The organism is Pseudomonas sp. FP2335 (assembly GCF_030687535.1).
Lineage (GTDB): Bacteria > Pseudomonadota > Gammaproteobacteria > Pseudomonadales > Pseudomonadaceae > Aquipseudomonas.
This window is the reverse complement of sequence record NZ_CP117437.1, coordinates 57,672-173,014: the sequence shown is the minus strand read 5'-3', so window position 1 is coordinate 173,014 and position 115,343 is coordinate 57,672. Positions and strand designations below refer to the sequence as shown.

Genomic DNA, 115,343 nt, shown 5'->3' with positions numbered 1-115,343 from the left:
ACCGTCGCCCAGGCGGCCGATCATCAACAGCGGCACCGCGCAGGCTTCGGAAATACCGTAGCTCACCAGCGTGGTCTGGCAGATTTTGCGCCAGTTACGGGCGCCCACCACCATGCTGCTGCTGAGGTTCATGTGAAGTTGTTCGAGGGATTGAGGCACTGGATAGTTCGCATACAGTTAGTTTGCTAACTATCAATATGGTGGATGAACGGAAGGCCGTCAAGTTTTGAAACACTTTTGCGGATGAGCGGAAAAATGAGGACAGGATTTCCCCAATGCCGTCAGTCAAGAACCAGAAAGAACAAAAAAGTAACTTCAGCAATCTCGTGCAAAGCCCGCCCCACCTCCTCCTCGATAAATCCAAACACCTCCTCCCCCACGCTGTACTGAAACTGTTTCCTGCGATGCCTGGATACCTTGCCGTCATTGTCCAGGCACATCATCACCAGCTTCGACAGATCGCTGCCACGCACGTCAAAGCGCAGATTCACGGCCTTGATCACACGGTCACAACGATCGAGAAACTCGATTTCTTCACGCAGCTCTACCTCTAGCGCGCGGTGGACCATATTCGACGCAGCGGGTCGCGTCCCAGTAACGGTAGACCGTAGGGTGGCCGCTGAAGTCGAAGACCATTTGCTCGCCGTCCAGCCAGGTGACGTTCCACAAGTCCCGGGGCGGTTGGAAGAACGTCTTGAGCGCCTCCAGGCAGGCCTGTTCTTCGTGTTTCATCGCAACGGAAACCGGCAGCAGCAGGCCGTTTTCCAGGGCGCCGTAGTGGCAGAGGATTTGGTGGATCAGCAAGCGCGGCAGGCGGCGAAGGCGAACAGGCTAGGGTCGAGTACAGCGTCTGCGGCAGGTGCAACGCTTTGGGGGACAGCGAGGCAATGACTAACCCGAGACATCGCGCAACCTCAGAAAAAGTTCACTTGCGCGATTAAAGCCCCGTTTTTTTCAAGCCTCATCAGTTTTTTTCAACTTTTGTGGTTTTCGCGCAGTTTTTTACACCCCCCGCCCCTTCCTCAACAACACGTCCAACTCATCCACCAACTCCGCCCAGTCCGCATCCTTGCGTTTCTCCTCACGCAAAAACGCGCTCTGGCTGGGCGTCCAGAAAAACGCATCGGCCAGTTCCAGCTCGGGTTTGAGCGGCGAATGAACCACCAAGAATTTATCGATACTCTGCGCGTCATCCGGCAGTCCCAACTGCTTGAACAACGACGACAAGCTATGCACAGGCGATTCCATGACAGATTCCTAAGAAGATGAGTCACCCGAGTCTAGCCCAGATGAACGCCCTGCCACGACCGCTCGACGCACCGATACGCTGACGGCGAGTGCGACTCGCCGTCAGCACCCGCCGATTACTTGACCACGGCAGACGCCACCGGCGCGGCGATGTTGCCCGCCGCCCACGCCGACTCGCGACCGGCCAGGGCGGTGGCGATGCTCTGCACGCGGTCGGAGTCCAGTTGCTCGGGCAGCGGGTCGAGACCGGCGCTGGCGAAGATCTGGCCGTAGGCGTTGCGCAGGTCGGCGTAGGCCAGGTCGCGGCGCAGGTCGGCTTGCAGGGTGTTGAGTTCGCCCTGGATCAGGTCGAGCTCGCCGAGGCCAGCAGCTTGGTGACGGTTGCGCAGCTGGGTGAGGATCTGCCCGTCGATATTCGCCAGTTGCTCGTTGGTCTTGAACTGACGCACGGCGTCCTGGTAGTTGGCGTTGGCCACGTAGATCTGCGCCAGCACCGCGATGGACATCGCCTGGCGGCGGGCGGTGGCGACTTCTTCGCCGGCCTTGGCCACGTCGATGGCGGCCGGGGCCGAGATCACGTTGAACAGGTTCCAGGTGACCTTGGCACCGTAGTCGGCCCAGCGGTTGTCCACCAGGAACGAGTTGCTGTCGTAATGCCCGCCGGCGCTGAATTCCAGGCCCGGCAGCAGGCGCAGCATGGCTTTGCGGGTTTCGGCGGCGCTGATGCGGGTCTGGTAGTCCTGCTCGCGCAGCTCAGGACGGTTGGCCAGGGCTTCCTGTTCCAGGCTGGCGAGGTTGACCTTCAGTTGCGGCACGCTGTAGTCGTCCGGCGTGGCCAGCTTGAGCTCGGTGCCCATGGGTAGGTTGATCAAGGTCGCCAGCTCGGTCTTGGCCAGGGACAACGCGCGGCGCTGCTCCTGCAATTGGCGCGTGGCCTCGATCAGTGAACGCTGGTAGCCGAGGGCTTGCACCGGGTCGCCGATGCGTTGCTCGCTCATGCTTTGGCTGTTGCTCTGGGCCTGGTCGACGCGGGCCATCAGGCTGTCGATCTGGCCGAGCAAACGTTCGGCCGCCACGGCGCGCCAGTAGGCCGAGCGCACGTCTTGGACGATGGTGTTGATCACCTTGCGGCGGCGTTCCTGGATGATCAGGCGTTGGTCGCCTTGCTGCTTGGCGCTGATGTAGCTGACGCCAAAGTCGAGCACGTTCCACACCATGGTCAGGTCCGCCACGCGACGGTCGCGGTCCTGGGAGGTGGACGGTTCCAGGGACTGGGTGCCGGTACGCACACTCTGGCTGCTGGAGGCGTTGGTGTTGTTGCGCCCGGCATAACCGGCCGACAGCGCCATGCGCGGCAGCATGTCAAAGCTGGAGAGGTCGGATTGACGCTTGGCCAACGCCTCTTCCATCACCTTCAAACGGCCTTCGAGGTTGTACTTCACCGCGCGGGCCATGGCCTGGTGCAGGGTCAACGGGCCGCTCAGCGGTTCCTGATCCTTGTACATGCCCTGCAGGTCGCTGCGAGCGCGCTGCTCGCTGACGCTGCGTTCAATCGGCTTGCTGGTGACCGCACAACCGCTGATCGCCAGCGCCAGCAAGCTGGCGCCGAACAACTTATGACTTTTATTCATCCTTGGACTGCCCCTGTTCCCGCGCCTTGAATTAAGTGTGTTCAAGCCTGCATTCCGTTGATGCCGACCTGTTGCAGTGCGTGCGCCAGATCAATCACCTGGCGTTGTTGTACGTCGTTGATCTGCTGCAATTGTTGACCCAGGGTCGGCGCCCCCAACGTGCCGCCCGAGCCTTGGATCGATTTGCTGTCGAAGGCCTTGAAGCCACCGTCGTCACCCTGGGTTTCGCGGTTGAACAGGCCCGATAACGTGCTTGAGCCAAACACCCCGCCATCGCCACCGCCAAACCCGAGGAACCCGGAGGCACCCGCCGCATTGCCGCCGTCCGTGCTGAACACCTGGGCGATATAGCTTGGCGCCAGAGCGTTGTTGCGGATAAAGATGTTGCCGATCGGCGGCAAGCCGCCGCCCGAATCACGCTGCTCGAACAGCGCCGGGAAACCAATCGGCGAGCCCAGGTTGCCGCTGGGCAGGCCAAAGATGATCGGTTGCAGCGGCGCGTCCGGCGCCCCCGGTGGCGCCGTCGGGCCGGTGACACGGAACAGCGGGTCGCCGGTCAGCGCGACGGTGTTGATCGCGTAGTTGCCGGAGTTGCTGAAGCCGCTGCCGGCATTGCCCGCCGCATCCGTCACCAGGCTGGTGTCGAGGGTGATGAAGTTGCTCGGATCAAAGAGGTTGGCCGTCGGCGTCAGGGTGGCGGTCCAGGTCTTGCCGCCATCGCTGGTGGCGAGGTTGGACAAGGTGCCGTTGGCCACGCTCAAGTCATCCAGGTCAAAACCACTGACTTTTTCACTGAAGGTGAACGTCACGGTGGTGGTCTGGCCGACGGTCAGGTTCGGGTTGGCCACGGAGATCGTCGCGGTTGGCCGGTCGGCGTCGAGCGCATAGTTGTTGGAAATGGCGATGCCCGCACCGGCGTTGCCCGCTGCGTCGTTCACCAGGCTGGCATCCAGCACCACCAGGTTGGTCGGGTCGGTAATCGCGACGGTCGGCGTCAAGGTGGCAGTCCAGGTCTTGCCGCCATCGTTGGAAACGAGGTTGGACAACGTGCCATTGGCCACGCTCAGATCCGACAAATCAAAACCGCTGACCGCTTCGCTGAAGGTTACGGTGACCGTGGTGGTTTGCCCGATGCCGAGGACGGCGTCGGCCACGGTGATGGTCGCGGTCGGCCGCTGGGTATCGATGCTGTAGTTGTTGGAGGCGGTGGTGCCGACGCCGCTGTTGCCCGAGGCATTCGCCACGCCGCTGTTGTCCAGCACGATGAGGTTGCTGGTGTCGGTGATATTGCTGGTCGGCGTGAACGTCGCGGTCCAGGTGACGCCGCCATCGCTGCTGCTCACCGCACTCAGGCTGCCGTTGGCAAGGGTCAGGTCGGCATTGGTAAAGCCACTGACGGCCTGGCTGAAGGTGATGGTCACCTGGGAGGTTTCACCCGCCTTCAGTTGCGTGTCGGCCACCACGATGGTTGCCGTCGGCACCTCGGTGTTCACCGCATAGTTGGCGGAGTTGGTGGTGCCGGTGCCGCTGTTGCCCGCCAGGTCGGCGATGCCGGTATTGTTCAGCACGATCAGGTTGGTGGCGTCGGTCACACTCAGGGTCGGCGTGAACGTTGCCGTCCAGGTGATGCCGCCGTCGCTGCTGCTGACGTTGCTCAGGCTGCCATTGGCCACGCTCAGGTCGCTGTTGTCGAAGCCGGTGACGGCCTCGCTGAAGGTGATGGTCACCAACGAGGTTTCGCCCGGACGCAGGTCGCTGTCGCTCATGACAATCGTGGCTGTCGGCCGCTGGCTGTCGACGCTGTAGTTGTTGGAATCGGTGGTGCCGGAGCCGGCGTTGCCCGCCAGGTCGGCGACGCCGGTGTTGTCCAGGATGATCAGGTTGGTGGTGTCGGTGATGCCGGCCGCCGGGGTAAAGGTGGCTGTCCAGGTGATACCGCCGTCGCTGCTGCTCACCGCGCTCAAGGTGCCATTGGCGATGGTCAGGTCGGCATTGGTGAAACCGCTCACCGCCTCGCTGAAGGTGATGGTCACCTGCGAGGTCTGACCGACGCTGAGGGCCGTATCCGCCACCACGATGGTCGCGGTAGGACGCACGGTATCAATCGCGTAATTGTTCGAGTCGGTGCTGCCGCTGCCGGCGTTGCCGGAGGCGTTGGCCACGCTGCTGTTGTCCAGGGTGATCAGGTTGGTGGCGTCGGTGATGCTGCTGGTCGGGGTGAAGGTCGCAGTCCAGGTGATGCCGCCGTCACCGCTGGTCACGGCGCTCAGGGTGCCGTTGGCGATGGTCAGGTCGGCGTTGGTGAAACCGCTGACGGCTTCGCTGAACGTGATGGTCACCAGCGAGGTTTCACCGATGCTCAACGCAGGGTTCGCCACCACGATGGTGGCTGTCGGCAACACGGTGTCGATGCTGAAGTTGGCCGAGTTGGTGGTGCCCGCGCCAGCGTTGCCGGCCAGGTCGCTCACCCCCGTATTGTTCAGGGTGATCAGGTTGGTGGTGTCGCGGATACCCACGTCCGGCGTGAAGGTGGCCGTCCAGGTGATACCGCCGTCGCTGCTGCTCACGCTGCTCAGGATGCCATTGGGGACGCTCAGGTCGGCATTGGTGAAACCGCTGACCGCCTCGCTGAACGTAATGGTCACCGCCGAGGTTTCGCCGGCGCTCAAGCTCGCGTCGGAGACCACGATGGTTGCCGTCGGGCGCTGGGTGTCGATGGCGTAGTTGCTCGAATCCGTGGTGCCGCTGCCAGCGTTGCCCGCCAGGTCGTTGACGCCGGTGTTGTCCAGGCTGATCACGTTGCTGGTGTCGGTGATGCTGGCGAGCGGGGTCAAGGTCGCGGTCCAGGTGATACCGCCGTCGCTGCTGCTCACCGAGCTCAAGGTGCCATTGGCAATGGTCAGGTCGGCGTTGGTAAACCCGGTGACCGCTTCGCTGAAGGTGATGGTCACCAGCGAAGTTTGACCGATGTTCAGTGTCGTCTCCGAGACCACGATGGTGGCCGTCGGACGCGCGGTATCCATCGCGTAATTGTTCGAGTCGGTGGTGCCGCTGCCGGCGTTGCCGGAGGCGTTGGCGACACCGGTATTGTCCAGGGTGATGAGGTTGGTGGCGTCGGTGATGTTGGTGGTCGGCGTGAAGGTCGCGGTCCAGGTGATGCCGCCATCGAAGCTGGCCACGTTGCTCAAGGTGCCGTTGGCGATGGTCAGGTCGGCGTTGGTAAAGCCGGTGACCGCTTCGCTGAAGGTGATGGTCACCAGCGAGGTATCGCCGATTTTCAGGCTACTGTCGGCCACGACGATCGTTGCGGTTGGGCGCACGGTGTCGATGGTGAAGTTACCCGAGTTGGTGGTGCCCGTGCCGGCGTTGCCGGCCAGGTCGCTCACGCCCGTATTGTTCAGGCTGATCAGGTTGGTGGTGTCGTGGACACCCGCGGTCGGTGTAAAGGTCGCGGTCCAGGTGATACCGCCGTCGCTGCTGCTCACGGCGCTCAGGGTGCCATTGGGCACGCTCAAGTCAGCGTTGGTGAAACCGGTAACCGCCTCGCTGAAGGTGATGGTCACCAGCGAGGTTTCACCCGCGCTCAGGGCCGAATCGGCGACCACGATGGTCGCGGTCGGGCGCTGGCTGTCGACCGCATAGGCGTTCGACGTGGTGGTGCCGGAACCGGCGTTGCCGGCGGTGTCGGCCACGCCGGTGTTGTCGAGGACCACATGGTTGTTGCCCTGGGTGATGCCTGCCACCGCCGTCAGCGTCGCGGTCCAGGTGATGTTGTCGCTGGTCGACAGATTCGACAGCGCGCCGTTGTCGACCGTCATGTCAGCCAAACTGAAGCCAGTGACGGCCTCGCTGAACGTGATCGTGACCAACGACGTGCCGCCAATCCCCAGCGCGTTGTCGTTGACCACCACCGTGGCGGTGGGCCGCTGGGTATCGACGGCGTAGTTGTTGGAATCCGTACTGCCGCTGCCGACGTTCCCCGAAGTCGCCGCCTGCACCCCCGTGTTGTCCAGGGTGATCAGGTTGGTGGCGTCCGTCACATTGCTCGAAGGGGTGAACGTCGCGGTCCAGGTGATGCCGCCGTCGACGCTGTTCACGGCGCTCAGGGTGCCGTTGGCGACGGTCAGGTCGGCGTTGGTAAACCCGGTGACCGCTTCACTGAAGGTGATGGTCACCAGTGAGCTTGCGCCCACATTCAGGCTCGGGTTTGCCACGACGATGGTCGCCATAGGCGCCACGGTGTCGATGCTGTAGTTGGCCGAGTTGGTGACGCCCGAGCCCGAGTTACCGGCCAGATCGCTCACCCCCGTATTGTTCAGGCTGATCAGGTTGGTGGCGTCGTTGATACCCGCGGTCGGGGTGAAGGTGGCGGTCCAGGTGATACCGCCATCGACGCTGGTGACGGCCGTGAGGGTGCCATTGGCAACCGTCAGGTCGGCGTTGGTGAAACCGGTAACGGCTTCGCTGAAGGTGATGGTCACCAGCGAGGTTTCACCGGCGTTCAGCACCGGGTCGGCCACTACGATGGTCGCGGTCGGACGCTGGGTGTCGATGGCGTAATTGTTGGAGTCGGTGGTGCCGCTGCCGGCGTTGCCAGCCTGGTCGGCAATGCCCGTGTTGTCCAGGGTGATCAGGTTGGTGGTGTCGGTGATGCTCGCGCTGGGTGTGAAGGTCGCGATCCAGGTGATACCGCCGTCGCTGCTGCTGACCGCGCTCAGGGTGCCATTGGCGATGGTCAGGTCGGCGTTGGTGAAACCGGTGACGGCCTCGCTGAACGTGATAGTGACCTGCGAGGTTTCACCGATTTTCAACGCGCTGTCGGCCACCACCACCGTCGCGGTGGGCCGCACGGTATCAATGGCGTAGTTATTGGAATCCGTGATGCCGCTGCCGGCGTTGCCGGCCTGGTCGGCAATGCCGGTGTTGTCCAGGGTGATCAGGTTGGTAGAGTCGGTGATGCTGCTGGTCGGCGTGAACGTCGCGGTCCAGGTGATGCCGCCATCAAAGCTGTTCACAGCGGTCAGGGTGCCGTTGGCGATCGTCAGGTCGGCGTTGCTGAAGCCGGTCACCGCTTCGCTGAAGGTGATGGTCACCAGCGAGGTTTCGCCGATTTTCAGGCTGCTGTCCGCCACGATGATCGTCGCGGTTGGGCGCTGGGTGTCAATGACGTAGTTATTGGAATCAGTGGTGCCGCTGCCCGTGTTGCCTGCCAAGTCGCTGACGCCGGTGTTGTTCAAGGTGATCAGGTTGGTGGTGTCATTGACGTTGCTGCTGGGGGTGAATGTGGCGGTCCAGGTGACGCCGCCGTCGCTGCTGCTGAGCGACGAGACAATGCCATTGGCTACCGCCAGGTCGGCGGTGGTAAAGCCGGACACCGCCTCGCTGAAGGTGATGGTCACCGAGCTGGTTTGACCGATGCTCAGGGCAGTGTTCGCGACCACGATGGAAGCGGTCGGCCGCACCGTGTCGATGGCGTAGTTGTTGGAATCCGTGGTGCCACTGCCGGCGTTGCCCGCCAGGTCGGCGATGCCAGTGTTGTCCAGGGTGATCAGGTTGGTGGCGTCGGTGATGCTGCTGGTCGGCGTGAACGTCGCGGTCCAGGTGATGCCGCCATCAAAGCTGTTCACAGCGGTCAGGGTGCCGTTGGCGATCGTCAGGTCGGCGTTGCTGAAGCTGGTCACCGCCTCGCTGAAGGTGATGGTCACCAGTGAGGATTCGCCGATTCTCAACGCGGTGTCGGCGACCACAATGGTCGCGGTTGGCCGCACGGTGTCGATCGCGTAATTGGCCGAGTTGGTGGTGCCCGCGCCGGCCAAGCCGTCGTTGATCGCGACCACCCCTGTGTTATCGAGGGTGATCAGGTTGGTCGCATCGGTGATGTTGCTGGTCGGCGTGAACGTCGCGGTCCAGGTGATGCCGCCATCGAGGCTGTTCACAGCGGTCAAGGTGCCGTTGGCGATCGTCAGGTCGGCGTTGGTGAGACCGCTCACCGCACGGCTGAACGTGATGGTGACCAGCGAGGTATCGCCGATTTTCAACGCGGTATCCGCCATCACGATGGTCGCAGTTGGCCCCGGGGAATAAGCCGTGTTTACCGTGCCGCCGTCATTGAAGATGTTGTTCACGGCCGCTACGGAGGCGCCCGTGGAACCGCCGCCCAACGCAGGGCCACCGGAGCCGCTGCCACCGACGTTGCCGCTCATGGCCGCAAAGTTGGCAGCCGTCATCAACAGCGTGCCTTTGTTCCAGATCGCGCCGACGCCTTTGCCGGCCGCGCCGCCCGAATCGGCGGAGCCACCCAGGCCACCACCGCCACCACCGCCGCCGCCGGCAGCGATGTTGTTGGTAATCACCGACGTGCCGACAACGGTCAGTGTGCCGGTGCTGCCGTTGTAGATACCGCCGCTGGCCGAGGCGCCCGCCCGGCCAGGTTTGTCCCAACCGGAGCCGCCGCCACCGCCGCCAATGGAAATCGTGCCATTGTTTGCCGTACCACCGGCGCCGCCACTGCTGTAGTCGGCCGCGCCCACGCCGCCCGCGCCGCCGGTGCTGCTGCCGCCCCTGCCGCCCATGTAGTTGGGGTTATAGCCGCCGCCGTTGCCGCCGGTGTTGGCACTGCCGGAAGTGCCGCCATACACGCCTGTACCAAAGCCGGAAGTACCACCGTGACCACCGGCTTGCCCGCCGAGCGCGCCGCCACCGCCACCGCCACCACCGACCGCGCCACCGACATAAGGCGCAGTAACCCCGCCACCGCCACCGCCGCCCGAGGCTGCGTTGCTGGTCACCGTGACATTGGTCAAGGTCAGGTTACCGTAGTTGACAATGCCGCCGCCCATGGCCGCCGTTCCGTCGGTCCCCGCCGCAGCGCCGTTGCCGGCGGCCAGGCCCTTGGTGATGATCAGCCCATCCAGGGTCGCGGTGACGCCGGAGTTGACCCTCAACACCTGGGTTTTGTACTGCCCGCTGATGGTCACGTCTGCCACGCCATCGTTGTTGCGATCACCGTCGATGGTGAGGTTCTTGGTGATGATCAGCTGGCTGTTGAGGTTGACCGTCATGTCGGCACCGAAGGCCACGGTATCCCCCGATACCGCGTCGCTCAGGGCCTGACGCAAGCTGCCGACACCACTGTCGCCGTTATTGAGCACCGTGATCGTCGCCAGGCTGTACTGATACCCCGACATGCTGCCGTAGGACAGCGCGGTGTGGCTCTCGATGGAGCCGGTGGCGATTTCCAGGGTCCAGTCGCTGCCCGCGCCGGTGCGGTTGGTGGACGCGGCAATATCGCGCCCGGTCAGCTGCGCCAGGGAGTCGACAAAGTTGATGCCCTTGTCGCCCGCCGCCGTGTTGCAGGCGTAGATCAGGATGTCGCCGCCAACGTTCATGTCCTGGCCGATCTGCGCCAGCACTTCGCTGCGGGCCGCGACGTTGTCTGCCGACAAATAGGTGTTGCCCAGCCACAGGTCCCCGGCGTTGCCGTGGGCGATGATCTGCACCGAGCTGACGCCCTGGTGGCTGCCCAGGTAATCGGCGATCTGTTGCAGGCCGTCCTTGCTCGCGTCCAGTTGCACCACCTGGGTGCCGGGGGCGACGCCTTTGAGCAGCTCGGCAGAGTCCTTGACCCGCGCGTCGACGAACACCACGGTTTCACCCGGTACGGCGACCGGGGCCGGGGTCACGGGCGCATCGGTTTGCGCATGGGTTTCGCTGCCGGTACCGGCGTGCTCGGTGGTCGGCGCCTTGGCGGCCGCGTCGGCAGCCGTGGCGTGACTGTCGGCCTGCGCCACGTCAGCCACTGTGGCGGCGACCGCGCCGTCGAACAGCATGCGTGGTTCCAGGGACATGATCATCGGCGTCGCCTGAGTGAGGGCGCCTGTTGTCGTTTGCCGTGCCTTACCTTTGCTCCACCACATGCTGCTCACCCGCTTGTCGAATGCTGATACCCGCAAATAAAAAAGCCGTGATCAACTGATCGCGGCGTCGGCTTTGGTGCGAATCACATTGGCGGCGCTCAGGCTGCCGTCACGCCAGAAATCCATATGGGCGAACTGCTCGAACAGATCCGGCGGCAACAGGCTGCGGCGCGCTTGCAGCGCCACCCGTGGCTTGACCCGATGCAGGCCGGCCACGCCCAGGTCCTGGTCGAAATCCGGGGCGTCGTAGCTGAGGTTGTCGAAGTCATGCTCGAACCACGGCTCGCCGATAAATTCATAGACCAGCCGCATGACCCGCTCGGGGGCCTGGGCCAGCAGGTCGTAGTCGACGATCAGCATCGAGTCGGCGTGTTCGCCGTAGTACGCCTCTTTGAGCGCCGACCACGCATACCCGACCATGCGGTTGCGCTGGGCCAGGGTCTCGACGCGGCTGTACACGGTATTGCGCTCGACATCGTCGTTGAACAGCTTGGTGTTTTCGAAGGGATTGGCGCGGTACAGGCGCTCCAGGCTGTCCATGATCCACGCGACATTGCGCACGCAGGCGATGACTTTGGCTTGGGGAAACAGGTCATGCAGCGCCGGCATGCGCGCGCACCACTGGCGATTGGTGTCGAACACCACCGGCGTGGAGGTTTTGTCGGCGTAATAGGAATCAAACAGGCCGCGCAGCAGGCGGCGGCGGGTGTCGGCGTCGATCACCGAGCCAAACTCGCTGCCGGCGCTGCACTGCCCCAGCACACCCTTGAACAGGGTGCCTACCGGGCTGCTCATGCCCGCATGAAAGCGCGGGTTCTGCAGCAGGATGGCAGAGAGTAGGGTCGAGCCGGAGCGCGGCAATCCGGAAATAAAGTGATACAGCAATCCATTCACCACTTTTTGTCAGACAATTCCTTTTGTCAGCGCAGCGTAGCTCAGGATTGATACAACCACTAGTGGGTAAATGCCACTATTTGCAGTCGATTTAATACCGATTCGAAATTAACGACATGCCTCAGGCTGCAAAGAAACAGGCCCCGTACACAGCACAAATAGCCGCGCCCTCGCCCCGCCGCCATCTTGCTGCAATACCTGGCGCCAACCGTCGGGGATCGGCGCGAAATCGTCGGGCATTTCATTGCTGCTGATCAGCCAGACGCGGCGGGTTTCGGCGGGTAAAGCCGATAGACGGTCGAGGTAAATGCGTCCGCCGTCCTGATCCACCAGCGTCCCGAAGCCATAGGCATTCGGCCGGGTCGGGGTGCCGTCGGGCTTGGGCGGGGTGTAGAGCTGCAACTGGGCGTCGGTCTGGTCGTAATACACGTAACTCAAGTACCACATCATGTCGCTGAGTACGATGCGGTCGTCGTCCTGGTAATTGCGATTGACGAACTCCACCGGCACGTTGAACTGGTCATGCACATCCACCGTGGCGTTGTTCTTCAACCCCAGCAGTTCAACGCCGACAAACACCACAAACAACGCCGCCCCCAGCCACGACAGACGGCTCGGCAGACGATCGATGGCCAAGGCCATGAGCAGCGGCAAGCCGATGGCATACACCGTCAGGTAACGTTCGATAAACACAGGCGATACAAACGACACGCCATACACCAACAGCACCGGCAGCAGCAGAAACAGCGCCAGCAGGCGCGCCGGCCGCAGGTTTTCGCGGTCTTTCCAGGCAGTCACCGCAACCACCGCCATCAGCGCTAGCGGGAACAGCCAGAACAGCGGCGCCCAGAAGCCGAGGCCTTCATCCTGCAGTACGAACTGCCAAATCATCGAGGGCACGGAGATCAGCGTAACCGGGTCTTCCCAGCCAATATCGCCGCCGACCTTGAGCTGCTCGACATGCTGGACCAGATCCAGCAGGTTCGGCAGCCAAGGCAGGTACAACACGACAATCGCCACATTGGCCCACCACCATGCCGGACGCGCGAGCAAGCGCTGGCCCGGCGCCTGGGAACGGTACAACAGGCCCAGCCAGGCCCAGTGCACCAGCACACACAACGCCGTGAAGTAATGGGTATAAAAAGCGGCCGCCATCAGCAGCACATAGGCCACCAGGCAACGCGTGCGCGCGGGCTGGCGCACCCAGTACACCAGCGCCAGCGTGGCCCCCAGCAGCCACACCGCCAACAGCGAATACATGCGCACTTCCTGGCTATAGCGCACGGCGCTGGGGAACAGCGCCAGCAGCACGCCCGCCAGCAAGGCAGCGCGACGCGTGGACAGCAGCCGCATCAGCCACATTCCCAGGCCTACGGCGAGTACGCCGGGGATCGCACTCATGCCGCGAATCGACCAGATGCCGTCGCCAAACACCTCGATCCAGCCGCGCAGCATGAAAAAGTACAGCGGCGGGTGCACATCATGGGCCGCGTGAAACCACAGGTCGTCAACGGCGTATTCGCTGAGCAGCAGGCTTGAGCCTTCGTCGCCCCAGATCGCCGCCGCCGTCAGGCCATAGAACCGCACGGCCATGGCCAGCGCCAGGATCGGCACCCACCATAGCCGGCTCAGCCAGCCGCTGCCTTCCCAGGCCTGCGCCACGGCAAATGTACCCACTTTTTCGTCTTGCTCGACCACAGACCGTCGCACCTCAAATCCCCTGACACTGCCGGTTTCCCCGGCAAAAATTGCGCATGCGCCAACAGGCGCAACTCTAGGGCATAAGCCTGGGTTTCGCTCGCGGTTTCGCATTGGCCAGGCGCTGCGCAAAAGTGCGTCTACGCTCTGCGATGACGCCGGATCGATTGGCGCCACTCCATACCTAAGAGCTCACACAAGGATTCGCGACTCATGGAAGTATTTATCGGCACCATCCAGTCTTTTGCCTTTAACTACGCCCCCAATGGCTGGGCGTTATGCAACGGCCAGGTCTTGGCTGTGCAACAGAACGCCGCACTGTTTGCGTTGATCGGCACCTTCTACGGCGGCAACGGCCAGTCCACCTTCCAACTGCCGAACCTGCAAAGCCGCTTGCCGATGGGCATGGGCCAAGGCACAGGCTTGTCGGCGCGGGTTATCGGCGATTTTGCGGGCACCGAGTCCGTCACGCTGCTGGCCGGCAACCTGCCCGCCCACACCCATGGCGCGGGCACGCTCGCCGGCAGCACCACGGTGCAACTGACTAGCGTCGTCAGCAACTCGGTGACGGTACCTACGCCGACCAATGCCTATATCGGTGCTTCCGGCTCAGGCCCCGGCAGCGCGACGATCTATTCCGATCAACAAGGCGCCAACCCGGTGCCGCTCAAGGGCGTCAGCACCACGGTGGTCGGCGACACGGCAGTTGCCGGCCAGAGCCAGGCCTTTGCCACCCTGAACCCTTACCTGGCGATCAACTTCAGCATTGCCCTGATCGGGCTCTACCCTTCACGCTCTTGACCCGCCCCCAATCAACCCCGCATTGGTAGTGAGCGGGCTCGCCCCGCGCTGGGCGGCGAAGCCGCCCCAATCGGTCCGCCGCGGTGTATCAGACAAACCGAGGAGCCTGGATTTGGGGCGGCTTCGCCCCCCAGCGCGGGCAAGCCCGCTCACTACGAGGAGCCAAAGCATGTTGAATCTAGTCACTCTGGAACATTTTCGTCCTCTGCTGGCTCAGCCCAGTGTGCTGTACCTGCCAGATGGCTCGGCGTTGCAGATTCAGGTCCAGGGGCTGCGCCCGGCGCCGGAGGCCAGCTTGCCGGGCAGTGCACGGGAGGGCTTCAGTGTGTCGCTCAATAGCCTCGGGCCAACGGATTTCGTCGACGGCTTGTGCCGCCTGCCCTTGCCGGATGTATGCCTGGAACACGTGTTCGTGTCCCGCGAGCCGGCCATGGGGCGCGACGGCGAGCGCGGTTACTTCTGCATCGTGTTCAACTGAGACGGGTACCACACCAGCCGTTGCGCGGCCGGTGTCTGTTCTTCCACACGAAACCCCAGCGCCAGGTAATGCTGGCGCGCATGGGGGTTGCTCGCCCACACCACCGTCGCCACCGGGCAACACACTTGGGTGGCGGCCTGCTGCACGCTGTGCAGCACCGCCCGGCCGAAACCCTGGCCACGTGCGGCAGGGATGAACGCCAGGTACAGCACGCGGATTTCATTGGCACCGAAGTCGGCACTCAAGGCACCGATAGGCGTGCCGAGCTTTTCCACCACGTAATGCAAGGCGCCTGGAAACTGCTGATCCATGCCCCGCTCCTGCACCTGGAACTGCTGGGCGATGACCTCTTCAACGACCTCTTGCTCGCCGTCGATCCACTGCAAATCCGCGCGCGCCGAATGGTAGAGCTTGTGCAAAAACGGCCCATCGCTGGCCCGTGACGGGCGCATCGCCAAGCCCTGCGCCAATCCGCCATTGTTGTTCATCATCGCCTGCCACTCCTTGTCAGAACCCGCTTTCCCTAACCCCCAACGCCGCCGCCCGCCGCCAGGCCGTGCCCAGCACCGACTCACTGCGCCCTTGCAACAGCACCACGCCGCGCAACGGTTGCCGGGGTGTCTCGATCGCCTCCAGGCTTTTGAGGCGCGCACCATACTGCGCCTGCACCGGCGCCGGGCGCTGGTTTTCGTCGCGGCGCACGGCAATCGGCCCGTGATGGTCGGAGGTCAGCGCCTCCTGATCCAGATAAGCCACGCCGTTGGCGTCGATGTCGGTCAGTTGCACCGGGATCGCGGCGTGCATCGGGTCATCGGCGATAAACCGCCCGGTCGCCCCAGGCCCGACTCGCCACAGCTGCGCCTCGGCCAGGTAGCCGCGCAGGCGCGCGCCCTCTTCCACCACCCGCACCAGCGCATCCTTGGGCGACAGCCAGCGACCCACGCTCAATTGCGGCAGCACATCGCGTACCGTGCCCCCATGGGGCGCACGCAACAGCAGGCGTTCGCGCTGGGCAGCGAGGCCACGGTATTCGGCCAGGGCCTGGGACAGGCGCTGATCGTTGATCCCGGCGTCGGCCGCCGTTTCGCTGCGCCCGGCCTGGCGGCGCATCTGCAACTGCAGGATCTCGACTTCGCGGCGCACGATGCTCTGGCGCGCGTCGAGGTCCGGCGACTCCAGTTCGATCAGCACCTGGCCCTGGGTCACCGCCTGCCCGTCCACCACCCGCAGCGCCTTGACCCGCGCCGCTACCGGCGCATGAGACGCGCTGACGCGACCGGCCTCAAGCATGCTCGGCAGCTCCACCGCGCTGCGCCACGGCACCACCAGCGCCAGCACGATCAACCCCAATCCGAGACTGCTGAGCAACACCCGAGGTGTATGGGCCTGGCTGCGGCGGCTCCACCACTCACGCCACTCCTTGTAGATCGGCAGGCAGATAAACCATGCCAATTCCACCAGCATCAGGAAGATCCCGAGCAGCTTGAAAAACAGGTGATACACCGCCAACGCGATCCCGAGGAACAGCGCCGCGCGCCACAGCCACGCCAGGTAGCCCCACCACAACAGGCGGCGCCGCATCGTCGGCGACCACGGTTCCGGCGCCGGTTCGCCATAGCCAAACAGCAGCTCCCGCAGACGCCAGCGGCACAGTGCGAAAGCACGGCCTTGCAGGTTGTCGACGCCCCATAAATCGCTGATCAAAAAGTAACCATCGAAGCGCATGAACGGGTTGAGGTTGATCGCCAGGGTGGTCAGCCAGGTGGCGCTGGCCAGCATGAACGCCGCCGTGCGCGCCGGTCCGTCCGGCAGCAGCGACCAGGCCAGCAAGGCGATGCACGCCAGCAGCAGCTCGGCCATCACCCCGCCGGCGCCGATCATCAGGCGCGCGCGGCGATCATTGACGCGCCAGGCGTCGCTGACATCGGTGTAGAACATCGGCAACAGCACCATGAAGGCCACGCCCATGCTCTGCACCCGACAGCCGGCGCGCTTGGCCATGAACGCATGGCCGAATTCATGGCACAGCTTGGCGAAGAACAGCGCCACGCCAAACGCCAGGGCGCCGCCGAGGCTGAACAGGTGCGGGAAGGTCGCCAGGAAGCGCTGCCAATCGCGCGCCACCAAAAAGACCCCGAGGCCGAGGATCATCGGCAAACCGTAACGCAACAGGCCCGGGCCAAAGCGTGCCAGCCACGGCCAGGCGCGGTTGAGAAACGCGTCCGGGCGCCACAGCGGGATGCGGAAAAACAGGTATTGATGCAGCAGCACCTGCCACAGGCCCTGCTTTTGGGCGGCGGCTTTATACAGGTAGCTGGCGCGTTGTTCCGGGTCGAGGGCAGCGATCAGGTCATGGGCGCGCAGAAAGCTCAACAGCTCGCTGACCTCGCTGTCCCCCAAGGGCAAGCCCGGCTCGCGGTTGGCCGCTTGCAGGACTTTTTCCGCATCGCCCAGGGACCAATGCCGCAGCAGGCGGATAGCCGTGGCGCCCAACTTGAAATAGCGCCCACGCACCGGGTCGGCGAGGGTCCAGCGCGGCGAACCGTCCAATGCCGCGCCGGCGCTGGACAGTTGCAGGTCGTCACGCAGCTTGGGCAGGCTCATCACAGGCCCACGCTTTGACGCAGGCCCGCCAGCGGTCGACGCAGCAAGTACAGCGCCAGCGGCGCGCGGTCGCCATACAGCTTCGCGGTGCCACGCAGACCGATGCGCGGCGGCGCGTCATCGAACTGCGCATCCAGGCGATAGGCCAATTGCCCGCCCGGCGTAGGCTGCGCCTCGTACGCGGCACGTTGCAGGGTGGCGAGGTGGCGTTGCAGCGGGTCACTGTCGAGGAACAGCGCGACCTGCGCGTTGGGCGCCAGGGCAATCGCATCGCCCACCGCCAGTTCGATGCGCAACTCGGCCTGGGCGGGGTCGGCGATCTGCAACAGGCGCTCGCCGGTTTGCACGGGTTTGCCGGTCCAGCGCTCGGCGTCGGCGAACACCGCGATGCCGTCGCGCTCGGCACGCACCTCGCTGCGTTTGAGCAGCTCGCGGGCGTAATCGCGTTCGGCGCGTTTTTGCTCGACGCGCGCGGCCAGCAGGTCGATGCGCGAGCTGGATTCGGCATCGGCAAACGCACGTTGGGAATTGGCCTTCAACTCCGCTTCCGCCACGCCCAGGGCCCGCGCCGCCACGTCCGCCTGGGCGGTCAGGGTGGTGCTTTCGAAGCGCAGCAGCAGGTCGCCGGTTTTCACGCTTTGGTTGGGTTTGACCAGGAACTCGGCAATCACCCCGTCCAAGGGCGCCGCGACGACTTGCCCGGCCAGTGGCACCACTTCGGCAGGCGCCAGCACCGATTGGCGCACCGGGATCAGCAGCATCAGCAACAACCCGAGCACCACCGCCACCTGACGTTTGCGGGTCAGGCGCAGGCGCCACGGCTGGCGCGGTTGCAACGCATGCCAGGCATGGCTGTAGGTGTCGCCCAACTGCGCCAGCAAGACTTGCTCGGCCGGGTTCCACGGCGTATCCCGCGCCAGCCACAGGCCACCAAATACCTGGCCTTGGGGGTTGATCAGCGGCAACCAGAACACATGTTCGGCCGACAGGCTCTGCCAGTCGGCGCGCACCGCGTCGCTCAATGGCTCGGCGGGCACCACGCGCGCGGTCTGGCCGAGATCCAGCTTGTGCAACTGCGCCACCGCCTGCTCGACAAACGCCACGAACGGCGCGTTCGGGTCGACGCTGCTCACCGCTGTGACCGCCTGCACCTTGCCCGCGATCAACAGCGCGGCGTGGCGATAGCCGAACAGCGCTTGCCCATCGTTGACCAGGCTGTAGGCCAACTGCTCAGTGGTGCGGGCGGCGCGGGTCTGGCGTTCGAGGTCGAGAAACTGCGCGAACACCCGCTCGGTGTTCCCCGCCATCGGTGCGTTCATTGCAGCTGCGCGAAGTGGGCGGTACCGCTCATACCCGCCATCAAACCGGCGGCATTGGGCAGGGTAGCGACCAGCAGCAGCGTCTGGCTGCCCTCATCGATGCGCGCGCCGAGGCGTTTGACCGTGGCACTGAACGCCTGGCCGGTTTCGTCGGGGGTGAAATTGAAGGTCTGCCCGGGCTTGAGTTTGCCCATCCAGCGCGACGGCACCAGCAGGTGGATTTCCAGGCTGCGGTTGTCGACGATTTCCAGCAGCGGCGCACCCGCCGACACGCTTTCATAACGCTGGACCTTGCGCTGCACCACCTGGCCGTCATACGGCGCCAGCACGCTGCAACGCTTGATCTGCACCTGATAGACCTGGGACTGGGCCTGGGTCTCGGTGAGCTTGGCCTCGGCCCGCGCCACTTCGAAACGCCCGACGGAATTGAGCGAGGCCAGTTGTTTGTTGTGCGCCAGTTCTTCACCGGCGCCACGGCTGGCGGCCTGGGCGGCGTTCAGTTGGGCCTGGTAGGCCGAACAATCGAAGCGCGCCAGGGTGTCACCCTTCTTGAACGACTCGCCTTCGCTGAACGGCAGTTCGACGATGCGCCCCGACAACTCACTGGCCAGCATCGCCTGGTCGCGGGCCCGCAGCACACCGCGCGCTTCGCTGGTGGCACTGGCGGCAGTCGCCGGCGGCTGATCCAGCAAGGGATCTTCAGCCATGGCCAACGGCGCCACGCCCAACAGGCAGGTAAAACCCAACATCAGTGCATTCAATTGCTTCATACGGTCAACTCCCTGACATACAGCGCAGTCTATGTCAGAGAAATTAAATTGCCACTACCCTCAATCGGACAAATCTACGATTTGTGTAGGGCTTCACCGAAGCGATTGTCGGATCAAGCTATGATTGCCGCCCTCCAAGGACTCAGGATCAAGGACACGTCATGCGCATCGGTTTTCTGTCACCCCTGGCACTGGCTCTGCTGGCCAGTGTTTCCCTGCCCGCAGCGGCCAGTTCCGACAACTTTTGCTTCCCTGACTGGCGCGTCGCCCGCAGCAGCCTCGACCGTTGCAACAACCTGCCGTTCCTGAGCCCGGGCAATGACAGCCGGGCCAACCTGCGCCTGATGCTTGCCGACAAAAAAGGCACGCCGCTGACGCCGAATGCCTTGGACGAAGATGACCTGGCCCAGGGTTTCGGCGCGGTGCCGTTTCCACAGTACCGCCTGGCCCTGGCCTCCAACGGCGAGACCGAACCTGACTCCGACGATTCCCCTACCGCCGAACTCGACACCCTGCTCGAGCCCCTGGGCATCAAGCGCGAAGACTACAAAACCGCCGGTGAAGGCTTCGTCAGTGGCGAAGGCAGCCGCTGCCGCAGCAACGACGACAGCAGCGCCACCGCGTTTATCCGCCAGGTCGCCAAGGCCGACATGCCCCAGGCCGAGCGCGAACTGCTGGCCAAGGCGCGCCTGCAACTGCTCACCACCTGCGACTGGGACGGCCCGGTGGTCGCGGACCCGCAGCAGATCCAGTCCACCGACGGCCAACTGTTTCGCACCTACCTGCAAGCCGCCGCCGACTTCTACAGCGGCCGTTTCGCCGAGGCCGAGCGCGGCTTCAGCGCGGCTGGCAGCGCCACTTCGCCCTGGCTGAAAGAAACCGCGCGCTACATGGTTGCGCGCAACGCGCTCAACCAGGCCCAGGCCAACACCTATGACGAATACGGCGTGCCCGACCTCGAACGTGTGGATAAAACTGCGCTGGCCACTGCCGAGCAAGGCTTCGACGGCTACCTGAAGACTTATCCACAGGGCGAATACAGCGTTTCTGCACGCGGCCTGCTGCGTCGCGTGTACTGGCTGGGCTTTGACAGCGAGAAGCTGGCCGCCGCGTTTACCTGGGCGCTGACTGAAGCCAGCGACGCGCAGCGCAACGTATCGGTGGATGAACTGGTGGAAGAGGCCGACCTCAAGCTGCTGATGTCCAGCGGCGACACCGTCAACACGCCGATGATCCAACTGGTCAGCGACCTGATGGTGATGCGTGGCGGCGAGCAACCGGCGCTGACCCGCGCCGACCTGGAAAAACAAAAGTCGGCCTTTGCCAGCGACCCGGCGCTCTACGACTACTTGCTGGCCGTGTGCGCGCTGTTCGTCGAGCAGCAACCGGACGCCGCCTTGAAGCAATTGCCGCAAAGCGTGCCAGCGAGCCTCAACTACTTCGCCTTCAGCCAACAGACCCTGCGCGCCCTGGCCATGGAAGCCAAACAGGACTGGAAAGGCGCCGAGGCGCTGTGGCTGCAACTACTGCCGCTGGCGAAACTGCCACTGCAACGCGACCAGTTGGAATTGGCCCTGGCCATGAATTACGAGCGCAGCGGCCAGCTGGCCAAGGTGTTTGCCGCCGACTCGCCGATCAGCGCCAACCAGGTGCGCTACATCCTGCTGCGCAACGTCGCCGGGCCTGAACTGCTGCGCCAGCAGATCGCCCAGGCCCGCGACCCGCTGGAGCGTGAGACGGCGCAATTCGTGCTGCTGTACAAAAACCTGCTGCGCGGCCAGTTCGAAAGCTTCGCCGACGACCTCAAGCAACTGCCTGTGCCTGCGTCCGAAGACAAACTCGGCACCAGCCTGGGTTATGTCTACGGCGGCAACCAGACCCTGCGGCTGTTCCAGTGGAACGGCGACAAGGCCGAATCCGGTTACGTCTGCCCGAGCATCGCGCAAACCGCCGAGGCCTTGCAGGCCGACGCCAAGAACTCACAGGGCCTGAACTGCATCGGTGAGTTCATCCTGCGCAACAGCCTCGACGGCATGCCGCTCGAACAAGCCCGCGCCGCCGGTAGCCTGGGCAGCACTGCATCGGACTTCAAGGGTGAAACCTTCTCGCGCCTCGACGGCTACCGGCAGGTGATCGGCGACGCCAAGGCGCCAAAGAATGACAAGGCCTACGCCTTGTTCCGCGCCATCAACTGCTACGCACCGGCCGGCTACAACAGCTGCGGCGGCAAGGACGTCGAGCCGGCGGTGCGCAAAGCCTGGTTCCGCCAGCTCAAAAGCGGCTTTGCCGACACCCAGTGGGGCAAATCGGCGCAGTACTACTGGTGAAGCCGCTGTGGCTCGCCTGGCTGCTGCTGGCCAGCCCGGCGTTCGGCGCCGTCGACGCCCGCGACTATGACGCCTTCTGGCTGTGGAGCGGCGTCGCACCGCAGCCGGTACTTAAACAGGCCAACACCCTGTACATCCTCCAGGGCCAGATCAACGCCAACCGCCGCGCCCCCGAACGCGGCGCGCAACTGATCGCCCAGGGCATCGGCGTGCCACGCCTGACCCGTGGCGACATCTGGGTGGTGTACCGCGCCCACACCCTGCGCTGGCCGGAGGCGGTATACAGCCAACTGCTCGGCCAGGTGCAACGCTGGCGCGACGCGGGCAACCCGGTGGTCGGCATCCAGATCGACTTCGACGCCCGCACCCAATACCTGCACGAGTACGCCAGCTTCCTGCGCGACCTGCGCCAACGCCTGCCGGCCGAGCTGAAACTGAGCATCACCGGCCTGCTGGACTGGAGCAGCAACGCCGACCCGGCTGCCATCGCCCAGCTCAAGGGCGTGGTGGATGAGGTGGTGGTGCAGACATACCAGGGGCGACACAGCATCCCGGATTACGCGGCGTATCTGCCACGGATGAATCGCATGGGGCTGCCGTTCAAGGTCGGCTTGATTCAGGGTGGAGCGTGGGAGGAACCGGGGTATTTGAAGGGGAGCGAGTGGTTTCGGGGGTATGTGGTGTTTTTGCAGAATCGTTGAAGGCGTCTTGCCTGAAAAACCCCATGCAACAAACCGACGTCCACGGTTCATTTGAACCGTGGACACTGGGTTCTACAGAAAAGGGAAATACAGCGCTTCGATTACTGCAAACGCCCAGAAAATCATGCCGATGAGAATCCAGATGCCATTGGCCCACGTCAAACGACTGTTGGCCTGGCCCTGGGGATCATTTTCCAGATGGTTCACCGCCTGCTGAATTTGCACGGACAATGCAGCCTGCACGATGAGCAGGCAGAGGCTGATCTTCAATCCGTTGAAGGGCGAAACATACCAGAGGAAGGTTAAAGGCAAGAACGTGCAGGTGATCCAACCTAAGGCAAAACACCGCGGCCACCACCGATAAGGTCGCTCTTTCAAATCAAGCACACGTTTGATGTTCATCGCCAACGCGTAAATGAAAAAAACCGAGAAAAAAGCCCGCACCAACGGCAGCACTCGAGCCCCCGTTGCGGCGCGATAAAGGCTCCAATGTTTGTAGGACCAGTAAAAGCTATAGAAACCCTGGGACAACAACACCATCAGTAATAGTTTGCGCGGCGCTACCACGAAAAACGTAGGTTGCAGCGCGGCAGGCGGGCTTAGATTGGCTTGCGGAGGGGCATAGGGGTTATCGAATGGCATGGACTCTTTTCCTTGATAAGTCGGCGCCAGAGGCTAATGCGTAACCCCGCCCAATCCCTCAGCGTGAGCAAAATCAAGAGTGCTCCTACACGCCACTTCCTGTGGCGCCAGACTCTTCCTACACACCAGCCTGCATCCGCAGAGTCTGCCTACCAGTCGTAGGTCACGCTCGACACCGCCGTCCGCCCTTCCCCGTAATAACAATCCAGGTCACTGGTGCACTGCGACAGGTAGGTCTTGTTGGTGAGGTTCTGCACGGTCAGCGCCAGTTTCACGCCCTTGAGTTTCAGCGGCGAGCGGCTCAGGTCGTAGCTCAGACTGGCGTCGTAGACGCTGTAGGACGGCACGCTGAAGGCACCTTCGTAGTAGTCGCCCAGGCTTTGGCGGGCGTAACGCACGCCCAGGCCTGCGCCGAGGCCGGCCAGTGGGGTGTCGCCGAGCACGTTGTAGTTGACCCACATCGACGCGGTAAGCGGTGAGATGCCGGCCGGGTGGCGGCCCTGGCGGCCTTCTTCGTCCTTGGTGTATTTGATGTCGTTGCGTGCAGCCGAGGCGATGATGTCCCAGGCATCGTTGAGCACGGCCTTGGCTTCCAGTTCCACACCGCGTGAGCGCATGGCGCCGCTCTGGGTGCTGAACGTGTCATTGGGGTTGGTGGTGATGACGTTTTCCTGGTCGAGTTGGTAGACCGAGGCCTGCACAAAACTCTTCTGGCCAGGTGGTTGGTATTTCACGCCGACTTCGTATTGCTTGCCGGTAGACGGATCGAACGGCTTGCGGTCGACGTTGGTGCCGGTCAGCGGCAGGAAGGATTCGGAGTAGCTGATAAACGGCGCCAAGCCGTTATCGAACAGGTACACCAGGCCCGCACGGCCGGTGAAGGCTTCGTCCTTGCTGGCGAAGCGCGTGTTTTGCATCGGTTCTTTATTGACCACGCTGGCCCAGTCGTAACGGCCACCGAGCACCAGCGCCCATTTGTCCCATTTGATCTGGTCCTGCACGTACAGGCCGGTCTGGCTCAGGGTGCGGTCCCAGCGGTACGGCTGGCGGTAGTCGATGTGCTGGCCGTAGACCGGCTTGAACAGGTCGATCGCCGCGGCGGTACGGTCGTAGAGGCCGTGGAACAGCGAGCCGGAGTGGTAGTAATCGAGGCCAAAAATCATCGTATGGGACAGCGCGCCGGTGTCGAATTCGGCCTGGGCGATGCTGTCGACGCCAAACACTTTGTTGTTCTGCGCCCAGTCCACTGCGTAACGTTGCAGGTAGCGTTGGTCCTGCACCCCGGTGGCGGGGTTGGCGACGAAGGCATAGCCGTGCAGTGGCGCGGTGTAGCGGTCGTCGACCTCGGCGTAGCGGGCGTTTTGCTTGAGGGTCCAGGTGTCGTTGAGGCGATGGGCAATCTCGTAGCCCAGCACATACTGCTCGCGGTTGTACTGGTTGACGCCCGGCTCGCCGAGAAACAGGTCGCGCTTGATCTTGCCGTTGGGGTTGGCCCACAGGGTGCCGGACGCCGGCAGGCCTTGGGCTTCGGGCACGCCTTTGTCTTTCTGGTACTGGGCGAACAGGGTCACGCTGGTGTCGTCGTTGGGCCGCCAGGTGAGGCTAGGGGCGATGAACTGGCGTTTGTTTTCGACGTAGTTGATTTCGTCCTGGCCATCGCTGAACAGGCCGGTCAGGCGATAGAGAAACTGCCCTTGTTCATCCAGCGGGCCGCCGAGGTCGATGGCCGCGCTTTTGTGCTCGTAGGTGCCGGCCTCCAGCACCACTTGGTGCACCGGGGTTTCGCTGGGGCGCTTGCTGACCATGTTGACGATGCCGCCCGGTTGGTTCTGACCGTACAACACCGAGGCCGGGCCCTTGAGCACTTCGATGCGTTCCAGGGAGTACGGTTCGATCTGCAACGCGCCGCCGGTGCTGCCGCCGCCGTAGGGCAGGTGCAGGCCGTCGAGGTACAGCGGGGTCGGCGAGAAGCCGCGCGAGGTCGGCTCATCGAACAATTTGACCCGGTCCGCAAAGCCGCCCGCCGCCATGCCCGGCGTGTAGAGCAACGCCTGGGTCACGCTCTGGGCACCGCGCGCCTTGATCTCGGCGGCGCTGATCACGTTGATGGTCTGGGGGATTTCCACCAGCGCCGAGTCGGTCTTGCTGCCCGAGGCGCTGCGCGTAGCGACGATACCGTCCACCGGGCCCCAGGCGCTTTCCCGGGCTTGCTCGCCGCTGATCTGGGTGGCGCCCAGTTGCAACGGGCCGCCGCCGGAAATCGCCTGCAACGACCAACCGCCCTGGGACTGCATCGCCACCAAGCCGCTGCCCGCCAGCAACTGCTCCAAACCGGCGCCCACCGCGTAACGCCCTTGCAGGCCGGCGCTGCGCTTGCCTTCGGTGAGTGAGGCGTCCACCGAGAGCAAAATCCCCGAGGCGCTGGCGAAGCGGTTCAATGCCTGGTCGAGGCTGCCCGCGGGAATGTTGTAGGCGCGCTGTGTTTCGGCGCTTTCAGCGGCTTGAACCAGGCTCGGCAGCAGGGGCACGGCGGCCAGCAGGCCGACAAACACGCCACGGCGCAGGGCGCGGGCCAGGGGTTGGATCTGGTGATGCGGCATTGCAGGACTCCCCGTGAGATCGCTTCTTGATTGGCTTTCAAGAGGTATCCCGAGCGGGATGCAAAAACCGACAAGTGCTTGGCAAACTTTTTTCAGACCCGTGCCTTGATCGTCACCCAGTAGCGCGTCACCGCCTGCACCTGTACCGGCAACGAGCGTTCCAGCGCGGCGAGGATCGCGTCGGTGTCGTCCAGCGGAAACACCCCGGTCAGCAACAGGCCGGACACCGCCTGATCACAGCGCAACAGCCCCGGACGATAGCGGCTCAACTGCGCGACAAACGCGCCCAGGGGCTGGCGTTCGGCGATCAGGCGGTGCTCGGTCCAACTGCTGGCATTGACGTCCACCGCCGCCAACGCCGTGCTCTGCCGAGGGTTGAACCACAGGCTGTCGCCAGCCTTCATCTGCACCGCCGCGCCGTGCAGCGGGGTCACGCGCAGGCGGCCTTCGTAGAGGTCGACGCGGCTGCCATCGGACAGTTCGCGCACGCCAAAACGGGTGCCCAGGGCCTGCACATCACCGGCCGGGGTTTCGACGATCAACGGGCGCACCGGGTCGTGGCCGCTGGTCAGTAGCACCTCGCCACGGATCAGGCGAATGCGGCGTTCGCTGGCGCTGAAACGCAGGTCCACCGCGCTGTCGCTGTTGAGGTCCAGGCGTGTGCCGTCGCTGAGGGTGACGTGGCGGATCTCGCCGGTGGCGGTGCGGTGTTCGGCGAACGCGGCCTGCCAGGGTTCGCTGCGCTGCACCAGGTAGCCGCTGCCGCCAGCCACCAGCAACAGGCCGAGCAGCTTGAGGGCGGCGCGGCGTTGGGTGTCCGGGGTGTCACGCAACACGGCGCGGGCGCTGTCGACGGGCACGCCACCGAGGGTTTGCTGCAAGTGCTGCAAACGTTGCCAGGCGCGGCGGTGTTCCGGGTCGGCGGCCTGCCACTGGGCGAAGGCCTGGCGTTGTTCACCGTGCAGGTCGCCACCCCAATGCAGCATCAGCCATTCGCTGGCTTGCTCGACAATGGCCGGGGCGATGGGCGCGTCGTGTCTCATTCGGCGTAGGCCACTTGGTAGCAGGCGACGATGGCGCGGGTCATGTACTTCTGCACCGAGCTGAGGCTGACGCCCAGGCGCTCGGCGATCTGTGCGTAGCTCAGGCCTTCGAACTGCGACAGCAGGAAGGCACGGCGCACGTTGTCGGGCATGCGGTCGAGCATCGCGTCGATCTGCATCAGGGTTTCGAGGATCAGCGCGCGGGTCTCCAGGCTCGGCGACTCGGGCTCCGGCAGGTGCGCGATGCTGTCCAGGTAAGCGCGCTCGATGCGCAGGCGCCGCCACTGGTCGATCACCAGGTTGCGGGCGATCTGTGCCAGGTAGCTGCGGCTTTCCTTGTCGCCGGGAAAGCGCCCGGACACCAGCAGGCGCAGGAAAGTGTCCTGGGCCACGTCGGCGGCATGCTCGCGGTCGCCCAGGCGTTTACGCAACCAGCCTTGCAACCAGCCGTGATGGTCGCGGTACAGGAGGTGAAGCTGTTGCTGGCCGTCAGTCGCGGTGTCCATGAAAAAGCTCAGATACACTATTGAGAGCAATTATCATTACAGTTTATTTCGCGACTGACAAAAACTCTTTGTCCTCACCCCCCCGGCGGTGTGCAGCGGATACACCGATTCCCAACCGCCGCCCAACGCTTTGTACAGCCCGACCATGGCCAGGGAGACGCTGGTCGAACTCTCCACCCACTGCTCCTGCGTGGCCAGCAATGCGCCTTGCACGGTGAGCACGTTGACGAAATCCACTACGCCTTCGACGTACTGGTGTTGCGCCGTGGCCAGGGCAATCTGGTTCTGGCGCACCGCTTCGGCGAGGCTGTCGCGGCGCAGTTGGCTGGCGTTGTAGCGGGTCAATTGGTCGTCGATCTCATGCCAGGCGCGCAGCACGGTTTGCTGGTACGCCAGCGCCGCTTCCTGTTGCTGGGCTTCGCGCAGGTTCAACATGCCTTCGAGGCGCCCACCATTGAACAGCGGCAGGCTGAACTGCGGGCCGAAGGCAAAGGCGCGTGAACCCCACGAGCCGAAATCCGACAGTTGCATGGCCTGGGAACCGAGGTTGCCGGACAGGGTGATGCGCGGGTAGAAATCGCCCTTGGCCACGCCGATATTGGCGGTGGCGGCGTGCAATCGGGCTTCGGCCTGGCGGATGTCGGGGCGACGTTCGGCAAGTTCCGAGGGCAGGCCAATGGCGACCTGGCGCTGGGTCTGCGGCACCGCGGCATCCGCTGACAATTGCGCATGCAGCGCTTGCGGCGCCTCGCCCATCAGCAGGCTCAGGGCGTTGATCAACTGGTCCTGGCGCTGTTGCAGATCCGGCAGGCGCGCTTCGATGGTCGCGACCTGGGCGGCGGCTTCGGCCACGTCCAGGTCGGTGGCCACGCCGTCGGCCAGGCGCAGTTGCGAGAGCTTGAGACTGTGGCGTGCCACGTCGAGGTTTTGCTCAGTGACGGCGCGGGTATTTTGCACGCCGCGCAGCTGGATATAGTCCTGGGCGGTTTCAGCGAGCACCGCGAGCAGCACGGCGCGACGGTCGTTTTCGGCGACTTGCAGGGTGGCGTCGGCGGCTTCGGTTTCGCGTTTGACGCGGCCCCAGAGATCCAGCTCCCAGGACGCCGAGAACCCCGCATCCCACTGGCTGAACGCGGCGCGGCCGTTCTCGCCGGACGGGTCGTTCAAGCCTTTGCCACTGTTGCGTTTGCGCTGGTAGGCGCCGCTGGCATTGACGTTGGGGTAACGCTCGGCGGTGGTGACCTGGCGCACGGCGCGGCTTTGTTGCAGGCGGCTGCTGGCGAGTTTCAGGTCGAGGTTGTCGCTGAGCGCGCGGCGGGTCAGGGCCGAAAGTTGCGCGTCGTGGAACACATCCCACCAACGCTCCTGCAACGGATCGCTGACGGCATGGCTGGCGGCTTGACGGCCTTGGGGCTCGCTCCATTGTGTGACCTGAGGGGCCTGTGGCCGTTGGAAGTCCGGGCCAACGCTGCAGGCACTCAGGCTGATAAGGCTCAGGGTGAGCCAGGCAACACGCTTCATTGCTGGGCCACCTCGTGCTGCTTCGCGACCGGCCGCGTATCGACGGTGGCTTCCACCGACATGCCCACACGCAGGCGTGCGGTCAGGGCCTGGCCCGGCTCCAGTACGATCTTCACCGGGATGCGCTGTACCACCTTGGTGAAGTTGCCGGTGGCGTTGTCCGGCTTGACCGCCGCGAACGTCACCCCCGTGGCGGGCGCGAGGCTTTCCAGATGGCCGTTGAGAGCCTCGCCGTCGAGGCTGTCGACGCGCACCTGCACGGCTTGGCCGGCGTGCATGTGGGAGAGTTGGGTCTCCTGGAAGTTGGCCACCACATAGGCTTCGGCCAACGGCACCACGGCGAGGATCTTGCTGCCTGGCGTCACATAGGCGCCCACCCGCACCGCACGCTCGCCGACCACGCCATCCACCGGCGCGACGATGCGCGTGTACGACAGTTGATAACTGGCCATTTCCAACGCGGCCTGGGCGCGCTTGAGCCCGCCTTCGGCGGCGTCGCGCTGGGCGCTGAGGATTTCCACCTGCTTGCGTTCGGCCGCCAGCACCGCCGTGGCATTGGCCAGGCGCGCGGTGGCCTGGTCGATGCGGGTCTTGGCCTGCTGGGCGTTCTGCACGGTGCCGGCGCCAACCCCGGCAAGGTGGTTGTAGCGGTTCAGTTCGTGTTCGGCGAAGGCCATTTCGGCGCGGTCTGCCGCGACGGTGGCCTGGGCCTGGGCAATCACCGAGCTTTGGCGCTCCAGGGTCGCGCTGGCGTTTTTCAGTTGGGCCTGGGCGACCAGGGTGTCGGCGTCGGCAGCCTGGGCGGCGGCGCGAAAATCGCGGTCGTCGATCAGCGCCAGCAGTTGCCCGGCCTTGACCCGCTGGTTGTCTTCCACCAGCACTTCCTTGATGAAGCCGGCCACACGGGGCGCGACCAGGGTGAAGTCGGCGGCGACGAAGGCGTCGTTGGTGCTCTGGCGCTTGCTGCCGAGCACACCCGGCGCAACCAGGTAGACCAGCACGCCAACGGCAAACACGGCGATAACGGCGACGGCAATTTTGTCTTTGCGTTTCATGAACAGTCCTTTAATCAAGTCGGTGCACGGGGCGGGAAGATCCGCGTGGGCATCCAGAAAATCAGCAGGATCAACGCCACCGCGACCGCGGCCATGACGACATACAGATCCGAAGAGGTCAGCACCACGGCCTGCTCGTGCAGGCGGTGCGCCAGGCCCGGTGCGTCGCCGTCGACCAGGGGCGAGTTGCCCAGGCGGTCGACCAGCATGGTCGAGTGCAAGTGCAGGCGCTGGGTGGTCAGTGTGTCGAGCACACCCGTGGCAATCACGGCGGCCAGGCCTTTGACCGTGTTGAACCAGGCCGAGGCGAACGGCCCGTCCATCGGCTGGATACTGCCGGTGGACAGCATCAGCAGCGGCAGCACGGCCATCGGTTGCCCGAAGATTTGCAGCAGGTACAGCCCGTAGAAATCATCGCGAATCCATTGCGAAGTCAGCTGCGAACTGCCCAGGCAACACAGCACCAGCATGCCCAGGCCAATGCCCAGTACCCAGCGGCAATCAACCCAGCGCAGGTTGCACAACGCCGCCACCAGCGGCAGCGCGATCAACTGCGGCAGCGCCATCAGCAGCATCACCGGCGCGGTCTGCAGCGGGCGATAACCCTGGACCTGGGCGAGGAAACTCGACGGGATGATGATCACCGAGGTCAGCACCATCAGCACGCCGGCCAACACGATCAGGGCAAACGCCAGGTTGCGCAGGCCGAGCATCTGCAGCTTGAAGAACGGCATCGGGTGCGACCATTCATTGAGCATGAACAGCACCAGCAAGAGCGTGCCGCCGCTCAACAGGAAGGTGATCAGGCCCGACTCGAACCAGTCCAGGCGATTGCCCTGGAGAATGCCGATGACCAGCATGCAGATCGCCGGAAAACCCAGCAGCAGGCCGCGCCAGTTGAATTGCTTGAAGCGCTCCAGGCGCAGCGGGTCCTGCGGCAAACCGTAGGCCACGGCGGCCATTGCCAGCAGACACGGCGCGACGATCTGCCAGAACGCCCATTGCCAGCCGACGTATTCGGTCCACAACGCCGCCAACGGCGTGCCCAGGCTTGGGCCGAAGGTGGCGGTAAGCGCGTAGCCGGCCAGACCGTAGAGCTTGACGTTGGCCGGCAGGAAGCGCAGCGCGACGGTCATCAGCATTGGCGGCAATGCTCCACCGGCCAGGCCTTGCACGGTGCGCAGCAACAACAGGCTTTCGTAGTTCGGCGCGAACGGGCACAGGATGCCCAGCACGGTGAACAGGCCGATGGCGCACAGGGTGAAACGGCGCAGGGAAAACGTCACCGAACACCAGGGTGCAAAGGCCATGGCCGCGACTGACGTGGCGGTGTAGGCGGCAACCAGCCAGGTGCCTTCGTCAAAGCCGATGTACAGCGCACCGCGGATGTCGGCGAGGGCGACCTTGGTGACCATCTCGTTGAGACCGGACACCAGCACGGCCAGTAACACGCCGACCAGGCCGAGGATGATGCGCGGGCCGAACACGGGAGGGCTGATGCTGACGGGTTTGGCTGCGGCCGCGAGGGTGGGGGCAGCGAGGGAAGTCATGAACGGGAAACTCGGAATGATCAATACCCGAGCAGTTTAATCAGGCACACACATGACAAAAAGTTACATGTCGGCAGCTTATAAGTGCACCAAACGCAACCCTCAAACCCAACGCAGGTTCCTGTGGATGCTAGCTTGTGTGGGAGCGGGCTTGCTCGCGAATGCGGTGGGCCATTCACGTAATGTGTTTCTGACACTCCGCATTCGCGAGCAAGCCCGCTCCCACATTTTGACCGAGTTCACTTTAGGTGGGTTGGGCTTCCAGCCAGGTAGCGTGACAGCTCTCGCGCAGGGTCTCGCGCAGCCATTTGTGCGCCGGGTCCTTGTCGAAGCGTGGGTGCCAGGATTGCGCTAACACCAGGGTCGGCAGAGAGATCGGCAACGCAAACGCGCGCAGCGGCAACTTCAGGCGATTGGCGCTGTAGAGGGCTTCCTTGGGCACGGGCAGGATCAGGTCGGAGTCGGGCAGCATGAACATCGCACCGTGAAAACCCGGCGCGATCATCGCCACGCGGCGCTCCAGGCCCTGGGCGTTCAGCGCGGTATCAATCGGCCCACGGGCGATGCCGCGCCGCGAAATGCTGATGTGGGAGTAGCTGGCAAAACGCGCGGCGGTGATTTCTTCATCGAACAGCGGGTGGTCTTGTCGTGCCAGGCCGACGAAGGTGGTGGAGAACAGGTTCTGCACCTTCACTTCGGGGCTGGAGGGCATGGTGTTGCTGACGCGCAGGTCCAGGCGCCCTTCGCGCAGCGCTTCGTCGTCGGTGTCGCCCTCGGGCACGAAGCACAGCTCGCACAGCGGCGCCACGCGTTCCATGGTGTCGAACAGGCGACCACCATACACGCCGATAAAAAAGTCGTTGGCCCGCACACTGAAGCGGCGGCGCAAGGTACTCAAGTCGACCTGGTCCGCCGAACGAAACAGCAGCGCCGCCTGTTCCACCACGTTGCGTACCTGGGCTTGCAACTGCAACGCCTTGGGCGTCGGCACCAGGCCACGCCCGGCGCGCACCAGCACCGGATCGCCGACCGCTTCGCGAATGCGCGTGAGGGTGCGGCTCATGGCCGCCGGGCTGAGGTTCATGCGGCGCGCGGCGCCGACCACGCTGCCCTCGTCGAGCAAGGCGTCGAGGGCGACCAGCAGGTTCATGTCCGGTAGTTGCATGCCAAGCACTCGTGATGACTAAGGCGTGAATGGGCTGCAATCGTAACAGGTGATCAGCGTTGCATGCCCCAACGCTTCACGGTGAGCCGCTCGAAGGTGTCGAACACCAGGTTCTCCACAAGCAGGCCGATCAGGATCACCACCGCCAGCCCGGCAAACACCTTGTCGGTGTAGAGCTCGTTGCGGTTCTGGAAGATGTACCAGCCCAACCCGCCCTTGCCGCTGGTTGCACCGAACACCAGCTCGGCAGCGATCAGCGTGCGCCAGGCAAATGCCCAGCCGATCTTGAGGCCGGCGAGGATCGACGGCAGCGCCGCCGGAATCAGGATGAACAACACAAAGCGCATGCCATTGAGGCCGTAGTTGCGCCCCGCCATGCGCAGGGTTTCGGACACGCCGAGAAACCCCGAATAGGTGTTCAGCGCCAACGCCCACAACACCGAATGCACCAGCACAAAGATCAGGCTGTTCTGCCCCAGGCCGAACCACAGCAGCGCCAGCGGCAACAGGGCAATCGCCGGCAACGGGTTGAACATCGAGGTCAGGGTGCTGAGCAAGTCGCGGCCCAGTTGGGTCGAGACCGCCAATGTGGTCAGGGCAAATGCCAGCACGATGCCGATCAGGTAGCCCTTGATCAGCACCACCAGCGAGATGCTCACCTTGCTCAACAATTCGCCGCTGAGCAGGCCGTCGTAGAGCGCGTGGAAGGTCTGCAGGAAGCTCGGCAGCAGCAGGTCGTTGTTCTGGTAGCGTGCGACGCCTTCCCAGAGGATCGCCAGCACGATCAGGATCAGGCCCTTGCGCAACCAGCCTTGTTGCCACAGGCGCTGGCGCAGAGGCAGCTCGCGCTCCACCGGGACGCTGAGCAAGGGTTCGAGGTGTATTTCGTATTCCTGGCGCATGAGAAGTGGCCCCTTAGTAGGCGATGCGGATGTCAGCAAAACCCAGCTCGGGCTCGGCCTCGGTGGTTTCATCGAACAACAGGCGATGAATCCGCCGCGCCGAGTGCTGGAATTCCACGCCGCCAAGGCTGTGCAGGTCGTATTGATGGCTGTGGATTTCCGCACGCACGCGCCCCGGATGCGGCGACAGCAACAGGATGCGATTGCCCACCACCAGCGCTTCTTCGATGGAGTGGGTGACGAACAGCAGGGTGAAGCGCACCTCTTCCCAGAGCAGCAGCAATTCTTCCTGCATCTTGCGCCGGGTCAGGGCGTCGAGGGCGGCGAAGGGCTCGTCCATCAACAGGATTTTCGGCTGCATGGCCAGCGCGCGGGCGATGGCCACGCGGGCTTTCATGCCGCCGGACAGGGTGTGGGGATACGCGTCGGCAAAGGCGGTGAGGCCGACTTTATCGAGGTAGTGCAGCGCACGGTCTTCGGCTTCGGCGCGCTTCAAGGTCTTGGACGCCAGCAGCGGGAACATCACGTTCTGCTTGACGGTTTTCCACGGCGGCAACTGGTCGAACTCCTGGAACACCACGATGCGATCCGGGCCCGGTTGTTCGACCTTTTGCCCCAGCAGGCGGATCTCGCCTTCGCAGGGTTTGATAAACCCGCCAATGGACTTGAGCAATGTGGATTTGCCGCAACCCGACGGGCCGAGCAGCACATAGCGGTCGGCCGGATCGATCTCGAAACTGACCTGGTGAGTGGCACGCACCACGCGCTCGGGCGTGCGGTATTCCAGGCTGACGTTATCCACCGCCAGCAACGGCAAAGGAGTGTGCCGGTTGCTGGCCGTGTGGCCTTGCAAGAGCGCGTTCATCTCAACTTCCTTGCAACGGCTTGGCGTCCTGGAAGAAGTAGTCCTTCCACGATTCAGGCTTGTTCTTGATGGCGCCGACGCGGTAGAGGAACTCCGCCAGCGGGTAGGTGTTTTTCGGCGTGATGCTGAATTCGAACTGTGGGTTGTCGATGATTTTCAGCAACTCGGCACGGTCGATCTTGGCCTTGGTCACGCGGATGTAGGTGTCGGCCGCTGCGCCTTTGTCGTTCTGGGCGAACTGCGCGGCTTCGGTCAGTGCGTCGATGAAGGCCTTGTAGGTTTTCGGGTTGTCGTTGCGGAATTTCTCGGTGGCGAACAGCACGGTCGGCGAGTTCGGGCCGAGCAGGTCGTAGGTGTTCAGCACCACGTGTACGTTGGGGTTGGTCAGGGCCTGGTCCTGGAACGGCGGGTTGGAAAAGTGCCCGGTCAGTTCGGTGCCGCCGGCGATCAATGCGGCGGTGGCGTCAGGGTGCGGGACGGCGACGGTGTATTTGTCGAGGCGGTTGAATTCCTTGTCGCCCCACTGCTTGGCAGCGGCGTATTGCAGGAAGCGTGATTGCACGGAAACGCCTACCGCCGGAACGGCGATGCGGTCTTTGTCGGTGAAGTCGGCGATGGTCTTGACCTTGGGATTGTTGCTCACCAGGTAGTAGGGGAAGTTGCCAAGGGAGGCGACAGCCTTGACGTTCTGCTTGCCGCGGGTGCGGTCCCAGATGGTCAGCAGCGGGCCGGTGCCGGCACCGGCAATATCGATGGAGCCGGACAGCAACGCGTCGTTGACCGCCGCGCCACCGGACAGTTGGGTCCAGTCGACCTTGATGTCGATGCCTTCCTGCTTGCCGTATTTCTCGATCAGGTTCTGGTCGCGCACCACGTTGAGCAACAGGTAGACGATGCCGAACTGCTCGGCGATGCGGATCTCGCCTTCAGCCTGCGCTGCCGCCGGTGCAACGAGGCTGCCGGCCAACAGGCTGACACCCAGGCCGACGGTCGCGGCCAGGCGTGCAAATGGAATTTTCCTGGACATGGTCATACTCCGGATCAGAAAGGCGCGTCGCCCTGGATGGTGGTGCGAAAGAGTTTGCGGCGCAGGTGGCTCGGGCAACCGGCGGCCAGGTGGATCAGCGAGCGGTTGTCCCAGAACACCAGGTCGTGGGGCTGCCATTGATGCCGATAGATGTTCTGCGCCAGCACGCTGTGGGCGTAGAGCTGGGCCAGCAGGTCGCGGCTTTCGTCTTCCGGCAGGCCGACAATGCGGGTGGTGAAGCCTTCACTGACGAACAGCGCCTTGCGGCCGTTTTCCGGGTGGGTGCGCACGATCGGGTGGACCACTTCGGCAACCTGAGCGAGTTGCTCGGGGGTCAGGGTGGGACGCCAGTTGCCTTCGAATTTGCTCTCGCTGTAACGCGCCGTGTAGGAGTGCGCGGCGCTGCGGCCTTCGACGGCTTGGCGCAGGTGCGCGGGCAGTTGGTCCCAGGCTTTGTGCATGTCGGCGAACAGCGTGTCGCCGCCTTCGGCGGGCAGTTCCTGGGCGTGCAGCATCGAGCCCAGGCTCGGCAGTTCTTTATAGGACAGGTCCGAGTGCCAGAACTTGCCCGCGTCCCCCAGGCCGATGGATTGGCCGTTTTCGATGATGTTGGAGACGATCAGGATTTCCGGGTGGTTGGCCAGCAGGAACTGTTTGAGCACGTGGATCTGCAACACGCCGAAGCGGCGGCTGAAGGCGATCTGTTGTTCGGGGGTGATGCGTTGGTCACGGAACACCACGACGTGGTGGTCCAGGTGCGCGCGATGGATGCGGGCGAAATCTTCGTCGCTGACAGGTCGGGCCAGGTCCAGGCCGATGATCTCGGCGCCGACGCTACCGGGCAGTGGGCGAATCTCGAAAGCTTGGGCGGTGGAGGTCGCTGTTGGAACAGTAGAGGTGGCGGACATGAGGTCACTCCCGGTCAGACAGGGAAATGACTTTATAGATATAAGAACTGCATTTTAAATACCGTTAGCGAATATGCATATGCGCAATCCAGCGGGACAACTCCTTGCCGTATGGCGGTCAAGGCATAAACGAGGGCGACGCCGCGCTCAGTTCATAGCACTATGACGCTGGCGTGTAAGACGCTGCAAATCCTTGATGTGGGCGCCTGGAACCGCGTGTTTAGCCACTTACAAGCCGCAAATCTTGCCTGTTTGACAAGCCATTGGGCAGTCTCTAGTGTTCTTTGGATCCAATTGTTTCAACCCATTCTAATAAGGAGGACAGCGTAGTCGTGACGCAGAAGCCGAACCCTTTGAGCAGTATCAAAGTCAGCGGACCCATTCCCGCCCATCTTGCCCGCTCCGTGATTGAAGAAACCTTGCGTAATGCGATCCTCGATGGCCGATTGCCTTGTGGTACTGCCATGCGCCAGCAAGAGCTGGCCAGCCTGTTCGGGGTCAGCCGCATGCCGGTGCGCGAGGCCTTGCGTCAGCTCGAAGCCCAATCATTGCTGCATGTGGTGACGCACAAGGGTGCCGTGGTGGCGCCATTGATCGAAGACAATTCGGCGGAGACCTACGCCCTGCGCATGCTGCTGGAGTCTGAAGCGCTGCGCTTGTCGATCCCGTTGCTCACCGAGGCTGACATCGCCGAGGCAGACGCCTGCATCAGTGCCCTGGAGCGGGAAAAAGACTATTGCGAGATGGGCCGCCTCAATCGCCTGTTCCATATGGCGCTGTATGGCAAGGCCCCCAATCAGCGTCTGCTTACGTTGGTGGAACACGGTTTGAACGAGGAAGAGCGCTTCCTGCGTTTCAACCTTGAGGCGATGGGGCTGGGCGAGACGTCCCAGGAAGATCACCGTGAACTGCTGAGCCTGGTGACGCAGAAGAAAGTCGACGAAAGCGTGCTGACGCTGCGCAATCACCTGACCCGAGGCATGGAAGTGATCACCACTTACCTGGCCGGTCTTGATGCCGCTGGCAAGAAAGACCCACGCTAGTCGGTTCAACGCCGCGCGGGGCAACTTTCCAATTAAGGAAGCCCCGCAACTAAACCCATAAACTTAATTAAGCCCGCAACCAACCGGGAAGTTTCCCACATTTAACCCTGCAAGTTACCCACGCCAAGTAACTTCCCGAAAAAACATCTCATACATTCATAAGCTCATCCAAGTGTTTAATCGGCTTATCATCTTTCGAATAAACCAAACACTCCAGCCGGCCGTGCCAGCGTGCGCATGAGCCGGTGCCGTATACGGTTTGTTTACGCGTTATCAACGCCACTCTCGTCTGTAAAAGAATAGCCACCACTGCTGTCACTGCAGTTGCAACAACTCATAGGCATCAACCATGCATCAAGTTTCGCTGGAACAAAAAAGGTTACGGCTGTGCAGTCATCCGTTATTTATCGAAATCAATTCACTCAGCAAGTTACAACTTTTCATGCAAAGCCATGTATTCGCGGTCTGGGACTTCATGACCCTCACCAAGCGCCTGCAACGGGACCTGACGTGCACCCGGCTACCCTGGCTCCCACCGACCGACCCCGAAGCGGCACGACTGATCAATGAGATCGTGTTGAGCGAGGAGTCCGACCAGCACCCCGACCGCGGTCATTGCAGCCATTTTGAGCTGTACCGGGACGCCATGGTCGAAGTCGGCGCCAGCACCGTCGCGATCGATACCTTCATTACCCTGCAACGCCAGGGCGTGGACGCCGGTACCGCGCTGCAACGGATCAACGTCCTGCCGGGGGTGGCGCGCTTTGTTGCCGCTACCTTGCACATCGCGCTGAACGCGCCGACCCATTGTGTGGCCGCGGCGTTCCTGCATGGCCGGGAGAGTGTCATCCCGGCCATGTTCGAACGCTTGCTGCGGGGCAGTGAAATCATCAGCCGCCAGGCGCCCACCCTGAGCCAGTATCTGCGCCGTCATATCGAGCTGGACTCCCAGGACCACGAACCGGGAGCCCTGCGTTTGCTGCAACGCCTGACCGGCGCAGACCCCCAGCGCCAGCAGCAAACCGAGGATACCGCCCTGGATGTGGTCAACAGCCGCATTGCGCTGTGGGACGACATACATGCTTCATTGCAGGAGGCACATCCATGAACTTCAGCGACTACCACAGCGCTGCCGAAGACTGGGAACGCCACGCCACCATCCGCACCCGCCCGCGCCGCATGCTGGAAGACGACGACAAACTGATCTACCCGCTGGCGCGCCAGCCACTGGCGCTCAGTGCAACCTTTACCGAACAGTGCCCGCAGTGGCGCGATTTCGTGCTAACCCAGAGCTTCTACAAATACATCAACGACGTGGTGATTTTCGAGACCGAGATCGTCGACAAGACCGCACGCAGCATTGCCAAGAACCGCTTCTCGCTGCCCTTCCCGCCCGCCTGCCGCTACGACGCGATGACGGTGGTGGTGGATGAGGACTATCACGCCCTGGTCGCACTGGATTTCCTGCAGCAGGCCGTGACAATGACCGGCCTCCAGCCGCTCGAGTTGCCGTCACAGATCGAACTGAGCCGCGCCCTGCCCCTGGCGCAGGCCTTGGCCCCGGCTCACCTGCGCGATGCCGTGGAACTGATCGGCGTAGCCATCGCCGAAAATACCATCACCCATGATGTGGCGGCGTTCGCCAAGGACCACAGCATCAAGGCCTCCGTCCGTGGCTTGATGGCCGATCATCTGTGCGACGAAGGCCGCCACGCGCAGTTCTGGACACGCCTGGTGCGCCTCTACTGGCAGGCGGCAAGCGCAGCCGACCGTGACACCATCGCCCACATCCTGCCCACGTTCCTGGCGCACTACCTGACCAACGACCTGCAGCAGCGCTTTGATCTGCAACTGATCGAACACCTGGACGTTGACGCGAGCGTGCGCCACGCCCTGCGCGATGAAATAAACGCGCTGGTGTTCCCGATTACCCGCCAACACCCGCTGGTCGGCAACATCATGGGGTTCCTGCACCGCAGTGGTTTGCTGCAGACGCCCAGCGTGGCCCAGGCGCTGGGCGACTACCTGCCGTGCGCCGGGAGCCCGCGATGAGACGCCTGATGATTGGCTGGGTCGGTGTCAGCAAAGCGCTGGAGGCCGTGAGGCAATGGGTCGAGCAGTACGGTCATGGGCCTGGGCATGAGTTGGCCGATCTGGTGATCGAAGACGGCAGCCAACCGCTGCCGACACACCTGGCGCACGCGCCGCGGCTAAGCCTGCGCCTGGGCGTTGGCCCGCTGAACGAATCCGGCCTGCCCGCCCTGCAACTGCGCAGCTATGACCGTGAACAGCGGTTGCTGGCGACCCAGGACGTGCCCGAAGAGCCCAGTGGTAACGGCCAGCGCTTGCATCGACAGGCGACGGACACGCTGGCGCAATGGGTTGCCCTGCACGTCAGCGGTCTTGCCCGCGACCCTGGGTACCTTGCCCAGCCAACCTGCGCCAACCGTTGGCCGGAACAGGGCTTGCAAGGCCTGGACGCGCTGGCATTCATGCACAGGTTCAATCGCACCGCTGACCCAACGCTGCGGCAAGCCGCCCAGGTGCCGATGATCGAACGGTTGCAGGTCAGCCTGCGGACCTTCGCCGGGCGGCCGGCCCTGAATATCGCGGGCGAGGTGCTGACTTATCGGCAATTGCACCGTCAGGCATTGGCGATCCAGCAGCAGTTGAGGCCACTGCTGGCCGATCTCGAAGTACCGGCAGTGGTCGGCGTGTGCCTGGAGAAATCCGCAGCGCTCTATGGGAGCCTGCTTGCGCTGCTGGGCTGTGGCGCAGTGTACCTGCCGCTGGCACCGGAGCATCCGCCACAGCGCCAGCAGGCCCTGCTGGAAAGCGCTGGGGCCAAGGTGTTGCTCGACGACGGCCGACACCCGCTGCGCGGGCAATTCGTTGCGCTGGATGTGAGCCGCGCCGGCGACGCGGGCATCGACACCACGCAATCGTTGCTGCTGCAGCGCCCCAACCTGGATGCGCCCTGCATGGTGCTGTTCACCTCAGGCACCAGCGGCCGCCCCAAGGGCGTATTGCTCAGCCAAGGCAACCTCGCACATTTCACAACATGGTTCACCACTCGCATGGCACTGGGTGAAGAGAGCCGCGTGCTGCAGTTCGCCTCACTGGGGTTCGACGCTTCGCTGATGGATATTTTCCCCAGCCTGATCGCCGGCGCGCAGTTGATCGTGCCCAACGAGGCGCAACGGCTGGATCCCCATCAGTTGGTCGCACTGATCCGCGAGCAACGCGTCAGCCATGGGTTCCTACCGCCGGCGGTGCTCAGCCTCCTGCCGCCCGATCTGCCCCTGGGCCTGCAACACCTGCTGACCGGCGGTGAAGTCTGCGAGCCCCACGTGATCGAGCGGTTGGCTGGCCAGTGCCAATTGCACAACCTCTACGGCCCCACCGAAGCCACGGTGCTGGTCACCCATCGGCGGCTGCAAGCGGGGGACAGCAATTGCAACGTGGGCTGTCCCATTGCCAACAGCCAGGTACTGATCCTCGACGACGACCTGCAACCGGTGGACGAACAGGTGATGGGCGAGTTGTACATCGTCGGTCCTGGGGTAAGCCTGGGGTATGTGGATGCCGCGCAATCGAGCGATAACCCTTTCGTGACCCTGGCGCTGCCCGACGGCCAGGCTGTGCGGGCGTATCGCAGTGGAGACCTGGCGCAGTGGACCGCTGACGGTATCGTCCTCGGTGGCCGACGCGACGGGCAGGTGAAGATCCGCGGCTTCCGGGTCGAACCGCAGGAGGTGGAGCAATGCCTGCGCGACAGCCGGTTGTACCGCCAGGTGGCGGTGGTGGTGGATGCCGAGCAGAGAATCCGTGGCGTTGTCGCCCGGCCGGAACCCGGTGCCACACTGTGCGCACTCAAACAGCACGCACGGCAGTGGCTGCCGGATTATCTGCAACCGGACGTGTGGACGCAGTTGCCAAGCCTGCCGTACGCCAGCAACGGTAAGGTCGACCGCCAGGCGTTACTGGGCTTGCCGGTTCAAGCCACGTCGATCGGCTCGGACCAACCCGCGCAAACACCTCTACAAACGCAGCTGGCAGATCTGTGGAGCGAACTGTTGCAAGTGCCCGTGGCGCAGTTGTCGATCGACGACAGCTTCTTCAACCTCGGCGGCCATTCGATTCTGCTCTCGACGTTGTTGCTGCGCATCCGCGAGCGGTTTGGGCGCAGCCTGGCATTGAACCGTTTCTTCGAAGTGCCGACGATTCGCACGCTCGCGTTGCTGATGGCAGATGACGTGTTGCCCTGCGCACCGTCCGGCCAGGCCGTGCGCGATGCGCAACGGAGTGTGTCGGTGCGGATGCTGGCCGAGGACCGTGCGGGCGACTGCCGCAAGGTCATCGTTACGGGCGCCAACAGTTTTATCGGCGTGCATATCGTCGAGGCGTTGCTGGCCGGTGGTGCCACGCAGGTGGCGTGCCTGGTGCGCGAACTGCCGGGGCATTCGGCCCTGCAACGCTTCAACCAGGCCCTTTGCGAATACCGCTTGGAACACCTCGACCTGAGCCGGGTGCGGGTATACCCCGCCGACATCAGCCAGCCGCGATTAGGCCTGGACGACGCGGTGTACAACGAGCTCGCCAGGGGCTTTGGTGCACTGGTACACAACGCCGCGCAGGTCAACCATGTGCTGGACTACGGCGCACTGGCCGGGGATAACGTCGAACCCGTGCTGGAATGCCTGCGCCTGTGTGAAACCGGGAGCAAGAAGGTGTGCAATTTCATCTCGACGCTGTCGGCATGCAGCGCTATGGACGCCGCAGGACACATCCTCGAAGCGCCCGCCGCGAGCAGCCTGCCGCTGTACATCAAGAACGGTTACAACCTGTCCAAATGGGTTGCCGAGCGCCTGATCGGCCGCGCGGTGGCGCAAGGCGCCTGGGTGAATATTCATCGCCCGGGAAACATCAGTTTCAACAGTCGCAACGGGGTGTGCCAACCCCAGAAGAACCGCCTGATGTTGATGCTCAAGGGCTCGCTGCAATTGGGTTTGCTGCCGCGCCTGGCGGTGAACTACGACTTGATGCCGGTGGATTTTTTCGCGCGTTTTCTCGCGTTCCACTGCGGCCGATTTGAGTGCGGGCGAAACGTGTTCAACCTGCATAACCCGCAGCCCCTGAGCTGGGACCACTATCTCGATGCCTTCAGCCTCGCCGGCTTCCGGTTCGAGCGTGTCAGCGTGGCCTGCTGGCAGCACGCGCTGCACACCGTCAGCGCCGACAACGCGTTGTTCGGTGTGTTGGGTTTTTACCTGGAAGGCCTGGGGGAAGACATCGGCGACACCTCGATGATCCATCACGACAACGCGCGGCGGGGGGTGCAGGCCATGCACGCGCAGTACCCCGAAAAAAGCCCGGCGTTGTTGCGCAAGGGTTGCGACTACCTCAAGGCCATCGGCTTTCTCTGAACCCTACCAGGACATCCCCCATGAAACCGCTGCAACCCGATACATTGATCCGCAACCCCGACAGCGCACCGCAGGTAGCCTCGGTGGTAGTCGCCTGCGAAGCCACCCGGCTGTGGGGCTTGGTAGGTCAGTTCGCAGGCTTCGATAAGTTCATTCCTGCCCTCTCGCACATTACGATGACCGGAGAGGGCATCGGCGCATTGCGTACGAAATTTTTCCGCGATGGGCACTGCGTCGTCGAGCAACTCAACAGCCGTGACGACGACGCCATGTACATGACCTGGACCGCCCTCTACAACACGTTGGGAATCGCCAGGCTGTGGGCGTCAATGCGTGTGGAAACACTGGGCGAGCGATGTGCCAGGGCGACCTGGACCATTGTTGCCGAGCCGGTAGATGCGGCGCAGGCGGGGTTTGAGCAGTTTGTGCAGACGTTTGCCGACAGCGCCCTGGAGAACGTACGGCGGATGCTCGACTGAGCGGCAGGAGCGAGAACACTCGCTCCTGCGCACATCGTCAGATCTTGAAGCTATCGACCAGTTGCTTCAAGCGACTGGCCTGCTGGGACAACGCGTCGCAATCCTTCAACGTTTCGTTGAGATTGCTGACGCCTTGCTGGTTCAGCAGGTTGATCTGGTTGATGTCGACGTTGAGGGTTTCCACTACGGCGGTCTGCTCCTCGGTGGCAGCTGCGACCGATTGGTTCATGCCGTCGATCTCGACAATCCGCTGCGTCACGCTGACCAGGCGCTCACCGGCCTGGTTGGCCACTTCGACGCTTTCTTCGCTGGAAATCTGGCTGGCGTTCATGGTGGTCACCGCTTCACGCGAGCCCACTTGCAGCGAGGTGATCATCTTGTGGATCTCTTCGGCCGACTCCTGGGTACGGTGCGCGAGGTTACGCACCTCGTCGGCAACCACGGCAAACCCACGCCCGGCTTCACCGGCACGGGCGGCTTCGATTGCGGCGTTGAGCGCGAGCAGGTTGGTCTGCTGGGAGATGCCTTTGATCACATCGAGAATGTGGCCAATGTTGTCGGTGCTCGCATTCAGGGTTTCGATCTGCGTGCAGGACAGGCTGATCTTTTGCGAGAGTTCCGACATCGCCAGGATGGTTTGCTCCACCACTTTGCGTCCATCGTCGGCCTGTTCACTGGCACCGCTGGCATGCTGCGAAGCATCGGCGGCGTTGCGCGCGATTTCCTGGGTGGCGGCCCCCAGTTCGTTGATCGCCGCCGCCACGCTGTTGGTGCGGGCGCTTTGCTCGTCGGAACCGATGATCGACGCGTTGGACGAGGCCATCACGCGCTGGGACAAGTCATGTACCTGGCGCGTCGCCGATGACACTTCGGAGATGGACGCGTGGATACGTTCGACGAACTGGTTGAACGCACTGCCGACCTCGCCAAACTCGTCTTTGCTGGTCACGGCCAGGCGGCGGGTCAGGTCGCCCTCGCCCTGGGCGATGTCCTGCATGGCAACGCCCATGGTGGTCAGGGGTCGCAGCAACACTTGGATCAACAGGCTCAAGAGCACGGCAATCGCCACTACGGCAATCAGCATCGCAATCAACGCGGAGGTGCGGAATTTGCCCAGAGGTGCGTAGGCCTTGTCTTTGTCGATCGACAGACCGATGTACCAGTCAGCGCCAGGCAAGCCGCTGATCGGGGTGAACGACAGGATGCGATCCTGACCGTTGAGCACCACGTCCTGGTTGAGCTTCTCGATGCGCAGTTGGGCGCCCGGGTAGATGTCCTTGAGGTTTTTCATCACCTGGTCCTGGTCCGGGCTGACGATCACCTGACCGTCACCGCTGACCAGGAATGCGTGGCCGATGCCGCCGAAATCCACCGAGTTGATGATCTTCACCAGGGTTTGCAGGCTCAAGTCGCCGCCAACCACACCGAGCAATTCACCGTTCTTTTTCACCGGCATGGCGATGGTCACGATCTGCCCACCCACGGCGGCCATATACGGCGGCGTGAGCATGGGTTTACCGGCGGCTACAGCCTGCTTGTACCAAGGGCGCTGACGCGGGTCGTAGTCGTCGGGCATCTTGGCATCAGGGCGCTGGGTGAATACGCCGTTGGTTTGGCCGACGTAGGTGAACTGGAAGTTCGAGGTGAAGGCCGGTTGATCGACCAGGCCCGGAAGGTCAGCCCCCGCGCCTTGGTGCGCGATGTTTTGCGTAAGGTTTTCTAGCACCAGAATTCGCCCGCTGAGCCAGTTTTGCACGCTGCTGGCCGTGAGTTCACCGGATTGCTGGATAGACGACTCCAGGTTTTGCTTGATGGTGCTGCGCTGCAGGTAGTCGTTGTAGAGCGTGAATAACGCGAACGCTAAAACCACGACGCCTGACGCGGCCAACAGAATTTTATGACTGAACTTGAGATTCATTTCATCGACTTCTTTTTGCCAAAGGGGGGTTAGCGTGCCGAGTGGAGCATTCCATGTTGCGGCATAGATCGTCTTTGTAGCCGCTCTATTTCGGTGCACGCATGGCTCATCAGGCTTTCGGCCAAATCAGGGTAAAACTTAGGCCGCTGTAAGGTGTTTCCTCATTTTATGTAGGAAACCGACAGGCGGTTGCCGTACAGGGATCAGAGTTGCAAATTTTTTCAGCCTCCCAAACAATGCGACTAATTATCATTTGTAACGTTTGGCCGAGCCCGTGTGAATGGCATCCTCCGAGTACATCCCGTGTGAAAGTGTCGTGCAGACGCTTTACCGCACCCATCACAACTGGCTGAACACCTGGCTGCGCGGGCGTTTGGGCAATGCCGCGGATGCTGCCGACCTGGCGCAGGACACCTTTGTGCGTCTGCTGCAGAAGACCGAGCGTTTTGAACTCAAGACGCCGCGTGCGTTTTTACGCACCATCGCCCGCGGCCTGGTGATTGATCACTGGCGCCGCGAAGAAATCGAACGGGCTTACCTTGAGTCCATCGCCCATCTGCCCGAGGGATTAGCGCCCAGCGCTGAAGCCCGTGCGCTGGTGCTGGAGTTGTTGGAAGAAGTTGCTCGACTGCTTGAAGGACTGAAGCCAAAGGTACGCAAGGCATTTCTGCTGGCGCAGTGCGATGGACTGACTTACAAGCAGATCGCGCAGCAGATGGGCGTGTCGCTGCGGTCCGTCGAGCGTTACGTTGCGCAGGCGCTGTACCACTGCTATGTGCTGCGGTATGAAACATGACGCCGATGAACAACGCGGTGCGCCCAAGCCCCAGTCCCGAGGCGGTCAAGCAAGCCATCAACTGGTCGCTGCGCTTGCGCAACAACCGCGCCAATCCAAAGCTGCGCGCGCAATGTGCAGACTGGCGTGAGGCCCACGGCGACCATGAGTTGGCCTGGCAGCGGGTGCAGGCGTTGCAGCAGGAATTGAGTGGCCAACTGGCGGCGATTCCAGGGGCGCATGCGGCGCTGGAAAACAGCGCACAGGGCTTGGGCCGACGGCAGGCGCTGAAGGTGTTGTCTGGCGTGCTGCTGGTGGGTACGGCGGCGTGGGTAAGCCGGGATCTGACGGGCTGGCAACGCTGGACCTGCGACCTCGCGACTGCCACCGGCGAACGCCGTAGCGTGCAATTGCCCGACGGGACTCGCTTGCAACTCAATACCGACAGCGCCGTGGACCTGCATTTCAACCCGCAGCAGCGATTGATCACGCTGGTACGTGGGGAGGCCCTGGTGACGTGCGGCGCAGTTCGGTCGACGCCTTTGCTGGTGCAAACGCGGCATGGCTTGTTCGAAGGCATCGACGGCCGCTTCGCCGTTCGACAGGACAGTGCCTGCACGCGGTTGAGCGTGGTCAGCGGCAATGTGGTCATTCATTCACCACATGGGGCAAAAGGGCTGTCGACCCAGGTGCACGCAGGAGAAAGCTACCTCGTGCGTCAGACCGAAGCTATCCCCGCCGCGCCTTTGGACATGGACATTGGCGCCTGGGCCGATGGACTTATCGTGACACGCAGCATGCGCCTCGACGCTTTCCTGGCAGAAGTCGGGCGTTATCGTCATGGCTACCTGGGTTGCTCGGCAGACATCGCCGATTTGCGGCTATCGGGCGTTTTCCGTTTAGAGGACACCGATAAATTGTTGGCGATCCTGCCGCAAACGCTGCCGGTTCAATTGCGCTACCGCACCCGCTGGTGGGTGAGCCTGGATCGATCAGCCTGAACTTCAAGGTTTTTTTGGCGGCTTTTTTCCGTGAGTCCGGCTTAGACAGTAAGCCTTTCAATCTGCCCTCAACGGCCTCTACGGATCTTGACCATGACTGTGCGTTTTCCCTGTAATTCTTCCTATTCATTGCTGAGTAAAGCCGTACGTGTGGCGCTGCTATCGACAGCGATGGGCCTACACGTATTGCCCTTCACTGCCATGGCCGCAGACGCGAGTGCCGAACGCCCCCATCAACGCTATGAGATCTCCGCAGGCCCACTGACCGAGGTGCTGAATCAGTTTGCCCGACAGGCCGGCATCATGCTTTCCAGCACACCTGCGCACACCCAGGGCCTGCATTCGGCAGGACTGCGCGGCGACTATTCGGCCAGAGACGGCCTGAATCTTTTGCTCCGTGGTTCTGGGTTGCAGGCGGTTTCCGAGGATGACGTCAGCTTCACAGTGCAAGTGACGCCGGAAGATAGCGCACTTACCCTGCCAACCACCGACATCAAGGGCTTTGCGCTGGGTAATGCCCTGGGCAGCATGGAAGGCTACAACGCGACTCACAGCCAGATTGCGACCAAAACCAGCGCCGCTTTGCTCGAGACCTCGCAAACCGTCTCGGTGGTCACGCGCGAGCAGATGGACGACCAGGGCTCCCAGACGGTAGCCCAGGCCATGCGTTACACACCAGGCGTATTGACCAACCCCTATGGGGCGACACACCGGTACGACTACGTGGCAATGCGCGGCTTCAACGACGGCTCGGTAGACAACATTTACCTGGACGGGCTCAAGTCCATGGGCGACAGCGGCACCTACAGCACGATGCAGGTTGATCCGTATTTCCTCGAGCGGGTGGATATTCTCAAGGGCCCGTCTTCGGTGCTGTACGGGCGCAGTTCGCCGGGCGGGCTGGTGGCACTGACCAGTAAGAAGCCGTTGTTCGAGCCCTATCATCAAGTACAAGCGACTGTAGGAAGCAACGGGCAACGAGGCATGGGGTTTGACTTCAGTGGGCCTGTGGATGACGACAAGCGGATTGCCTACCGACTGACAGGTTTGACGGATAAGTCCGACACCCAGTTTGACCACGCCAAAGAAAAGCGCTTTGCACTGGCACCGACCGTGAGCATCGACTTCACCGATGATACGTCGCTTGTACTCCAAGCGTACCTCCAGCACGACCCTGATGGGGGTTATCACGGGGGCATGCCGGCAGATGGTGCGTTGCATCAGCGTAACGGCCAGCGAATCTCCAGCCATTTCTTCGAAGGTGAACCTGGGCTCGACGGCTACAAGCGTGATCAGCAGTCGTTTGGCTATCAATTTGAACATCGCTTCAATGATGTCTTCACTGCGCGGCAGAACTTTCGCTATCTGGACTCCAAGGTGCGGCTGGATCAGGTCTACGCCTATGGCTGGAGCACGCCGACCGGCAACGAGCTGAACCGCTACTACTCCGGAGGGGACGAGAAGCTGCATGCGTTCATCATCGACAACATGCTACAGGCGGAGTTTTTTACCGGCGCAATCAAGCAGACCGTATTGATGGGGGCGGATTATCAGCGACGTAAAACCGTAGTGGACTGGACTAGCGGATCGCTGCAACCGATCGACGCGTTCAGCCCTGTTTATGGTAATTCGGCGATCAGCTATTACAGCCCGACCAGCTACCTACGACGGCTGGAGCAGACCGGTGTCTATCTGCAAGACTTGGTCGAAATGGATAAATGGCGGTTTTCCCTCGGGCTGCGCCAGGACTGGGTAGAGACTTCCGACGAGAACCGAGTCGCTGAGACCGGGCGGCCGGCAGGCACGCAAATCAGTGATAAACGGACCAAGCTGACTGGGCGTGCAGGTGCGTTGTATCTGTTTGATAACGGCCTGGCGCCCTACGTCAGCTATTCCGAATCCTTCAATCCCAACTCCTATTCCGATAGCACAGGTAACCCGTTGGCGCCTACTGACGGGACGCAGTGGGAGGTGGGGCTGAAGTATCAGCCGCCGGGTACAGACAACCTGTTTACCGCGTCGTGGTTTCGCATCGATCAGGAGAATCTGGCGACCAAACTACCGCAGGAGAACTTCTATCGTGCTGTAGGTGCTGTTCGCTCGCAGGGGCTTGAGTTGGAAGCACACATGCAAGTGAGCGAAAACCTGAAGCTGTTGGGCAGTTATACCTTCACTGACATCAAATACACGAAGTCGATGGTGAGTACTTTGAGTACGGCTGACAATCTGATCGAGAACGAGGGTAACTCTCCGACCCAGGCACCTCGCCACATGGCATCGGTGTGGGCTGACTACGCATTCAATAGTGGAGCCCTGGACGGATTGCGACTCGGGGGCGGCTTGCGGTATGTGGGCTATAGCTGGGCGGATGCGGAAAACACGATGAAAGTCCCGTCCTATACCTTGCTTGATGCTTCGGTGGGGTATGACCTGGGCAAGATCGGATTGAAGGGCGTGGATGTACGGATCAATGCCAACAATCTGACCAATGAGACGTACGTGGCGTCGTGTGCCAGCCTGAACTTCTGTTACCTGGGGGAAGAGCGCAATGTGAGCGCTACAGTCAGCTATCAGTTCTGATCCGTTACGGTTCAAGGCCCTTAAACGACAAAACCCCTGTCTGCGTTAGCAGACAGGGGTTTCGGAATTCAATCTTGACGATGACCTACTCTCACATGGGGAAACCCCACACTACCATCGGCGATGCATCGTTTCACTGCTGAGTTCGGGATGGGATCAGGTGGTTCCAATGCTCTATGGTCGTCAAGAAATTCTGTGTACCGGACCGTTGCGTTAGCAACGTGCCAGTGAAATTCATGGACTTCTACATAAACAAAACCCCTGTTTGCGTTAGCAAACAGGGGTTTTGGAATTTAATCTTGACGATGACCTACTCTCACATGGGGAAACCCCACACTACCATCGGCGATGCATCGTTTCACTGCTGAGTTCGGGATGGGATCAGGTGGTTCCAATGCTCTATGGTCGTCAAGAAATTCGGGTACTGAGTCGTGGCGTATGCCCCGCTTCAGCAAATTGGGTATGTGATAGCTTTCGGTGTTTTGTGAGCGTCGAACTTTCGGTTCATTTCGTCTTCACACACCGCAATCTGGCCTTTCGACGCAAATTGCTTGGGTGTTATATGGTCAAGCCTCACGGGCAATTAGTATTGGTTAGCTCAACGCCTCACAGCGCTTACACACCCAACCTATCAACGTCGTAGTCTTCGACGGCCCTTCAGGGAACTCAAGGTTCCAGTGAGATCTCATCTTGAGGCTAGTTTCCCGCTTAGATGCTTTCAGCGGTTATCTATTCCGAACATAGCTACCCGGCAATGCCACTGGCGTGACAACCGGAACACCAGAGGTTCGTCCACTCCGGTCCTCTCGTACTAGGAGCAGCCCCTCTCAAATCTCAAACGTCCACGGCAGATAGGGACCGAACTGTCTCACGACGTTCTAAACCCAGCTCGCGTACCACTTTAAATGGCGAACAGCCATACCCTTGGGACCGGCTTCAGCCCCAGGATGTGATGAGCCGACATCGAGGTGCCAAACACCGCCGTCGATATGAACTCTTGGGCGGTATCAGCCTGTTATCCCCGGAGTACCTTTTATCCGTTGAGCGATGGCCCTTCCATACAGAACCACCGGATCACTAAGACCTACTTTCGTACCTGCTCGACGTGTCTGTCTCGCAGTCAAGCGCGCTTTTGCCTTTATACTCTACGACCGATTTCCGACCGGTCTGAGCGCACCTTCGTACTCCTCCGTTACTCTTTAGGAGGAGACCGCCCCAGTCAAACTACCCACCATACACTGTCCTCGATCCGGATAACGGACCTGAGTTAGAACCTCAAAGTTGCCAGGGTGGTATTTCAAGGATGGCTCCACGCGAACTGGCGTCCACGCTTCAAAGCCTCCCACCTATCCTACACAAGCAAATTCAAAGTCCAGTGCAAAGCTATAGTAAAGGTTCACGGGGTCTTTCCGTCTAGCCGCGGATACACTGCATCTTCACAGCGATTTCAATTTCACTGAGTCTCGGGTGGAGACAGCGCCGCCATCGTTACGCCATTCGTGCAGGTCGGAACTTACCCGACAAGGAATTTCGCTACCTTAGGACCGTTATAGTTACGGCCGCCGTTTACCGGGGCTTCGATCAAGAGCTTCGCGTTAGCTAACCCCATCAATTAACCTTCCGGCACCGGGCAGGCGTCACACCCTATACGTCCACTTTCGTGTTTGCAGAGTGCTGTGTTTTTAATAAACAGTCGCAGCGGCCTGGTATCTTCGACCGGCATGAGCTTACGGAGCAAGTCCTTCACCCTCACCGGCGCACCTTCTCCCGAAGTTACGGTGCCATTTTGCCTAGTTCCTTCACCCGAGTTCTCTCAAGCGCCTTGGTATTCTCTACCCAACCACCTGTGTCGGTTTGGGGTACGGTTCCTGGTTACCTGAAGCTTAGAAGCTTTTCTTGGAAGCATGGCATCAACCACTTCGTTACCTAAAAGGTAACTCGTCATCAGCTCTCGGCCTTAAGATCCCGGATTTACCTAAGATCTCAGCCTACCACCTTAAACTTGGACAACCAACGCCAAGCTGGCCTAGCCTTCTCCGTCCCTCCATCGCAATAACCAGAAGTACAGGAATATTAACCTGTTTTCCATCGACTACGCTTTTCAGCCTCGCCTTAGGGACCGACTAACCCTGCGTCGATTAACGTTGCGCAGGAAACCTTGGTCTTTCGGCGTGGGTGTTTTTCACACCCATTGTCGTTACTCATGTCAGCATTCGCACTTCTGATACCTCCAGCAAGCTTCTCAACTCACCTTCACAGGCTTACAGAACGCTCCTCTACCGCATCACTTACGTGATACCCGTAGCTTCGGTGTATGGTTTGAGCCCCGTTACATCTTCCGCGCAGGCCGACTCGACTAGTGAGCTATTACGCTTTCTTTAAAGGGTGGCTGCTTCTAAGCCAACCTCCTAGCTGTCTAAGCCTTCCCACATCGTTTCCCACTTAACCATAACTTTGGGACCTTAGCTGACGGTCTGGGTTGTTTCCCTTTTCACGACGGACGTTAGCACCCGCCGTGTGTCTCCCATGCTCGGCACTTGTAGGTATTCGGAGTTTGCATCGGTTTGGTAAGTCGGGATGACCCCCTAGCCGAAACAGTGCTCTACCCCCTACAGTGATACATGAGGCGCTACCTAAATAGCTTTCGAGGAGAACCAGCTATCTCCGAGCTTGATTAGCCTTTCACTCCGATCCACAGGTCATCCGCTAACTTTTCAACGGTAGTCGGTTCGGTCCTCCAGTTAGTGTTACCCAACCTTCAACCTGCCCATGGATAGATCGCCCGGTTTCGGGTCTATTCCCAGCGACTAGACGCCCTATTAAGACTCGCTTTCGCTACGCCTCCCCTATTCGGTTAAGCTCGCCACTGAAAATAAGTCGCTGACCCATTATACAAAAGGTACGCAGTCACAGAACAAAGTCTGCTCCCACTGCTTGTACGCATACGGTTTCAGGATCTATTTCACTCCCCTCTCCGGGGTTCTTTTCGCCTTTCCCTCACGGTACTAGTTCACTATCGGTCAGTCAGTAGTATTTAGCCTTGGAGGATGGTCCCCCCATATTCAGACAAAGTTTCTCGTGCTCCGTCCTACTCGATTTCATGACTAAGAGATTTTCGCGTACAGGGCTATCACCCACTATGGCCGCACTTTCCAGAGCGTTCCGCTAATCTCAAAGCCACTTAAGGGCTAGTCCCCGTTCGCTCGCCACTACTAAGGGAATCTCGGTTGATTTCTTTTCCTCAGGGTACTTAGATGTTTCAGTTCCCCTGGTTCGCTTCTTGCACCTATGTATTCAGTACAAGATAACCATCTTATGATGGCTGGGTTCCCCCATTCAGACATCTCCGGATCAAAGTCTGTTTGCCGACTCCCCGAAGCTTTTCGCAGGCTACCACGTCTTTCATCGCCTCTGACTGCCAAGGCATCCACCGTATGCGCTTCTTCACTTGACCATATAACCCCAAGCAATCTGGTTATACTGTGAAGACAACATTCGCCGAAAATTCGAATTTCTCAACTAAGAGAACTCACAAATTTTACCTTAGCCTGATCCGTTACCAGTGAAAGTAACGTTCAGTCTATCTTTCTATCACATACCCAAATTTTTAAAGAACGATCTAATCAAAGACTAGAAATCAACATTCACCATCGTCACGATGGAATGCTCATTTCTAAGCTTTCAACAAACAGAAGCAGTAGTGGTGGAGCCAAACGGGATCGAACCGTTGACCTCCTGCGTGCAAGGCAGGCGCTCTCCCAGCTGAGCTATGGCCCCGTATTTCTACAGGCGTTTCCCACACAAAATTGGTGGGTCTGGGCAGATTCGAACTGCCGACCTCACCCTTATCAGGGGTGCGCTCTAACCAACTGAGCTACAGACCCAATTTCGGGCTGCTTCTTTATCGTCTTCTTCAATGAATCAAGCAATTCGTGGGGAACTTATGGAGCAGCTGATGTCGTCGATTAAGGAGGTGATCCAGCCGCAGGTTCCCCTACGGCTACCTTGTTACGACTTCACCCCAGTCATGAATCACACCGTGGTAACCGTCCTCCCGAAGGTTAGACTAGCTACTTCTGGTGCAACCCACTCCCATGGTGTGACGGGCGGTGTGTACAAGGCCCGGGAACGTATTCACCGCGACATTCTGATTCGCGATTACTAGCGATTCCGACTTCACGCAGTCGAGTTGCAGACTGCGATCCGGACTACGATCGGTTTTATGGGATTAGCTCCACCTCGCGGCTTGGCAACCCTCTGTACCGACCATTGTAGCACGTGTGTAGCCCAGGCCGTAAGGGCCATGATGACTTGACGTCATCCCCACCTTCCTCCGGTTTGTCACCGGCAGTCTCCTTAGAGTGCCCACCATTACGTGCTGGTAACTAAGGACAAGGGTTGCGCTCGTTACGGGACTTAACCCAACATCTCACGACACGAGCTGACGACAGCCATGCAGCACCTGTCTCAATGTTCCCGAAGGCACCAATCCATCTCTGGAAAGTTCATTGGATGTCAAGGCCTGGTAAGGTTCTTCGCGTTGCTTCGAATTAAACCACATGCTCCACCGCTTGTGCGGGCCCCCGTCAATTCATTTGAGTTTTAACCTTGCGGCCGTACTCCCCAGGCGGTCAACTTAATGCGTTAGCTGCGCCACTAAAAGCTCAAGGCTTCCAACGGCTAGTTGACATCGTTTACGGCGTGGACTACCAGGGTATCTAATCCTGTTTGCTCCCCACGCTTTCGCACCTCAGTGTCAGTATTAGTCCAGGTGGTCGCCTTCGCCACTGGTGTTCCTTCCTATATCTACGCATTTCACCGCTACACAGGAAATTCCACCACCCTTACCATACTCTAGTCAGTCAGTTTTGAATGCAGTTCCAGGTTGAGCCCGGGGATTTCACATCCAACTTAACAAACCACCTACGCGCGCTTTACGCCCAGTAATTCCGATTAACGCTTGCACCCTCTGTATTACCGCGGCTGCTGGCACAGAGTTAGCCGGTGCTTATTCTGTCGGTAACGTCAAAACAGATACGTATTAGGTAACTGCCCTTCCTCCCAACTTAAAGTGCTTTACAATCCGAAGACCTTCTTCACACACGCGGCATGGCTGGATCAGGCTTTCGCCCATTGTCCAATATTCCCACTGCTGCCTCCCGTAGGAGTCTGGACCGTGTCTCAGTTCCAGTGTGACTGATCATCCTCTCAGACCAGTTACGGATCGTCGCCTTGGTGAGCCATTACCCCACCAACTAGCTAATCCGACCTAGGCTCATCTGATAGCGCAAGGCCCGAAGGTCCCCTGCTTTCTCCCGTAGGACGTATGCGGTATTAGCGTCCGTTTCCGAACGTTATCCCCCACTACCAGGCAGATTCCTAGGCATTACTCACCCGTCCGCCGCTCTCAAGAGAAGCAAGCTTCTCTCTACCGCTCGACTTGCATGTGTTAGGCCTGCCGCCAGCGTTCAATCTGAGCCATGATCAAACTCTTCAGTTCAAACATCTTTGGGTTTTTAAGAAACCCTAAACTTGGCTCAGCAATCGTTGGTTACATCTTTGATTTCTCGCGGAGTAACTTGTGATGCTGATAATCTTGTTGACTATCAGTCTGACTCCACAAGCACCCACACGAATTGCTTGATTCAGTTGTTAAAGAGCGGTTGGTTAAGATCTTTCGTCTCAACCGAGGCGCGCATTCTACAGCAGCCTCATTTGCTGTCAAGTGATTATTTTCAGAAGCTTTCGAAGATTTCTTCAACAACTTCAACCACTTGCGCTTACGATCTCTCGTTAGCGGGAGGCGAATTCTACAGCGTTACACGCTGCTGTCAACACCTCTTTTTCAACTTCCTGAGCGCTTCGATGAACTGAAGCAACCTGCCGCCGAAAACTGCGTAACTCATTGTTTACCAAGGAGTTTTCCGTTTCGACTGCGCCGGAAGTGGGGCGAATTATAGACATCCAGAATCTGCCGTCAACCATTAATTTGGTTTTTCTATCAATTAACCGAAACTGATTAAAAAACCACCAAAACAGCCTCCTGATCCCTTCTATATAGAAGAAGCGACCTAGATAACCCCTGCAGCCCTCAGAGCAGCCACATTGGCGTCCTCCAATCCAAGCACCTCACGCAACACCTGAACCGTATGCTCGCCAAGCAGAGGAGGCGCGCTGCGATACTCCACGGGAGTCTTGGACAATCGGATAGGGCTAGCCACCTGAGGCACCATTCCCGCCAGTGCATGGGGCAACGCCATCGCCAACCCACGCGCCTTGACCTGGGGATCGGCAAACACCTGCGCCAGATCATTGATCGGCCCACATGGCACGCCAACCTGCTCCAACAGCGCCACCCATTCAGCCGTCGTCCTGAACACCGTCGCCTGCCGAATCAACGGAATCAACTGTGCACGGTTGGCCACCCGCATCTTGTTGGAAGAGAAGCGCGGATCATCCGCCCACTGCGGCTGCCCAGCGGCTTCAGCAAACTTTCGAAACTGCCCGTCATTACCCACTGTCAGGATAAAGTCGCCATCGGCAGTAGGAAAATCCTGATACGGCACGATATTCGGATGCGCATTGCCCAAACGCTTCGGCGACACCCCCGTCGTCAGGTAATTCATCGCCTGATTCGCCAGGCATGCCACCTGCACATCCAGCAGCGCCATATCGATATGCTGCCCGCCGCCGTCATGATCCCGATGGGCCAACGCCGCCAGGATCGCCACGGTGGAGTAGAGCCCCGTGAGAATGTCAGTCAACGCCACGCCAACCTTGACAGGCCCGGCCCCGTCATCCCCCTCGGGCCGCCCGGTCAGACTCATGAGCCCGCCCAATCCCTGGATCATGAAGTCATAGCCCGCACGCGCCGCATAAGGCCCCGTCTGGCCAAAACCGGTGATCGAGCAATAGATCAACTCCGGATTGATCTCCTTGAGCGCCTCATAGTCCAACCCATACGCAGCCAGACCACCCACCTTGAAGTTCTCGATCAGAATGTCGGACTTGGCTGCGAGGTCACGCACCAGCTTCTGCCCCTCCGGTCGCGTGAAGTCGATCGTCACAGACTCCTTGTTACGATTGGCCGACAGGTAATACGCCGCTTCACTGGTGTTTTCGCCATAGGCATCCTTAAGAAAGGGCGGCCCCCAGGCGCGAGTGTCATCCCCACTGCCTGGCCGTTCGACCTTGATGACCTCAGCCCCAAGGTCCGCAAGAATTTGCCCGGACCACGGCCCCGCCAGCACTCGCGACAGATCCAGTACCCGCAGATGCGAAAGCGCGCCCATACCGAACTCCTATTAATAGAACGCTTGAAGACCGGTTTGCGCACGCCCCAGGATCAACGCGTGCACGTCATGGGTGCCTTCATAGGTGTTGACCACTTCCAGGTTGACCAGATGACGCGCCACCCCGAACTCGTCGGAGATACCGTTACCGCCCAACATGTCCCGCGCCATGCGCGCGATGTCCAGGGACTTGCCACACGAATTGCGCTTCATGATCGACGTGATCTCCACCGCCGCCGTCCCTTCATCCTTCATCCGACCCAACCGCATGCAGCCTTGCAGCGCCAGGGTGATCTCGGTCTGCATGTCGGCCAGCTTTTTCTGGATCAACTGGGTTGCCGCCAACGGTCGTCCAAACTGCTGACGATCCAGCGTGTATTGGCGTGCGGTGTGCCAGCAAAACTCAGCTGCACCCAACGCCCCCCAGGAGATGCCATAACGCGCCGAGTTAAGGCAGGTGAAAGGCCCCTTCAAACCCCGCACGTCCGGAAAGATGTTCTCTTCCGGCACAAACACGTTGTCCATGACAATTTCGCCAGTGATCGAGGCTCGCAGACCCACCTTGCCGTGAATCGCCGGAGCGCTCAGGCCTTTCCAGCCCTTCTCCAATACAAACCCACGAATGTCGCCTGCATCGTCCTTGCCCCACACCACAAACACATCCGCAATAGGGCTGTTGGTGATCCACATCTTCGCGCCCGTCAGGCTGTAGCCGCCTTCCACTTTGCGCGCACGAGTAATCATCGCGCCCGGGTCGGAACCATGATTCGGCTCGGTCAGACCGAAGCAGCCAATCCACTCACCAGAAGCCAGCTTAGGCAGATACTTCTGCTTCTGTGCTTCGGTACCGAACTCATTGATAGGCACCATCACCAGGGACGACTGAACGCTCATCATCGACCGATAGCCGGAGTCGACACGCTCCACCTCACGGGCGATCAATCCATAGCTGACGTAGTTCAAGCCACTGCCACCGTACTGCTCGGGAATCATCGCCCCCAGCAGGCCGGTTTCGCCCATCTCGCGAAAAATGGCCGGGTCGGTCTTCTCATGGCGAAAGGCTTCGAGCACACGCGGCGCCAGCTTGTCCTGGGCGAACTGCTCAGCGCTGTCACGCACCATGCGCTCTTCTTCGGTGAGCTGTTGATCCAGCAGCAGTGGATCGATCCAGTTGAAGCTTGCCTTGCCAGCCATGAATAAGTCCTCGCGAAGATAAATCAGAAGTCGTGGATGGAGCCTAGGCCGGACGAGCGAGGAGGGCAAACGAGGTTTCTGCATAGGCTTGTGCTAATTTCTCACTTCGAAACACTAAATAGCGCCGCCTATGCGTTTTATATGTGAGGACAAGGTACATGCGCAGAAAAATTCCCAGCACCACCGCCCTGGTCAGCTTTGAAGCGGCGGCCCGCCACGAGAGCTTTACCAAGGCTGCGCAAGAGCTCTCCATCACCCAGGGCGCCATCTGCCGACAAATCGCCGGCCTTGAGGAGTTTTTAAGTGTCGAGCTGTTTCGGCGCTCGCGTCGCGGGGTCAAGTTGACGGAAGCGGGCCTGTCCTACAGCCGTCGCGTTGCTACCCAGCTGGACGCGGTGGAGCGCGATACCTTGTCGGTCATGGGCCAGCAGGGCGCCAACGTGATCGAACTGGCCGTCGTCCCTACGTTCGGCACTCAGTGGCTGATACCTCGACTCAAGGACTTTCAGCGCCAACACCCGGAAGTCACGGTCAACCTCACCAACCGCACGCGTCCGTTCCTGTTTGCCGATACCGACTTCGATGCAGCGATCTACTTCGGTGATGCCGATTGGTCCGGTACAGAATCCCACCGATTGATGGGAGAAAACCCTGTCCCCGTGTGCAGCCCACGACTGCTGGCCAGCCGCACACAATTTGCCCCGCAGGAGATCGCGGAACTGCCCTTGCTACAGCAGACCACCCGGCCTTACGCCTGGCGCCAATGGTTCAACGCCCAGCAACTGAACGTGCCCCGCGACATGACAGGCCCCCGATACGAGCTATTCTCAATGCTGTCCCAGGCAGCCATGCATGACATGGGGATCGCGCTGATCCCGCCGTTCCTTATCCAGCGGGAGTTGGATGAACACCAACTCGTGATTGCAAGTCCCGAGGCACTGACCAGTTCAAAGGCCTATTACTTGATGATTCCCGACAGAAAAGTCGAATCGGCCTCGCTGCACGCTTTCAGAGACTGGCTGATTGATCAATCACACCGCTATAGCCCCAGTATTTAAAGGACACTAGGCAATTGCTGACTTTGTAGTCAGCAAAAATCAAATCCTACAGATGTACGTATATGTCGCATTTCAGCAGACTGTACCTGCTGACCAAAGATAAGGCCCAAAGCCATGATTTTCATGGCCTTCAGCGACTCTCACAAGCCAATGCCCGACTATTCACATCAGCGATGGCAAAAGACCCGATAAATGCCTGCAGCCCTTTAAACCCCTGTATTTGAAGAGGTTATTTCAAAGCATTGCGACAATCAGTCACAGGGTGACTTGTAGTTAATTTTTCGTCACCCGTCATAATCCCTTGAAGGCCGTAAAGTTCGCCTGCAAAATGCCGCGCCCCGCTGTCATTTCAGCGGGATCGTGCTGATCGGCCGCCCCAGATGCGCCACTCACGGTGCACTGGCCTTTTTACAAAAAGATCAAAAGCAAAAAGATCATGCAGGAGATTTGACGTGCACATTGGTGTTCCTCTCGAAACCCAGACCGGTGAAACGCGGGTGGCTGCCACCCCGGAAACCATCAAGAAGCTGATCGGCCAGGGCCATAAGGTCACTGTACAAAGCGGTGCCGGCATTAAAGCCAGCATCACTGACAGTGCCTATGAAACGGCAGGCGCAACCATTGGCAGCGCCAACGATGCGTTTGGCGCCGAGCTGATTCTCAAGGTGGTGGCCCCCAGCGACAGCGAACTTGCGCTGATCAAAAGCGGCACCGTGTTGGTGGGCATGCTCAACCCGTTCAGCAACGAAACCATCGCCAAGCTCGCCGAGCGGGGCATCACTGCCTTTGCCCTCGAAGCTGCACCGCGCACCTCGCGCGCCCAGAGTCTCGACGTGCTGTCCTCCCAGGCCAACATCGCCGGTTACAAAGCCGTGCTGCTCGCCGCTCATCACTATCCGCGCTTCATGCCGATGCTGATGACCGCCGCGGGCACCGTCAAAGCCGCTCGCGTGCTGATCCTGGGCGCCGGCGTGGCGGGCTTGCAGGCCATCGCCACGGCGAAACGCCTGGGTGCGGTGATCGAAGCGTCTGACGTACGCCCGGCCGTAAAAGAGCAGATCGAGTCCCTCGGCGCCAAGTTCGTCGACGTGCCCTACGAAACCGATGAAGAGCGCGAATGCGCCGTCGGCGTCGGCGGTTACGCGCGCCCAATGCCAACCAGCTGGATGCAGCGCCAGGCCCTGGCCGTGCACGAACGCGCCAAGCAGGCCGACATCGTCATCACCACCGCACTGATCCCCGGCCGTAAAGCGCCGACCCTGCTCAGCGCCGACACCGTCGCGCAGATGAAACCCGGCTCGGTGGTCATCGACCTCGCGGCCGCCCAGGGTGGCAACTGCCCGCTGACCGTCGCCGACCAAGTGGTAGTGGAGAACGGCGTGATCATCTGCGGCCCGACCAACCTCGCCGGCGCTGTCGCCGCCGACGCGTCAGCCTTGTATGCGCGCAACCTGCTGGACTTCCTGAAGCTGGTCTTCACCAAGGAAGGGCAGTTTGAAATCAACCTCGAAGACGACATCGTCGCCGCGTGCCTGATGTGCCGCGACGGCCAAGTCATCCGCAAAAACGCCTAAGCAGGGATTCAGACGATGGAAGAGCTTATCTCCCCCGGTATCTACAACCTGATCATCTTTGTGCTGGCGATTTATGTCGGTTACCACGTGGTCTGGAACGTCACCCCCGCGCTGCACACACCGTTGATGGCGGTGACCAACGCAATTTCCGCAATCGTGATCGTCGGCGCCATGCTGGCCGCCGCCCTCACCGTGACCCCGCTGGGCAAGACCATGGGCACCCTGGCCGTGGCCCTGGCAGCGGTCAACGTGTTCGGCGGCTTCCTGGTAACCCGCAGGATGCTTGAGATGTTCAAGAAGAAAGCCCCGAAAGTAAAAGAAGAGGCGCCTAAGTAATGAGCATGAATCTGGTAACGACGCTCTACTTGATCGCGTCGATCTGCTTCATCCAGGCCCTCAAAGGCCTGTCGCATCCGACCACGTCGCGTCGCGGCAACCTGTTCGGCATGCTCGGCATGGCGCTGGCGGTGCTTACTACCGTAGGCCTCATCTATAAGCTGGGCGCTGAACTCGCAACAGCCGGTATCGGTTACGTCATTGTTGGCCTGCTGATCGGCGGCACCGCCGGCTCGATCATGGCCAAGCGCGTAGAAATGACCAAGATGCCGGAGCTGGTGGCGTTCATGCACAGCATGATCGGCCTGGCAGCGGTGTTCATCGCGATTGCTGCGGTGGTCGAGCCGCAGTCCCTGGGTATCGTCAAACACCTGGGCGACGCCATCCCTGCGGGCAACCGCCTGGAGCTGTTCCTTGGTGCAGCCATTGGTGCGATTACCTTCTCCGGTTCGGTGATCGCGTTCGGCAAGCTGTCGGGCAAGTACAAGTTCCGCCTGTTCCAGGGCGCACCAGTACAGTTCGGCGGTCAGCACAAGATCAACCTGGTGCTTGGCCTCGCTACCCTGGGCCTGGGCCTGGCGTTCATGTTCACCGGCAACCTCACTGCCTTCGCACTGATGCTGGCCCTGGCGTTCGTGCTGGGCGTGCTGATCATCATCCCGATTGGCGGCGCCGACATGCCGGTGGTGGTGTCGATGCTCAACAGCTACTCCGGCTGGGCAGCAGCAGGTATCGGCTTCTCGCTGAACAACTCGATGCTGATCATCGCTGGCTCCCTGGTGGGCTCCAGCGGTGCGATCCTGTCGTACATCATGTGCAAGGCGATGAACCGTTCCTTCTTTAATGTACTGCTCGGCGGTTTCGGCAATGCGCCGGATGCGGGTGCCGCAGCCGGCGCCAAAGAAGCACGCCCGGTCAAATCCGGCTCGGCCGACGACGCGACCTTCCTGCTGACCAACGCCGACACCGTGATCATCGTTCCAGGCTACGGCCTGGCAGTGGCACGCGCGCAACACGCGCTCAAGGAACTGACCGAGAAACTGACCCACCGCGGCGTGACCGTGAAGTATGCGATCCACCCGGTGGCGGGCCGCATGCCCGGCCATATGAACGTGCTGCTGGCCGAGGCCGAAGTGCCTTACGACCAGGTGTTCGAGATGGAGGACATCAACTCCGAGTTCGGCCAGGCCGACGTGGTGCTGGTGCTGGGCGCGAACGACGTGGTCAACCCGGCCGCCAAGAACGACCCGAACTCGCCGATTGCCGGCATGCCGATCCTGGAAGCGTTCAAGGCCAAGACCATCATCGTCAACAAGCGCTCGATGGCCAGCGGCTATGCCGGCCTGGATAACGAGCTGTTCTATCTGGACAAGACCATGATGGTCTTCGGTGATGCCAAGAAGGTCATCGAAGATATGGTCAAAGCCGTCGAGTAACACTGCTACAGCGCAATACTCAAAACCCCGGCCTCTTGTAGGCTGGGGTTTTTTATTACTGCATGAAACCCGACCAAAGGCTCTAAAACGCTGCCCGGCATTCGACCATGGTAGCGGGCCGAATTTTTTTGAAATCACTAAACTGCGCACCTTGCTTCCGTAGCCTGAGATAAGAATCCATGTACCGTGATCGCATCCGCTTGCCTTCGTTGTTAGACAAGGTCATGAGCGCGGCCGACGCCGCCGCACTGATCGAAGACGGCATGACCGTCGGCATGAGCGGCTTCACCCGCGCCGGTGAAGCCAAGGCCGTGCCCCACGCCCTGGCCGAACGCGCCAAGTCGTCGCCGCTGAAAATCACCCTGATGACCGGCGCCAGCCTGGGCAATGACCTGGACAAGCAACTGACCGAAGCCGGTGTGCTGTCCCGCCGCATGCCATTCCAGGTCGACAGCACGCTGCGCAAGGCGATCAACGCGGGGGAGGTGATGTTCATCGATCAGCACCTGTCGGAAACCGTTGAACAACTGCGCAACAACCAGCTCAAGCTGCCGGACATCGCGGTAATCGAAGCCGTCGCGATCACCGAGCAAGGCCACATCGTGCCGACCACCTCCGTGGGCAACTCCGCCAGCTTCGCGATTTTCGCCAAGCAGGTGATCGTCGAGATCAACCTGGCGCACAACCCCAACCTGGAAGGGCTGCACGACATCTATATCCCAACGTATCGGCCGACCCGCACGCCGATCCCGTTGGTGAAAGTCGACGACCGCATCGGCAGCACCGCAATCCCGATCCCGCCGGAGAAAATCGTCGGCATCGTGATCACCAATCAGGCCGACTCCGCCTCCACCGTAACGCCGCCTGACAGCGACACACAGGGCATCGCCAATCACCTGATCAACTTCCTCAAGCAGGAAGTGGACGCCGGGCGCATGACCAACAAACTCGGCCCGCTGCAGGCCGGGATCGGCAACATCGCCAACGCGGTGATGTGCGGCTTGATCGACTCGCCGTTCGAAGACCTGACCATGTATTCGGAAGTGTTGCAGGACTCCACGTTCGACCTGATCGACGCCGGCAAGCTGAGCTTCGCCTCGGGCAGCTCGATCACCTTGTCCGAGCGGCGCAATGCCGATGTGTTCGGCAACCTGGAACACTACAAGGACAAGCTGGTACTGCGCCCACAGGAGATTTCCAACCACCCTGAAGTGGTGCGGCGCCTGGGCATCATCGGCATCAATACCGCGCTGGAGTTCGACATCTACGGCAACGTCAACTCCACCCACGTCTGCGGCACGCGGATGATGAACGGCATTGGTGGCTCCGGCGATTTTGCGCGCAATGCGCACCTGGCGATCTTCGTCACCAAGTCGATTGCCAAGGGCGGCGCGATCTCCAGCGTGGTGCCGATGGTCAGCCATGTGGACCATACCGAACATGACGTCGACATCCTGGTGACCGAAGTGGGCCTGGCAGACTTGCGCGGCCTGGCGCCACGCGAACGTGCGCGGGTGATCATCGACAACTGCGTGCACCCGGCGTACCGCGACGCGCTGAACACTTACTTCGATGCCGCCTGCGCCATCGGCGGGCATACCCCGCACATCCTGCGTGAAGCACTGAGCTGGCACATCAACCTGGAAGAAACCGGGCACATGCTCAAGGCGTGATTGATACAGATGCGGGCTGATGCAAACACAGTTTCATCAGCCCGACTCAATCACCCGCACTTCTGTAAAAAACTGTACTGCTGTACTGGTCATTTCCCACCGAAAAATCCCACATCCCTCGTTGGAAATGCCTATTTCGCACTGTTTCAGTGCAGACAGGTACAGTTGCCCCATTTCCGTACAGTACAGCACCCATAAACAGTTAACTGGCCCCTCACAATACAGGTGAACTGTATCTAGAGAGTCTTGCGCCGGAGGAGGATCATTGGCATCAGTTAAACCACTACCTAATCCCGCCACAAGCGGAAGGATGTCATCATGGAACGTACACTCAGTTCCGAACTGTTCTTCGAAGAAAAAGCTGTAAACACCCAGGCCTCCCTGCCTTTGCGCGTTCTCGCCAACCTGATGCTGTGGCAGCGCCGCATCTCCAGCCGCCACCAACTGGCTCGTCTGGATTCGCGTCTGCTGGCTGACGCCGGTATCAGCGAAGCTCAACGCTACGAAGAGCTGAGCAAGCCGTTCTGGCGCTGATTTAGCGCTCGCTGGCCCTGACCTGCCGGGTCCACTGCCAGCAACCTGATTTGTCAAAACAAAGCCCGCCCCGGGAGACCGGAGGCGGGCTTTGTTGTTTCTGGGATTGGGCTTTCTGGCGGCAAAAACAGTAGCCATACACGCGGACAGGTACAGTTGAAAAAATCTAACAGATAAGCAGTACAATTTGACATGGGTGTATCTGTATCGGTCAAGACGACTCCCCCAACATGGTGTTCCAGGACCTCATGAAAGAAAGGCGCCCACCATGGATACCCAAACCCCCATCTACAAACGCTTGCTCTGCACCCTTGCCAAGTGGGCGCGCCAGGCCCACGAACGGCGCCAGTTGGCGCAACTCGATCCTCGTGAACTGTCGGATCTCGGCATCAGCTCCGCTGATCGAATGACCGAGCTGTCCAAGCCGTTCTGGCGTGACTAGTCGGTCAAGATGCTTTCCGAACGGATAAGCGGCGGCTTAATATCCAGCCACCGCGTGGCGAACTGTGTAGAACAGGCGTCTGATCCCCAATGGCCGCCCTGCGCCACGTTATCCGTTCATCTAAAGGAGTCACCCCATGTCCCGTCTTCGCCTGCTGAGTGCTGCCGCCCTGTTGGCCGTGGCTGCCAACGCCAACGCGACCAGCCTGATCGTGACCACTGACTCGATCGTTGGCGCGCTCAAGGCCACCTCCGACGCCACTTCCGATGCCACCTCGTCCCTGCGTGACAACAAAGTCGTGCGCGCCGCCCGTGACGACGCCGCCAGTTTTGTCGCCAGCGAAGGCGCCATCCGTGGCGTGAAGCTGGAAAGCGCCCTGGCCCAGATCCGCCAACAAGCGCCGCAACTGAACACCGCGACTGACGCCCAACTGGCCCAAGCCATCCTGGCCATCTGACGACACACCGCATGCCTCGGCACTGGCTCTCGCCGGGGCATTACGCTAGCCTTGACGCTCGTTTTCAGTTGTCGAGTCCCATGGCTTTTTCATACCGCCTTTTAATTGTCCCTGTATTGTTTTCCTCCTGCTGGTCGCTCACGGCTTCGGCCTTTGACGTGACCACCCAGGGCACCGTCGCGAGCGCGTACGCCACCAGCAAGGTGACTTCCGCGCCCTTCGACCGCAAAATCGTGGCCGCCAGGGATGACGCTGCCGCGTTCATCGCCACTGACGGCCAATGGCGGGGAGCACGCCTGGAATCCGCACTGGATTACCTGCGCCGCACCCACCCAAAACTAAACGCCAGCGATCGTGAACTGGCGCAAGCAATTCTCGTCCAATAAACATCTTTGTATTTCGGAGTCACTCCATGCGTAGCCCGCTGATCGCCGCCACCCTAGGCCTACTGTTGTTGGCCGACGTTGCCCAGGCGCATACCTTGGTGGCCACCAGTAACATCATTGTGCGTGCCTCCGGTCGCACCATTGATTTCACCTCGGACACCACCACCTCCATCCGCGACTCCAAAATCGTGCGCGAAGCCCACGATGATGCAGCCAGTTTCGTCGCCAGCAACGGCGAGATTCGCGGCGCACAACTGGAAGCCGCCTTCGATACCCTGCGCACCCGCGTGCCAGAAGCCCGCGACGCCAGCGACCAGACCCTCGCCGAAGCTATCCTCGCGCTGTGAGGCGCCTCGCCGCCTGGCTCCTGGCCGGGACTGTGCTGCTCTGTGCCAGCGCAGCCCAGGCCAGCCTGCAACTGCGGCTCAAGACCGATGGCTTGAGCCCCGCGCAACAGCAGGCCAGCCAGGCATTGCTCGATGAAGCGCTGCGTTCACTGCCGCCGCGCTTCGTCGAACAGTTGGACCGGCAAATCGACGTCGGCTGGACCGACAAGATGCCCGAAAACGCCTACGGCCAGGCGTCGCTGGTGTCCGAACTGGACCTCAACAGCAACCTGCTCGACAGCCTGACCGACGGCAGCGCCGCCACCCAGAAGACCAATCGCCCCCATGGCACCGTGCGCCGGGAAATGCTCGCCACCGTGCTGCATGAACTGACCCACATCTATGACCGTGCACGCCTGTGGTCCAACGACGACCGCGCACTGATCAACCGCTGCAGCCGCCAGAACAAGCTCACCGGCCTGATCGGCCTGCCCGACCAATGCCGTGGCCAGAATGACCGCCGCTTCACCCTCAGCGACGACCCGCGCCTGCTGGACCTCGCCGGCTGGCCGCAATACGTCGGCCGTCGTGGCGAGCGCGAACAGCACAACCGCCAGGTTGCCCGCAGCCCGGACATCTACGAAACCACCAGCCCGCTGGAGTTCGTCGCGGTCAACATGGAGTACTTCCTGCTCGACCCGAGCTACGCCTGCCGTCGCCCCGCGCTGTTCCGTTATTACAAGGAGCACTTCGGCTGGGCGCCGCCGACACAGGACGCCTGCGCGAAGACCTACGCCTTTCTCAACGCCGGCAACGACTTCGCCAAGACCCCGCTGGGCCAGATCGACCCGGAACGCGTCTACGAGATCGACTACCTGCTCGCCGAAGCCAACCAGAACCTGGTCAGCCGTTGGGGCCACAGCATGTTGCGCCTGGTGATCTGTGCGCCTGGCCGCCCGCGCGGTCCGGATTGTCGGCTGGATCTGGATCAGCATCTGGTTTTGTCCTACCGCGCTTTCGTCGGTGACGTACAGCTGTCGAGTTGGGACGGCCTGGTCGGCAAATACCCGTCGCGGCTGTTCGTGCTGCCCCTGGCCCAAGTGATCGACGAGTACACCAAGACCGAACTGCGTGGCCTGGCGTCGGTGCCACTGAAACTCACACGCCAGGAAATCAACGATACCGTCGAGCATGCCGCCGAAATGCACTGGAGCTACGACGGCAGCTACTTCTTCATCTCCAACAACTGTGCGGTCGAAAGCCTGAAACTGTTACGCAGTGGCAGCGCCAACCCCCAACTGACCGGCCTGGACAACATCACCCCCAACGGTTTGCTCGAGGTGTTGAGCGCCCGCGGCCTGGCCGACACCAGCGTGCTCGACGACAAACGCAACGCCTTGCGCCTGGGCTACCACTTCGACTCGTTCCGCGAGCGCTACCAGGCAATGTTCGACGTGCTGCGCAAACACCTGCCGATCAAGCAGACCCAGGTCGAAGACTGGCTATCCCTCAGCGCCGCCGAACGCCGCCCGTGGTTCGACAGCGCCGACCTGCGCACCAGCGCCGCGCTCTTGCTGCTGGAACAAGCGAGCTATCGCAAGCAACTGATGCTCGCCCAGGACGAAGTCAAACAACGCTACCTGGGTGCCCGCGAGCTGAAAAACGGCGGCATGGAAAAGGCCAACAACACCCTGCAACAGATCCTCGCCAACAGCGGCTTCCTCAGCCGCCCGGCGGAGCTGCTGGGCAGCACTGGCTACGGCCTGCCGCAACCGTCGGAAGCCAAGCGCCTGGAATCGGAAAGCGCCGAGCGCCAGAAACAGCTGCAATCCCTGACCGGCGACCTGGATAAAGAGGTGAGGGCACTGCTCGATCCGGCCCGGGCCGATGAGATTGCTGCGTGTGAGGCCAACCTCAAGCAGGTGGGTGAGCATCTAAGAGCCCTGCACAAAGCCGCTGGCGGCCTCGAACTACCCTAAGAACTCCAGCCAAACATACTCCAAATGTGGGAGCGGGCTTGCTCGCGAAAGCGCAGTGTCAGTCGATGCATCATCAACTGACGGACTGCATTCGCGAGCAAGCCCGCTCCCACATTTGGATCTGCATAAATCCCAAGATTGTGCCTCTTCCCTTCATCACCTGTTTTCCCGACGAAAGCTGGCTGAAAGCTTTCCCGTCTAGGATCGCCCCCACTGCCGGCAACAGACCGGCTGTTAACAACAACAATGGTGATTCCCGATGTCCGCCCGTACCCGCCTGTTCGCCCCGACTCCACCCGTACGCCTCGTGCCTTTCGTTCTGCGCTGAGCCCCACCCGGTTCGCCATTCCCTAGCCGCGCTACGCCTGGAGTATTCCTATGCTGACTTTCCTTGGCTTTGCCATGGTCATCACGTTCATGTTCCTGATCATGACCAAGCGCCTGTCCGCGCTGATCGCCCTGATCATCGTGCCGATCCTGTTCGCCCTGTTCGGCGGTTTCGCACCCGAGATCGGCCCGATGATGCTTGCGGGCATCACCAAGCTGGCGCCGACCGGCGTGATGCTGATGTTCGCGATTCTCTACTTTGCCCTGATGATCGACTCCGGCCTGTTCGACCCGGCCGTGCGCAAGATCCTCAAAATGGTCAAGGGCGACCCGCTCAAAGTCTCGGTCGGCACCGCCGTACTGGCCCTGGTCGTGTCCCTCGACGGTGACGGTGCCACCACCTACATGATCTGCGTGGCCGCCATGCTGCCGCTGTACCAGCGCATCGGCATGAGCCCGCGGATCATGGCCGGCCTGATCATCCTCGCCGGTGGCGTGATGAACATGACGCCTTGGGGCGGCCCGACCGCCCGTGCCGCCAGTGCACTGCATGTAGACCCGTCGGATATTTTCGTTCCCATGATCCCGGCGATGGCCGCCGGCGTGGTCGCGATCCTGGTGATTGCCTACATGTACGGCAAGCGCGAACGTGCCCGCCTGGGTGAACTGCACCTGCAAGGCGACGAAATCGACCACAGCGAGATCAGCGTGTCGCAATACCCGGACGCCCGCCGTCCGAAACTGATCTGGTTCAACGGTGCGCTGACCTTCGCCCTGATGTGCACCCTGATCGCGGGCCTGTTGCCGCTGCCGGTGCTGTTCATGGTGGCGTTCAGTATCGCGATGATCGTCAACTATCCGTGCCTGCAGCAGCAGAAAGACCGCGTCGCCGCTCATGCCGGTAGCGTTCTGGCAGTGGTCGGGCTGATCTTCGCAGCAGGCATCTTCACTGGCATCCTGTCGGGCACCGGCATGGTCGATGCCATGTCCAAGAGCTTGCTGGCAGTCATCCCTGACGCGCTGGGCCCTTACCTGGCGGTGATCACCGCGCTGGTGAGCATGCCATTCACCTTCTTCATGTCCAACGATGCGTTCTACTACGGCGTACTGCCAGTACTCGCCGAAGCCGCCAGCCACTACGGCATCACTGCCGTGGAAATGGCCCGCGCCTCGATCGTTGGCCAGCCGGTGCACCTGCTCAGCCCGTTGGTACCATCGACTTACCTGCTGGTGGCCCTGGCCGGTATCGAGTTCGGCGATCACCAACGCTTCACCCTCAAGTGGGCAGTGCTGGTATGCCTGTGCATAATGTTCGCCGCATTGCTGATGGGGATTTTTCCGCTGTTCAGCACTCTATAATCGTTCAACCCAACTGCGCCGGCCCTAAGCCGGCGCGGTCTAACACACGCGCAAAGGAATACACATGGAATGGCTGACCAATCCGGAAATCTGGATTGCCTTCTTCACCCTGACGGCTCTCGAGATCGTCCTGGGCATCGATAACATCATCATGATTTCGATCTTGGTCAGCCGCATGCCCAAGCACATGCAGGCGCGCACCCGGATTTTCGGCCTGGCCCTGGCTATGGTCACCCGGATCCTGTTGCTGCTTTCGATCACCTGGGTCATGCGACTGACCGCCGATCTATTTGTGGTCTTCGGCCAAGGCATTTCCGGTCGCGACCTGATCCTGTTCTTCGGTGGCCTGTTCCTGCTGTGGAAAAGCTCCCAGGAGATGTACCACGCGCTGGAAGGCGAAGACGAAACCCACGACGAGCCGAAGGGCGCCGGTGGCAAGTTCATCTACACCATCATCCAGATCGCCATCATCGACATCGTGTTCTCCCTGGACTCGGTAATCACTGCGGTCGGGATGGTCTCCCATGTACCGGTCATGGTCGCTGCGATCGTCGTTGCGGTACTGGTGATGATGCTGGCTGCCGGCACCATCAGCGACTTCATCGACAAGCACCCGTCGCTGAAAATGCTCGCGCTGTCGTTCCTGCTGGTAGTGGGTACGGTACTGATCGCCGAAGCCTTCGATGTGCATGTGCCAAAAGGCTACGTCTACTTCGCCATGGCGTTCTCGCTGGCAGTGGAAGCGGTGAACATCAAGATGCGCACCGCCATCGCGAAAAAGAAGAAACAGCAGGACCCAGTGAAACTGCGCAAAGACATTCCGGGTCAATAAACCCGAGCCAGTCAGAAAAGGGGCTTTATGAGCCCCTTTTTTTGTCTGCAAAAAGCTGATTTCATGACAGTTTTGTTTCAATCACCATTTCAGCTATGCGATGCTGGCGCGCACGCCATTAGCCAACTACAGCTTAACTACAAGACGTAGAGCGGCACGCGGCAACTTTCCTACGCTTCTCTTGAAGCGCACCTACACGGGGGGCCGAGCATGCTGACCTTGCTCAATCTGCTTTCCGCCGTGACCCTGCTGATCTGGGGCACGCATATCGTCCGAACCGGCATCCTGCGGGTTTACGGTTCCAACCTGCGCCAAGTCATCGGGCAGAACATGTCCAAGCGCTGGCTGGCGTTTGTCGCCGGTATCCTGGTGACCGCCATGGTGCAGAGCAGCAACGCCACGGCAATGCTGGTGACCTCATTCGTCGGCCAAGGGTTGATGGGGCTGATGCCCGCCCTGGCCACCATGCTTGGCGCCGATGTCGGCACGGCGCTGATGGCGCGGGTGCTGACCTTTGACTTGTCCTGGCTCTCGCCGCTGCTGATTTTTCTTGGAGTGATTTTCTTCCTGTCGCGCAAACAGACGCGGGCAGGGCAGTTGGGTCGCGTTGGCATCGGCCTGGGCCTGATCGTGTTGGCGCTGCAATTGATCGTCGAAGCCGCCGGTCCGATTACCCACGCCCAGGGCGTCAAAGTCATCTTCGCCTCGCTGACCGGCGACATCCTGCTGGATGCCTTGGTCGGCGCCTTGTTCGCGATGATTTCCTACTCCAGCCTGGCCGCCGTCCTACTCACCGCGACCCTGGCCGGCGCCGGCGTGATCAGCCTGCACGTGGCCATCGGCCTGGTGATCGGCGCCAACATCGGCAGCGGCGTACTGGCCTTCCTCGGTACCAGCATGCAAAACGCCGCCGGGCGCCAGGTGGCGCTGGGCAGCCTGCTGTACAAATTGATCGGCCTGCTGCTGATCATCCCGGTACTCGACCCTCTCGTACGCTGGATGGATGGCCTGGACTACGGCGTCCAAGGCATGGTCATCACCTTCCACCTGCTCTACAACGTCAGCCGCTGCCTGATCCTGCTGCCGACCATCGGCCCGATGGCACGCCTGTGCGCCTGGTTGCTGCCCGAACGGGAAGAGCTCAACGGCAAGGCCAAGCCGCGCCACCTCGACCTTGCCGCCCTGGCCACGCCAAGCCTGGCCCTGGCCAACGCCGCCCGCGAGACCCTGCGCCTGGGCGACCTGATCGACAACATGCTGACCTCAATGCAGGAAGTACTGCGCGGCAAACAAACCGCCATCACCCAGGAGATGCGCAGCCTCAGCGATGACGTCGAAGCGCTGTACAGCGCGATCAAACTCTACCTGGCGCAAATGCCCCGCGAAGACCTCAGCGAGCAGGACAGCCGGCGCTGGGCCGAGATCATCGAGTTGTCGATCAACCTCAAGCTGGCGGGCGACCTGATCGAACGCATGCTGCGCAAAGTCCAGCAGCAGAAGACCTCCCAGCGTCGCCAGTTCTCCGAAGTCGGCCTGGAAGAACTGTCCGACCTGCACAGCCAACTGATCGCCAACCTGCGCCTGGGCCTGTCGGTGTTCCTCAGCGCCGATCCGGAAAGTGCTCGCCAATTGCTGCGCGAGAAACGCCGCTTTCGCGCCCAGGAACGGCGCCTGGCCCACGCCCATGTCAGCCGTTTGCAGCGCAAGATCGTACAGAGCCTGGAGACCAGTTCCCTGCACCTGGAGCTGATTGCCGACATGAAACGCCTCAACTCGTTGTTTTGCAGCAGCGCCTATGTCGTGTTGGAAACGTCCGAGACCGGCGCGCTCTCTGCCGAAGATATTGCCGACATCACACATTCGCCCTGAACGTACGATGGCCCGCGAAGTCAGTTAAAACTGACCTCACTCGCCAGGAAGCTTGTTATGCGTCGCCTGTTATTTATCTGCCTGCTCATGGGCTCTGCCCACGCCTACGCCTTTGACCGCCTGCAAGTGGAGGGCTACACCTTGCCCAACGGCCTGCAGTTGCTACTCAAGCCGGGCACCGAGCGTGGGCATGTGGCGATCCGCCTGGTGGTCGGTGTAGGCCTGGATGACTTCCCCTGCGAGGAAAAGGAACTGCCGCACCTGCTCGAACACTTGCTGTTCAGCGGCATCGACGGCGGCGGCGAAGGCGACCTGGAAGACCGCATGCAAGCCCTCGGCGGCGAGTGGAACGCCTACACCAGCAACGCCGATACCACCTTCGTGATCGAAGCCCCGGCGCAAAACCAGCGCAAGGTCCTCGACCTGCTGCTGGCGATCATCACCCGCACCGAACTGACCGAGGCCAATATCAATGCGGCCAAGCAAGTGGTGGAGCGCGAAGACGGCGGCCATTACTCGCACCTGCAACGTCTGCTCGACCGCCAGGACCTCGGCCATACCGCCAGCAACCAACTGGCCGTCGAACTGGGGCTCAAATGCGCGGAACGAGCCGAAGTCGGCCAACTGACCCGCGATCAGTTGGAAACACTGCGTAAACACTGGTACGCACCCAACAACATGACCCTGATCATCGTCGGCGACCTCGACAAACTCCTACCCGCCTACCTGGAACGCACCTACGGCCAACTCGACCCGGTCGACCCCACCGAACACCCCGAGCTGCCGCAAATCCAGCACGCCGCCGCCAACCACCGCGAACTGATCCACGGCTGGGTCGGCAACAGCGCCAAGCTGCACTGGCTGTTCCCCGAGCCGGTACTGGACGAGCAGCACGACGAGACCTACGACCTGCTCAAGGACTATCTCGACTGGGCGCTGTACCGCCAACTGCGCCTCAAACACACCTTGTCCTACGGCCCCTGGAGCGAACGCGAAGTGCTCGGCGGCGTCGGTTTCCTCAGCCTGAATGCCGACCTGGAGCGGGAAAACCTCCCCCAAGCCGAACAGGTGCTGAAAAACCTGCAGACACAACTGCTAAAGGATGGCCTCGACCCCGCCGTATTCGCCCGCGTGCAACACGCCGCCATTGCCCGACAGGCCTGGGCCGTGCAGGGCAACAGCGCCCTGGCCGATTACTACTGGAGCGCGGCGGGCGACTATAACAACGGCCACTTCAGCGACCCGGTCAAACGCATCAAGGCCGTGAGCCTGGACCAGGCCAACGGCGCCATGCGCCAAGTGTTCAAACAGCCGGGCTACTGGCGCATCGAAAAACCGCTGCTGAGCTACAACATGCTGAACTGGATCGGCGCCGGGTTGCTCGGGCTGATTGCCATTGTATTGATCAGCGTGCGGGTTTATCGCAAACGGATCGCGTAATCGGGCACCGGACCCAGGACTAAGACGTTATTCTGTCTGGGATTTTTCCTACAAAGACTGCGAACCGCCGAATGCAAAACCTGACCCGCTTGATCACCCGCATCCTCGAACTGATGAAGCGCTACCCAGGGGTGATTGCACTCGGCGGCTTTATCTCGGGTGTGTGCAGCTTCATTCTGGTGGATCGCCAGCAGGGCATGGCCAGTTGGATCGCGGTGATCATGCTGGTGAGCTGGTTGTGGCTGATGCTGGAGAACAGCTTTACCCAGCTGTTCACCAAGGTCTTCAAGCGGGAAATCCCCGAGCCGCTGCTGCGCTACGCGACCCAGATGATCCACCAGGAAAGCCTGTTCTTCGTATTGCCATTCTTTTTCGTCACCACTGCCTGGAACAGCGGCCAATCGGTGTTCACCGGCCTGCTCGGCGCGGCAGCGCTGGTGTCGATCGTCGACCCGCTGTACTACAAGTGGCTGGCACCCAAGCGCTCGTTGTTCCTCGCGCTGCACACCCTGACCCTGTTTGCCGCGCTGCTCACCGCGTTGCCGATCATCCTGCACCTGACCACCGCCGAAAGTTACAAGCTCGCCCTGGGCGTCGCCATGGCGTTGTCGATCCCAAGCCTGGCGGTGAGCCTGCCGCTGCGCAGCCTCAAGGGCTGGGTGATGCTGCTGGGGGTCACTGCCACGATTGGTTGCGCGGGCTGGTTCCTACGCAGTTGGGTACCGCCGGCCACCCTGTGGCTGACAGAAGTGGCCATCAGCACCCAACTGCAAGACCGCACGCCCGGCGATGACCTCAAGCAAGTCAGCCTCGCCCAACTGCGCAGCGACGGGCTCTACGCCTACACCGCGATCAACGCCCCGCGTGGCCTGGACGAGCGGATCTACCATGTGTGGAAATTCAATGGCAAAGAGGTCGACCGCATCGCCCTGGACATCCACGGCGGCCGCAAGGAAGGCTATCGCGCCTGGACCCACAAGCAGAATTTCCCCGGCGATGCCGTCGGCCGCTGGCAGGTGCAAGTGCTGACCGAAGACGGCCAAGTGATCGGCGTACTGCGGTTCAAAGTCGTCGACGCAGCACAAACGGACAACCCAAAGTAGGTAGGTTCGTGCTATTACGTAGGAATTGTGGATAGCCAAACAAGCTCGGAGCTCATGACCAGTAGTACCACGGCCGGCGCAGCCCATCTCGATACGTCCTCCACTCCGCCGTTACTCAAGATTACGGGGGACTGGACGCTTGCCCACTACGCAAACCTGAAAAAGCTGTCGGACAAGCTCGACGGCCAATACGACGCCGGCGCACGCATCGACCTTAACGGCCTCGGCGCCCTGGACACCGCCGGTGCGTCGTTGCTGGTGGAACTGCTGGGCCCCACCCGTATCGAGCAATCCGCCGAACAGACCGATTGCAGCCTGTCTGCCGCCGACCGCGCACTGCTCAAGACCGTCTACCGCTCCCTCAATGACTTCTGCGTACCCGATAAAGCCCCAGAAGAAGCCACCGGCATCCAGGTGCTGGCACGCATTGGCCGGGCGGTGGACAAGGTCTGGATCGACAGCAAGCAATTGCTCGGCTTTATCGGCCTGATCCTGGAGACCTTGGCCCGCGGCATTTTCCGGCCCAAGCGCTGGCGCATCACGCCGATGGTCGCGCATATCGAACAGACCGGCCTGGATGCCGCGCCCATCGTCGCCTTGCTCACCTTCCTGGTCGGCGCCGTGGTGGCGTTCCTCGGTGCGACGGTGCTCAAGAGCTTTGGCGCAACGATATTCACCGTGGACCTGGTGGCGTTTTCTTTCCTACGGGAATTCGGCGTATTGCTGACTGCAATCCTGATCGCCGGCCGCACCGCCAGTGCCTTTACCGCACAAATCGGCTCGATGAAGGCCAACGAAGAAATCGACGCGATCCGAACCCTCGGCCTGGACCCCATGGAGTTGCTGGTGCTGCCACGCGTGCTGGCACTGCTGGTGTCGCTGCCGATGCTGACGTTTCTGGCGATGCTGTCAGGGATAGTCGGCGGCGGCGTGGTGTGTGCCGTGGCGCTGGATATTTCCCCGGCGATGTTTCTCTCGCTGCTCAAATCCGACATTGGCGTACAGCATTTCCTGGTGGGCATGGTGAAAGCGCCGATCTTCGCGTTCCTGATCGCAGCCATCGGCTGCCTGGAAGGCTTCAAGGTCAGCGGCAGTGCCGAGTCGGTCGGCGCCCACACCACCTCCAGCGTGGTGCAATCGATCTTTGTGGTGATTGTGCTGGATGCGGTCGCCGCGCTGTTCTTCATGGAGATGAGCTGGTGAGTCGCCTGCACCGAGCGCCCAGTGAGGCGGTGATTGAAGTGCGCGGGCTGTGCAATCGCTTTGGCAGCCAGAGCGTGCACGAGAACCTCGACCTGGATTTGTACAAGGGCGAGATCCTCGCGGTGGTCGGCGGTTCCGGCAGCGGCAAGTCGGTGCTGTTGCGCAGCATCGTCGGCTTGCGGCGGCCCAGTGAAGGCGAAGTGCGGGTGTTCGGCAAGAACCTGCCGAGCCTGGCGGAGCATGAACGTTCGTTGGTGGAACGGCGCTTCGGCGTGCTGTTCCAGAAGGGCGCGCTGTTTTCCTCGTTGACCGTCACCGAGAACGTCGCCCTGCCGTTGATCGAACACGCCGGCCTCAGCCGCCGTGACGCCGAGCACTTGGCAGCGGTCAAGCTCGCACTGGCCGGGCTGCCCCTGTCAGCGGCCGACAAATACCCGGCGTCGCTGTCCGGCGGCATGATCAAGCGCGCCGCCCTGGCACGTGCGTTGGCCCTGGACCCGGACATCCTGTTCCTTGACGAACCCACCGCCGGCCTCGACCCGATTGGCGCGGCACAATTCGACCAGCTGATCCTGACCCTGCGCGATGCGCTGGGCCTGAGTGTGTTCCTAGTCACCCACGACCTGGACACGCTGTACACCATCACCGACCGCGTGGCGGTGTTGGCGCAAAAGAAAGTGCTGGTGGCGGATGCCATCGATGTCGTCTCGGAAACCGATGACGCCTGGATTCACGAATATTTCCACGGCCCCCGGGGCCGTGCGGCATTGGATGCCGCTCAACCGCTCAACGAGGTATGACATGGAAACCCGCGCCCATCATGTGATGATCGGTCTGTTCAGCGTGATCGTAGTGGTCGGCGCGATGCTGTTTGGCCTGTGGCTGGCCAAGTCCAGCATCGACAGCGCCTTCCAGGATTACGAAGTGGTGTTCAACGAGGCCGTCAGCGGCCTGTCCCAAGGCAGTTCGGTGCAGTACAGCGGGATCAAGGTCGGCGACGTGATCAGCCTGCGCCTGGACCCCAAGGACCCACGCCGCGTCCTCGCGCGCATCCGCCTGGCCGGGCAGACGCCGATCAAGGAAGACACCCAGGCCAAACTGGCACTGACCGGCATCACCGGCACCTCGATCATCCAGCTCAGCGGCGGCACGCCACAAAGCCCGGTGCTCAAGGGCAAGAACGGCAACCTGCCGGAAATCATCGCCTCTCCATCGCCGATCGCGCGCTTGCTCAACAACAGCAACGACCTGATGAGCAGCATCAACCTGCTGCTACATAACGCCAATGCGCTGTTCTCCCGGGAGAACGTCGAGCGCCTGACCACTACCCTGGACAACTTGCAGCAAACCACTGGCGCCATCGCCGACCAGCGCGGCGACATCAAAGTGGTGATGCAGCAACTGATGCAGGTGAGCAAGCAAGCCAGCGGCGCCCTGGAACAAACCACAGTGTTGATGCGCAACGCCAACGGCCTGCTCAACGATCAAGGTAAGCAGGCGTTCAGCAGTGCCGAGCAAGCGATGAAGTCCCTGGAAAAAAGCACCGCCACCATCAACACCTTGCTGACCGACAACAAGGACTCGGTGAACAGCGGCATGCAGGGCCTCAACGAACTGGCGCCGGCCGTGCGCGAACTGCGCGAAACCCTCGGCTCGCTGCGCGCCATCTCCCGCCGCCTGGAAGCCAACCCCAGTGGCTACCTGCTGGGCAGCGACAAGAACAAGGAGTTCACGCCATGAAGCGTGCTTATCAACTGATCGCCCCTGTAGCCCTGGCCCTGGTGAGCGCGTGCTCGATCCTGCCCAAGCCTGACCCATCGGACGTGTACCGCCTGGCGGCAGCCCCAACGGCGACCCAAGGCACGCCAGTGGCCTGGTCATTGCGCGTGACCAAGCCCCAGACCAGCGAATTTCTCGACAGCCCACGTATTGCCGTGGTGCCCAATGGCGACCTGATCAGCAGCTACGCCAATTCGCGCTGGAGCGATCCGTCGCCGGTGCTGCTGCGCAATCGCCTGCTGGACGGGTTCCAGCGCGATGGGCGGGTAACGTTGCTGAGTACCGACGAGACCAATCTGCAAGCCGACTACGAGCTGGGCGGGCAATTGCAGGCGTTCCAGAGTGAATACCGCGGCAATGCCGTGGAGGTGGTGATCCGCCTCGACGCACGATTGGTGCGCGGCAGTGATCAGCGGATTATTGCCAGCCGGCGGTTTGAAGTGAGGCAGCCGGTGAATGACACCAAAGTGCCGGCGGTGGTGGCCGGGTTTGGGCTGGCGGGGGATCAGTTGAACAAGCAGGTGGTGGAATGGGTGGTGCAGCAGGGCAATACAGCGCCGAAACGCTGAGGGCCTCTTCGCGGGCAAGCCCGCTCCCACATTTTTGATTTGTGAATACAGTCAAATGTGGGAGCTGGCGTGCCTGCGATAACGATCTCAGCCTCAGCCAAAGAACCAGTAGCACACCGCGATAGCCGCGACGACACCCGCCAACTCAGCCAGCAACGCACAGCCCACGGCATGCCGCGCCCGCTGAATCCCCACCGAGCCAAAGTACACCGCCAACACGTAGAAGGTGGTCTCGGTACTGCCCTGGATCGTCGCCGCGACCAGCGCCGGAAAACTGTCCACGCCCTGGGTCTGCATGGTCTCGATCAGCATCGCCCGTGCAGCACTGCCGGAGAACGGCTTGACCATCGCGGTCGGCAAGGCATCCACGAAGCGCGTGTCCATGCCGGTCCAGGCCACCAGGTGGCGAATCCCTTCCAGGCCGAACTCCAGCGCCCCCGAGGCGCGCAACACACCGACCGCACACAACATCGCCACCAGGTACGGCAGCAGGTTCTTGGCCACGTCGAAGCCTTCTTTGGCGCCTTCGACAAACGCTTCGTACACCTTGACCTTACGCAGCGCACCGATGATCAGGAACAGCATGATCAAGCCAAACAAGGTGAGGTTGCCAAGGATCGACGACAGGCTGGCCAGCGCAGTAGCGGACAGGGTCGCCAGCAACGCCATGAAGCCACCCAGCACCAACGCGCCGGGAATCAGGTAGGCCAGCACCACAGGGTCCCACAGGCGCAGGCGCTGCATGATCGCCACCGACAGCAGGCCGACCAGGGTCGAGGCGCTGGTGGCCAGCAGGATCGGCAGGAACACCAGCGTCGGATCAGCGGCGCCTTGCTGGGCGCGGTACATGAAGATGGTCACCGGCAACAGCGTCAGCGAGGACGCATTGAGCACCAGGAACAGGATCTGCGCGTTGCTTGCAGTGCTGGGGATGGGGTTGAGCTCTTGCAGCGCCTTCATGGCCTTGAGGCCGATGGGCGTGGCGGCGTTGTCCAGGCCCAGGCCGTTGGCGGCGAAGTTGAGGGTGATCAAGCCGATGGCGGGGTGGCCGGCGGGCACTTCCGGCATCAAGCGACGGAACAGCGGGCCAAGGGCCTTGGCCAGCCAATCGACGATCCCGGCTTTTTCCGCGATACGCAGGAAGCCCAGCCACAAGGTCAGGGTGCCGAACAGCAGCACCATGACTTCCACCGACAGTTTGGCCATGGCGAAAATGCTTTCGACCATTGCCGAAAATATCCCGGCGTTGCCGCCCACCAGCCACTGCACCAGCGCTGACACCATTGCCACGACAAAGAAGCCAAGCCACAGGCCATTGAGCATCAGTTAAATCCCCCGAATGATGGGCCGAATGATAACGGGGCTGGCAGAAACGACAAACCCCGGATTTCCCGGGGTTTGTCTCACAGCGCTCGCGCTATCAGCTGCGAGTCGCCTGGGCAGCCGGAGCCGCGTCCTTGCTGCGCCAGTGCGGCAGGGAATTCCAGTAGCGCTCGCCTTTGGCGTCGTCGTACATGCCTTCCCAACGCGCGATGACCAACACGGCCAGGGCGTTGCCGATCACGTTCAGGGCGGTACGCGCCATGTCCATGATGCGGTCGACACCGGCGATGAACGCCAGGCCTTCCAGCGGAATACCCACGCTGCCCAAGGTCGCCAGCAGCACCACGAAGGACACGCCCGGCACACCGGCGATGCCTTTGGAGGTGACCATCAGGGTCAGTACCAGCATCAGTTGCTGGCCGACCGACAGGTCGATGCCATACAGCTGGGCGATAAAGATCGCCGCGATGCTCTGGTACAGGGTCGAACCGTCGAGGTTGAACGAGTAGCCGGTCGGCACCACGAAGCTGCAGATCGCTTTTGGCGCGCCGTAGGCTTCCATCTTCTCGATCACACGCGGCAGTACCGTCTCGGAGCTGGCGGTGGAGTAGGCCAGCACCAGCTCATCCTTGAAGATGCGCATCAGCTTGATCACCGAGAAGCCGAACAGGCGGGCGATCAGGCCGAGGATTACAAAGGCGAAGAACAGGATGGCGACGTAAACCAGGATCACCAGCTTGGCCAGCGGCAGCAGCGAGGCGAAGCCGAAGTTGGCGACAGTCACCGCGATCAGTGCGAATACGCCGATAGGCGCGTACTTCATGATCATGTGGGTGACTTTGAACATGCTCTCGGACACGCCCTGGAACATGGTCACCAGCGGCTCGCGCAGTTCAGGCTTGAGGCTCGACAGGCCCAGGCCGAACAGCACCGAGAAGAAGATGATCGGCAGCATTTCGCCACGGGCGACGGCGGCGAAGATGTTCGACGGAATCAGGTTGAGGATGGTCTGGATGAACGCATGCTCGTGCTGCACTTCGGCAGCCGTGGCCTGGTATTTGGAAATATCGACCGTACCCAGGGTACTCATGTCGATGCCGGCACCCGGATGGAACACGTTGGCCAGCAGCAGCCCGACCACGATGGCGATGGTCGTGACAATTTCGAAGTAAAGGATGGTTTTGACGCCGATACGCCCGAGCTTCTTCGCGTCACCGACACCGGCAATGCCGACGATCAGCGAGGAAATCACAATCGGGATCACGATCATCTTGATCAGGCGAATAAAGATATCGCCCGCTGGCTGCAACACATTGCTGATCCACCAGGCCTTTTCAGCACTGAAATGGTTGAGCACTGCACCGATCGCGATCCCCAATACCAAACCGATGAGGATCTGCCAGGCGAGGCTTAGCTTTGCCTTCTTCATGTCATTACCCTTACTTCAAGTGAACTCAAGGCAAATGCGCCAGCCGCAACGCTCGAAAGCGAAAAAGTGTGAGCATCTGCCTCCATGAAAGGTCACCGCAGCGTGGCCGAAATGGCTTACTGGCAGGCGAAAAAAGGCGCAACTATTCCGATGCAAGGGAGCGGCGTCTAATGCCGTAAACGCCTACCCTATGCCGAATCGGCATGGCTTTTTTTCATAATAACTGTCCGAACGGTCAGTTCAAATGCGACAAATTGCCCGTTGAATATGCCGTGAACCTGCCAAACCCGGCTCGCTCAGAGATTCAGGACAACTTGGAAGGGATGGCAGAAATACCTGGGATTACGCGGGTGCCATGTCAGAAATGGCCTATGGCACCAAGCAAATTTTATCGATAGATGGTCACGCCGACACACCAAGTAATGGTTGGAGTCGGGCGAAAAGGAAATTTGCGACTACGAGCGGCATGAGAGGCAGGGGATGAACGTCACAAGCCCGTCGCAAGTTCAGCAAGCCGTGAGCTTGTGAACCTGCGTCGACGCTTTGCAACCTGACTCGGCTCGCCAGACAGGGTCTAGTACCAATTCGGATCTTTCTTCAACTGCTCCATCAACAGCTTCTGCATGCCTTCGTCCGGCTTACCGATAAAACGGTAGTCGGCGTGCCGCGTTGGCGACTTGTCCGCCGGCAAACCGGCCGGGACTTCCACCAACAGGGCGTAGGCATCTTCCTTGTCGAGGCTGAAGGCAACGATCAGACGCTTCTTCAGACAAGTGTCGGCCGTTTCGCAGAGCGGCCCGACCAGGTATTTGTCCCCGTCTTCCTGCACGGCATTCATTTGCTCGGCCGTGCCCGACAGGTTCAGTACCCACTCCGGCAGACGCTCTTCTTTCTTCACCACGCCTTGCCAGGTTTCGCGGTATTGCGGGTCCGCCGCGAGCAATTCGTTGGCGCGGGATTGGCCGTCATTGGCGGCCATCACCAAGCCGCTACCGCCCAAGAGCAGGGCGGCAGCCAGGGTTTTAAAGGACAAAGTGGTCATTTTCAGCCTCGGCCGCGACGACCAAAGAAGAACGAAGCGATGAACATCACCAGGAAGACAACAAACAGGATCTTGGCGATCCCCGTGGCGGTGCCCGCGATACCACCGAAGCCCAGGACTGCAGCCACAATGGCGATGATCAGAAACGTGATTGCCCAACTCAACATGGTGATTCTCCTTACGCTTTTATAGAGGTCGTGCGGTACGGACGCTCAAGGTGAGCGAGCGTATGTATTGCCTAAAACACCCAACGCTCTTGGGTAGGCAGCTCGCCAGGGGTCGAATCCTGGTCAGCCACTCTCAATTGGGGTGCGGTTACACCGGCGGAAACGCTGCTGATGGAACTGAAATGGGTCTGCGTCATGAGCGGACGCTCGAAGTGCGGGGCTTGTTGCTGACTCTGCTGCCAATGCTGCATCTGCTGGCCGCCAATCAGCGTGACCATCAGGGCCAGGCTGGCAAACAGACCTTGCTGCAAGCGCAGTGGCGATACATGCAATTGGCTGAGGCTTTGGCGAGTCATGCTGATGTTCTCCCGCATTCTGATTATTCGTTGGGAGAGGTATTGCAGGGCGCATGCCAGTTTTTTTACAAAATAAAACTCAATAAAATCAATGACTTAGATATAAGCCAAGGCTGGTTGGCACAGCATCCTGCACGATGCTCCCAAGGGAGCCGTGCGAATTGCACGATCACCAGCGGTCGGATCAATGGATAGAAAGCTGTCGGTGAGTTGCCGAAGTGGCAAGACGGCATGAAAACGCCATCAGGCAGGGCTTTGTAGGAAGCAGCGCAGATACCTGCACGGCACCTCCTTTTATCGATCAGAATAAACCATGCAACTTGCCCGATTATTCCGGGACTAATCACCATCATTCATAGTTAAGGAGCGCGGGACAGATGGAATCAGCCAAGGAACTTCAAGGCCGCATTCTTTTAGTGGATGACGAATCCGCGATCCTCCGCACCTTCCGTTATTGCCTGGAAGATGAAGGCTACACCGTCGCCACTGCCAACAGCGCCGCCCAGGCCGATACCCTGATGCAACGCCAGGTGTTCGATCTGTGCTTCCTCGACCTGCGCCTGGGTGAAGACAACGGCCTCGATGTGCTGGCCCAAATGCGCATCCAGGCGCCATGGATGCGCGTGGTGATCGTCACCGCGCATTCCGCCGTGGATACTGCCGTGGATGCGATCCAGGCAGGCGCGGCGGACTATCTGGTCAAACCGTGCAGCCCGGACCAGTTGCGCCTGGCCACAGCCAAACAACTGGAAGTGCGCCAATTGTCCGCGCGCCTGGAAGCGCTGGAAGGCGCAGTGCGCCAGCCCAAAGACGGCCTCGATTCCCATAGCCCGGCCATGATGGTCGTGCTGGAAACCGCGCGCCAAGTCGCCGGGACCGACGCCAATATCCTGATCCTCGGCGAGTCCGGCACGGGTAAAGGTGAATTGGCCCGGGCCATCCACGGCTGGAGCAAACGCGCGAAGAAATCCTGCGTGACCATCAACTGCCCGTCGCTGACGGCGGAGCTGATGGAAAGCGAATTGTTCGGCCACAGCCGCGGCGCATTCACCGGCGCGAGTGAAAGCACATTGGGGCGGGTCAACCAGGCCGACGGTGGCACGCTGTTTCTCGACGAGATCGGCGATTTTCCGCTCACGTTGCAACCAAAATTACTGCGATTCATCCAGGACAAGGAATACGAGCGCGTCGGCGATCCGGTCACCCGCCGCGCCGATGTGCGCATCCTCGCCGCCACCAACCTGAACCTGGAAGACATGGTGCGCGACGGCCGCTTCCGTGAGGACCTGCTGTACCGCCTCAACGTCATCACCTTGCACCTGCCGCCATTGCGCGAACGCAGCGAAGACATCCTGACCCTGGCCGACCGCTTCCTGGCGCGCTTCGTCAAGGAATACGCGCGTCCGGCGCGCGGCTTCAGCGACGAAGCACGCGAAGCACTGCTCAACTATCGCTGGCCGGGCAATATCCGTGAGCTGCGCAACGTTGTGGAGCGTGCGAGCATCATCTGCCCGCAGGAGAAGGTCGAGATCAGCCACCTCGGCATGGCCGAGCAACCAACCAACAATGCCCCGCGCATCGGCGCGGCACTGAGCCTGGACGAGCTGGAGAAGGCCCACATCGGCGCTGTGCTGGCCACCAGCGACACCCTGGACCAAGCGGCCCGCACCCTCGGCATCGACGCGTCGACCCTGTACCGCAAACGCAAACAGTACAACCTGTGAGCTGCACCTTATGAAGTTAGCGATGAAGCTGCGTACTCGCTTGTTCCTGAGTATCTCAGCGCTGATCACCGTCGCCCTGCTGGGCTTGATCCTCGGCCTGGTCAGCGTCATGCAAATGGCCAAGACCCAGGAGTCGCTGATCCGCAGCAACTTCATCACCCTGGACCTGGGCCTCAAGCTGCGCCAGAGCCTTGGCGACCAACTGATCATGATGCTGGAGCAGCGTCCCGACCCCTTGGCCCTGCAAGCGTCGAAGCAGCACTACTTCGAGCTGCTGGACCAGGGCGTCGCCCACGAACAGCGCAACGGACAAGGCACGGGCTTCGTCCAGGCCCGGAGCGATTACCAGAATCTGCTGGACGCGTTTGACCAGTTCCAGCAAGCCTCGCCACCGCCGGGCAGCAAGGAAAAACTCACCGAAACCTTCAATGTGCTGCGTAACGGCCTGATCGTCGAACACAAGCAGGCCCTTGAAAACATCAGCACCAGCGAACACAAATCCCGCGAGCGCGCCTTGCTCATCGCCGGCCTGCTGGGGCTGGTGGGGCTGGCGGTGCTGATCATCGGTTTTGTCACCGCCCACGGTATCGCCCGGCGATTTGGCGGACCGATTGAAGCGCTGGCCAAGGCGGCGGACAAGATCGGCCAGGGTGATTTCGAGGTGACACTGCCGATTTCCTCAGCAGCCGAGATGAACCAGCTGACACGGCGTTTCGGCATCATGGCCGAGGCGTTGCGCCAGCACCAGGCAACCAATGTCGACGAACTGCTCGCCGGCCAGCAGCGTCTGCAGGCGGTACTCGACAGCATTGACGACGGCCTGCTGATGATCGACCGCCAAGGCCGTCTGGAGCACCTCAACCCGGTGGCACAGCGCCAACTGGGTTGGGATGAGGAACGCCTCGGCCAAGGCCTGGGTGAAGCCTTGATGCGCCCCGAGCTGGATGAACAACTGCAATTGGTGCTGCGCGGTGGCAACCTGGAGCGCGCACCGGATGACCTGGAAGTGGAAGTCGAGGGTGAACTGCGCCTGCTGACCTATAGCCTCACGCCGGTGAGTCATACCCAGGGGCATATCCTTGGCGCGGTCATGGTGCTGCATGACGTCACTGAGCAGCGCGCCTTCGAACGCGTGCGCAGCGAGTTTGTGTTGCGTGCCTCCCATGAGCTGCGCACTCCGGTGACCGGCATGCACATGGCTTTCGGGCTATTTCGCGAACGCGCGAAATTTCCGGCGGAGTCCCGCGAAGCGGACCTGCTGGATACGGTCAACGAAGAAATGCAGCGCCTGATGCAGTTGATCAACGACTTGCTCAACTTCTCGCGCTACCAGAACGGCCTGCAAAAACTCACCCTGGGGCCGTGCGACGTGACCGATCTGCTGGAACACGCCCGTGGACGGTTCACCGAACCGGCCAATGCTCAAAAAATCGAACTGCTGGTAGAAGCCCAACCCGACCTGCCACGCCTGTACGCCGACCAGCCGCAACTGGAGCGCGTACTCGACAACCTACTGGCCAACGCCTTGCGCCATACCGCCGAAGGTGGGCAGATTCGCCTACAGGCGCGACGCCATGGGGAGCGAGTGATTATCAGCGTCGAGGATAACGGCGAGGGGATCGCCTATGGCCAGCAAGGGCGCATTTTCGAGCCGTTCGTGCAGGTCGGCCGCAAGAAAGGCGGTGCCGGCCTGGGGCTGGCGCTGTGCAAGGAGATCGTGCAACTGCACGGTGGCCGCATGGGTGTGTATTCGCGGCCGGGGCAGGGGACGCAGTTCTATATGGCACTGCCGCTGTAGCCGGTGGCGAGGGGGTTGGCCACAGCAAGCTCCCTCGCCACAAGAAGCTGCATTGCCGCAGCAACCCGCTCGCCACGGATTAGCGGCGGTTCAGCGCCCGCAGGATCGCGGCACTCTCGGCATCGGGAGTGCCATCAAACAACGCCGGACGGAAGTGCATCTGGAACGCTGCGATCACATGGCGCGTGGCCACGTCCAGCTCGCCGGTCTGCGGTGTCTGGTAGCCCAGACGTGCCAGCTCCTGCTGGAACCAGATGATGCTTGGCAGCTCAGCGGCATATTGCACCTGGAGCCGCGCTACCGCCTGGGCGTCCGGCCATACCCCCAGGCCCTGCTCGGCCAGGCGCTTCCACGGGAACAGCGGGCCCGGGTCCAGTTTGCGCAGCGGGGCAATGTCGCTGTGACCGATGATGTTCTTCGGGTCGATGCCGTTGCGCTTGCTGATGTCCTTGAGCAACACCACCAGCGACTGCACCTGCGCTTCGGAATACGGATACCACACGCGCCCCGTCGGCGTGTCGCGATAGCCTGGGTTGACGATTTCGATGCCGATGGAGCTGGAGTTGAGCCAGGTGCGCCCCATCCACTCGCTTTCCCCGGCGTGCCAGGCGCGCTGGCTCTCATCCACCAGCTTGTAGATCCTGCCTGAGGCGTCATCGCCGATCAGATAATGGCTGCTGACCTGGCCGTGGGTCAGCAGCGCCAGGGAGCGCTCAAGGTCGGTGGAGGTGTAGTGGACGATCACGAACTGCACGCGGTTGTCGTGGTTCGAAGAGGGATGGCTGGTGTCCAGGCGCGGGCCACTGGCGCAGCCGGCGATCAGGAGAAACACAAAGGCGATGGATAAGGATTTCATGGCAGAAGGCAGTACGCTGAAGACGATAATGCAACAGTGTAACGTACCGACTGCAACCAGACGGTCAAATCACAAAATGGAACATCTTTTACGCCGCCTGCACTTGGTTGCGCCCCGCCGCCTTGGCCCGGTACAACGCTGCATCGGCGCGCTTGAGCGCCAGGTCACTGCGCTCACCTGGCAGGAACTGCGCCACGCCCATGGATACCGTGATCGTCACCGGCTCGCCTTTGAAGTGGAACGGGCACGCCTCGATGGCCGCGCGCAACACCTCGCCAGCCGCCAGCGCATCCGTCAGCGATGAGCTGGGCATCAGCAACACAAACTCTTCACCGCCAAACCGCGCGATAAAATCGCTCGAGCGCAGACGCTTGCGCAGCACATTGGCGATGATTTTCAGCACTTTGTCGCCGGCCAAATGGCCGTAACCGTCGTTGATCCGCTTGAAGTGATCCAGGTCGAGCATGGCCAGCGACAGGCTGTTGCCCTGCTGGTGCCAGGCATTGACCTCATGGTCGAGGCGTTCACTCCAGGCCGCACGGTTGGGCAGCCCGGTGAGCGGATCGATCAGGGCTTTCTGGCGTTGCACCTCCAGGTGCTCGCGATAGCCCTGGGCTTCCTGCTCCATGCTCGCAACACGCTCGGCGAGGCCTTTCAAACGCGCCGCGACCTCCTGCTCACGCTGGTCGCGCTGCTGCTGGTGCTGGTCCATGGTGCCGAGCAAGCCTTCAAGATGGCTTTCCAGCACGTGCTTGAGACTGTCGAGGTCGGCCGCGTCCTGGACGCTGCTTTGCAGGCCATCGACTTGTTCGCGGATCTGCGTATCCAGCTCGCGGGCAGCGTCGCGGCTGTCTGCATGACCATCGCTGGCCACTTGCAGATGCCCCTGGAACGCTTCGAGGCGTTCGTTGAGCTGCTTGAGATAAGCCTCGAACTCGTGCTGGCCGCTGTCGGTGATCGCCAGCATCAACACCGCCAGGTCATCGAGGATTGGCAGCAGTTCGTACCAGTTCAAGCCATGGGCAAGGCGTTCACGCATGGCTTCGGCCTGGGGCCGATGGCGTTCGGGCAGCGACAGGTCCTCGAGCAGGCCGAGCAGGGTGTCTTCGATATGTTTGGCCACGGAGCTGTAGGACGGCTCGGGCGAATCGGGCAGGGCGTAAATACCGTCCGATTGCAGCTCGTCGGGGTCGGCACGCTCGAGCACCGGCGGCAGCGACAGGCTGCCGATGACGGTGAGCGCCGGGGTATCGACGGGCACCGATGGCGCTTGGACAAAGGTGGCGAGTGCGCTCTGCGGGGCAGCCTCTTCGGGCGCAGGCGTCTTGGGCTCTGGCACCGCGGCAGCGGGTAGCGGTGCTGCGGCTGCAACCGCTGGGCTGGCGACTGCCTGCACAGGGGCGGGCGGCAATGGCGCGGGCTCGGGCTCGGGTGCAGCCGGCGCAAGTGGCGCAAAAGCCCGCAGCGCCTCGGCCAACTCATCAGACTGCGCGGGCTGCTCGGGCACGGTCACGGGCACGGGCTTGGCGGCGGCAGGCTGCGGCTGCGGCTGCGGCTGCGGCGCGGCAACCGGCACAGGCTCACTCACCTGCGCCTCACTGGCAACCTCCTTGCCACCAAACAAACGTTGCAACAGTCCTGGCCCCGGGCGTGGGGTTTCGCCATCCGGCTCCAGGTTTTCCAGCGCCTGCCCTTGCAGGCTGCTCAACTCGCTGAGCAGCAACGGGATCTCGCGGGCCTGGCTCACACGGCCGTCCAATTGCTTGGCGAAGGTCTTCAGCGGGCGCGCGACCTCACGGGGCAGTGGCAGTTTCTGCAACTGCGCGACCAGGGAGGCCAACGCGGTACTCATCTGGTCGACACGGGTTTCGCGGCGCTGCTCGGAATCCAGCACGGCCTTTTCCAGGCGCGGCAACAGGGCAGCGAGGGCGGCGTCCATGTCGTCGGTGCGCACCACGTCGCGCATTTCCTTCATGCATTGGTCGACCGCACGGTCGGTCCCTTCAGCCGCCAGCGTGCTGCGCACCAGCCCTCGACGCAACAAGTCGAGGCGAGCGGCCCAACGGCGCTCGAGCTTTTCTTGTTGTTCGATGCTTAGCAGGTATTTTTCTTTCCAGCGCTGGGCGTCGTCGCTCATGCAAGGGGTCCGCGGGGGCCAGGGCTCAACGCGGGCAATGCATCAGCCGTGAGCGAACCCGGCAGACGAATCTCTACCGCGACCGGCAGGTGATCGGAGATGGGCTGCGCCAGTACCTGCACGCTTTCGAGCGTGAGGGTCGGGCTGAGCAGGATATGGTCCAGACAACGTTGCGGGCGCCAGCTGGGAAACGTGGCTTCGACTTGCGGCGCCAGTAGCCCGAGGTCCCGCAGCGGGGAATTGTTCAGCAAGTCGCTGGCGTGGGTGTTCATGTCCCCCATCAGCACTTGGTGTTTGTAATTGCCGATCAGCTCGCGGATGTAGGCCAGTTGCATCGTGCGGGTGCGTGCGCCCAGCGCCAGATGCATCATCACCACTACCAGGGCTTCAGGGCCTTCGCCGAAGCGCACGAGGATCGCGCCACGGCCCTTGGGGCCAGGCAGCGGGTGATCTTCGATCGCCCACGGCCTCAAGCGGCTGAGCACGCCATTGCTGTGCTGCGCCAGGCGCCCGAGGTTGCGATTGAGTTGTTGATACCAGTACGGGAACGCCCCGAGCTGGGCCAGGTGTTCAACCTGGTTGATGTAGCCGGAGCGCAGGCTGCCGCCGTCAGCTTCCTGCAAGGCGACCAAGTCGAAGTCGCTCAGCAGGTTGCCGATTTTCTGCAGGTTGCCGGCGCGCCCATTATGGGGCAGCAGGTGCTGCCAGCCACGGGTGAGGTAGTGCCGGTACTTCTCGGTACTGATACCTACCTGGATATTGAAGCTGAGCAGACGCAGCCGGCTGTCTGCCGGCAGGCCCGTGGATTCCAGGTGATGCTCGTTGACCTGCGGATCATGCAGGCCAACAACGCGTTCAGTACCCCAGCGGCGCATGGCGAGCCCCTTACTTGGCTGCGCGCTCTTTGGCGATCAGCTGGTCGGCGACATTGAGGACAGCTTCAGGACCACCGGCAGTACCCAGGTCAAAGCGGTATTTGCCGTTGACGATCAGGGTCGGTACACCTTGCACGCCATACTTCTGCGCCAGTTCTTTGGCCTGTTTGATCTGGCCCTGGATGGCGAAGGAGTTGAAGGTAGCCAGGAACTTGTCCTTGTCGACACCTTGGGTGGCGACGAAATCAGCCATTTCGTCAGACTTGGTCAGGCGCTTGCCTTGTTTCTGGATGGCATCGAATACCGCGTTGTGGACCTTGTGCTCCACGCCCATGGCTTCCAGGGTCAGGAACAATTGGCCGTGGGCATCCCATGGGCCGCCGAACATGGCCGGAATGCGTTTGAAATTTACGTCTGAAGGCAGTTTTTCGGCCCATGGATTGATGGTCGGCTCAAAAGCGTAGCAATGCGGGCAGCCGTACCAGAACAGCTCCACCACTTCGATCTTGCCAGGTACCGAAACCGGTACGGGGTTGGTCAATTCAACATAGGTTTTACCGGCTTCAAGCGGCACATCGGCAGCTTGCGCGGTCATGCCGAAGAGGCTGGCAGTGATGAGAGCGGCGCTGAGGATCAGATTACGCATGCTTTACTCCTGGACAAATAAAGTCGCCTCACGCGACCTTTGTTGTGACAGGTCTACGCGGACATGAGTTCGTTAGTGTAACGGCACCGGCCACAAAAAAGGGCGGCCTGGGCCACCCTTTTTATGCTTGCATCGACGGATTAATCGAGCGTTAACGTAGCGCCTGGATCAGTGCAGGCCCTGGATGTACTGCGACACCGCTTCGATGTCCTTGTTGCTCAACTTGCCGGCGATACTTTGCATGATTTTGGTGTCGCCATCGTTGACGCGATTACCTTCACGGAAGTCCGTCAGCTGTTTGGCAACGTACTGTGCATGCTGCCCACTCAAGTGCGGGAAGCCTGCAGCGGCGAGGCCTGCGCCGTTGGGCGAGTGGCAACCGATGCACGAAGGCATGCCTTTTTCCAGGTTGCCGCCGCGGAACAGTTCTTCGCCACGGGCGACCTGCTTCGGATCGGCCGCTCCCACGCTGCCTTTCTGGCTGGCAAAATATGCCGCAATGTCTGCCAGGTCCTGATCGCTGAGGTTGGTCAGCAAGCCGGTCATTTCCAGCACCGTGCGCTTGCCATCCTTGATGTCGTGCATCTGCTTGGTCAGGTAGCGTTCACCCTGGCCGGCCAGTTTAGGGAAGTTCGGCGCCGGGCTGTTGCCATCCGGTCCGTGGCAAGCACCACACACGGCGGCTTTCGCCTGGCCCGCTGTAGCGTCGCCTGCAGCATGGGCAACACCAGTGATGCCCAGGGTCAACAGCAGACTCACGATCAGTTTGTTCATCAGCTAATCCAACTACGGCTAAGGGGTTTAAGAGTTATCTACCGGGTTTACTCACCATCAAATGAATGACGGCCTGGTAATCCTCAGTACTGCAGTCCATGCACAAACCACGCGGCGGCATTGCCTTGAAACCCTGGGTCACGTGCTGCACCAGCGTGTCCATGCCCTGCGCCAGTCTTGGCGCCCAGGCTGCCTGATCACCCCGTTTGGGGGCGTTGGGCAGTTGGCCGGCATGGCAAGCCACGCAAACTCGGTTGTACACCGCCTCCGGATCCTGTGTAGCCTGAGCGCCGTAAAGCGGAACCAGGACACCAAAAGCGAGCAACCATCTGGTCATACGTCGACCATTTCAGGGCTTGAGAGCGTTTTGCGTTCTAATGCGCAATAAAGGTCTATCGCTCCCGTGAACCTCATCCTTCGCTGGGACAAAGCACACACAAAATCTGCGGCATTATATACTGGCGCTACTGAAACGGAAACGACACCGCTTGCCGCACCCTTTCTCGGCATCGCCCACATCGGAAACCTCATGCAACTCAAGAATCCCATCCTCGGTCTGTGCCAACAGTCCACGTTCATGCTCAGCGCCGCCAAAGTTGACCAATGCCCCGATGACGAAGGCTTTGAAGTTGCCTTTGCCGGCCGTTCCAACGCCGGTAAATCCAGCGCGCTGAACACCCTGACCCACGCCAGCCTGGCACGTACGTCGAAAACCCCGGGGCGCACGCAACTTCTCAATTTCTTCAAGCTAGACGATGATCGGCGTCTGGTCGACCTGCCGGGCTACGGTTACGCGAAAGTACCTATCCCGTTGAAGCTGCACTGGCAGCGTCACCTGGAGGCTTACCTGGGTGGCCGCGAGAGCTTGAAGGGTCTGATCCTGATGATGGACATCCGTCATCCAATGACCGACTTCGACCTGTTGATGCTCGACTGGGCCGTGGCCAGCGGCATGCCGATGCATATCCTGCTGACCAAGGCCGACAAGCTGACCTATGGCGCAGCCAAGAACACCCTGCTCAAAGTGCAGGCGGAAATCCGCAAGGGTTGGGGTGACGCGATCACTATCCAGCTGTTCTCGGCGCCTAAACGCATGGGCCTGGAAGAGGCCTACACCGTGCTGGCCGGCTGGATGGAATTGGCCGACAAAGGCGCTGAAATCGCCGAGTAACTTTCCTGCGGGCAAAAAAAACCCCGGACTTCGTATGGGGAGGGGAAGTTCGGGGTTCAAGTTCCGGACCGCTAGGGCGGGGTCCAGATATCTGCCAACACTTAACACAACATAGGAGCATTGAAGGGCTTCACCACCCATTCAGTAACTCTGAGTGGCACTTCACGGGTTAAGTTCCGGCCGGTGCGAAAAACTATTGGAAATAACTAACGGCAATATCTGATCTAAAGCACTCTGCCACCACGGCTTGTGGTGGCAAGGCCGTGCAAATCAGTGCGCTTCGTCCCAGTTATTGCCCACACCCACCTCCACCAGCAGCGGCACATCCAACTGCGCCGCAGCACTCATGTGCTGGCGAATTTTCTCGCTGACTTCGGCGACCAGATCCTCACGCACCTCCAGTACCAATTCATCGTGCACCTGCAGGATTACCTTGGCATCCAGGCCCGAGTCGGCCAGCCAGTTGTCTACCAGCACCATGGCTTTCTTGATGATGTCAGCGGCCGTGCCCTGCATCGGCGCGTTGATCGCCGTGCGTTCCGCCGCGGCACGCTCCTGGGGTTTGTTGGAGTTGATGTCCGGCAAATACAAGCGGCGGCCGAAGAAGGTCTCGACATAGCCTTGGTCGGCAGCCTGGGCGCGGGTGCGCTCCATGTACTCGCGAACCCCGGGGTAGCGGGCGAAGTACACGTCGATGTAAGCCTTGGCGGTCTTGGTATCCACACCAATGTCCTTGCCGAGCTTCTGCGCCCCCATCCCATAGATCAGGCCGAAGTTGATCGCCTTGGCGCTGCGGCGCTGGTCGGACGTGACCTCACCCAGCTCAACCTTGAACACTTCGGCCGCAGTGGCCGTGTGCACGTCCAGGTTATCGCGGAAGGCATTCATCAAGCCTTCGTCCTTGGACAGGTGCGCCATGATCCGCAGTTCGATCTGCGAGTAGTCCGCCGCCAGCAGCTTGTAGCCTTTTGGCGCGACAAACGCCTGACGAATCCGACGCCCTTCAGCAGTACGCACCGGGATGTTCTGCAGGTTCGGATCGCTGGACGACAACCGCCCGGTCGCCGCCACCGCCTGGTGGTAGGACGTGTGGATACGCCCGGTACGCGGGTTGATCTGCTCTGGCAGGCGATCGGTGTAAGTGCTTTTCAGCTTGCTCATGCTGCGGTACTGCATCAGCACCTTGGGCAGCGGGTAGTCATCTTCGGCCAGCTTGGCCAGCACTTCCTCGGCGGTAGACGCCTGACCCTTGCTGGTCTTTTTCAGCACAGGCAAACCGAGCTTTTCGTACAGAATGGCCCCGAGCTGCTTGGGTGAACCAAGGTTGAACTCCTCGCCAGCGATCTCGAACGCCTGGCGCTCCAGCTCAACCATCTTGTTACCCAGCTCAATGCTTTGGACGCCAAGCAAATCCGCATCCACCAGCGCGCCCTGGCGCTCGATACGCGCCAGTACCGGCACCAGCGGCATCTCGATGTCGGTCAGCACGCTGGCGAGGCTCGGGATGGCAGTGAGTTGGGCGTGCAGCGCCTGGTGCAGGCGCAAGGTCACGTCAGCATCTTCAGCCGCGTAGGGGCCTGCCTGCTCAAGTGCGATCTGGTCGAACGTCAGCTGCTTGGCCCCCTTGCCGGCGATGTCCTGGAAGCTGACGGTGTCGTAGTCCAGGTACTTCTTGGCCAGGCTGTCCATGTCGTGCCGGGTCGCAGTGGAGTTCAGCACGTAGGATTCGAGCATGGTGTCGAAGGCGATGCCACGCACGGTGATGCCGTGGGCCGGGTCACCGCCAATGGCGCAGTTGGCCAGGATATTCATGTCGAACTTAGCGTGCTGGCCGACCTTGAGCTTGGTCGGATCTTCCAATAGCGGCTTGAGAGCCAGCAACACGGTGTCGCGATCCAGTTGCTCAGGCACACCGATGTAGGAGTGAGTCAGCGGGATGTAGGCTGCTTCATGGGACTGAACAGCGAAGGAAACCCCCACCAGTTGCGCCTGCTGGGCGTCGATACCGGTGGTTTCGGTGTCAAAAGCGAACAACTTCGCGTCATTGAGTTTTTTCAGCCAGAGATCGAACGTGGCCTGGTCGCGGATGGTGGTGTAGGACGCTTGCAGCGGCGCAGCGGGAACCTCCTCGACCACTTCATCTCCGGCAACAGGTGCGGCCTTGAGCTCGACACGCTTGGCATCACGCTGAATATCGTCGTACCAGCTCTTGAACTCCAACAGCGCGTACAGCTCCAGCAGCTTGTCGCGGTCCGGCTCGTTCAGGTGCAGGTCATCCAGGCCCACGTCCAGCGGCACATCGCACTTGATCGTCGCCAACTGGTGGGAAAGAAACGCCATCTCCCGATGCTCTTCGAGCTTGGCCGGCAGGGTCTTGGCACCCCGGATCGGCAGGCTCGGCACGATGTCCAGCTGCTCATAAAGCTCTTTGATCCCGCCATTCACGCCCACCAGCAAGCCGGAAGCGGTCTTCGGACCTATACCCGGAACGCCCGGGATGTTGTCGGACGAGTCGCCCATCAACGCCAGATAATCGATGATCTGCTCCGGAGCGACGCCAAATTTCTCCTTTACGCCGTCGATGTCCATCGAACTACCGGTCATGGTGTTGACCAAGGTAATGTGCCCGTCGACCAGTTGAGCCATGTCTTTGTCGCCGGTAGAAATCACCACCGGCCGGTCGGCAGCCGCACTGCTGCGAGCCAGGGTGCCGATCACGTCATCGGCCTCGACGCCTTCGACACACAGCAACGGGAAGCCCAGGGCGATCACACTCTGGTGCAGCGGCTCGATCTGCACACGCATGTCATCGGGCATGCTCGGGCGGTTGGCCTTGTATTCGGCGTACATGTCGTCGCGAAAGGTCCCACCCTTGGCGTCGAACACCACTGCGAATGGGCTGCCCGGGTACTGCTTGCGCAGGCTTTTGAGCATGTTCAACACGCCCTTGACCGCACCGGTCGGCAGGCCTTTGGAGGTGGTCAGCGGTGGCAACGCGTGGAAGGCGCGGTACAGATATGAAGAACCGTCCACCAGGACGAGGGGGGCTTGGCTCATGAGCAGGATCAACCTTTTCGGCGGGTCAGGCGCTAGAATAGCCGGACCAATGACGACAAAGGGACAAGGTTATCATGCGTACAGCGAATCGCTTGTTGTTGACCGGCTTGATTGCACTCCTGCCGCTGGCCGCCACGGCAGCCGACAGCGCCCCCGGTGGTGACCCTGAGGTCACGATCCGCACCGAAGGCGACAAGACCATCCAGGAATACCGCCAAAATGGCTTCCTGTACGCGATCAAGGTAACGCCCAAGGGCGCGCCTCCGTATTTCCTGGTGCGCGCGGACGGAACCGATGCGAACTTCATCCGCTCTGACCAGCCGGATATGCTGATCCCGTCATGGAAGATTTTCGAATGGAAATGATTTCTTAACTTAAATTGGCGCCGCGCACCGCGGCGCCCGTACTGGCAGTTTTAACCATGTCTGTGTTCACCCCCCTGGCTCGGCCCGAGCTGGAAACCTTTCTCGCCCCTTACGGGCTCGGCCGCCTGCTAGATTTCCAGGGAATTGCCGCCGGTAGCGAAAACACCAACTTCTTTATCAGCCTGGAACAGGGCGAGTTCGTCCTGACCCTGGTTGAACGTGGCCCCGTCGCCGAAATGCCGTTCTTCATCGAACTGCTCGACGTACTCCACGACGCCGATCTGCCCGTACCTTACGCCCTGCGCACCACCGACGGCGTGGCCCTGCGCGAGCTGAAAGGCAAACCGGCGCTGCTGCAACCGCGCCTGGCCGGCAAGCACATCAAGGACGCCAACGCGCAACATTGCGCCCAGGTCGGCGACTTGCTCGGCCATCTGCACCTGGCCACCCAGGGCGACAAAGTACTGGAGCGTAAAACCGATCGCGGCCTGGATTGGATGCTCAGTGAAGGTGCGCAACTTATTTCACACCTGGAAGCAGCACCGCAGCGCCTGCTGCAAGACGCACTGGACGAGATCGAAGCCCACAAGGCGCAGATCCTCGCCCTGCCGCGCGCGAACATTCATGCGGACCTGTTTCGCGATAACGCTATGTTCGAAGGCACGCATCTGACAGGCCTGATCGACTTCTACAACGCCTGCTCCGGCCCGATGCTGTACGACGTGGCGATCGCCTTGAACGACTGGTGTTCGGACGAGGAGGGCGTGATAGATGGGCAACGCGCCCGTGCATTGCTGGGTGCCTACGCGGGGCTGCGGCCATTCACGGCGAAGGAAGCCGAATTGTGGCCGACGATGTTGCGAGTGGCATGCGTGCGGTTCTGGCTGTCACGCCTGATCGCGGCTGAGTCGTTTGCGGGTCAGGATGTGTTGATTCATGACCCGGCGGAGTTCGAACACCGCCTGGCGCAACGCCAGCAGGTCACGATACAACTGCCGTTCGCCCTCTAAGGGCTCAACTCGGTCAAGAAAATGTGGGAGCGGGCTTGCTCGCGAAGGCGGTGTGTCAGTCAGTACATCTGGCACTGAAACACCGCCTTCGCGGGCAAGCCCGCTCCCACAGTTGATTGGTGTTGATGGATAGTGAGTGTTCGGCTGGAGATCGCCCAGGCACTGCCATCCCCTGGTGGAGATATTGCCCTCCACCATAGATCTCCCACATGGGCCTTGTGTTGACTGTCAGAGCGACTCCAGGCAACCCGCCAGATCATTCCCCAACTTCTCCAGCACCTGCTCATATCCCTGAGCCGTAGCCGGCGTGTACCCACCCAACGCATCCAACTCCGCCAACTTCACCGGCAGGCCAGTCACCAGCGTTTCCGCCAACCGCGGACGCAACGGCGGCTCACTGAACACGCAGGTCTTGCCCACTTCCTGCAGACGCGTACGCATCGCCGCTACGTGCTGGGCGCCGGGTTGTACTTCGGCGGCAACGCTGAACACGCCGGTGTGCTTGAGCCCGTAGGCATCTTCGAAGTAATCGAAGGCTTCATGGAAAACGAAGTAAGGCTTGTCGCCAATCGACGCCAGCCGCGCTTTCAAACGTGCATCCAACGCATCCAGACGCTCATTGAAGGCCTTGACGTTGCTCTGGTAACGCGCCGCATTCGCCGGGTCGGCAGCGGCCAGGTCCGACGCCATTCGTGCAGCAATCACACGCGCATTCACGGTGGACAGCCACAAGTGCGCATCCAGGCTGCCTGGACGGTGATCATGGTCGTGCTCGTCGGCTTCATCGGCGTGGGAGTGGCTATCTTCGGCGAAACGACGCAATTTCATGCCTGGAAGATCCTGCACCGCAACCGTCGGCGCTGTACGACCTTTGAGCACGCGAGGCAGGAAGCTCTCCATATCCGGTCCGATCCAATACAGCAGGTCCACCGACTGCACGCGCCGTACGTCGGATGGACGCAGCGCGTAGTTATGCGGCGACGCCCCCGGCGGCAACAACACCTCCGGAACCGCCACGCCGTCCTGCACAGCGGCGGCGATCAACTGCAGCGGCTTGATGCTGGTCAGCACTTTGACCTCGGCCTGGGCGGCACCCGAGATAAACAAACTGGTGATGAATACGACAAAAACAGGAAAAAGTCGGGACACGATGACCACTCAATGGCGTAGGAACGGGTAACATAATAACGTCTCTATCAAATATCTGTCGCCGCTCATGCCTATAACACCGCTTGCCAGCCGTCCCCACGACCACTCTCACTGCGTACACACCGCGCTGTCGGAAGCCGACACCCTGTGTGCGCAGAAGGGTTTGCGCCTGACCGCCCTGCGTCGCCGCGTGCTGGAACTGGTGTGGCAGAGCCACAAGCCGCTGGGCGCCTATGACATTCTTGGCGTGCTCAGCGAGCAGGACGGCCGCCGCGCCGCGCCGCCAACCGTGTACCGCGCGCTGGATTTCCTGCTGGAAAACGGCCTGGTGCACCGCATCGCTTCGCTCAACGCGTTTGTCGGCTGCAACCACCCGGAACACGCGCACCAGGGCCAGTTCCTGATCTGCCGCGAATGCCACGCCGCCATCGAGCTTGAGCAAAAAAGCATCAGCGACGCCATCATCAAAAGCTCTGCCGACGTAGGCTTCAAAGTCGAAGGGCAAACGGTCGAAGTCGTCGGCCTGTGCTCGGGCTGCCAGGGGGCTTGATGAGCAATGCGTTAATCCGCCTGGAGCAGGTCGGTGTCACGTTCGCCGGGCAAAACGTGCTGGACAACATCGCACTGAGCGTCGAACCGGGGCAGATCGTCACTCTGATCGGCCCCAACGGCGCCGGCAAGACCACCCTGGTACGCGCCGTGCTCGGCCTGCTCAAGCCCGACACGGGCAGCGTGTGGCGCAAGCCCAAGCTGCGTGTCGGCTATATGCCGCAAAAACTGCACGTCGACCCGACGCTGCCACTGTCTGTGCTGCGCTTCCTGCGCCTGGTCCCCGGTGTCGACCGCACTCGCGCCCAGGCCGCGCTCAAGGAAGTCGGCGCCGAGCAGGTGATCGACAGCCCGGTACAAAGCATCTCCGGCGGCGAAATGCAGCGCGTGCTGCTGGCCCGCGCCCTGTTGCGCGAACCGGAACTGCTGGTGCTGGATGAACCGGTACAAGGTGTGGACGTCGCCGGCCAGGCCGAGCTGTACAGCCTGATCACCCGGCTGCGCGACCGCCATGGCTGCGGCGTGCTGATGGTTTCCCACGACCTGCACCTGGTGATGAGCACCACCGATCAGGTGGTATGCCTCAATCGCCACGTGTGCTGCTCCGGCCACCCGGAACAAGTCAGTGGCGACCCGGCGTTCGTCGAGCTGTTCGGCAAGAACGCGCAAAGCCTGGCGATCTACCATCACCATCACGACCACGCCCACGATTTACATGGCGAAGTCGTCGACGACCCCGCGACACCTCACACCCACGTTCATGGAGATAGCTGCAAGCATGGCTGATTTTCTGCTTTACGCCCTGCTGGCAGGCTTGGCTTTGGCGTTGGTGGCGGGCCCGCTGGGCTCGTTCGTCGTCTGGCGGCGCATGGCCTATTTTGGCGACACGTTGTCCCACGCCGCGCTCCTGGGCGTGGCCATGGGCTTCCTGCTGGATGTCAGCCCGACCATCGCTGTCACCGTCGGCTGCCTGCTGCTGGCGGTGCTGCTGGTGACCCTGCAACAGCGCCAGCCGCTGGCGTCCGACACCCTGCTCGGCATCCTCGCGCCCAGCACCTTGTCCCTGGGGCTGGTGGTGCTGAGTTTCATGCACGAAGTGCGCATCGACCTGATGGCTTACCTGTTCGGCGACCTGCTGGCCATCAGCACCACCGACCTGGGCTGGATCCTCGGCGGCAGCGCGGCCGTGTTGGTGTTGCTGCTGGCCCTGTGGCGGCCGCTGCTGGCGATCACCGTGCATGAAGAGTTGGCCACGGTGGAAGGTTTGCCCGTGCCGGCCCTGCGCATGACCCTGATGTTGTTGATCGCGGTGGTGATTGCTGTCGCGATGAAGATTGTCGGCGTATTGTTGATCACATCGCTGTTGATCATTCCCGCCGCCGCCGCCCAGCGCCATGCCCGTTCACCGGAGCAGATGGCGATTGGCGCCAGCCTGCTGGGGATGCTCGCGGTATGCGGGGGCCTGGCGTTGTCCTGGTTCAAGGACACGCCGGCCGGGCCGTCGATTGTGGTCACGGCCGCCGCGCTGTTTCTGCTGAGTTTTGTCCTGCCCCGTCGAGGGGTGTAGACTTGCTCGCTTTTTGCGCAAATAGAGAGTCGCAGGAATGAAGCCGTTCACCTCCCGTTATCTGCTCCTTGCCGCATTTTCCTTGCTGCTGGGCGCCTGTCAAAGCACACCGCCCGCCGCCCCCGAGGCCCCGGACGCTCGCGCTGCGGCCATCGCGCAGCTGGAGCAAAACCTCGCCAGCAGTGAGCTGGCCACCGCCGAAGACCAGCTTGCGGCGCTGCAAGCGCAGTCGCCCAACGACCCGGCGCTGGAGTCCTACCAGCGCCAATTGGCCGAAGCCTACCTGCAGCGCAGCCAGATCGTGCTGCAAAAAGGTGACGTCAACGCCGCCGCCACTGCCCTCAGCCGCGCCCGCGCACTGATGCCCAAGGCCCCGGCGCTGACCGGCGGCGTGAACAGCGCCATCAGCCACGCCCGCAAGGCCGAGCTGGATAAAGCCGAAGCCGCGCTGAAAGCCGCCGAAGCCAAGCCCCAGGCCAAGGTCATCGACCCGGCGGCCGAGAGCACCACCGTGGCGCTGAACCTCACGGACATCCAGGCGTTGCGTCATCAGCTCGATGCCATCGCCACCGACGTGGTGAATTATCAGTGCGACGTGAGCCTCCAGGTGCCGCGCACCCAGGATTACCCTTGGCTGGCCACGCTGCTGACCAAGCGGGTCAAACGCATGGATTCGGCGTATGACCTGAAGATCCACCGGCAGATCCTGAAGAAGATCCCGGCGCAGGTTGTGTTGATTCCGCGCAAGACGGAATAAAGCAATCGCGGGCAAGCCCGCCCCCACACTTGAGTGTATCCACAACTCAAAATGTGGGAGTGGGCTTGCCCGCGATAGCTATCCAACCAACAACAGATGACTTAAGCCGGAATCGCCTTAGCCTTCGGCTCCCGATCCCACACCCGATGCTGCGCAATTGCGGCGACAAAGGCCTTCAACGCCTTGGCATCGCCACCCACGATCAATCCCGCATCCACCTCCAGCTTCAACAACTCCAGCAACTGCTTGGCCTCACCCACCACTGCAATCGCCTTCAAGTGCTTATAAGCCTCCAACAGGTAATGCAGCGCCACGCCGTCTTCGCTCAGGGCTTTCACCGATTTGGCGCCGCCCGGCACAAACACCGCGTCAAAGGCCACCGACGGCAAGCCCTCCATGGATGCGTCCACCGCAAGGCTCTTGCCATCCGCCGTGGTCACCGGCGCCGAGGTCGGCCCGAGCAACTTGGCATGGGCACCTTCCTCCTTCAGCACCTTTTTCAGCGCCGCAATTGCCGCGCCGTCCACACCGTCCGCGGCCAGGATCGCCACCTTGCGCGTTTTGATGTCACCCGACAGCAGGTTCGCCTGGCTCAAGGCCGGCGAGCGTGACAACGAAGTCTTGCGCTCCGGCACCGTACCTGTTTTCGGCACCGGCAAGCCAAGGTTCTGCGCCACACGCTTGGCCAGTTCCAGGTCGATATTGGCGAGGATCTCATTCACCTGGCGCACACGAATGAATTCACGCTCCACCTTGCCCAGCTCAAAGCTGTAGGCCGAAATGATGTGTTCCTGCTCATGCTTGCTCATGCTGCGGAAAAACAGGCGCGCCTGAGAAAAATGATCGCCAAACGACTCGCTGCGCTCACGCACCTTATGGGCATCGATGCGCTCGTGATAAGACTCGAAACCACCGTTCTGCGCCGCAGGCGGGGTTTCCTTGGGCCAGCCGCCATCAATGGAGTTGGGCTCGTACGCCGCACGCCCCTTATCGATGGTGGTCCGGTGCATGGCATCACGCTGGCCGTTATGCAGCGGCGTTACCGGGCGATTGATGGGTAACTCATGAAAATTCGGGCCACCCAGACGGCTGATCTGAGTATCGGTGTAGGAAAACAGGCGCCCCTGCAGCAGCGGATCATTGGAGAAGTCGATCCCCGGCACGATATGGCCTGGGCAGAAGGCAACCTGCTCGACCTCGGCAAAGAAGTTGTCCGGGTTACGGTTCAGCACCATTTTGCCCAACGGAGTAATCGGCACCAATTCTTCGGGGATCAGCTTGGTCGGATCGAGAATGTCGAAATCGAACGCATGCTCCTTATCCTCGGGAATCACCTGCACGCCCAGCTCCCACTCGGGATAATCGCCCATCTCAATGGCTTCCCAGAGATCGCGACGGTGGTAGTCGGTATCTTTACCGGCGAGCTTTTGCGCTTCGTCCCAGACCAACGAGCAGGTGCCGGCCGTAGGCCGCCAGTGGAACTTAACGAAGTTGGACTGCCCCTGCGCGTTGATAAAGCGAAAGGTATGTACACCAAAGCCCTGCATGGCCCGCAGGCTTTTTGGGATCGCCCGGTCGGACATTGCCCAAATCACCATGTGCGCCGACTCCGGCTGCAGCGACACAAAGTCCCAGAACGTATCGTGAGCCGAACCACCTGTAGGAATCTCGTTATGGGGCTCGGGCTTCACGGCGTGGACAAAGTCGGGAAACTTGATCGCATCCTGGATGAAAAACACCGGCATGTTATTGCCCACCAAGTCGAAGTTGCCTTCCTCGGTGAAGAACTTGACGGCAAAGCCGCGCACATCGCGAACCGTGTCGCCGGAGCCGCGCGGGCCCTGCACCGTGGAAAAGCGCAGGAATACCGGGGTTTTATGGCCAGGGTCGCGTAGGAAACCGGCCTTGGTCAGTGCCGAATGGTTTTCATAGGTCTGGAAATAGCCATGGGCGCCGGTACCACGCGCATGCACGATGCGTTCAGGGATGCGCTCATGGTCAAAATGCGTGATCTTTTCCCGCATGATGAAGTCTTCGAGCAACGAAGGCCCGCGCGCGCCGACCTTCAGGCTGTTCTGGTTGTCCGAAATCTTCACGCCCTGGTTGGTACGCAGCGCTTGGCCGGTGGCGTCGGAGCGGAACGTTTCCAAAGCCTCTAGTTTGGCGTTGGTGTTCTTGCGGTCCAGGGTGTCGGTTCCGGCGAGTTCGCTCTGGGGCTTTTTCGTACTCATCAGTCAAAACTCCTTATTCAGACCCAGGCACGGCACCCGGGAAGTCGCGTTACCTAAGTAGTGACTGATGAGGTTTTGGGCCGTTCCTTTTTTATGACCTTTGATCGCGTTATTGCCAAATCACTGGTTGATTGCGAAATAAATGCTAAGAAACGCTGGACGGACAGGCTAAAATGCGCGCCCGGCTAACCGCTGATCCCTATTTCATGCGCCCCACAAGGTTCGCTACGTGATCGAGTTTCAAAACGTCCATAAAACCTACCGCGTCGCCGGTAGGGAGATCCCCGCTCTGCACCCCACTAGCCTGCGTGTCGAAAACGGCCAGGTGTTTGGCCTGATCGGCCACTCAGGCGCGGGAAAAAGTACCCTTCTGCGTCTGATCAACCGCCTGGAACAACCCAGCGGCGGTCAGATCACGGTTGATGGTGAAGAAGTCACCGCGCTGGACGCCAACGGCCTGCGCCGTTTCCGCCAGCAGGTCGGGATGATCTTCCAACACTTCAACCTGCTTGCATCCAAGACCGTCGCCGACAACGTGGCACTGCCGCTGACCCTGGCCGGCGAATTGTCGCGCAAGGACATCGACCTGCGCGTCGCCGAACTGCTCGCCCGTGTCGGCCTGTCGGACCACGCCAAGAAATACCCGGCGCAGTTGTCCGGCGGCCAGAAGCAGCGCGTCGGCATCGCCCGCGCCCTGGCGACCAAGCCCAAGATCCTGTTGTGCGACGAAGCCACCAGCGCCCTCGACCCGCAGACCACCGCTTCGGTCCTGCAACTGCTGGCCGAGATCAACCGCGAGCTGAAGCTGACCATCGTGCTGATCACCCATGAAATGGACGTGATCCGCCGCGTCTGCGACCAGGTGGCCGTGATGGATGCCGGCGTGATCGTCGAGCAAGGCACGGTGGCCGATGTGTTCCTGCATCCCAAGCACCCGACCACCAAACGCTTCGTGCAAGAGTCCGAGCAGGTCGACGAAAACGAGCAACGCGACGACTTCGCCCACGTCCCAGGCCGCATCGTGCGCCTGACGTTCCAGGGCGATGCGACCTACGCGCCGCTACTGGGCACCGTCGCCCGCGAAACGGGTGTGGACTACAGCATCCTCGCCGGTCGTATCGACCGCATCAAAGACATCCCCTACGGGCAACTGACTCTGGCCATTACCGGCGGCGACATGGAAGCGGCATTTGCCCGCTTTGTTGCGGCGGATGTCCACATGGAGGTTCTGCGCTAATGGACGTATTACTGCATTATTTCGACAACGTTGACTGGGCCGACATCTGGGTCGCCACGGGCGACACCATGCTGATGCTCAGCACTTCGCTGTTCTTCACCGTAGTGGTAGGCCTGCCGCTGGGCATCCTGCTGTTCCTGTTCAGCCCCCGCCAGTTGCTGGAGCAGAAAGCCACCTATGGCGTGCTGGCCTTCGTGGTCAACGCCATACGCTCGCTGCCATTTATCATCCTGCTGATTGTGATGATTCCGACAACGATCTTCATTACCGGCACCTCGCTGGGTGTAGCCGGCGCGATTCCACCGCTGGTGGTCGGCGCTTCGACATTCTTCGCAAGACTGGTGGAAACCGCTTTGCGCGAAGTCGATCGCGGCATCATCGAGGCGACCCAAGCCATGGGCGCCACCACTCGCCAGATCATCACCAAGGCGCTTCTGCCAGAGGCGAAGCCAGGCATCATTGCCGCAATCACCGTGACCGCTATTGCCCTGGTGGGCTATACCGCCATGGCGGGCGTAGTGGGCGCCGGCGGGCTCGGGGACCTGGCGATACGCTATGGTTACCAACGCTTCCAGGACGACGTCATGGTCGTCACCGTGGTGATGTTGATTGTGCTTGTACAAATTCTGCAGACCATCGGCGACAAGCTGGTGACACATTACTCTCGAAAATAACGGCCATTGCCGACTATCAGTCGGCAGATGCCCGAACAAGGAGCTTGCTGGATGAAAAAACTACTGGTTGCTTTCGCTGCGGTCGCCGCGTTTTCCGCCCACGCCGAGACCATCAAGGTCGCCGCCTCGCCGGTGCCGCATGCGCAAATCCTCGAATTCGTGAAACCTGCCCTGGCCAAAGAAGGCGTGGACTTACAGGTCAAGGTCTTCACCGACTACGTGCAGCCCAACGTACAGGTGGCTGAAAAGCGCCTGGACGCCAACTTCTTCCAGCACCAGCCGTACCTGGACGAGTTCAACAAAACCAAGGGCACTCACCTGGTGAGCGTCGGCGCCGTGCACCTGGAACCCCTGGGCGCGTACTCCAGCAAGTACAAGACCCTGGCCGAGCTGCCTGACGGCGCCAACGTGGTAATCCCGAACGACGCCACCAACGGCGGCCGCGCGCTGTTGCTGCTGGCCAAGCACGACCTGATCACCTTGAAGGAGCCGAACAACATCCTGTCGACCATCAAGGACATCACCGCCAACCCGAAACACCTGAAGTTCCGCGAACTGGAAGCCGCCACCCTGCCGCGCGTGCTGACCCAGGTCGACCTGGCGCTGATCAACACCAACTACGCCCTGGAAGCCAAGCTGGACCCGTCCAAGGACGCCCTGGTCATCGAAGGCAGCGACTCGCCTTACGTGAACATCCTGGTGACCCGCGAAGACAACAAGGATTCGGATGCAGTGAAGAAGCTGGTCGCAGCACTGCACACGCCTGAAGTGAAGAAATTCATCGAAGAGAAGTACAAAGGCGCGATCAAGCCGGCGTTCTGATCCAACCCGATCTCCCAGACACCGGAGATCAAAAAAATGTGGGAGCGGGCTTGCTTGCGAATGCGGTGTATCAGTCGATGAAGATATTGACTGACCCACTGCATTCGCGAGCAAGCCCGCTCCCACATTTGCTATGTATTGCTAGCCAGATCTGCGTACGACTTAGTTGCGCTGCAACAACACCGGCAACTGCACCACCAGCTTCTGATTATTCAAAGGCGCCCGGATAAACCCACGCTGCATCCCATCCGGCCCGATCAGCGCCAGGTTGCCGCTGTGATCCACCGTGTAGTTCGGCTTGCTGGTGTCCGCCGGAATGAACGGGATGCTCACCGCATTCGACACCTTCTGCACCTCCTCGACATTCGCGCCGGTCAGGCCGACAAACTGCGGGTCGAAGTAGCCCAGGTATTGCTTGAGCTGGGTCGGCGTGTCGCGGTGCGGGTCGACGCTGACCAGGATCACCTGCAACTTGTCCACCGCCTCCTTGGGCAGCTCACTCTTGATCTGGCGCAGTTGGGCCAGGGTGGTCGGGCAGATGTCCGGGCAGAAGGTGTAACCGAAGAACAGCAGGCTCCACTTGCCCTTCAATTCATTGACCGATACAGGCTGGCCGTCCTGGTTTGTCATGCTCACCGCCGGCAGTTGGCGGCTCTGGGGCAGCAGGATGATGCCAGCATCGATCAGCGCAGTAGGGTCGCCCTGGCCTTTGCCGTTGAGCACTTTATTAACGGTCAGGCCCATGATCAACGCGACGATGGCCACCAGGATAAAGACGGTTTTTTGAGTTCGGGTCATAGGTTCAACAATAGGTAGTGGTCTAGGAGCAAGGCGATAAACAGCAGCAGCAAGTACCAGATAGAGTACTTGAAGGTGTTGATCGCCGCGTGCGGCCGACCGCCACGGTACAACACCAGGGCCCAATGCAGAAAGCGCCCACCCAATACCAGCGCGCAGGCGAGGTACAGCAGGCCGCTCATATGGATGACGTAGGGCATCAGGCTCACCGCCAGCAGGGCGAAGGTGTAGAGCAGGATATGCACCTTGGTGTAGTGCTCGCCGTGAGTGACCGGCAGCATGGGAATGTCGGCCTTGGCGTACTCTTCCTTGCGATGGATAGCCAGGGCCCAGAAGTGCGGCGGGGTCCAGGCGAAGATGATCAGCACCAGCAACAACGGCTCGGCGCTGACATGCCCGGTGACAGCCACCCAGCCCAGCAACGGCGGCGCCGCCCCCGCGAGACCGCCGATCACAATGTTCTGCGGCGTCGCACGCTTGAGAAAACCGGTGTAGATCACGGCGTAGCCCAACAGCGAAGCCAGCGTCAGCCACGCCGCCAGTGGGTTGGTGAACGCCAGCAACAGCGCCAACCCGGCCACCGCCAGCAACAATGCAAAGGCCAGCGCCGCCAAGGGCGACACACGCCCCTCTGCCAGCGGTCGTTTATGGGTGCGCGCCATCACGGCATCGATACGCCGGTCCACCACATGGTTGACCGCCGCCGCACCGCCCGCACACAGGGCGATCCCCAGGTTGCCGAATACCAGCACCGTCCACGGCACCCCGGCGCGGGTCGCAAGGAACATCCCCACCAGCGAGGTGATGAGCATCAGCACCACCACTTTCGGCTTGGTCAGCTCCAGGTAGTCACGCCAGATTGCCCGCCCGCGGTGCGCGCCGATCAAGGTCGCCATGGCATCTCTCCTTTAAGGGTGATGAGGCCCGAGACATGTTTGCGCGGGATGAAACGCCAGCCGAACGGCAACTGGTTGCGCACACGGACCAGGCTGGTGCGCGCGTGATAATTGACCAGCACCAGGCTCAGCAACAGCGCGGCACCGCCCGCGTTATGGGCCACCGCGACCGGCAGCGGCAGATGGAAATACACGTTGCTCAAGCCCAGACAGATTTGTGCGCCCAGGGCGCTCAGCAGCAGGCCCGCCAGGCGGCTCATGCCCACCGCACGCAGTTGCCAGGCCAGGCCCAACAGCACCAGGGTAACCACGACCGCGCCGATGCGGTGAGTCAGATGAATCGCAGTGCGCGCCTCGCTATCCAACTGCCCACCCAGGTAGTTGGGCCCAATGTGCTGGGTAAGATGAAAGCCGTTGGCAAAATCCGCCGCCGGCCACCACTGGCCATGGCAGGTCGGCAGATCGATACAGGCCACTGCGGCATAGTTGGAACTGACCCAGCCGCCCAGGGCAATCTGGCCGATCACCAGCACCAACCCGGCCGTCGCCCAATATTGCAGGCGCTTGGGCACGATCAGCGCGGGCAACACCCCGGACAAACGCAGCGTCAGCAGAAACAACAGGCTCAACGTGGCAAACCCACCCAACAGATGCCCCGTGACCACCTGCGGCCACAGTTTCAACGTGACCGTCCACATGCCAAACGCCGCCTGGGCGAACACCACCGCCAGCAGGAACAGCGGCAGTTTCACCGGCTGGCCCGGATCGCGCCGGTGGCTCCACGAGCGCGCCGCCAGCACCACGATCAACAGCCCCAGGGTGCCGGCGAAGTAGCGATGGATCATCTCGCTCCAGCCCTTGTCCGCCTCGACCGGCGTGTCGGGAAAGTGCAACTCGGCATGGGCCAGCTGGGTTTCGCTTTGCGGCACGCTGATAAAACCGTAGCAACCCGGCCAATCCGGGCAACCGAGCCCGGCGTGGGTCAGGCGGGTATATGCGCCCAGCAGCACGACAATCAGCGCCAGCAGGGTGGCAAACAACGCGAGGCGAAATCCTGGTTTGGCCATGACGATGCCCTTATCCGATATTCGACAGTTTCAACAGGTGGCGCAGGTCGTTGAGCAAGTCCTTGCCCTTGACCGTGGCGTCGTAACGCAACACCAGGTTGCCGTGGGGATCGACAATCCATAGCTGCGCATCACCCGGCGCGGCGGCGCCTTTGGTAAATGCCGACAGGTCCAGCGAGTAGCGTTGCAGCTGCGGGTATTCGGCTTTCAGCTTGGCTTCGTAGTCGACACTCACCGGTTGCGCACTGGCCAAGGCATGGCTGGCCCGGGACGCATCACGCCCCAGGCTGATTTGCAGCTGGCGCGCCAGATACACAAGCTGCTGGCAATCAGCAGCGCAGGCAGCGGGGGCGGTGACCAGCAGTTGCCAGCGCTGTTCATCGGCCTGCACGCCGATGTCGGCGCGAGTCTGGCCGTTGCCGATCATCTCGCCGTGATAGCTGCGACTGTCCGGCACCCAGAACTGCAGCTTGTACATGAAAGTGGCCAGCGCCATCGGGCCGATCACCATCATCAAGATCAGGATCAGTTGCCAGCGGCCTTTGCGGCGGTCCGGCGCCTCAGACATGTCTGGTGGATTCATGGCCGCTCCCATGGGACTTCTCCTTTGTGTTGTGCCAGCCGAGATAGAGGTAAAGCGCCAGCAGTGCGCACGCCATGGCGAACCACTGCACGGCGTAGCCGAGGTGTTTTTCTGGGCCCATGGCGACTACGGCCCAAGAGGTGTCGTACGTACCAGGGCCGGCTTCTGCACGCAGTTCGTAGGCAAAGCCGCTGCGATCCAACTCGGCCCACAACACGGCAGGGTGCAGGGCGGTGAGCAAACGCGGCCATTGCGCGGTCGCGGGGTCGGCATGCAGTTGGAAGGTCTCGCCGGGGGCGACATACACCCAGGCGTCAAGGTTCACCGGCTGGTCCGGGGTGGTGAAGGCGGGCGGGGTGCGGCGGTCCGGCCAGGGCAGCCAGCCGCGATTGAGCAACAGCCATAGGCCACTGGCCCTGTCGTGGAAAGGTTGCAACAGCTCGACACCGGCCTTGCCGTCACGCATGCGGTTGTCGAGCAGCACGCTGTGCTCGGCATCGAATTGGCCGCGCAGGCGCACGCGGCGGAAAGCCGGATCAGCCATATCCACCAGCTGCGCGCTGCTGATCGGCTCAGCCGCACGCCGCTCGGCGTAGCTGTCCACCAACAGCTGTTTTTCATGACCACGGGACAGCTGCCAAAACCCCAATCCCACCATCAACGGCAGCAGCACCAGCACCACCAACGTGGGGGCGATCCCTGGATGAAAGCGTTTCCTGGCGCTGGCTATACTTGTTTTCATTGCCCGCCTCCCCCTTGAACCCCAGGAGCCCGACCATGCTCAAAGCAGCCATTGCCCTGATGCTGATCGCAACTGTCGTGAGCCTGTTCAGTGGTCTGTTCTTCCTGGTCAAGGACGAGGGCCACTCCAATCGCCTCGTCACCGCCCTGACCGTGCGTGTGGTGCTGGCCGTGATCACCCTGGCGCTGATCACCTGGGGCTTCTTCAGTGGCCAGTTGGTTTCTCACGCGCCGTGGTAATTCACCTCACAGCACATAGACAAAGAAAAACAACCCGATCCAGACCACATCCACAAAGTGCCAATACCAACTGGCCGCCTCGAAACCGAACTGGTGCTCGGCATTGAAGTGCCCCTTGAGGATGCGCATCAGCATCACAAACAAAATGATCGTCCCGATGGTCACGTGGGCGCCATGAAAGCCTGTGAGCATGAAGAACGTTGCGCCGTACACCCCAGAGCCCAGCGTGAGGCCCAGTTCTTTGTAGGCGTGGATGTATTCCTCGGCCTGGAAGCCCAGAAACGCCCAGCCCAGCAACACGGTCAGCGCCAGCCAGATTTTCAGCGCGCCGCGATGGCCCTTGCGCAGGGCGTGGTGGGCGATGGTGATGGTCACACTGGAGCTGACCAGCAGGATGGTGTTGACCAACGGCAGCCCCCACGGACTGATCGTGCCCTCGGGCGCGGGATGCAGTTTTGGATCAGGGTTGTTGAGCAACGGCCAGGCAAACTCGAAATTCGGCCACAGCATGTGCGCAATGCCCTTTGAGCCTTCGCCCGCCAACCAGGGCGCCGACATGTGCCGCACATAAAACAGCGCACCGAAGAACGCGATGAAGAACATCACTTCGGAAAAGATGAACCAGGTCATGCCCCAGCGGAACGAGCGGTCCATCTGTGGGCTGTACAAACCGGCGCGGCTTTCCTTGATCACCGCCCCGAACCAGCCGAACAGCATGTAGGCCAGCAGTAGACCGCCGACGAAGAAGATCCACGGGCCGTGGGATTCCGGGCGTGCAGCCTTGAGATCGTTGAACCACACACCCAGGCCGTACACGGTGACCAACATGCCAAACGTGGCAATTATCGGCCATTTGCTTTGTGCTGGTACGTAGTACGTATCATGAGTCGACATGTATTCGCTCTCCTGATTGAGGGGGCAAACAGTAGCTAGCCCCCGGTGTGGACAGCCACCGGCGGTTGGCGCGCAGTGATATCAAATAGCGTGTACGCCAGGGTCAAATGCTTCACATCCTTGGGCATGTCGCGATCGACGATAAAACGTACTGGCATTTCGATGCGTTGGCCGGGTTGCAGCACTTGCTGGGTGAAGCAAAAACACTCGGTCTTGTGGAAATACATCGCCGCTTCGGCCGGGGAAATGCTCGGCACCGCCTGCGCGGTCATCGCCTTGTCAGTGGGGTTGTAGGCGACAAACAGCATCTCGGTGACGGCGCCCGGGTTGACCACCACCTCATCCGCCTTGGCGTGGAACTCCCAGACCATATCGATGGCATTGGTCGACAGGAACTGCACCCGAACCTGCCGCGAGGGGTCCACTACCTGCTCACCCTCGTACTGCCCGGCGGTCTTGCCGTTGATGCCGAACGCCTTGCACATCACGTCGTAGATCGGCACCAGGGCGAAGCCGAAGGCGAACATGGCGACCACCAGGATCAACAGGCGCGTCACCAGCCGCCTGATCGGTACGGACTCAGCCATAACGACCACCCAAAGTGAACGCGATCAATGTGGGAGCGGGCTTGCCCGCGAATGCGGTGTGCCAGGCACTGCATGTGGCGACTGATACACCACTTTCGCGAGCAAGCCCGCTCCCACAGGGGATTTGCGGTGGCTGGGTGGCCGAAGTGCTCATTTGACCTCCGGCGGCGTGGTGAAGGTGTGGTACGGCGCGGGCGAGGGCACGCTCCACTCCAGGCCTTCGGCACCATCCCACGGCTTGGCCGGCGCCGGCGGGCCGCCACGGATGCACTTGATCACAATGAACAGGAAGAAGATCTGCGTGGCGCCAAACATGAACGCGCCGATCGACGAGACCATGTTGAAGTCGGCGAACTGCAGGTTGTAGTCCGGCACCCGGCGCGGCATGCCGGCCAGCCCGACGAAGTGCATCGGGAAAAACGCCATGTTCATGCCCACGAAAGACAGCCAGAAGTGCAGCTTGCCCAGGGTTTCGTCGTACATGTGGCCGGTCCATTTCGGCAGCCAGTAGTAGGCGGAAGCGAAGATGCCGAAGATCGCACCGGGCACCAGTACGTAATGGAAGTGCGCCACCACGAAGTAAGTGTCGTGGTACTGGAAGTCCGCCGGCGCGATCGCCAGCATCAGCCCGGAGAAACCGCCGATGGTGAACAGGATCACGAAGGCCACGGCAAATAGCATCGGCGTCTCGAACGTCAGCGAGCCCTGCCACATGGTGCTGACCCAGTTGAACACCTTCACCCCCGTCGGCACCGCGATCAGCAGCGTGGCGTACATGAAGAACAGCTCACCCACCAACGGAATGCCGACCACGAACATGTGGTGCGCCCACACGATGAACGACAGGAACGCGATGCTTGCCGTGGCGTAGACCATCGAGGTGTAGCCGAATAGCGGCTTGCGCGAAAAGGTCGGGATGATCGAGCTGACGGCACCGAAGGCCGGCAGGATCATGATGTACACCTCGGGGTGGCCGAAGAACCAGAACACATGCTGGAACAGCACCGGGTCACCGCCACCGGCCGCACTGAAGAAGCTGGTGCCGAAGTGGATGTCCATGAGCATCATGGTCACGCAACCGGCCAGCACCGGCATCACCGCAATCAGCAGGAACGCGGTGATCAGCCAGGTCCAGACGAACAGCGGCATTTTCATCAAGGTCATGCCCGGGGCACGCAGGTTGAGGATGGTGGCGACCACGTTGATCGCGCCCATGATCGAACTGATGCCCATCAGGTGGATGGCAAAGATGAAGAACGTCACGCTTTCCGGCGCATAGGTGGTGGAGAGCGGGGCGTAGAAGGTCCAGCCGAAATTCGGCCCGCCGCCGGGGGTGAACAAGGTGGACACCAGCAGCAGGAACGCCGCCGGCAGCAGCCAGAAGCTGAAGTTGTTCATGCGCGGCAGGGCCATGTCGGGCGCGCCGATCATCAGCGGGATCATCCAGTTGGCCAGGCCGACGAACGCCGGCATCACCGCGCCGAACACCATGATCAGGCCGTGCATGGTGGTCATCTGGTTGAAGAACGCCGGCTCGACGATCTGCAGGCCGGGCTGGAACAACTCGGCACGGATCACCATGGCGAACGAGCCGCCGAGCAAAAACATGGTGAAGGCGAACCACAGGTACATGGTGCCGATGTCTTTGTGGTTAGTGGTCAGCACCCAGCGCATCAGGCCCTTGGCGGGACCGTGGGCGTGGTCGGCGTGACCATGGTCATCGATCACAGTGCTCATGGCCGTTCTCCTGCAAACGAGTGGGCGGGGTGGTTCAGGGCAGATGCAATGAAGGAAGTCATTTGCTTTCCGCCTGTTTCAGAGCCAGCACATCCTTGGGCGTCACCATGTCGCCTTTGTTGTTGCCCCAGGCGTTGCGTTCGTAGGTGACCACGGCGGCGATGTCCACTTCCGAGAGCTGCTTGCCAAACGCCGCCATGGCGGTGCCGGGCTTGCCGAAATAGACGCGATGCAAGTGGTCTTCCTTGGGCCCGACGGCAATTGGCGAGCCCTTGAGCGCCGGGAACATCGGCGGCAGGCCCTGGCCTTCGGCCTGGTGACAGGCCACGCAGGTGGTGTGGTAGACCTTGTCGCCACGGGCCACCAGCTCTTGCAGGGTCCACTCTTTGGAGGTCAGCTCCTTGAGTTTGGCAGCCTCTTCCTTGCGCTCGCCGAGCCAAGTGTCGTAGTCGGCCCTGGATTTGACCTCGACCACGATGGGCATGAAGCCGTGGTCCTTGCCGCACAGTTCGGCGCACTGGCCACGGTAGATGCCGGGCTTCTCGATGCGGGTCCAGGCCTCGTTGACGAACCCGGGGATGGCGTCGCGCTTGACCGCGAAGGCCGGCACCCACCAGGAGTGGATCACGTCGGCGGCGGTCACCAGGAAGCGAACTTTCGCCCCCACCGGCAGCACCAGCGGCTGGTCGACTTCCAGCAGGTAATGCTCGCCCTTGGTCGCCTTGTTGTGGATCTGCTCGGCGGGAGTGGCCAGGTTGCTGAAGAACTCCACATCCTGGCCCAGGTATTTGTAATGCCACTTCCACTGGTAGCCGGTGACCTGAATATCGATGTCCGACTCGGTGCTGTCGTAGATATTGATCAGGGTTTTGGTCGCCGGGATGGCCATCGCGATCAGGATCAGCAAGGGCACCACGGTCCAGAGGATTTCCACGGTCGTGCTCTCGTGGAACTTGGCCGCCACCTGGCCTGTAGAGCGCCGGTGCAGAATCATCGACCAGAACATCGCGCCAAACACGATGATGCCGATCACCACACAGATCCAGAAAATGGTCATGTGCAGGTCAAACACAGCGTGGCTGACTTCAGTCGCCCCTGGCGCCATATTCGTTGTCCAGGCGGCGTGCGCCTGACCGAATACCGACCACAACAGAAGGCCCATCCAAACATGTGGATGTCGCGTCATTGCGGGTTCCCCTTATCGTTCTTGTTATCCCGCCGGTTTGCACCTGCGTCGAAGGGAGCGGCTTCCATACTGCTTACAACCGCTTAGCCTCACCTGCTTATGCAGTCTGGCGTCATCAGCTAATTGCGTACAAATCCGAGTATAGACAGGGTCTGCAACCCCGCAATGTGTAGGGGCAAATCAGCAAAAACGGACAGGCGGAGCCAATAAAACCGGGAGCAGAATCGTTTATCCGACGAACGATGGGGTTTCGATATAACGCAGGTGCATAACCGTGAAATAATTATGACAAATGCGTCTGAGGTGCTCGTATAAACGAGCTACCTTGTCATCTCCC

At 61.3% G+C, this 115,343-nt stretch carries 93 protein-coding genes, 2 tRNA genes, 4 rRNA genes and 1 pseudogene (1 of these 100 only partly in view); 45 read left to right on the top strand and 55 right to left on the bottom strand.

Translation table 11 applies throughout. The features are described from left to right. From PSH81_RS00780 to PSH81_RS00750, 7 genes and pseudogenes are all read right to left on the bottom strand, one after another. On the bottom strand, positions 1 to 132 hold the 5' portion of the coding sequence (locus PSH81_RS00780) for a MarR family winged helix-turn-helix transcriptional regulator (RefSeq protein WP_192298554.1). The gene continues 279 nt to the left of window position 1, outside the view; the window shows 132 of its 411 coding nt (coding positions 1-132); its start codon is at positions 130 to 132; the stop codon falls past the left edge of the window. A 149-nt stretch (positions 133 to 281) separates the two neighbouring features. Next, a pseudogene (locus PSH81_RS00775) lies at positions 282 to 816 on the bottom strand (cell filamentation protein Fic); the annotation flags it as partial. A 186-nt stretch (positions 817 to 1,002) separates the two neighbouring features. Next, positions 1,003 to 1,248, bottom strand: coding sequence for a DUF2789 domain-containing protein (locus PSH81_RS00770; protein ID WP_192298555.1), 246 nt, complete (start codon positions 1,246 to 1,248; stop codon positions 1,003 to 1,005). A gap of 116 nt (positions 1,249 to 1,364) precedes the next feature. Further along, positions 1,365 to 2,879: a TolC family protein gene (locus PSH81_RS00765; RefSeq protein ID WP_305391836.1), complete on the bottom strand. Its 1,515-nt coding sequence runs from the start codon at positions 2,877 to 2,879 to the stop codon at positions 1,365 to 1,367. Between the two features lie 41 nt (positions 2,880 to 2,920). Continuing rightward, positions 2,921 to 10,795, bottom strand: coding sequence for an Ig-like domain-containing protein (locus PSH81_RS00760; protein WP_370694876.1), 7,875 nt, complete (start codon positions 10,793 to 10,795; stop codon positions 2,921 to 2,923). A gap of 51 nt (positions 10,796 to 10,846) precedes the next feature. Continuing rightward, positions 10,847 to 11,680: a sulfotransferase gene (locus PSH81_RS00755; RefSeq protein WP_370694900.1), complete on the bottom strand. Its 834-nt coding sequence runs from the start codon at positions 11,678 to 11,680 to the stop codon at positions 10,847 to 10,849. A 117-nt stretch (positions 11,681 to 11,797) separates the two neighbouring features. Then, positions 11,798 to 13,399 (bottom strand): glycosyltransferase family 39 protein, encoded by a 1,602-nt coding sequence (locus tag PSH81_RS00750; RefSeq protein ID WP_226456619.1) that lies wholly within the window; start codon positions 13,397 to 13,399, stop codon positions 11,798 to 11,800. 201 nt (positions 13,400 to 13,600) lie between these two features. On the opposite strand from PSH81_RS00750, the gene PSH81_RS00745 reads away from it, so the two are divergent. Together PSH81_RS00745 and PSH81_RS00740 are read left to right on the top strand one after the other, a co-directional pair. Then, positions 13,601 to 14,188 carry a phage tail protein gene (locus PSH81_RS00745; protein ID WP_305391834.1) on the top strand — a complete coding sequence of 196 codons (588 nt, stop codon included), beginning with the start codon at positions 13,601 to 13,603 and terminating at the stop codon, positions 14,186 to 14,188. A gap of 169 nt (positions 14,189 to 14,357) precedes the next feature. Further along, positions 14,358 to 14,666 carry a hypothetical protein gene (locus PSH81_RS00740; protein WP_305391833.1) on the top strand — a complete coding sequence of 103 codons (309 nt, stop codon included), beginning with the start codon at positions 14,358 to 14,360 and terminating at the stop codon, positions 14,664 to 14,666. Here the strand turns inward: PSH81_RS00740 and PSH81_RS00735 are convergent. Genes PSH81_RS00735 through PSH81_RS00720 form a run of 4 tightly spaced genes read right to left on the bottom strand, consistent with a single transcriptional unit; the run spans position 14,642 to position 19,296 of the window. Then, a complete protein-coding gene (locus tag PSH81_RS00735) occupies positions 14,642 to 15,157 on the bottom strand; it encodes a GNAT family N-acetyltransferase (protein ID WP_192298562.1) in 516 nt (171 codons plus the stop codon). The two genes, PSH81_RS00740 and PSH81_RS00735, sit on opposite strands and share 25 nt — an antisense overlap. A 16-nt stretch (positions 15,158 to 15,173) precedes the next feature. After that, complete coding sequence (locus PSH81_RS00730; RefSeq protein ID WP_226456616.1) at positions 15,174 to 17,270, bottom strand: biotin/lipoyl-binding protein; 2,097 nt, start codon at positions 17,268 to 17,270, stop codon at positions 15,174 to 15,176. After that, a complete protein-coding gene (locus PSH81_RS00725) occupies positions 17,270 to 18,589 on the bottom strand; it encodes an efflux RND transporter periplasmic adaptor subunit (protein WP_305391832.1) in 1,320 nt (439 codons plus the stop codon). Before PSH81_RS00725 ends, PSH81_RS00730 begins: the two co-directional genes overlap by 1 nt. Further along, a complete protein-coding gene (locus tag PSH81_RS00720; protein WP_370694899.1) occupies positions 18,586 to 19,296 on the bottom strand; it encodes an efflux RND transporter periplasmic adaptor subunit in 711 nt (236 codons plus the stop codon). Before PSH81_RS00720 ends, PSH81_RS00725 begins: the two co-directional genes overlap by 4 nt. A gap of 224 nt (positions 19,297 to 19,520) precedes the next feature. On the opposite strand from PSH81_RS00720, the gene PSH81_RS00715 reads away from it, so the two are divergent. Both PSH81_RS00715 and PSH81_RS00710 read left to right on the top strand, forming a co-directional pair. Further along, positions 19,521 to 21,686, top strand: coding sequence for an outer membrane assembly lipoprotein YfiO (locus tag PSH81_RS00715; RefSeq protein WP_305391831.1), 2,166 nt, complete (start codon positions 19,521 to 19,523; stop codon positions 21,684 to 21,686). Then, the gene (locus tag PSH81_RS00710) at positions 21,683 to 22,387 is read left to right on the top strand and encodes a DUF3142 domain-containing protein (RefSeq protein WP_226456613.1); all 705 of its coding nucleotides are present in this window, start codon (positions 21,683 to 21,685) and stop codon (positions 22,385 to 22,387) included. Before PSH81_RS00715 ends, PSH81_RS00710 begins: the two co-directional genes overlap by 4 nt. A gap of 72 nt (positions 22,388 to 22,459) precedes the next feature. Here the strand turns inward: PSH81_RS00710 and PSH81_RS00705 are convergent, their stop codons facing one another. From PSH81_RS00705 to PSH81_RS00650, 12 genes are all read right to left on the bottom strand, one after another. Next, a complete protein-coding gene (locus PSH81_RS00705; RefSeq protein WP_192298570.1) occupies positions 22,460 to 23,029 on the bottom strand; it encodes a hypothetical protein in 570 nt (189 codons plus the stop codon). 149 nt (positions 23,030 to 23,178) lie between these two features. Next, positions 23,179 to 25,629 (bottom strand): TonB-dependent siderophore receptor, encoded by a 2,451-nt coding sequence (locus tag PSH81_RS00700; protein WP_305391830.1) that lies wholly within the window; start codon positions 25,627 to 25,629, stop codon positions 23,179 to 23,181. Between the two features lie 92 nt (positions 25,630 to 25,721). Beyond that, positions 25,722 to 26,672: a FecR domain-containing protein gene (locus tag PSH81_RS00695; protein ID WP_305391829.1), complete on the bottom strand. Its 951-nt coding sequence runs from the start codon at positions 26,670 to 26,672 to the stop codon at positions 25,722 to 25,724. Continuing rightward, complete coding sequence (locus PSH81_RS00690) at positions 26,669 to 27,178, bottom strand: sigma-70 family RNA polymerase sigma factor (RefSeq protein WP_226456610.1); 510 nt, start codon at positions 27,176 to 27,178, stop codon at positions 26,669 to 26,671. The genes PSH81_RS00695 and PSH81_RS00690 overlap by 4 nt, the downstream gene beginning before the upstream one ends. Before the next feature lie 36 nt (positions 27,179 to 27,214). Continuing rightward, complete coding sequence (locus PSH81_RS00685; RefSeq protein ID WP_305391828.1) at positions 27,215 to 28,699, bottom strand: efflux transporter outer membrane subunit; 1,485 nt, start codon at positions 28,697 to 28,699, stop codon at positions 27,215 to 27,217. Then, positions 28,696 to 29,754, bottom strand: a complete 1,059-nt coding sequence (locus tag PSH81_RS00680; protein ID WP_305391827.1) for an HlyD family secretion protein — start codon at positions 29,752 to 29,754, stop codon at positions 28,696 to 28,698. Before PSH81_RS00680 ends, PSH81_RS00685 begins: the two co-directional genes overlap by 4 nt. A 14-nt stretch (positions 29,755 to 29,768) precedes the next feature. Continuing rightward, a complete protein-coding gene (locus tag PSH81_RS00675) occupies positions 29,769 to 31,304 on the bottom strand; it encodes an MFS transporter (protein ID WP_305391826.1) in 1,536 nt (511 codons plus the stop codon). A gap of 244 nt (positions 31,305 to 31,548) precedes the next feature. Next, positions 31,549 to 32,469, bottom strand: coding sequence for a LysR family transcriptional regulator (locus PSH81_RS00670; RefSeq protein ID WP_192298577.1), 921 nt, complete (start codon positions 32,467 to 32,469; stop codon positions 31,549 to 31,551). Positions 32,470 to 32,522: 53 nt separating this feature from the next. Then, entirely contained in the window at positions 32,523 to 33,371 is an 849-nt protein-coding gene (locus PSH81_RS00665; RefSeq protein ID WP_305391825.1) for an ABC transporter permease, read from the bottom strand. 13 nt (positions 33,372 to 33,384) lie between these two features. Beyond that, entirely contained in the window at positions 33,385 to 34,236 is an 852-nt protein-coding gene (locus PSH81_RS00660; RefSeq protein ID WP_305391824.1) for an ABC transporter ATP-binding protein, read from the bottom strand. Between the two features lies 1 nt (position 34,237). Further along, positions 34,238 to 35,263 (bottom strand): ABC transporter substrate-binding protein, encoded by a 1,026-nt coding sequence (locus PSH81_RS00655; protein WP_192298580.1) that lies wholly within the window; start codon positions 35,261 to 35,263, stop codon positions 34,238 to 34,240. A 14-nt stretch (positions 35,264 to 35,277) separates the two neighbouring features. Next, the gene (locus tag PSH81_RS00650) at positions 35,278 to 36,171 is read right to left on the bottom strand and encodes a TauD/TfdA family dioxygenase (protein ID WP_305391823.1); all 894 of its coding nucleotides are present in this window, start codon (positions 36,169 to 36,171) and stop codon (positions 35,278 to 35,280) included. Between the two features lie 332 nt (positions 36,172 to 36,503). On the opposite strand from PSH81_RS00650, the gene PSH81_RS00645 reads away from it, so the two are divergent. From PSH81_RS00645 to PSH81_RS00625, 5 genes are all read left to right on the top strand, one after another. Beyond that, positions 36,504 to 37,214 carry a GntR family transcriptional regulator gene (locus PSH81_RS00645; protein WP_305391822.1) on the top strand — a complete coding sequence of 237 codons (711 nt, stop codon included), beginning with the start codon at positions 36,504 to 36,506 and terminating at the stop codon, positions 37,212 to 37,214. Positions 37,215 to 37,563: 349 nt separating this feature from the next. Then, on the top strand, positions 37,564 to 38,322 hold the full coding sequence (locus PSH81_RS00640; RefSeq protein WP_226456603.1) for a DUF3050 domain-containing protein: 759 nt from the start codon (positions 37,564 to 37,566) through the stop codon (positions 38,320 to 38,322). Further along, a complete protein-coding gene (locus PSH81_RS00635) occupies positions 38,319 to 39,266 on the top strand; it encodes a diiron oxygenase (protein ID WP_305391821.1) in 948 nt (315 codons plus the stop codon). Before PSH81_RS00640 ends, PSH81_RS00635 begins: the two co-directional genes overlap by 4 nt. Then, positions 39,263 to 42,640, top strand: coding sequence for an amino acid adenylation domain-containing protein (locus PSH81_RS00630; protein ID WP_305391820.1), 3,378 nt, complete (start codon positions 39,263 to 39,265; stop codon positions 42,638 to 42,640). Before PSH81_RS00635 ends, PSH81_RS00630 begins: the two co-directional genes overlap by 4 nt. Before the next feature lie 20 nt (positions 42,641 to 42,660). After that, the gene (locus PSH81_RS00625; RefSeq protein WP_226456600.1) at positions 42,661 to 43,119 is read left to right on the top strand and encodes an SRPBCC family protein; all 459 of its coding nucleotides are present in this window, start codon (positions 42,661 to 42,663) and stop codon (positions 43,117 to 43,119) included. A gap of 37 nt (positions 43,120 to 43,156) precedes the next feature. Here PSH81_RS00625 and PSH81_RS00620 read toward each other — a convergent pair whose 3' ends face one another. After that, a complete protein-coding gene (locus PSH81_RS00620) occupies positions 43,157 to 45,037 on the bottom strand; it encodes a methyl-accepting chemotaxis protein (protein WP_192298587.1) in 1,881 nt (626 codons plus the stop codon). Between the two features lie 280 nt (positions 45,038 to 45,317). On the opposite strand from PSH81_RS00620, the gene PSH81_RS00615 reads away from it, so the two are divergent. From PSH81_RS00615 to PSH81_RS00605, 3 genes are all read left to right on the top strand, one after another. Further along, entirely contained in the window at positions 45,318 to 45,833 is a 516-nt protein-coding gene (locus PSH81_RS00615) for a sigma-70 family RNA polymerase sigma factor (RefSeq protein ID WP_226456599.1), read from the top strand. Beyond that, positions 45,830 to 46,813 carry a FecR domain-containing protein gene (locus PSH81_RS00610; protein ID WP_226456598.1) on the top strand — a complete coding sequence of 328 codons (984 nt, stop codon included), beginning with the start codon at positions 45,830 to 45,832 and terminating at the stop codon, positions 46,811 to 46,813. Before PSH81_RS00615 ends, PSH81_RS00610 begins: the two co-directional genes overlap by 4 nt. 93 nt (positions 46,814 to 46,906) lie before the next feature. Further along, positions 46,907 to 49,393, top strand: a complete 2,487-nt coding sequence (locus tag PSH81_RS00605; protein ID WP_305391819.1) for a TonB-dependent siderophore receptor — start codon at positions 46,907 to 46,909, stop codon at positions 49,391 to 49,393. Between the two features lie 72 nt (positions 49,394 to 49,465). On the opposite strand, the gene rrf (PSH81_RS00600) is transcribed toward PSH81_RS00605, so the two are convergent. The 8 genes from rrf (PSH81_RS00600) to PSH81_RS00565 form a co-directional block, all read right to left on the bottom strand. Beyond that, a 5S ribosomal RNA gene (gene rrf, locus PSH81_RS00600) occupies positions 49,466 to 49,581 on the bottom strand. Positions 49,582 to 49,690: 109 nt separating this feature from the next. After that, positions 49,691 to 49,806 (bottom strand): 5S ribosomal RNA (rrf, locus tag PSH81_RS00595). 149 nt (positions 49,807 to 49,955) lie between these two features. After that, positions 49,956 to 52,847 (bottom strand): 23S ribosomal RNA (locus PSH81_RS00590). A gap of 247 nt (positions 52,848 to 53,094) precedes the next feature. Further along, a tRNA-Ala gene (locus PSH81_RS00585) sits at positions 53,095 to 53,170 on the bottom strand. Positions 53,171 to 53,200: 30 nt separating this feature from the next. Then, positions 53,201 to 53,277: transfer RNA gene (locus PSH81_RS00580), tRNA-Ile, on the bottom strand. Positions 53,278 to 53,359: 82 nt separating this feature from the next. After that, a 16S ribosomal RNA gene (locus PSH81_RS00575) occupies positions 53,360 to 54,893 on the bottom strand. Together the 16S, 23S and 5S rRNA genes with 2 tRNA genes alongside form the textbook arrangement of a ribosomal RNA operon. Positions 54,894 to 55,464: 571 nt before the next feature. Then, a complete protein-coding gene (locus tag PSH81_RS00570) occupies positions 55,465 to 56,685 on the bottom strand; it encodes a CaiB/BaiF CoA-transferase family protein (RefSeq protein ID WP_305391818.1) in 1,221 nt (406 codons plus the stop codon). A gap of 12 nt (positions 56,686 to 56,697) precedes the next feature. After that, the gene (locus tag PSH81_RS00565) at positions 56,698 to 57,879 is read right to left on the bottom strand and encodes an acyl-CoA dehydrogenase (RefSeq protein WP_305391817.1); all 1,182 of its coding nucleotides are present in this window, start codon (positions 57,877 to 57,879) and stop codon (positions 56,698 to 56,700) included. A 158-nt stretch (positions 57,880 to 58,037) separates the two neighbouring features. Here PSH81_RS00565 and PSH81_RS00560 point away from each other — a divergent pair, with 158 nt between their 5' ends. The 20 genes from PSH81_RS00560 (at position 58,038) to PSH81_RS00465 (ending at position 78,561) form a co-directional block, all read left to right on the top strand. Continuing rightward, positions 58,038 to 58,937, top strand: coding sequence for a LysR family transcriptional regulator (locus PSH81_RS00560; RefSeq protein ID WP_226454816.1), 900 nt, complete (start codon positions 58,038 to 58,040; stop codon positions 58,935 to 58,937). 452 nt (positions 58,938 to 59,389) lie between these two features. Continuing rightward, complete coding sequence (locus PSH81_RS00555) at positions 59,390 to 60,511, top strand: Re/Si-specific NAD(P)(+) transhydrogenase subunit alpha (RefSeq protein WP_192298231.1); 1,122 nt, start codon at positions 59,390 to 59,392, stop codon at positions 60,509 to 60,511. A gap of 15 nt (positions 60,512 to 60,526) precedes the next feature. After that, complete coding sequence (locus tag PSH81_RS00550) at positions 60,527 to 60,847, top strand: NAD(P) transhydrogenase subunit alpha (protein ID WP_003187417.1); 321 nt, start codon at positions 60,527 to 60,529, stop codon at positions 60,845 to 60,847. Next, entirely contained in the window at positions 60,847 to 62,283 is a 1,437-nt protein-coding gene (locus PSH81_RS00545; protein ID WP_305391816.1) for an NAD(P)(+) transhydrogenase (Re/Si-specific) subunit beta, read from the top strand. Before PSH81_RS00550 ends, PSH81_RS00545 begins: the two co-directional genes overlap by 1 nt. Before the next feature lie 179 nt (positions 62,284 to 62,462). Continuing rightward, positions 62,463 to 63,956, top strand: coding sequence for an acetyl-CoA hydrolase/transferase family protein (locus PSH81_RS00540; protein ID WP_192298229.1), 1,494 nt, complete (start codon positions 62,463 to 62,465; stop codon positions 63,954 to 63,956). 318 nt (positions 63,957 to 64,274) lie between these two features. Next, on the top strand, positions 64,275 to 64,490 hold the full coding sequence (locus tag PSH81_RS00535; protein ID WP_003187413.1) for a DUF1127 domain-containing protein: 216 nt from the start codon (positions 64,275 to 64,277) through the stop codon (positions 64,488 to 64,490). A gap of 268 nt (positions 64,491 to 64,758) precedes the next feature. Continuing rightward, positions 64,759 to 64,932, top strand: coding sequence for a DUF1127 domain-containing protein (locus tag PSH81_RS00530; protein ID WP_226454814.1), 174 nt, complete (start codon positions 64,759 to 64,761; stop codon positions 64,930 to 64,932). Positions 64,933 to 65,068: 136 nt separating this feature from the next. Beyond that, positions 65,069 to 65,389, top strand: a complete 321-nt coding sequence (locus PSH81_RS00525; protein ID WP_192298227.1) for a DUF2388 domain-containing protein — start codon at positions 65,069 to 65,071, stop codon at positions 65,387 to 65,389. 80 nt (positions 65,390 to 65,469) lie between these two features. Then, on the top strand, positions 65,470 to 65,775 hold the full coding sequence (locus PSH81_RS00520; protein WP_226454813.1) for a DUF2388 domain-containing protein: 306 nt from the start codon (positions 65,470 to 65,472) through the stop codon (positions 65,773 to 65,775). Between the two features lie 26 nt (positions 65,776 to 65,801). Further along, positions 65,802 to 66,122: a DUF2388 domain-containing protein gene (locus PSH81_RS00515; protein WP_192298225.1), complete on the top strand. Its 321-nt coding sequence runs from the start codon at positions 65,802 to 65,804 to the stop codon at positions 66,120 to 66,122. Beyond that, the gene (locus PSH81_RS00510; protein WP_192298224.1) at positions 66,119 to 68,080 is read left to right on the top strand and encodes a DUF4105 domain-containing protein; all 1,962 of its coding nucleotides are present in this window, start codon (positions 66,119 to 66,121) and stop codon (positions 68,078 to 68,080) included. Before PSH81_RS00515 ends, PSH81_RS00510 begins: the two co-directional genes overlap by 4 nt. A 378-nt stretch (positions 68,081 to 68,458) precedes the next feature. Beyond that, on the top strand, positions 68,459 to 69,766 hold the full coding sequence (locus PSH81_RS00505; RefSeq protein WP_192298223.1) for a CitMHS family transporter: 1,308 nt from the start codon (positions 68,459 to 68,461) through the stop codon (positions 69,764 to 69,766). Positions 69,767 to 69,830: 64 nt separating this feature from the next. After that, on the top strand, positions 69,831 to 70,598 hold the full coding sequence (locus PSH81_RS00500; RefSeq protein ID WP_192298222.1) for a TerC family protein: 768 nt from the start codon (positions 69,831 to 69,833) through the stop codon (positions 70,596 to 70,598). A gap of 210 nt (positions 70,599 to 70,808) precedes the next feature. Then, complete coding sequence (locus PSH81_RS00495; RefSeq protein WP_192298221.1) at positions 70,809 to 72,467, top strand: Na/Pi cotransporter family protein; 1,659 nt, start codon at positions 70,809 to 70,811, stop codon at positions 72,465 to 72,467. A 57-nt stretch (positions 72,468 to 72,524) separates the two neighbouring features. Beyond that, entirely contained in the window at positions 72,525 to 73,907 is a 1,383-nt protein-coding gene (locus tag PSH81_RS00490) for a pitrilysin family protein (protein WP_305391815.1), read from the top strand. Between the two features lie 71 nt (positions 73,908 to 73,978). Next, a complete protein-coding gene (locus tag PSH81_RS00485; protein ID WP_305391814.1) occupies positions 73,979 to 75,010 on the top strand; it encodes a DUF5924 family protein in 1,032 nt (343 codons plus the stop codon). 54 nt (positions 75,011 to 75,064) lie between these two features. Beyond that, the gene (locus tag PSH81_RS00480; RefSeq protein ID WP_192298218.1) at positions 75,065 to 76,213 is read left to right on the top strand and encodes an ABC transporter permease; all 1,149 of its coding nucleotides are present in this window, start codon (positions 75,065 to 75,067) and stop codon (positions 76,211 to 76,213) included. Continuing rightward, positions 76,210 to 77,013: an ABC transporter ATP-binding protein gene (locus PSH81_RS00475; RefSeq protein ID WP_370694875.1), complete on the top strand. Its 804-nt coding sequence runs from the start codon at positions 76,210 to 76,212 to the stop codon at positions 77,011 to 77,013. The genes PSH81_RS00480 and PSH81_RS00475 overlap by 4 nt, the downstream gene beginning before the upstream one ends. 1 nt (position 77,014) lies before the next feature. Beyond that, positions 77,015 to 77,953 carry an MlaD family protein gene (locus tag PSH81_RS00470; RefSeq protein WP_192298217.1) on the top strand — a complete coding sequence of 313 codons (939 nt, stop codon included), beginning with the start codon at positions 77,015 to 77,017 and terminating at the stop codon, positions 77,951 to 77,953. Continuing rightward, entirely contained in the window at positions 77,950 to 78,561 is a 612-nt protein-coding gene (locus PSH81_RS00465) for an ABC-type transport auxiliary lipoprotein family protein (protein WP_305391813.1), read from the top strand. The genes PSH81_RS00470 and PSH81_RS00465 overlap by 4 nt, the downstream gene beginning before the upstream one ends. A gap of 93 nt (positions 78,562 to 78,654) precedes the next feature. Here PSH81_RS00465 and PSH81_RS00460 read toward each other — a convergent pair whose 3' ends face one another. The 5 genes from PSH81_RS00460 to PSH81_RS00440 form a co-directional block, all read right to left on the bottom strand. Continuing rightward, positions 78,655 to 79,884: a nucleoside recognition domain-containing protein gene (locus tag PSH81_RS00460; RefSeq protein ID WP_226454809.1), complete on the bottom strand. Its 1,230-nt coding sequence runs from the start codon at positions 79,882 to 79,884 to the stop codon at positions 78,655 to 78,657. Positions 79,885 to 79,981: 97 nt separating this feature from the next. Further along, positions 79,982 to 81,313, bottom strand: coding sequence for a glutamate/aspartate:proton symporter GltP (gene gltP, locus PSH81_RS00455; protein ID WP_226454808.1), 1,332 nt, complete (start codon positions 81,311 to 81,313; stop codon positions 79,982 to 79,984). 574 nt (positions 81,314 to 81,887) lie between these two features. Then, entirely contained in the window at positions 81,888 to 82,355 is a 468-nt protein-coding gene (locus PSH81_RS00450; protein ID WP_192298213.1) for an inhibitor of vertebrate lysozyme family protein, read from the bottom strand. A 2-nt stretch (positions 82,356 to 82,357) separates the two neighbouring features. Then, the gene (locus tag PSH81_RS00445) at positions 82,358 to 82,522 is read right to left on the bottom strand and encodes a DUF1328 domain-containing protein (protein ID WP_003170804.1); all 165 of its coding nucleotides are present in this window, start codon (positions 82,520 to 82,522) and stop codon (positions 82,358 to 82,360) included. Between the two features lie 71 nt (positions 82,523 to 82,593). After that, positions 82,594 to 82,878, bottom strand: a complete 285-nt coding sequence (locus PSH81_RS00440; RefSeq protein WP_226454807.1) for a hypothetical protein — start codon at positions 82,876 to 82,878, stop codon at positions 82,594 to 82,596. Between the two features lie 377 nt (positions 82,879 to 83,255). Between PSH81_RS00440 and algB the strand changes: the two genes are divergently transcribed. Together algB and PSH81_RS00430 are read left to right on the top strand one after the other, a co-directional pair. Next, on the top strand, positions 83,256 to 84,602 hold the full coding sequence (gene algB / locus PSH81_RS00435; RefSeq protein ID WP_192298211.1) for a sigma-54-dependent response regulator transcription factor AlgB: 1,347 nt from the start codon (positions 83,256 to 83,258) through the stop codon (positions 84,600 to 84,602). A 10-nt stretch (positions 84,603 to 84,612) separates the two neighbouring features. Beyond that, complete coding sequence (locus PSH81_RS00430) at positions 84,613 to 86,400, top strand: ATP-binding protein (protein WP_305391812.1); 1,788 nt, start codon at positions 84,613 to 84,615, stop codon at positions 86,398 to 86,400. Between the two features lie 79 nt (positions 86,401 to 86,479). On the opposite strand, the gene PSH81_RS00425 is transcribed toward PSH81_RS00430, so the two are convergent. The 6 genes from PSH81_RS00425 to PSH81_RS00400 form a co-directional block, all read right to left on the bottom strand. Further along, complete coding sequence (locus PSH81_RS00425) at positions 86,480 to 87,256, bottom strand: N-acetylmuramoyl-L-alanine amidase (RefSeq protein ID WP_305391811.1); 777 nt, start codon at positions 87,254 to 87,256, stop codon at positions 86,480 to 86,482. A gap of 88 nt (positions 87,257 to 87,344) precedes the next feature. Further along, positions 87,345 to 89,393: a GGDEF domain-containing protein gene (locus PSH81_RS00420; protein WP_305391810.1), complete on the bottom strand. Its 2,049-nt coding sequence runs from the start codon at positions 89,391 to 89,393 to the stop codon at positions 87,345 to 87,347. Further along, on the bottom strand, positions 89,390 to 90,268 hold the full coding sequence (locus PSH81_RS00415; RefSeq protein WP_192298207.1) for an endonuclease/exonuclease/phosphatase family protein: 879 nt from the start codon (positions 90,266 to 90,268) through the stop codon (positions 89,390 to 89,392). The genes PSH81_RS00420 and PSH81_RS00415 overlap by 4 nt, the downstream gene beginning before the upstream one ends. 10 nt (positions 90,269 to 90,278) lie before the next feature. Next, positions 90,279 to 90,914: a thiol:disulfide interchange protein DsbA gene (gene dsbA, locus PSH81_RS00410; RefSeq protein ID WP_226454803.1), complete on the bottom strand. Its 636-nt coding sequence runs from the start codon at positions 90,912 to 90,914 to the stop codon at positions 90,279 to 90,281. A 168-nt stretch (positions 90,915 to 91,082) separates the two neighbouring features. Further along, positions 91,083 to 91,688, bottom strand: coding sequence for a cytochrome c4 (locus tag PSH81_RS00405; RefSeq protein WP_226454802.1), 606 nt, complete (start codon positions 91,686 to 91,688; stop codon positions 91,083 to 91,085). 34 nt (positions 91,689 to 91,722) lie between these two features. After that, positions 91,723 to 92,025, bottom strand: a complete 303-nt coding sequence (locus PSH81_RS00400; RefSeq protein ID WP_192298204.1) for a cytochrome c5 family protein — start codon at positions 92,023 to 92,025, stop codon at positions 91,723 to 91,725. Positions 92,026 to 92,217: 192 nt separating this feature from the next. On the opposite strand from PSH81_RS00400, the gene yihA reads away from it, so the two are divergent. Beyond that, positions 92,218 to 92,859, top strand: a complete 642-nt coding sequence (yihA, locus tag PSH81_RS00395; RefSeq protein ID WP_192298203.1) for a ribosome biogenesis GTP-binding protein YihA/YsxC — start codon at positions 92,218 to 92,220, stop codon at positions 92,857 to 92,859. Between the two features lie 270 nt (positions 92,860 to 93,129). Here the strand turns inward: yihA and polA are convergent, their stop codons facing one another. Next, complete coding sequence (gene polA / locus PSH81_RS00390) at positions 93,130 to 95,916, bottom strand: DNA polymerase I (protein WP_226454800.1); 2,787 nt, start codon at positions 95,914 to 95,916, stop codon at positions 93,130 to 93,132. Between the two features lie 74 nt (positions 95,917 to 95,990). On the opposite strand from polA, the gene PSH81_RS00385 reads away from it, so the two are divergent. Together PSH81_RS00385 and PSH81_RS00380 are read left to right on the top strand one after the other, a co-directional pair. Further along, entirely contained in the window at positions 95,991 to 96,281 is a 291-nt protein-coding gene (locus tag PSH81_RS00385) for a DUF2782 domain-containing protein (protein ID WP_017734691.1), read from the top strand. 56 nt (positions 96,282 to 96,337) lie between these two features. Further along, positions 96,338 to 97,291 (top strand): homoserine kinase, encoded by a 954-nt coding sequence (locus PSH81_RS00380; RefSeq protein ID WP_305391809.1) that lies wholly within the window; start codon positions 96,338 to 96,340, stop codon positions 97,289 to 97,291. Positions 97,292 to 97,519: 228 nt separating this feature from the next. On the opposite strand, the gene PSH81_RS00375 is transcribed toward PSH81_RS00380, so the two are convergent. Further along, positions 97,520 to 98,449 (bottom strand): zinc ABC transporter substrate-binding protein, encoded by a 930-nt coding sequence (locus PSH81_RS00375; RefSeq protein ID WP_226454798.1) that lies wholly within the window; start codon positions 98,447 to 98,449, stop codon positions 97,520 to 97,522. 58 nt (positions 98,450 to 98,507) lie between these two features. Between PSH81_RS00375 and PSH81_RS00370 the strand changes: the two genes are divergently transcribed. From PSH81_RS00370 to PSH81_RS00355, 4 genes are read left to right on the top strand one after another with little or no spacing between them, the layout of a single operon-like run. Beyond that, entirely contained in the window at positions 98,508 to 98,990 is a 483-nt protein-coding gene (locus PSH81_RS00370; protein WP_192298199.1) for a Fur family transcriptional regulator, read from the top strand. Next, positions 98,990 to 99,775, top strand: a complete 786-nt coding sequence (znuC, locus tag PSH81_RS00365) for a zinc ABC transporter ATP-binding protein ZnuC (protein ID WP_305391808.1) — start codon at positions 98,990 to 98,992, stop codon at positions 99,773 to 99,775. Before PSH81_RS00370 ends, znuC begins: the two co-directional genes overlap by 1 nt. After that, a complete protein-coding gene (gene znuB / locus PSH81_RS00360) occupies positions 99,768 to 100,556 on the top strand; it encodes a zinc ABC transporter permease subunit ZnuB (RefSeq protein WP_192298197.1) in 789 nt (262 codons plus the stop codon). The genes znuC and znuB overlap by 8 nt, the downstream gene beginning before the upstream one ends. 37 nt (positions 100,557 to 100,593) lie before the next feature. Next, entirely contained in the window at positions 100,594 to 101,313 is a 720-nt protein-coding gene (locus PSH81_RS00355) for a PA5502 family lipoprotein (protein WP_226454797.1), read from the top strand. A 101-nt stretch (positions 101,314 to 101,414) separates the two neighbouring features. Here the strand turns inward: PSH81_RS00355 and katE are convergent, their stop codons facing one another. Continuing rightward, positions 101,415 to 103,544 (bottom strand): catalase HPII, encoded by a 2,130-nt coding sequence (katE, locus tag PSH81_RS00350; RefSeq protein ID WP_226454796.1) that lies wholly within the window; start codon positions 103,542 to 103,544, stop codon positions 101,415 to 101,417. 229 nt (positions 103,545 to 103,773) lie between these two features. Between katE and PSH81_RS00345 the strand changes: the two genes are divergently transcribed. From PSH81_RS00345 to PSH81_RS00335, 3 genes are read left to right on the top strand one after another with little or no spacing between them, the layout of a single operon-like run. After that, entirely contained in the window at positions 103,774 to 104,781 is a 1,008-nt protein-coding gene (locus tag PSH81_RS00345; RefSeq protein WP_192298194.1) for a methionine ABC transporter ATP-binding protein, read from the top strand. Beyond that, complete coding sequence (locus tag PSH81_RS00340) at positions 104,781 to 105,455, top strand: methionine ABC transporter permease (RefSeq protein ID WP_226454795.1); 675 nt, start codon at positions 104,781 to 104,783, stop codon at positions 105,453 to 105,455. Before PSH81_RS00345 ends, PSH81_RS00340 begins: the two co-directional genes overlap by 1 nt. A 51-nt stretch (positions 105,456 to 105,506) precedes the next feature. Next, a complete protein-coding gene (locus PSH81_RS00335) occupies positions 105,507 to 106,277 on the top strand; it encodes a MetQ/NlpA family ABC transporter substrate-binding protein (RefSeq protein WP_192298192.1) in 771 nt (256 codons plus the stop codon). A 162-nt stretch (positions 106,278 to 106,439) separates the two neighbouring features. On the opposite strand, the gene PSH81_RS00330 is transcribed toward PSH81_RS00335, so the two are convergent. The 5 genes from PSH81_RS00330 to PSH81_RS00310 are packed head-to-tail and all read right to left on the bottom strand — an operon-like array spanning position 106,440 to position 110,363. Next, positions 106,440 to 107,075: an SCO family protein gene (locus PSH81_RS00330; protein ID WP_192298191.1), complete on the bottom strand. Its 636-nt coding sequence runs from the start codon at positions 107,073 to 107,075 to the stop codon at positions 106,440 to 106,442. After that, positions 107,072 to 107,971, bottom strand: coding sequence for a heme o synthase (gene cyoE, locus PSH81_RS00325; protein WP_192298190.1), 900 nt, complete (start codon positions 107,969 to 107,971; stop codon positions 107,072 to 107,074). Before cyoE ends, PSH81_RS00330 begins: the two co-directional genes overlap by 4 nt. Continuing rightward, on the bottom strand, positions 107,959 to 109,038 hold the full coding sequence (locus PSH81_RS00320) for a heme A synthase (RefSeq protein WP_192298189.1): 1,080 nt from the start codon (positions 109,036 to 109,038) through the stop codon (positions 107,959 to 107,961). Before PSH81_RS00320 ends, cyoE begins: the two co-directional genes overlap by 13 nt. Positions 109,039 to 109,048: 10 nt before the next feature. Then, positions 109,049 to 109,633, bottom strand: coding sequence for a hypothetical protein (locus PSH81_RS00315; RefSeq protein ID WP_226454794.1), 585 nt, complete (start codon positions 109,631 to 109,633; stop codon positions 109,049 to 109,051). After that, positions 109,599 to 110,363 carry an SURF1 family protein gene (locus PSH81_RS00310; RefSeq protein WP_305391807.1) on the bottom strand — a complete coding sequence of 255 codons (765 nt, stop codon included), beginning with the start codon at positions 110,361 to 110,363 and terminating at the stop codon, positions 109,599 to 109,601. Before PSH81_RS00310 ends, PSH81_RS00315 begins: the two co-directional genes overlap by 35 nt. 35 nt (positions 110,364 to 110,398) lie before the next feature. Between PSH81_RS00310 and PSH81_RS00305 the strand changes: the two genes are divergently transcribed. Further along, positions 110,399 to 110,602 carry a twin transmembrane helix small protein gene (locus PSH81_RS00305; protein WP_017528731.1) on the top strand — a complete coding sequence of 68 codons (204 nt, stop codon included), beginning with the start codon at positions 110,399 to 110,401 and terminating at the stop codon, positions 110,600 to 110,602. 6 nt (positions 110,603 to 110,608) lie between these two features. Here PSH81_RS00305 and PSH81_RS00300 read toward each other — a convergent pair whose 3' ends face one another. The 4 genes from PSH81_RS00300 to coxB form a co-directional block, all read right to left on the bottom strand. Beyond that, entirely contained in the window at positions 110,609 to 111,496 is an 888-nt protein-coding gene (locus PSH81_RS00300) for a cytochrome c oxidase subunit 3 (protein WP_192298186.1), read from the bottom strand. 35 nt (positions 111,497 to 111,531) lie between these two features. Continuing rightward, positions 111,532 to 112,083 (bottom strand): cytochrome c oxidase assembly protein, encoded by a 552-nt coding sequence (locus PSH81_RS00295; protein WP_192298185.1) that lies wholly within the window; start codon positions 112,081 to 112,083, stop codon positions 111,532 to 111,534. Positions 112,084 to 112,233: 150 nt separating this feature from the next. Then, a complete protein-coding gene (gene ctaD, locus PSH81_RS00290; protein WP_017734710.1) occupies positions 112,234 to 113,820 on the bottom strand; it encodes a cytochrome c oxidase subunit I in 1,587 nt (528 codons plus the stop codon). A 58-nt stretch (positions 113,821 to 113,878) separates the two neighbouring features. Continuing rightward, positions 113,879 to 115,006: a cytochrome c oxidase subunit II gene (gene coxB, locus PSH81_RS00285; protein WP_192298184.1), complete on the bottom strand. Its 1,128-nt coding sequence runs from the start codon at positions 115,004 to 115,006 to the stop codon at positions 113,879 to 113,881. Positions 115,007 to 115,343 lie beyond the last annotated feature (337 nt).

Bases quoted from the DNA above. Each gene is read 5' to 3' on its own strand.
- PSH81_RS00770 (WP_192298555.1), bottom strand. From the start codon at position 1,248: ATGGAATCGCCTGTGCATAGCTTGTCGTCGTTGTTCAAGCAGTTGGGA.
- PSH81_RS00765 (WP_305391836.1), bottom strand. From the start codon at position 2,879: ATGAATAAAAGTCATAAGTTGTTCGGCGCCAGCTTGCTGGCGCTGGCG.
- PSH81_RS00760 (WP_370694876.1), bottom strand. From the start codon at position 10,795: ATGTGGTGGAGCAAAGGTAAGGCACGGCAAACGACAACAGGCGCCCTC.
- PSH81_RS00745 (WP_305391834.1), top strand. From the start codon at position 13,601: ATGGAAGTATTTATCGGCACCATCCAGTCTTTTGCCTTTAACTACGCC.
- PSH81_RS00740 (WP_305391833.1), top strand. From the start codon at position 14,358: ATGTTGAATCTAGTCACTCTGGAACATTTTCGTCCTCTGCTGGCTCAG.
- PSH81_RS00735 (WP_192298562.1), bottom strand. From the start codon at position 15,157: ATGATGAACAACAATGGCGGATTGGCGCAGGGCTTGGCGATGCGCCCG.
- PSH81_RS00730 (WP_226456616.1), bottom strand. From the start codon at position 17,270: ATGAGCCTGCCCAAGCTGCGTGACGACCTGCAACTGTCCAGCGCCGGC.
- PSH81_RS00725 (WP_305391832.1), bottom strand. From the start codon at position 18,589: ATGAACGCACCGATGGCGGGGAACACCGAGCGGGTGTTCGCGCAGTTT.
- PSH81_RS00720 (WP_370694899.1), bottom strand. From the start codon at position 19,296: ATGGCTGAAGATCCCTTGCTGGATCAGCCGCCGGCGACTGCCGCCAGT.
- PSH81_RS00715 (WP_305391831.1), top strand. From the start codon at position 19,521: ATGCGCATCGGTTTTCTGTCACCCCTGGCACTGGCTCTGCTGGCCAGT.
- PSH81_RS00705 (WP_192298570.1), bottom strand. From the start codon at position 23,029: ATGCCATTCGATAACCCCTATGCCCCTCCGCAAGCCAATCTAAGCCCG.
- PSH81_RS00700 (WP_305391830.1), bottom strand. From the start codon at position 25,629: ATGCCGCATCACCAGATCCAACCCCTGGCCCGCGCCCTGCGCCGTGGC.
- PSH81_RS00695 (WP_305391829.1), bottom strand. From the start codon at position 26,672: ATGAGACACGACGCGCCCATCGCCCCGGCCATTGTCGAGCAAGCCAGC.
- PSH81_RS00690 (WP_226456610.1), bottom strand. From the start codon at position 27,178: ATGGACACCGCGACTGACGGCCAGCAACAGCTTCACCTCCTGTACCGC.
- PSH81_RS00685 (WP_305391828.1), bottom strand. From the start codon at position 28,699: ATGAAGCGTGTTGCCTGGCTCACCCTGAGCCTTATCAGCCTGAGTGCC.
- PSH81_RS00680 (WP_305391827.1), bottom strand. From the start codon at position 29,754: ATGAAACGCAAAGACAAAATTGCCGTCGCCGTTATCGCCGTGTTTGCC.
- PSH81_RS00675 (WP_305391826.1), bottom strand. From the start codon at position 31,304: ATGACTTCCCTCGCTGCCCCCACCCTCGCGGCCGCAGCCAAACCCGTC.
- PSH81_RS00670 (WP_192298577.1), bottom strand. From the start codon at position 32,469: ATGCAACTACCGGACATGAACCTGCTGGTCGCCCTCGACGCCTTGCTC.
- PSH81_RS00665 (WP_305391825.1), bottom strand. From the start codon at position 33,371: ATGCGCCAGGAATACGAAATACACCTCGAACCCTTGCTCAGCGTCCCG.
- PSH81_RS00660 (WP_305391824.1), bottom strand. From the start codon at position 34,236: ATGAACGCGCTCTTGCAAGGCCACACGGCCAGCAACCGGCACACTCCT.
- PSH81_RS00655 (WP_192298580.1), bottom strand. From the start codon at position 35,263: ATGTCCAGGAAAATTCCATTTGCACGCCTGGCCGCGACCGTCGGCCTG.
- PSH81_RS00650 (WP_305391823.1), bottom strand. From the start codon at position 36,171: ATGTCCGCCACCTCTACTGTTCCAACAGCGACCTCCACCGCCCAAGCT.
- PSH81_RS00640 (WP_226456603.1), top strand. From the start codon at position 37,564: ATGCATCAAGTTTCGCTGGAACAAAAAAGGTTACGGCTGTGCAGTCAT.
- PSH81_RS00635 (WP_305391821.1), top strand. From the start codon at position 38,319: ATGAACTTCAGCGACTACCACAGCGCTGCCGAAGACTGGGAACGCCAC.
- PSH81_RS00630 (WP_305391820.1), top strand. From the start codon at position 39,263: ATGAGACGCCTGATGATTGGCTGGGTCGGTGTCAGCAAAGCGCTGGAG.
- PSH81_RS00625 (WP_226456600.1), top strand. From the start codon at position 42,661: ATGAAACCGCTGCAACCCGATACATTGATCCGCAACCCCGACAGCGCA.
- PSH81_RS00620 (WP_192298587.1), bottom strand. From the start codon at position 45,037: ATGAATCTCAAGTTCAGTCATAAAATTCTGTTGGCCGCGTCAGGCGTC.
- PSH81_RS00615 (WP_226456599.1), top strand. From the start codon at position 45,318: ATGGCATCCTCCGAGTACATCCCGTGTGAAAGTGTCGTGCAGACGCTT.
- PSH81_RS00610 (WP_226456598.1), top strand. From the start codon at position 45,830: ATGACGCCGATGAACAACGCGGTGCGCCCAAGCCCCAGTCCCGAGGCG.
- PSH81_RS00605 (WP_305391819.1), top strand. From the start codon at position 46,907: ATGACTGTGCGTTTTCCCTGTAATTCTTCCTATTCATTGCTGAGTAAA.
- PSH81_RS00570 (WP_305391818.1), bottom strand. From the start codon at position 56,685: ATGGGCGCGCTTTCGCATCTGCGGGTACTGGATCTGTCGCGAGTGCTG.
- PSH81_RS00565 (WP_305391817.1), bottom strand. From the start codon at position 57,879: ATGGCTGGCAAGGCAAGCTTCAACTGGATCGATCCACTGCTGCTGGAT.
- PSH81_RS00560 (WP_226454816.1), top strand. From the start codon at position 58,038: ATGCGCAGAAAAATTCCCAGCACCACCGCCCTGGTCAGCTTTGAAGCG.
- PSH81_RS00550 (WP_003187417.1), top strand. From the start codon at position 60,527: ATGGAAGAGCTTATCTCCCCCGGTATCTACAACCTGATCATCTTTGTG.
- PSH81_RS00545 (WP_305391816.1), top strand. From the start codon at position 60,847: ATGAGCATGAATCTGGTAACGACGCTCTACTTGATCGCGTCGATCTGC.
- PSH81_RS00540 (WP_192298229.1), top strand. From the start codon at position 62,463: ATGTACCGTGATCGCATCCGCTTGCCTTCGTTGTTAGACAAGGTCATG.
- PSH81_RS00535 (WP_003187413.1), top strand. From the start codon at position 64,275: ATGGAACGTACACTCAGTTCCGAACTGTTCTTCGAAGAAAAAGCTGTA.
- PSH81_RS00530 (WP_226454814.1), top strand. From the start codon at position 64,759: ATGGATACCCAAACCCCCATCTACAAACGCTTGCTCTGCACCCTTGCC.
- PSH81_RS00525 (WP_192298227.1), top strand. From the start codon at position 65,069: ATGTCCCGTCTTCGCCTGCTGAGTGCTGCCGCCCTGTTGGCCGTGGCT.
- PSH81_RS00520 (WP_226454813.1), top strand. From the start codon at position 65,470: ATGGCTTTTTCATACCGCCTTTTAATTGTCCCTGTATTGTTTTCCTCC.
- PSH81_RS00515 (WP_192298225.1), top strand. From the start codon at position 65,802: ATGCGTAGCCCGCTGATCGCCGCCACCCTAGGCCTACTGTTGTTGGCC.
- PSH81_RS00505 (WP_192298223.1), top strand. From the start codon at position 68,459: ATGCTGACTTTCCTTGGCTTTGCCATGGTCATCACGTTCATGTTCCTG.
- PSH81_RS00500 (WP_192298222.1), top strand. From the start codon at position 69,831: ATGGAATGGCTGACCAATCCGGAAATCTGGATTGCCTTCTTCACCCTG.
- PSH81_RS00495 (WP_192298221.1), top strand. From the start codon at position 70,809: ATGCTGACCTTGCTCAATCTGCTTTCCGCCGTGACCCTGCTGATCTGG.
- PSH81_RS00490 (WP_305391815.1), top strand. From the start codon at position 72,525: ATGCGTCGCCTGTTATTTATCTGCCTGCTCATGGGCTCTGCCCACGCC.
- PSH81_RS00485 (WP_305391814.1), top strand. From the start codon at position 73,979: ATGCAAAACCTGACCCGCTTGATCACCCGCATCCTCGAACTGATGAAG.
- PSH81_RS00480 (WP_192298218.1), top strand. From the start codon at position 75,065: ATGACCAGTAGTACCACGGCCGGCGCAGCCCATCTCGATACGTCCTCC.
- PSH81_RS00470 (WP_192298217.1), top strand. From the start codon at position 77,015: ATGGAAACCCGCGCCCATCATGTGATGATCGGTCTGTTCAGCGTGATC.
- PSH81_RS00465 (WP_305391813.1), top strand. From the start codon at position 77,950: ATGAAGCGTGCTTATCAACTGATCGCCCCTGTAGCCCTGGCCCTGGTG.
- PSH81_RS00460 (WP_226454809.1), bottom strand. From the start codon at position 79,884: ATGCTCAATGGCCTGTGGCTTGGCTTCTTTGTCGTGGCAATGGTGTCA.
- gltP (WP_226454808.1), bottom strand. From the start codon at position 81,313: ATGAAGAAGGCAAAGCTAAGCCTCGCCTGGCAGATCCTCATCGGTTTG.
- PSH81_RS00450 (WP_192298213.1), bottom strand. From the start codon at position 82,355: ATGACCACTTTGTCCTTTAAAACCCTGGCTGCCGCCCTGCTCTTGGGC.
- PSH81_RS00445 (WP_003170804.1), bottom strand. From the start codon at position 82,522: ATGTTGAGTTGGGCAATCACGTTTCTGATCATCGCCATTGTGGCTGCA.
- PSH81_RS00440 (WP_226454807.1), bottom strand. From the start codon at position 82,878: ATGACTCGCCAAAGCCTCAGCCAATTGCATGTATCGCCACTGCGCTTG.
- algB (WP_192298211.1), top strand. From the start codon at position 83,256: ATGGAATCAGCCAAGGAACTTCAAGGCCGCATTCTTTTAGTGGATGAC.
- PSH81_RS00430 (WP_305391812.1), top strand. From the start codon at position 84,613: ATGAAGTTAGCGATGAAGCTGCGTACTCGCTTGTTCCTGAGTATCTCA.
- PSH81_RS00425 (WP_305391811.1), bottom strand. From the start codon at position 87,256: ATGAAATCCTTATCCATCGCCTTTGTGTTTCTCCTGATCGCCGGCTGC.
- PSH81_RS00420 (WP_305391810.1), bottom strand. From the start codon at position 89,393: ATGAGCGACGACGCCCAGCGCTGGAAAGAAAAATACCTGCTAAGCATC.
- PSH81_RS00415 (WP_192298207.1), bottom strand. From the start codon at position 90,268: ATGCGCCGCTGGGGTACTGAACGCGTTGTTGGCCTGCATGATCCGCAG.
- dsbA (WP_226454803.1), bottom strand. From the start codon at position 90,914: ATGCGTAATCTGATCCTCAGCGCCGCTCTCATCACTGCCAGCCTCTTC.
- PSH81_RS00405 (WP_226454802.1), bottom strand. From the start codon at position 91,688: ATGAACAAACTGATCGTGAGTCTGCTGTTGACCCTGGGCATCACTGGT.
- PSH81_RS00400 (WP_192298204.1), bottom strand. From the start codon at position 92,025: ATGACCAGATGGTTGCTCGCTTTTGGTGTCCTGGTTCCGCTTTACGGC.
- yihA (WP_192298203.1), top strand. From the start codon at position 92,218: ATGCAACTCAAGAATCCCATCCTCGGTCTGTGCCAACAGTCCACGTTC.
- polA (WP_226454800.1), bottom strand. From the start codon at position 95,916: ATGAGCCAAGCCCCCCTCGTCCTGGTGGACGGTTCTTCATATCTGTAC.
- PSH81_RS00385 (WP_017734691.1), top strand. From the start codon at position 95,991: ATGCGTACAGCGAATCGCTTGTTGTTGACCGGCTTGATTGCACTCCTG.
- PSH81_RS00380 (WP_305391809.1), top strand. From the start codon at position 96,338: ATGTCTGTGTTCACCCCCCTGGCTCGGCCCGAGCTGGAAACCTTTCTC.
- PSH81_RS00370 (WP_192298199.1), top strand. From the start codon at position 98,508: ATGCCTATAACACCGCTTGCCAGCCGTCCCCACGACCACTCTCACTGC.
- znuC (WP_305391808.1), top strand. From the start codon at position 98,990: ATGAGCAATGCGTTAATCCGCCTGGAGCAGGTCGGTGTCACGTTCGCC.
- znuB (WP_192298197.1), top strand. From the start codon at position 99,768: ATGGCTGATTTTCTGCTTTACGCCCTGCTGGCAGGCTTGGCTTTGGCG.
- PSH81_RS00355 (WP_226454797.1), top strand. From the start codon at position 100,594: ATGAAGCCGTTCACCTCCCGTTATCTGCTCCTTGCCGCATTTTCCTTG.
- katE (WP_226454796.1), bottom strand. From the start codon at position 103,544: ATGAGTACGAAAAAGCCCCAGAGCGAACTCGCCGGAACCGACACCCTG.
- PSH81_RS00340 (WP_226454795.1), top strand. From the start codon at position 104,781: ATGGACGTATTACTGCATTATTTCGACAACGTTGACTGGGCCGACATC.
- PSH81_RS00335 (WP_192298192.1), top strand. From the start codon at position 105,507: ATGAAAAAACTACTGGTTGCTTTCGCTGCGGTCGCCGCGTTTTCCGCC.
- PSH81_RS00330 (WP_192298191.1), bottom strand. From the start codon at position 107,075: ATGACCCGAACTCAAAAAACCGTCTTTATCCTGGTGGCCATCGTCGCG.
- cyoE (WP_192298190.1), bottom strand. From the start codon at position 107,971: ATGGCGACCTTGATCGGCGCGCACCGCGGGCGGGCAATCTGGCGTGAC.
- PSH81_RS00320 (WP_192298189.1), bottom strand. From the start codon at position 109,038: ATGGCCAAACCAGGATTTCGCCTCGCGTTGTTTGCCACCCTGCTGGCG.
- PSH81_RS00315 (WP_226454794.1), bottom strand. From the start codon at position 109,633: ATGGGAGCGGCCATGAATCCACCAGACATGTCTGAGGCGCCGGACCGC.
- PSH81_RS00310 (WP_305391807.1), bottom strand. From the start codon at position 110,363: ATGAAAACAAGTATAGCCAGCGCCAGGAAACGCTTTCATCCAGGGATC.
- PSH81_RS00305 (WP_017528731.1), top strand. From the start codon at position 110,399: ATGCTCAAAGCAGCCATTGCCCTGATGCTGATCGCAACTGTCGTGAGC.
- PSH81_RS00300 (WP_192298186.1), bottom strand. From the start codon at position 111,496: ATGTCGACTCATGATACGTACTACGTACCAGCACAAAGCAAATGGCCG.
- PSH81_RS00295 (WP_192298185.1), bottom strand. From the start codon at position 112,083: ATGGCTGAGTCCGTACCGATCAGGCGGCTGGTGACGCGCCTGTTGATC.
- ctaD (WP_017734710.1), bottom strand. From the start codon at position 113,820: ATGAGCACTGTGATCGATGACCATGGTCACGCCGACCACGCCCACGGT.
- coxB (WP_192298184.1), bottom strand. From the start codon at position 115,006: ATGACGCGACATCCACATGTTTGGATGGGCCTTCTGTTGTGGTCGGTA.